Source organism: Streptomyces sp. GD-15H (assembly GCF_045291515.1).
In the GTDB taxonomy this organism is placed as follows: domain Bacteria; phylum Actinomycetota; class Actinomycetes; order Streptomycetales; family Streptomycetaceae; genus Streptomyces.
In genome coordinates, this window is the sequence record NZ_CP149447.1 from 4795679 (window position 1) to 4909247 (window position 113569).

Annotated in this window: 93 protein-coding genes and 17 pseudogenes (2 of these 110 cut by a window edge); 59 read left to right on the forward strand and 51 right to left on the reverse strand. The window is 71.7% G+C overall.

The genetic code is table 11. The features are described 5' to 3' along the window. A pseudogene (nhaA, locus tag WJ438_RS22765) lies at positions 1-448 on the reverse strand (Na+/H+ antiporter NhaA) (it extends 1442 nt beyond the left edge of the window). A gap of 337 nt (positions 449-785) precedes the next feature. Between nhaA and WJ438_RS22770 the strand changes: the two are divergent. Then, a complete protein-coding gene (locus tag WJ438_RS22770) occupies positions 786-1658 on the forward strand; it encodes a calcium-binding protein (protein ID WP_406726874.1) in 873 nt (290 codons plus the stop codon). Positions 1659-1799: 141 nt separating this feature from the next. Here WJ438_RS22770 and WJ438_RS22775 read toward each other — a convergent pair. Together WJ438_RS22775 and WJ438_RS22780 are read right to left on the reverse strand one after the other, a co-directional pair. Then, positions 1800-2246 (reverse strand): annotated as a pseudogene (locus tag WJ438_RS22775) (cation-translocating P-type ATPase); the annotation flags it as partial. A gap of 315 nt (positions 2247-2561) precedes the next feature. After that, a complete protein-coding gene (locus tag WJ438_RS22780; protein WP_406726875.1) occupies positions 2562-2900 on the reverse strand; it encodes a DUF2530 domain-containing protein in 339 nt (112 codons plus the stop codon). 182 nt (positions 2901-3082) lie between these two features. Here WJ438_RS22780 and WJ438_RS22785 point away from each other — a divergent pair, with 182 nt between their 5' ends. Beyond that, positions 3083-4534 carry an NCS2 family permease gene (locus tag WJ438_RS22785; protein WP_406726876.1) on the forward strand — a complete coding sequence of 484 codons (1452 nt, stop codon included), beginning with the start codon at positions 3083-3085 and terminating at the stop codon, positions 4532-4534. Positions 4535-4582: 48 nt separating this feature from the next. Here WJ438_RS22785 and WJ438_RS22790 read toward each other — a convergent pair whose 3' ends face one another. Further along, positions 4583-4771, reverse strand: coding sequence for a ribbon-helix-helix protein, CopG family (locus tag WJ438_RS22790; protein WP_406726877.1), 189 nt, complete (start codon positions 4769-4771; stop codon positions 4583-4585). 159 nt (positions 4772-4930) lie between these two features. Here WJ438_RS22790 and WJ438_RS22795 point away from each other — a divergent pair, with 159 nt between their 5' ends. Beyond that, positions 4931-5368, forward strand: a complete 438-nt coding sequence (locus tag WJ438_RS22795; protein WP_406726878.1) for a MarR family winged helix-turn-helix transcriptional regulator — start codon at positions 4931-4933, stop codon at positions 5366-5368. Positions 5369-5400: 32 nt separating this feature from the next. After that, entirely contained in the window at positions 5401-6792 is a 1392-nt protein-coding gene (locus WJ438_RS22800) for an MFS transporter (protein ID WP_406726879.1), read from the forward strand. Between the two features lie 32 nt (positions 6793-6824). Here WJ438_RS22800 and WJ438_RS22805 read toward each other — a convergent pair. Next, positions 6825-7411 (reverse strand): annotated as a pseudogene (locus WJ438_RS22805) (Uma2 family endonuclease). Between the two features lie 113 nt (positions 7412-7524). On the opposite strand from WJ438_RS22805, the gene thpR reads away from it, so the two are divergent. Next, positions 7525-8097 (forward strand): RNA 2',3'-cyclic phosphodiesterase, encoded by a 573-nt coding sequence (gene thpR / locus WJ438_RS22810; RefSeq protein WP_406726880.1) that lies wholly within the window; start codon positions 7525-7527, stop codon positions 8095-8097. A gap of 149 nt (positions 8098-8246) precedes the next feature. Here thpR and WJ438_RS22815 read toward each other — a convergent pair whose 3' ends face one another. The 3 genes from WJ438_RS22815 to WJ438_RS22825 form a co-directional block, all read right to left on the reverse strand. Beyond that, entirely contained in the window at positions 8247-9239 is a 993-nt protein-coding gene (locus WJ438_RS22815) for an aldo/keto reductase (RefSeq protein ID WP_406726881.1), read from the reverse strand. 30 nt (positions 9240-9269) lie between these two features. Continuing rightward, positions 9270-9872, reverse strand: a complete 603-nt coding sequence (locus WJ438_RS22820; protein WP_406726882.1) for a Uma2 family endonuclease — start codon at positions 9870-9872, stop codon at positions 9270-9272. A 106-nt stretch (positions 9873-9978) separates the two neighbouring features. Then, positions 9979-10665 carry an SGNH/GDSL hydrolase family protein gene (locus WJ438_RS22825; protein ID WP_406729777.1) on the reverse strand — a complete coding sequence of 229 codons (687 nt, stop codon included), beginning with the start codon at positions 10663-10665 and terminating at the stop codon, positions 9979-9981. Positions 10666-10753: 88 nt separating this feature from the next. Between WJ438_RS22825 and WJ438_RS22830 the strand changes: the two genes are divergently transcribed. The 3 genes and pseudogenes from WJ438_RS22830 to WJ438_RS22840 all read left to right on the forward strand — a co-directional run bounded on the left by WJ438_RS22830 (position 10754) and on the right by WJ438_RS22840 (position 13001). Continuing rightward, positions 10754-11758 carry a WD40 repeat domain-containing protein gene (locus WJ438_RS22830; protein ID WP_406726883.1) on the forward strand — a complete coding sequence of 335 codons (1005 nt, stop codon included), beginning with the start codon at positions 10754-10756 and terminating at the stop codon, positions 11756-11758. A 312-nt stretch (positions 11759-12070) separates the two neighbouring features. Next, positions 12071-12172 (forward strand): annotated as a pseudogene (locus WJ438_RS22835) (daunorubicin/doxorubicin resistance ABC transporter ATP-binding protein DrrA); the annotation flags it as partial. Positions 12173-12176: 4 nt separating this feature from the next. Continuing rightward, positions 12177-13001: an ABC transporter permease gene (locus WJ438_RS22840; protein ID WP_406726884.1), complete on the forward strand. Its 825-nt coding sequence runs from the start codon at positions 12177-12179 to the stop codon at positions 12999-13001. Positions 13002-13311: 310 nt separating this feature from the next. Here the strand turns inward: WJ438_RS22840 and WJ438_RS22845 are convergent, their stop codons facing one another. Together WJ438_RS22845 and WJ438_RS22850 are read right to left on the reverse strand one after the other, a co-directional pair. Then, complete coding sequence (locus WJ438_RS22845) at positions 13312-13779, reverse strand: hypothetical protein (RefSeq protein ID WP_406726885.1); 468 nt, start codon at positions 13777-13779, stop codon at positions 13312-13314. 75 nt (positions 13780-13854) lie between these two features. Further along, the gene (locus tag WJ438_RS22850; protein WP_406726886.1) at positions 13855-14079 is read right to left on the reverse strand and encodes a DUF397 domain-containing protein; all 225 of its coding nucleotides are present in this window, start codon (positions 14077-14079) and stop codon (positions 13855-13857) included. Between the two features lie 196 nt (positions 14080-14275). Between WJ438_RS22850 and WJ438_RS22855 the strand changes: the two are divergent. Then, positions 14276-15028 (forward strand): annotated as a pseudogene (locus tag WJ438_RS22855) (DUF6879 family protein). Positions 15029-15046: 18 nt separating this feature from the next. Beyond that, complete coding sequence (locus tag WJ438_RS22860) at positions 15047-15895, forward strand: helix-turn-helix domain-containing protein (RefSeq protein WP_406726887.1); 849 nt, start codon at positions 15047-15049, stop codon at positions 15893-15895. A gap of 90 nt (positions 15896-15985) precedes the next feature. On the opposite strand, the pseudogene serC reads toward WJ438_RS22860, so the two are convergent. The 7 genes and pseudogenes from serC to WJ438_RS22895 form a co-directional block, all read right to left on the reverse strand. Further along, a pseudogene (gene serC, locus WJ438_RS22865) lies at positions 15986-17103 on the reverse strand (phosphoserine transaminase). 145 nt (positions 17104-17248) lie between these two features. Further along, positions 17249-18505 carry a cytochrome P450 gene (locus tag WJ438_RS22870; protein ID WP_406726888.1) on the reverse strand — a complete coding sequence of 419 codons (1257 nt, stop codon included), beginning with the start codon at positions 18503-18505 and terminating at the stop codon, positions 17249-17251. Further along, positions 18502-19743, reverse strand: coding sequence for a cytochrome P450 (locus tag WJ438_RS22875; protein ID WP_406726889.1), 1242 nt, complete (start codon positions 19741-19743; stop codon positions 18502-18504). The genes WJ438_RS22870 and WJ438_RS22875 overlap by 4 nt, the downstream gene beginning before the upstream one ends. Beyond that, positions 19740-20357 (reverse strand): GTP-binding protein, encoded by a 618-nt coding sequence (locus WJ438_RS22880; RefSeq protein ID WP_406726890.1) that lies wholly within the window; start codon positions 20355-20357, stop codon positions 19740-19742. Before WJ438_RS22880 ends, WJ438_RS22875 begins: the two co-directional genes overlap by 4 nt. Continuing rightward, on the reverse strand, positions 20338-20685 hold the full coding sequence (locus tag WJ438_RS22885; protein WP_406726891.1) for a DUF742 domain-containing protein: 348 nt from the start codon (positions 20683-20685) through the stop codon (positions 20338-20340). Before WJ438_RS22885 ends, WJ438_RS22880 begins: the two co-directional genes overlap by 20 nt. Beyond that, positions 20682-21089: a roadblock/LC7 domain-containing protein gene (locus WJ438_RS22890; protein WP_406726892.1), complete on the reverse strand. Its 408-nt coding sequence runs from the start codon at positions 21087-21089 to the stop codon at positions 20682-20684. Before WJ438_RS22890 ends, WJ438_RS22885 begins: the two co-directional genes overlap by 4 nt. A 22-nt stretch (positions 21090-21111) precedes the next feature. Then, the gene (locus WJ438_RS22895) at positions 21112-23271 is read right to left on the reverse strand and encodes an ATP-binding protein (RefSeq protein ID WP_406726893.1); all 2160 of its coding nucleotides are present in this window, start codon (positions 23269-23271) and stop codon (positions 21112-21114) included. 229 nt (positions 23272-23500) lie between these two features. Here WJ438_RS22895 and WJ438_RS22900 point away from each other — a divergent pair. Further along, positions 23501-26382: pseudogene (locus WJ438_RS22900) on the forward strand (FAD-binding and (Fe-S)-binding domain-containing protein). Positions 26383-26591: 209 nt separating this feature from the next. On the opposite strand, the gene WJ438_RS22905 reads toward WJ438_RS22900, so the two are convergent. After that, entirely contained in the window at positions 26592-28175 is a 1584-nt protein-coding gene (locus WJ438_RS22905) for a von Willebrand factor type A domain-containing protein (RefSeq protein WP_406726894.1), read from the reverse strand. Between the two features lie 344 nt (positions 28176-28519). On the opposite strand from WJ438_RS22905, the gene WJ438_RS22910 reads away from it, so the two are divergent. The 10 genes and pseudogenes from WJ438_RS22910 (at position 28520) to WJ438_RS22955 (ending at position 39571) form a co-directional block, all read left to right on the forward strand. After that, positions 28520-29488, forward strand: a complete 969-nt coding sequence (locus WJ438_RS22910) for an EamA family transporter (protein ID WP_406726895.1) — start codon at positions 28520-28522, stop codon at positions 29486-29488. Between the two features lie 116 nt (positions 29489-29604). Further along, complete coding sequence (locus tag WJ438_RS22915) at positions 29605-29967, forward strand: DUF6247 family protein (protein WP_406726896.1); 363 nt, start codon at positions 29605-29607, stop codon at positions 29965-29967. A gap of 375 nt (positions 29968-30342) precedes the next feature. Next, positions 30343-31149, forward strand: coding sequence for a TIGR03084 family metal-binding protein (locus WJ438_RS22920; RefSeq protein WP_406726897.1), 807 nt, complete (start codon positions 30343-30345; stop codon positions 31147-31149). Further along, a pseudogene (locus WJ438_RS22925) lies at positions 31146-32843 on the forward strand (acyclic terpene utilization AtuA family protein). Before WJ438_RS22920 ends, WJ438_RS22925 begins: the two are co-directional and overlap by 4 nt. Continuing rightward, positions 32840-34438, forward strand: a complete 1599-nt coding sequence (locus WJ438_RS22930) for an acyl-CoA carboxylase subunit beta (RefSeq protein ID WP_406726898.1) — start codon at positions 32840-32842, stop codon at positions 34436-34438. Before WJ438_RS22925 ends, WJ438_RS22930 begins: the two are co-directional and overlap by 4 nt. 6 nt (positions 34439-34444) lie before the next feature. Then, entirely contained in the window at positions 34445-36292 is a 1848-nt protein-coding gene (locus WJ438_RS22935; RefSeq protein WP_406726899.1) for an acetyl/propionyl/methylcrotonyl-CoA carboxylase subunit alpha, read from the forward strand. Between the two features lie 106 nt (positions 36293-36398). Then, on the forward strand, positions 36399-37589 hold the full coding sequence (locus WJ438_RS22940; protein ID WP_406726900.1) for an acyl-CoA dehydrogenase family protein: 1191 nt from the start codon (positions 36399-36401) through the stop codon (positions 37587-37589). Positions 37590-37615: 26 nt separating this feature from the next. After that, positions 37616-38083 (forward strand): annotated as a pseudogene (locus WJ438_RS22945) (AMP-binding protein); the annotation flags it as partial. Between the two features lie 55 nt (positions 38084-38138). Beyond that, positions 38139-38966: an enoyl-CoA hydratase-related protein gene (locus WJ438_RS22950; protein ID WP_406726901.1), complete on the forward strand. Its 828-nt coding sequence runs from the start codon at positions 38139-38141 to the stop codon at positions 38964-38966. Then, a complete protein-coding gene (locus WJ438_RS22955) occupies positions 38954-39571 on the forward strand; it encodes a TetR/AcrR family transcriptional regulator (RefSeq protein WP_406726902.1) in 618 nt (205 codons plus the stop codon). Before WJ438_RS22950 ends, WJ438_RS22955 begins: the two co-directional genes overlap by 13 nt. Before the next feature lie 138 nt (positions 39572-39709). On the opposite strand, the gene pdxH is transcribed toward WJ438_RS22955, so the two are convergent. Next, positions 39710-40378 carry a pyridoxamine 5'-phosphate oxidase gene (gene pdxH, locus WJ438_RS22960; RefSeq protein WP_406726903.1) on the reverse strand — a complete coding sequence of 223 codons (669 nt, stop codon included), beginning with the start codon at positions 40376-40378 and terminating at the stop codon, positions 39710-39712. A gap of 304 nt (positions 40379-40682) precedes the next feature. Here pdxH and WJ438_RS22965 point away from each other — a divergent pair, with 304 nt between their 5' ends. Beyond that, positions 40683-41783: a citrate synthase 2 gene (locus WJ438_RS22965; RefSeq protein WP_406726904.1), complete on the forward strand. Its 1101-nt coding sequence runs from the start codon at positions 40683-40685 to the stop codon at positions 41781-41783. Positions 41784-42114: 331 nt separating this feature from the next. Here the strand turns inward: WJ438_RS22965 and WJ438_RS22970 are convergent, their stop codons facing one another. Then, the gene (locus tag WJ438_RS22970) at positions 42115-43557 is read right to left on the reverse strand and encodes an NCS2 family permease (RefSeq protein WP_406726905.1); all 1443 of its coding nucleotides are present in this window, start codon (positions 43555-43557) and stop codon (positions 42115-42117) included. 273 nt (positions 43558-43830) lie between these two features. Between WJ438_RS22970 and WJ438_RS22975 the strand changes: the two genes are divergently transcribed. Together WJ438_RS22975 and WJ438_RS22980 are read left to right on the forward strand one after the other, a co-directional pair. Then, complete coding sequence (locus WJ438_RS22975; protein ID WP_406726906.1) at positions 43831-44508, forward strand: helix-turn-helix domain-containing protein; 678 nt, start codon at positions 43831-43833, stop codon at positions 44506-44508. A 215-nt stretch (positions 44509-44723) separates the two neighbouring features. Then, positions 44724-46172, forward strand: coding sequence for a PAS domain-containing protein (locus WJ438_RS22980; protein WP_406726907.1), 1449 nt, complete (start codon positions 44724-44726; stop codon positions 46170-46172). Between the two features lie 26 nt (positions 46173-46198). On the opposite strand, the gene WJ438_RS22985 is transcribed toward WJ438_RS22980, so the two are convergent. Beyond that, entirely contained in the window at positions 46199-46954 is a 756-nt protein-coding gene (locus WJ438_RS22985) for an SIS domain-containing protein (RefSeq protein ID WP_406726908.1), read from the reverse strand. Positions 46955-47206: 252 nt separating this feature from the next. On the opposite strand from WJ438_RS22985, the gene WJ438_RS22990 reads away from it, so the two are divergent. After that, a complete protein-coding gene (locus WJ438_RS22990; RefSeq protein ID WP_406726909.1) occupies positions 47207-47899 on the forward strand; it encodes a metal-dependent transcriptional regulator in 693 nt (230 codons plus the stop codon). A gap of 530 nt (positions 47900-48429) precedes the next feature. Beyond that, positions 48430-49305, forward strand: coding sequence for an alpha/beta fold hydrolase (locus WJ438_RS22995; RefSeq protein ID WP_406726910.1), 876 nt, complete (start codon positions 48430-48432; stop codon positions 49303-49305). 84 nt (positions 49306-49389) lie between these two features. Here WJ438_RS22995 and WJ438_RS23000 read toward each other — a convergent pair whose 3' ends face one another. The 3 genes and pseudogenes from WJ438_RS23000 to WJ438_RS23010 all read right to left on the reverse strand — a co-directional run. Then, positions 49390-51024: a transporter gene (locus WJ438_RS23000; protein ID WP_406726911.1), complete on the reverse strand. Its 1635-nt coding sequence runs from the start codon at positions 51022-51024 to the stop codon at positions 49390-49392. Then, complete coding sequence (locus tag WJ438_RS23005; RefSeq protein WP_406726912.1) at positions 51021-51812, reverse strand: ABC transporter ATP-binding protein; 792 nt, start codon at positions 51810-51812, stop codon at positions 51021-51023. The genes WJ438_RS23000 and WJ438_RS23005 overlap by 4 nt, the downstream gene beginning before the upstream one ends. 422 nt (positions 51813-52234) lie before the next feature. Next, positions 52235-52893, reverse strand: a pseudogene (locus WJ438_RS23010) (bifunctional DNA primase/polymerase); the annotation flags it as partial. Positions 52894-53268: 375 nt separating this feature from the next. Between WJ438_RS23010 and WJ438_RS23015 the strand changes: the two are divergent. After that, complete coding sequence (locus WJ438_RS23015; RefSeq protein ID WP_406726913.1) at positions 53269-54654, forward strand: transcriptional regulator; 1386 nt, start codon at positions 53269-53271, stop codon at positions 54652-54654. Positions 54655-55573: 919 nt separating this feature from the next. Then, complete coding sequence (locus WJ438_RS23020; protein WP_406726914.1) at positions 55574-56587, forward strand: hypothetical protein; 1014 nt, start codon at positions 55574-55576, stop codon at positions 56585-56587. A gap of 110 nt (positions 56588-56697) precedes the next feature. Here WJ438_RS23020 and WJ438_RS23025 read toward each other — a convergent pair whose 3' ends face one another. Next, positions 56698-57999 (reverse strand): ABC transporter substrate-binding protein, encoded by a 1302-nt coding sequence (locus tag WJ438_RS23025; RefSeq protein WP_406726915.1) that lies wholly within the window; start codon positions 57997-57999, stop codon positions 56698-56700. A gap of 117 nt (positions 58000-58116) precedes the next feature. On the opposite strand from WJ438_RS23025, the gene WJ438_RS23030 reads away from it, so the two are divergent. Together WJ438_RS23030 and purU are read left to right on the forward strand one after the other, a co-directional pair. Beyond that, the gene (locus tag WJ438_RS23030) at positions 58117-58617 is read left to right on the forward strand and encodes an SCO4402 family protein (protein ID WP_406726916.1); all 501 of its coding nucleotides are present in this window, start codon (positions 58117-58119) and stop codon (positions 58615-58617) included. A 46-nt stretch (positions 58618-58663) separates the two neighbouring features. Then, positions 58664-59545 (forward strand): formyltetrahydrofolate deformylase, encoded by an 882-nt coding sequence (gene purU, locus WJ438_RS23035; protein WP_406726917.1) that lies wholly within the window; start codon positions 58664-58666, stop codon positions 59543-59545. A gap of 53 nt (positions 59546-59598) precedes the next feature. Here the strand turns inward: purU and WJ438_RS23040 are convergent, their stop codons facing one another. Continuing rightward, positions 59599-61008 carry a zf-HC2 domain-containing protein gene (locus WJ438_RS23040; protein ID WP_406726918.1) on the reverse strand — a complete coding sequence of 470 codons (1410 nt, stop codon included), beginning with the start codon at positions 61006-61008 and terminating at the stop codon, positions 59599-59601. Next, a complete protein-coding gene (locus tag WJ438_RS23045; RefSeq protein ID WP_406726919.1) occupies positions 61005-61586 on the reverse strand; it encodes a sigma-70 family RNA polymerase sigma factor in 582 nt (193 codons plus the stop codon). Before WJ438_RS23045 ends, WJ438_RS23040 begins: the two co-directional genes overlap by 4 nt. 360 nt (positions 61587-61946) lie before the next feature. Here WJ438_RS23045 and WJ438_RS23050 point away from each other — a divergent pair, with 360 nt between their 5' ends. The 3 genes from WJ438_RS23050 to WJ438_RS23060 all read left to right on the forward strand — a co-directional run bounded on the left by WJ438_RS23050 (position 61947) and on the right by WJ438_RS23060 (position 64388). Further along, positions 61947-62327 carry an STAS domain-containing protein gene (locus WJ438_RS23050; protein WP_406729778.1) on the forward strand — a complete coding sequence of 127 codons (381 nt, stop codon included), beginning with the start codon at positions 61947-61949 and terminating at the stop codon, positions 62325-62327. A gap of 192 nt (positions 62328-62519) precedes the next feature. Continuing rightward, entirely contained in the window at positions 62520-63032 is a 513-nt protein-coding gene (locus WJ438_RS23055) for an EF-hand domain-containing protein (protein ID WP_406726920.1), read from the forward strand. Between the two features lie 915 nt (positions 63033-63947). Then, positions 63948-64388, forward strand: a complete 441-nt coding sequence (locus tag WJ438_RS23060; RefSeq protein WP_406729779.1) for an ATP-binding protein — start codon at positions 63948-63950, stop codon at positions 64386-64388. Positions 64389-64860: 472 nt separating this feature from the next. On the opposite strand, the pseudogene WJ438_RS23065 reads toward WJ438_RS23060, so the two are convergent. Beyond that, positions 64861-65091 (reverse strand): annotated as a pseudogene (locus tag WJ438_RS23065) (helix-turn-helix domain-containing protein); the annotation flags it as partial. 252 nt (positions 65092-65343) lie between these two features. Beyond that, the gene (locus WJ438_RS23070) at positions 65344-66546 is read right to left on the reverse strand and encodes a flavin-containing monooxygenase (RefSeq protein ID WP_406726921.1); all 1203 of its coding nucleotides are present in this window, start codon (positions 66544-66546) and stop codon (positions 65344-65346) included. Between the two features lie 149 nt (positions 66547-66695). On the opposite strand from WJ438_RS23070, the gene WJ438_RS23075 reads away from it, so the two are divergent. Beyond that, a complete protein-coding gene (locus WJ438_RS23075) occupies positions 66696-67319 on the forward strand; it encodes a GNAT family N-acetyltransferase (RefSeq protein ID WP_406726922.1) in 624 nt (207 codons plus the stop codon). Here the strand turns inward: WJ438_RS23075 and WJ438_RS23080 are convergent. From WJ438_RS23080 to WJ438_RS23090, 3 genes are all read right to left on the reverse strand, one after another. Continuing rightward, positions 67305-67973, reverse strand: coding sequence for a pyridoxal 5'-phosphate synthase (locus tag WJ438_RS23080; RefSeq protein ID WP_406726923.1), 669 nt, complete (start codon positions 67971-67973; stop codon positions 67305-67307). The two genes, WJ438_RS23075 and WJ438_RS23080, sit on opposite strands and share 15 nt — an antisense overlap. A 42-nt stretch (positions 67974-68015) precedes the next feature. Then, complete coding sequence (locus WJ438_RS23085; RefSeq protein ID WP_406726924.1) at positions 68016-68441, reverse strand: pyridoxamine 5'-phosphate oxidase family protein; 426 nt, start codon at positions 68439-68441, stop codon at positions 68016-68018. A 229-nt stretch (positions 68442-68670) separates the two neighbouring features. Next, a complete protein-coding gene (locus tag WJ438_RS23090; RefSeq protein WP_406729780.1) occupies positions 68671-69306 on the reverse strand; it encodes a TetR family transcriptional regulator in 636 nt (211 codons plus the stop codon). Positions 69307-69440: 134 nt separating this feature from the next. Here WJ438_RS23090 and WJ438_RS23095 point away from each other — a divergent pair, with 134 nt between their 5' ends. The 3 genes and pseudogenes from WJ438_RS23095 to WJ438_RS23105 all read left to right on the forward strand — a co-directional run bounded on the left by WJ438_RS23095 (position 69441) and on the right by WJ438_RS23105 (position 73485). Next, entirely contained in the window at positions 69441-70259 is an 819-nt protein-coding gene (locus tag WJ438_RS23095) for a VOC family protein (protein WP_406726925.1), read from the forward strand. Between the two features lie 229 nt (positions 70260-70488). Beyond that, positions 70489-72845, forward strand: a pseudogene (locus WJ438_RS23100) (PQQ-binding-like beta-propeller repeat protein). Positions 72846-72942: 97 nt separating this feature from the next. Then, positions 72943-73485 (forward strand): hypothetical protein, encoded by a 543-nt coding sequence (locus tag WJ438_RS23105; RefSeq protein ID WP_406726926.1) that lies wholly within the window; start codon positions 72943-72945, stop codon positions 73483-73485. Between the two features lie 141 nt (positions 73486-73626). Here the strand turns inward: WJ438_RS23105 and WJ438_RS23110 are convergent, their stop codons facing one another. Together WJ438_RS23110 and WJ438_RS23115 are read right to left on the reverse strand one after the other, a co-directional pair. Continuing rightward, positions 73627-73815 carry a hypothetical protein gene (locus tag WJ438_RS23110; RefSeq protein ID WP_406726927.1) on the reverse strand — a complete coding sequence of 63 codons (189 nt, stop codon included), beginning with the start codon at positions 73813-73815 and terminating at the stop codon, positions 73627-73629. Positions 73816-74019: 204 nt separating this feature from the next. Further along, entirely contained in the window at positions 74020-74793 is a 774-nt protein-coding gene (locus tag WJ438_RS23115) for a UbiA family prenyltransferase (RefSeq protein ID WP_406726928.1), read from the reverse strand. Between the two features lie 217 nt (positions 74794-75010). Here WJ438_RS23115 and WJ438_RS23120 point away from each other — a divergent pair, with 217 nt between their 5' ends. From WJ438_RS23120 to WJ438_RS23130, 3 genes are read left to right on the forward strand one after another with little or no spacing between them, the layout of a single operon-like run. Continuing rightward, positions 75011-76126, forward strand: coding sequence for a type III polyketide synthase (locus WJ438_RS23120; protein ID WP_406729781.1), 1116 nt, complete (start codon positions 75011-75013; stop codon positions 76124-76126). Positions 76127-76134: 8 nt separating this feature from the next. Beyond that, positions 76135-76656, forward strand: a complete 522-nt coding sequence (locus WJ438_RS23125; protein ID WP_406729782.1) for an isoprenylcysteine carboxyl methyltransferase family protein — start codon at positions 76135-76137, stop codon at positions 76654-76656. After that, positions 76653-77684: an NAD(P)/FAD-dependent oxidoreductase gene (locus WJ438_RS23130; protein WP_406726929.1), complete on the forward strand. Its 1032-nt coding sequence runs from the start codon at positions 76653-76655 to the stop codon at positions 77682-77684. Before WJ438_RS23125 ends, WJ438_RS23130 begins: the two co-directional genes overlap by 4 nt. 42 nt (positions 77685-77726) lie before the next feature. On the opposite strand, the gene WJ438_RS23135 is transcribed toward WJ438_RS23130, so the two are convergent. Further along, positions 77727-78944 (reverse strand): PucR family transcriptional regulator, encoded by a 1218-nt coding sequence (locus tag WJ438_RS23135; RefSeq protein ID WP_406726930.1) that lies wholly within the window; start codon positions 78942-78944, stop codon positions 77727-77729. Positions 78945-79071: 127 nt separating this feature from the next. Here WJ438_RS23135 and WJ438_RS23140 point away from each other — a divergent pair, with 127 nt between their 5' ends. From WJ438_RS23140 to WJ438_RS23160, 5 genes are all read left to right on the forward strand, one after another. Continuing rightward, positions 79072-79650, forward strand: coding sequence for an urease subunit gamma (locus WJ438_RS23140; protein ID WP_406726931.1), 579 nt, complete (start codon positions 79072-79074; stop codon positions 79648-79650). After that, a complete protein-coding gene (locus tag WJ438_RS23145; protein WP_406726932.1) occupies positions 79647-81335 on the forward strand; it encodes an urease subunit alpha in 1689 nt (562 codons plus the stop codon). Before WJ438_RS23140 ends, WJ438_RS23145 begins: the two co-directional genes overlap by 4 nt. A gap of 76 nt (positions 81336-81411) precedes the next feature. Further along, positions 81412-83112: an amidohydrolase gene (locus WJ438_RS23150; RefSeq protein WP_406726933.1), complete on the forward strand. Its 1701-nt coding sequence runs from the start codon at positions 81412-81414 to the stop codon at positions 83110-83112. Then, positions 83109-83918, forward strand: a complete 810-nt coding sequence (locus WJ438_RS23155; protein ID WP_406726934.1) for an MFS transporter — start codon at positions 83109-83111, stop codon at positions 83916-83918. Before WJ438_RS23150 ends, WJ438_RS23155 begins: the two co-directional genes overlap by 4 nt. Further along, a complete protein-coding gene (locus tag WJ438_RS23160; protein WP_406726935.1) occupies positions 83876-84439 on the forward strand; it encodes an MFS transporter in 564 nt (187 codons plus the stop codon). Before WJ438_RS23155 ends, WJ438_RS23160 begins: the two co-directional genes overlap by 43 nt. A 308-nt stretch (positions 84440-84747) precedes the next feature. Here WJ438_RS23160 and WJ438_RS23165 read toward each other — a convergent pair. The 3 genes and pseudogenes from WJ438_RS23165 to WJ438_RS23175 form a co-directional block, all read right to left on the reverse strand. Then, positions 84748-87713 (reverse strand): annotated as a pseudogene (locus WJ438_RS23165) (BTAD domain-containing putative transcriptional regulator). Between the two features lie 230 nt (positions 87714-87943). Then, positions 87944-88339: a nitroreductase/quinone reductase family protein gene (locus WJ438_RS23170; protein WP_406726936.1), complete on the reverse strand. Its 396-nt coding sequence runs from the start codon at positions 88337-88339 to the stop codon at positions 87944-87946. Between the two features lie 12 nt (positions 88340-88351). Then, the gene (locus WJ438_RS23175) at positions 88352-89875 is read right to left on the reverse strand and encodes a CehA/McbA family metallohydrolase (protein WP_406729783.1); all 1524 of its coding nucleotides are present in this window, start codon (positions 89873-89875) and stop codon (positions 88352-88354) included. A gap of 299 nt (positions 89876-90174) precedes the next feature. On the opposite strand from WJ438_RS23175, the gene WJ438_RS23180 reads away from it, so the two are divergent. The 3 genes from WJ438_RS23180 to WJ438_RS23190 all read left to right on the forward strand — a co-directional run bounded on the left by WJ438_RS23180 (position 90175) and on the right by WJ438_RS23190 (position 94402). Beyond that, positions 90175-91053 (forward strand): LLM class F420-dependent oxidoreductase, encoded by an 879-nt coding sequence (locus WJ438_RS23180; protein WP_406726937.1) that lies wholly within the window; start codon positions 90175-90177, stop codon positions 91051-91053. A gap of 66 nt (positions 91054-91119) precedes the next feature. Next, positions 91120-93705 carry a bifunctional FO biosynthesis protein CofGH gene (locus WJ438_RS23185; RefSeq protein WP_406726938.1) on the forward strand — a complete coding sequence of 862 codons (2586 nt, stop codon included), beginning with the start codon at positions 91120-91122 and terminating at the stop codon, positions 93703-93705. A gap of 115 nt (positions 93706-93820) precedes the next feature. Continuing rightward, a complete protein-coding gene (locus WJ438_RS23190) occupies positions 93821-94402 on the forward strand; it encodes a L,D-transpeptidase (RefSeq protein ID WP_406726939.1) in 582 nt (193 codons plus the stop codon). Between the two features lie 37 nt (positions 94403-94439). Here the strand turns inward: WJ438_RS23190 and WJ438_RS23195 are convergent, their stop codons facing one another. Further along, positions 94440-94793 (reverse strand): hypothetical protein, encoded by a 354-nt coding sequence (locus WJ438_RS23195; RefSeq protein ID WP_406726940.1) that lies wholly within the window; start codon positions 94791-94793, stop codon positions 94440-94442. Continuing rightward, positions 94790-95062, reverse strand: a complete 273-nt coding sequence (locus tag WJ438_RS23200) for a prevent-host-death family protein (protein WP_406726941.1) — start codon at positions 95060-95062, stop codon at positions 94790-94792. The genes WJ438_RS23195 and WJ438_RS23200 overlap by 4 nt, the downstream gene beginning before the upstream one ends. 465 nt (positions 95063-95527) lie before the next feature. On the opposite strand from WJ438_RS23200, the pseudogene WJ438_RS23205 reads away from it, so the two are divergent. Continuing rightward, positions 95528-96640 (forward strand): annotated as a pseudogene (locus tag WJ438_RS23205) (ADP-ribosylglycohydrolase family protein); the annotation flags it as partial. A 185-nt stretch (positions 96641-96825) separates the two neighbouring features. Here the strand turns inward: WJ438_RS23205 and WJ438_RS23210 are convergent. Next, entirely contained in the window at positions 96826-98745 is a 1920-nt protein-coding gene (locus WJ438_RS23210) for an MFS transporter (RefSeq protein ID WP_406726942.1), read from the reverse strand. Between the two features lie 191 nt (positions 98746-98936). Beyond that, on the reverse strand, positions 98937-101249 hold the full coding sequence (locus tag WJ438_RS23215; RefSeq protein WP_406726943.1) for a D-alanyl-D-alanine carboxypeptidase: 2313 nt from the start codon (positions 101247-101249) through the stop codon (positions 98937-98939). Between the two features lie 43 nt (positions 101250-101292). On the opposite strand from WJ438_RS23215, the gene WJ438_RS23220 reads away from it, so the two are divergent. The 4 genes from WJ438_RS23220 to WJ438_RS23235 all read left to right on the forward strand — a co-directional run bounded on the left by WJ438_RS23220 (position 101293) and on the right by WJ438_RS23235 (position 104146). Beyond that, positions 101293-101547: a hypothetical protein gene (locus WJ438_RS23220; protein ID WP_406726944.1), complete on the forward strand. Its 255-nt coding sequence runs from the start codon at positions 101293-101295 to the stop codon at positions 101545-101547. A 195-nt stretch (positions 101548-101742) separates the two neighbouring features. Further along, positions 101743-102501, forward strand: a complete 759-nt coding sequence (locus WJ438_RS23225; RefSeq protein ID WP_406726945.1) for a GPP34 family phosphoprotein — start codon at positions 101743-101745, stop codon at positions 102499-102501. Between the two features lie 369 nt (positions 102502-102870). After that, positions 102871-103728: a helix-turn-helix transcriptional regulator gene (locus tag WJ438_RS23230; protein WP_202280341.1), complete on the forward strand. Its 858-nt coding sequence runs from the start codon at positions 102871-102873 to the stop codon at positions 103726-103728. Between the two features lie 226 nt (positions 103729-103954). Further along, a complete protein-coding gene (locus WJ438_RS23235; protein ID WP_406726946.1) occupies positions 103955-104146 on the forward strand; it encodes a DUF397 domain-containing protein in 192 nt (63 codons plus the stop codon). Between the two features lie 164 nt (positions 104147-104310). On the opposite strand, the gene WJ438_RS23240 is transcribed toward WJ438_RS23235, so the two are convergent. The 3 genes and pseudogenes from WJ438_RS23240 to WJ438_RS23250 all read right to left on the reverse strand — a co-directional run. Then, on the reverse strand, positions 104311-105171 hold the full coding sequence (locus WJ438_RS23240; RefSeq protein WP_406726947.1) for a MerR family transcriptional regulator: 861 nt from the start codon (positions 105169-105171) through the stop codon (positions 104311-104313). A 294-nt stretch (positions 105172-105465) separates the two neighbouring features. Continuing rightward, complete coding sequence (locus WJ438_RS23245; protein ID WP_406726948.1) at positions 105466-105975, reverse strand: glutathione peroxidase; 510 nt, start codon at positions 105973-105975, stop codon at positions 105466-105468. 39 nt (positions 105976-106014) lie between these two features. Then, a pseudogene (locus tag WJ438_RS23250) lies at positions 106015-106173 on the reverse strand (transcriptional regulator); the annotation flags it as partial. Positions 106174-106242: 69 nt separating this feature from the next. Between WJ438_RS23250 and WJ438_RS23255 the strand changes: the two are divergent. The 3 genes and pseudogenes from WJ438_RS23255 to WJ438_RS23265 all read left to right on the forward strand — a co-directional run. Continuing rightward, a complete protein-coding gene (locus WJ438_RS23255; RefSeq protein ID WP_406726949.1) occupies positions 106243-106542 on the forward strand; it encodes a transposase in 300 nt (99 codons plus the stop codon). 71 nt (positions 106543-106613) lie between these two features. Beyond that, positions 106614-106847: pseudogene (locus WJ438_RS23260) on the forward strand (IS3 family transposase); the annotation flags it as partial. A gap of 10 nt (positions 106848-106857) precedes the next feature. After that, positions 106858-107445, forward strand: a pseudogene (locus tag WJ438_RS23265) (IS3 family transposase); the annotation flags it as partial. A 35-nt stretch (positions 107446-107480) separates the two neighbouring features. On the opposite strand, the gene WJ438_RS23270 reads toward WJ438_RS23265, so the two are convergent. The 5 genes from WJ438_RS23270 to WJ438_RS23290 all read right to left on the reverse strand — a co-directional run bounded on the left by WJ438_RS23270 (position 107481) and on the right by WJ438_RS23290 (position 110546). Then, the gene (locus WJ438_RS23270) at positions 107481-107936 is read right to left on the reverse strand and encodes a PIN domain-containing protein (RefSeq protein WP_406726950.1); all 456 of its coding nucleotides are present in this window, start codon (positions 107934-107936) and stop codon (positions 107481-107483) included. Continuing rightward, a complete protein-coding gene (locus WJ438_RS23275; RefSeq protein ID WP_406726951.1) occupies positions 107933-108175 on the reverse strand; it encodes a type II toxin-antitoxin system Phd/YefM family antitoxin in 243 nt (80 codons plus the stop codon). The genes WJ438_RS23270 and WJ438_RS23275 overlap by 4 nt, the downstream gene beginning before the upstream one ends. Before the next feature lie 342 nt (positions 108176-108517). Further along, entirely contained in the window at positions 108518-109345 is an 828-nt protein-coding gene (locus tag WJ438_RS23280; protein ID WP_406726952.1) for an SAM-dependent methyltransferase, read from the reverse strand. Between the two features lie 137 nt (positions 109346-109482). Then, complete coding sequence (locus WJ438_RS23285) at positions 109483-109686, reverse strand: DUF397 domain-containing protein (protein ID WP_406726953.1); 204 nt, start codon at positions 109684-109686, stop codon at positions 109483-109485. Between the two features lie 8 nt (positions 109687-109694). Beyond that, positions 109695-110546 (reverse strand): helix-turn-helix transcriptional regulator, encoded by an 852-nt coding sequence (locus tag WJ438_RS23290; RefSeq protein WP_406726954.1) that lies wholly within the window; start codon positions 110544-110546, stop codon positions 109695-109697. 232 nt (positions 110547-110778) lie between these two features. Here WJ438_RS23290 and WJ438_RS23295 point away from each other — a divergent pair, with 232 nt between their 5' ends. After that, positions 110779-111189: an ATP-binding protein gene (locus WJ438_RS23295; RefSeq protein WP_406726955.1), complete on the forward strand. Its 411-nt coding sequence runs from the start codon at positions 110779-110781 to the stop codon at positions 111187-111189. 261 nt (positions 111190-111450) lie between these two features. Continuing rightward, a complete protein-coding gene (locus WJ438_RS23300) occupies positions 111451-112098 on the forward strand; it encodes a GNAT family N-acetyltransferase (RefSeq protein ID WP_406726956.1) in 648 nt (215 codons plus the stop codon). Between the two features lie 268 nt (positions 112099-112366). Here the strand turns inward: WJ438_RS23300 and WJ438_RS23305 are convergent, their stop codons facing one another. Next, a complete protein-coding gene (locus tag WJ438_RS23305; protein ID WP_406726957.1) occupies positions 112367-112951 on the reverse strand; it encodes a helix-turn-helix domain-containing protein in 585 nt (194 codons plus the stop codon). Positions 112952-113174: 223 nt separating this feature from the next. On the opposite strand from WJ438_RS23305, the gene WJ438_RS23310 reads away from it, so the two are divergent. Continuing rightward, positions 113175-113569, forward strand: the 5' portion of a protein-coding gene (locus WJ438_RS23310) for a purine-cytosine permease family protein (protein ID WP_406726958.1). Its footprint extends 1054 nt past the window's final position; only the first 395 of its 1449 coding nucleotides appear in the window; its start codon is at positions 113175-113177; its stop codon lies off the right edge, out of view.

Sequence of the window (113569 nt, forward strand, 5' to 3'; positions counted from 1 at the left end):
TGACCACACCCCAGCCCATGGCGGCCTCGCCCCCCGGCGCGATCGCCAGGTACAGCAGGACGGGCACGAGCATGCCGCCGATCCCGGCGAGGACCGGGATCATGAGCCGGCTGCGACTGTTCAGCTCCCCGACGGAAACCTCGTAACGGACCTCCAGGCCGATGATGAAGAAGAACAGGGCCATCAGTCCGTCGTTGACCCAGTGTCCCAGGTCCATCGACAGCTCGGCCTTGCCGAGGGAGAGGGACAGGTCGGTGGCCCAGAGCGACGTGTACGAATCGGACCAGGGGGAGTTCGCCCAGACCAGGGCCACCGCGACCGCGATCAGGAGCAGGCCGGCGCTGCCGGCCTCGGTTTCCATGAAGGAACGCACGCGGAAGGACAGCTGGCCACCCAGTGAGCGCCTCTTTGCCCGAGACTGCGTATCCGGAGTCTTCGTCGCGCCCATCACCAAATCACAATACCCGTCCGCATGATGGACAAGGCCTGGGAATAATGCTGCCAGGGGTTGTCGCGGGCGCTGATTATCATGCGGAACCTTCCTTCAGGGTGCTCGGGCTGTTCGGGTTCTTCGGGTCTTTCGGGCTCTGTGGGGCGCGCGGCGGCCGCTCTCCTTGATCTTCAAGAGTCGCACACAAACTTTCTATTCCCCGTACAACCATTCGCTCGTGTCATGTATCTGATCAGTTGAGTCAACAGACTCCATGATCACTTGGGCCTCGGGTGCGACGACGAGCCGTGGGGAACGACGACCACCGGGGCCCCTCTCTCCACATGGGGAACGCATGCGTATTCGAGCCACCCTCGTCGCCGCGGTCTCGGGCGCCCTGGCCCTGTCCGCCCTCGCCGTCCCGGCCGCACAGGCCGACGGCCCCGGCGGCGTGAACCTGGACAAGACCACCGCCGCCGAGCGCTTCGGCACCCCCGCCGCCTCCGCCAACTCGACGTTCAGCGCCGCGGCGGCCGAGGAGCTGCCCACCGTGTCCAAGGTGACCGTCAACTCCGGCAAGGCCCTGGTCGTCGGCACCACCTACGCCAAGACCATCACCGTGTCGCTGACCGCCAGCCACCCCGCGGGTGTCGTGGACGCCTACATCGACCTGTGGCACGGCACCGACGTCGAGACCGACATCGACGGCTACCTCGCGCCGAACGAGGAGGTCGCCAACTGCACCGCCTCGAGCGCCACCACCTCGACCTGCAAGCTCACCATCACGGCCGTCCCGGGCGACGACCTGTACAAGAACGCGCTGGCCGGCACCTGGAAGGTGACCGCCGGCGTGCTGTCGGGCGACGGCAGCATCTACTGGAACGACTACCAGAAGACCCACCGCGTCCAGCGCTACTCCAAGCTGACCGTCAACGCCGCCCCCGAGCCGGTGAAGAAGGGCGCGACCCTCACGGTCACCGGCAAGCTGACCCGCGCCAACTGGGAGACCTTCCGGTACGCCGGTTACACCAACCAGGCCGTGAAGCTGCAGTTCCGCAAGAAGAACTCCAACACCTACACCACGGTCAAGACCCTCAAGACCAACTCGACGGGCAACCTGAAGACCACGGTCAAGGCCTCCGTCGACGGCTACCACCGCTACAACTTCGAGGGCACCTCGACCACCCCGGCCGTCAAGGCCGCCGGTGACTTCGTCGACGTGAAGTAAGGCGCGTCCGGCTGGTCGCGAGGTTCACCGAGACGCCCCTGAAAGGGGCGCGGGGCTGTGTCGACATGCGGCTCCGTCGCGGGCGCGACCAGCCCCCACCGGCCCGCAGGGACATACGACCGTCCCTTGCCGAGCCGAGCGCTAAGCGGGAAAGCGGCGGTTCACCCACCTCCACAGGAGTTCCAGGGTGGCCGCCGCCACCACCGCGACGCCGACCGCGACCCACGGCATCGTCATCCCGACCAGCTTCAGCGCGAAGAACTCCTGCAGCCACGGCACGACCAGCACCAGCAGGAACCCCGCGGCCATCGCAGCCACCAGCCCGATCCGCCACCAGGTGTACGGCCGGGCGATGATCGCCAGCACCCACAGCGAGATCAGGAACAGCGTCAGCGTCGCCGCGCTCGTCTCCGCGTCCAACGCGCCCGCACCGCTGTAGTGGTGGCGGGCGAGCAGGTACGTGGCGAACGTCGCCAGCGCGGCCAGCACCCCGCCCGGGATCGCGTACCGCATCACCCGCCGTACGAAGTGCGGCCGTGCCCGCTCCTTGTTGGGGGCGAGGGCCAGGAAGAACGCCGGGACGCCGATGATCGCGTTGAACCGGGTGAGGACGTTCGCGCGGACGATGTCGGCCAGGGACCGACTGCTGCGCACCGGCACGTCGTTGACCTGCCCGAGGGCCACCCGCTCCGCCACCTCCGCGGCGGTCAGGCCGGTCACCGGCGAGGTGACGGTGCCAGGGTGCGCGGCCCCGGCCTGAGGGTCCGCGTCGAGATGCGCCATGCGAGCGACGGTACGTGCGGTTCTGCGGCTTCACCCACCGGATGCGCGGAGGATCCGACCAGGGGGAGGACTGCCGCAGGACGGGCGTAGTGCCGCGGTCGTACGGGAGTTGTGTGGGGGTCAGTCGGCCGGCGAGGGGGAGGAGGCGCCGGAGGGGCCGCCGGCCGGTTCCTTCTCCACCGTCTCCGTGGCCCGCGCGGTCGCCGCGGCCCGGTCGCGCTTGATCGCGGCGTCGCGCCGGCGGACGTACCAGATGCCGATGAACCCGAGCCCGCCGCCGGCCAGGCAGGTCCACAGCCACCAGGTGTGGCCGTGGTCGTCGAGCCAGCCGTAGAAGGGCAGCTGCACCAGGAAGAGGGCGAACCAGGTGATCGTGCCGCCGACGATGGTGGCGACCACGGGGCCCTCCAGGGGCTCCGGCGCCTCGTGCTTGAAGGTCCCCGAGAAGAAAGCGGCCATGCGGACAGCTTACGAGGGCGGGCGGGGGGTGAGATGCGCCGCATCGAGCCAGACATGTCTACGCGCGGAGATAGCGTGGACGTCATTATATGTTCATACTGAATCTGTTTGTCTCTGGCCATTTCTGTTCGTAGGAAGCGCCAAAGGGCTTTGACGGAAGTCCGACGGTGATGAGGTTCTGCATGTCCACGTCGGCCCCCAGCAAGGCTCCCCTGCCCGATCAGCCGGGACCCGCTCCCGCGTACGGTGCACTCGACCGCTACTTCAAGATCTCCGAGCGGGGCAGCAGCCTGCCCCGCGAGATCCGTGGCGGATTCGCCACCTTCTTCGCGATGGCCTACATCATCGTGCTGAACCCGATCATCCTCGGCAGCGCCAAGGACATGTACGGCAACCAGCTCGACAACGGCCAGCTGGTCACCGCGACCGCCCTGACGGCGGCGTTCACCACACTGCTCATGGGCGTCATCGGCAACGTGCCGATCGCGCTGGCCGCCGGCCTCGGCGTGAACTCGGTCGTCGCGCTCCAGCTCGCCCCGCGCATGTCGTGGCCCGACGCGATGGGCATGGTGGTGCTGGCCGGCTTCGTCGTCATGCTGCTGGTCGCCACCGGCCTGCGCGAGCGCGTGATGAACGCCGTCCCGTACGGTCTGCGCAAGGCCATCGCCATCGGTATCGGCCTGTTCATCATGCTGATCGGCCTGGTCGACTCCGGTTTCGTGTCCCGGATACCGGACGCCGCCCAGACCACCGTCCCGCTCCAGCTCGGCACCGGCGGTCACCTCGACGGCTGGCCGGTCCTCGTCTTCGTCCTCGGCGCGCTGCTCACGCTGGCGCTGATCGTGCGCAAGGTGCCCGGCGCGATCCTCATCTCGATCGTCGCGATGACGGTCGTCGCCATGGTCATCAACGCCGTGGCCGACGTCCCCTCCTGGGGTCTGACGGACCCGACCTGGCCCGGCAACCCCGTCGCCACCCCCGACTTCGGCCTGATCGGCGAGGTCAGCCTGTTCGGCGGCTTCGGCAAGGTCGGCGTGCTGACCGGCGTCCTGTTCGTCTTCACCGTGCTGCTGTCGTGCTTCTTCAACGCGATGGGCACGATCATGGGCGTCTCCGACGAGGCCAAGCTGACCGACGCCGAGGGCCAGATGCCCGGCATCAACAAGGTCCTGTTCATCGACGGTGTCGCGGTCGCCGCGGGCGGCGCCAGCTCCTCCTCCGCCACCACCGCCTTCGTGGAGTCCACGGCCGGCGTCGGGGAGGGCGCGCGCACCGGCTTCGCGAACGTGGTCACCGGCGCGCTGTTCGCCGTCGCGCTGTTCCTCACGCCCGTCGCCACGATGGTGCCGTCCCAGGCGGCCACCCCGGCGCTGCTCGCGGTCGGCTTCCTGATCCTGGCGGGCTCGATCAAGGAGATCGACTGGGCGGATTACACGATCGCCATTCCGGCCTTCGTGACCATGGTGATGATGCCGTTCACCTACTCGATCACCAACGGCATCGGCATGGGCTTCATCGCCTTCGTGCTGCTGCGCCTGGCGGCCGGGCGCGGCCGGGAGGTCCCGGCGGCGATGTACGCGGTGTCGGCGGTCTTCGCCTTCTACTACCTGATGCCGGCACTGGGTCTGACCTGACTTGGCCTGACCTGGCCTGATCGGGTCGCGAGCGGTGGGAGGGGCGGCTCAGGTGACGCCGTAGAACCTGTCCGTCTCCTCGACCGCGGCCTGGAACCGCTGGTCGAAGTCATCGCGAATGAGCGTCCGGACGACATAGTCCTGGACGCTCATTCCGCGTTTGGCGGCGTGGCGCCGGAGCCGTTCGAGCAGCTCCTGGTCCATGCGCACGCTGAGTACGTCGGTCCCCATGGACATGAGCCTTGCCGCACTCTCCGGCTCGGTGTGCCCCGTTCCGCCAAAGGATCACCCGTATGAGTGATCTGTGGCGTGAGTGGCCGATGTCACGGGAACTGGCGGAGTTCGAGCACGTCCCGCCTGATCCTTTAGCGAGAGTAATGAGTTATGCTAAAGAACATGCCGGACTTCAGCCATGGCGACGACGCGGCCGCCGTCAACGCCCTTCGATCCGCCGTGATGCGACTGTCCCGTCGGCTCAAGCACCAGCGCGTCGACGAGTCGCTCAGCCCCACCGAGATGTCGGTGCTGGGCACCCTGGCCCGCTGTGGTCGGGCCACCCCGGGCGAACTCGCCCGCATGGAACACGTCCAGCCGCCCTCGATGACCCGCATCGTGGCCCTGCTGGAGGGCAAGGGGCTGGTCCGGCTGGAGCCGCACCCCGACGACCGGCGCCAGAAGGTCGTGACGCAGACCGAACAGGCCGAGGCGATGCTCACCGAGAGCCGCCGCAAGCGGAACGCCTTCCTGGCCACCCTCGCCGAGGAACTCGACGAGGACGAATGGGCGAAACTCCGCGCCGCCGCCCCCGTGCTGGAGAAGCTCGCGCACATCTAGGAAACCCAACAGTTGTCGCTAGGAGGCGAACCTTGAGTACGGGACCCGGAGCAGACTCCGCCCCCGCACCTGACACCCACAACACCCCCACCGGCGGTGACACACCGACCGACCCCGAAGCGCCGGGCCGCGACCCCCGCAAGTCCCGGATGTTCTCCTCGCTGCAGGTCAGGAACTACCGCCTGTTCTTCCTCGGCCAGGTCGTCTCCAACATCGGCACCTGGATGCAGCGCATCGCCCAGGACTGGCTGGTGCTCACCCTCACCGCCTCCTCGGCCGCCGTCGGTATCACCACGGCCCTGCAGTTCCTGCCGATGCTGCTGTTCGGCCTGTACGGCGGCGTCCTCGTCGACCGCCTGCGCAAGCGCCCCACGCTGCTGGTCACCCAGTCGGCGATGGCCCTCACCTCGCTGGTGCTCGCCGCCCTCACCCTCACCGGACAGGTCGAGGTCTGGCACGTCTACGTCGCCGCCTTCGTCACCGGTCTGGCCACGGTGGTCGACAACCCCGCCCGCCAGTCCTTCGTCGCCGAGCTGGTCGGCCCGGGGCAGCTGCAGAACGCGGTCAGCCTGAACTCCGCGAACTTCCAGTCCGCCCGCCTGGTCGGTCCCGCCGTCGCGGGCCTGCTGATCACCGGCGTCGGCACGGGCTGGGCGTTCCTCCTCAACGGCCTGTCCTTCATCGCTCCGCTGGCCGGCCTGATGATGATGCGGGCCCGCGAACTGCACGCCGTCACGCCGTCCCCGCGCGGCAAGGGGCAGCTGCGGGAGGGGCTGCGCTATGTCGCCGGGCGCCCCGAGCTGGTCTGGCCGATCGTCCTGGTCGGCTTCATCGGCACGTTCGCGTTCAACTTCCCCGTCTACCTCTCGGCCTTCGCCCACGACGTCTTCCACGGGGGCGCGGGCACCTACAGCCTGTTCAACACCCTGATGGCGGTCGGTTCCCTGGCCGGCGCCCTGCTCGCCGCCCGGCGCGGCACGGCCCGCCTGCGGCTGCTCATCCTGGCCGCGCTGGCCTTCGGCGGACTGGAGATCGTGGCGGCCGGGGCACCCACCCTGTGGCTGTTCGCCCTGCTCATGATCCCGATCGGCCTGTTCGCCATGACGGTCAACGTCACCACCAACACCAGCATCCAGATGGCCACCGACCCGGCCGTACGCGGTCGCGTCATGGCCCTGTACATGATGGTCTTCCTCGGCGGCGCGCCCGTGGGCGCCCCGATCGTCGGCTGGATCACCGACACCTACGGCGCCCGTGTCGGCCTCGCGGTGGGCGGTGCCGTCGCCGCCCTCGCCGCTGCCGTGATCGGCGGCATCCTGGCCCGCGTGGGCAACCTGCGCCTGACGGTCGGCTGGGACCGCGGCCACCCTCAGGTGCGGTTCGTGCCGAGGGAACGGCAACAGGAGCTGACGGCGGTGGCCTGACCGGGCACGCTGCCCGAACGAGTTCCCCGCGGTCAGTCGCGGGGGAACTCGTCGGTCTTGCGGACGAGGCCGACGACCGTCCCGGTCAGGTCGACCTCCTCGCCGAAGGGAAGCCGGACCGCCCCGTGGTACGTACCGTCCTTCGGCAGGGTGTGCAGGTGCCACTCGCCGGTGTACGGGTCCACGATCAGGTGCACCGGCACGCCGGCGGTGGCGTAGGCGTCCCTCTTGGAGCCGTAGTCGTCGGCGTCGGTCTTTTCGGAGATCACCTCGGCGACGAATTCGACGTCCTCGCAGCTCCACAGCCCTTCGGCGTTCTTGTCGGCGCCTTCGGCCAGCAACGTGACACCGGAGGCGAAGCCGTTGAGGTACCCCGGGTAGTCGATGCGGACGTCGGACTTCACGCGCTTGCGTGGGTACTCGGCGCGCAGCTGGTCGTAAATGTTCGCGATGATCTCCCAGTGGGTGTCCCGCTGAGGCGCCATGAAGATGTTCCCCCGACGATTTCGACCTTGTAACCCTCGGGGACGGGCATCGTCTCCCACCACTCGGACATCATGTCGAGGGTGGGTTCGCCGCCGCGGTCGGCCCTCTCGATCCTGTCGTCAAGGACGGTCATCGTGGCGCTCCTGCGCGGCTGCGTCCCGGACGGGTGCAGCCGCGCAGTACAACGATACGCACGGTGACCAGGACCGCGCGGCTGTACACGTGTTCCCCGGCGAGACTGGACGCATGAGACTCTTCGCCGCCGTGGTGCCGCCCGAGGACGTGTCCCGTGAGCTTGCCGTCGAGGTCGAGGAGCTGCGGCGGCTGCCCGGCGCGGACGCCCTGCGCTGGACCGGGCGTCCCGGCTGGCACTTCACCCTCGCCTTCTACGGAGAGGTCGACGACGAGCTCGTACCGGAGCTGACAGCGTGCCTGGAGCGGGTCGCGTCCCGGACCGGGCCGTTCGAGCTGGCGCTGTGCGGCGGTGGCCAGTTCGGCCACGGAAGGGCCCTGTGGACCGGGGCGGACGGTGACCTGCGCACCCTGCGCCTGCTCGCCGACCGTACGGAGGCGGCGGGGCGCAAGGCGGGCGTGGCGAGGGGGGAGCACCGCCGCTACAAGGCCCACCTGACGCTGGCCCGCAGCCGGACCGGCGTCGACGTACGGCCGTACCTCGAGGCGCTCGGCGGGTTCCGGAGCCGCGCCTGGACCGTCGGCGAGCTGGCGCTGGTGCGCAGCAACCTGCCGAGGTCGGGGGTGCCGGGCGAGCAGCCGCGTTACGAGGTGGTCGGGCGCAGTCCGCTCGGGGCGGCCGGTTAGGCTCGAGGGCGTGGACCCGAAGACCCGGAACCGGATCATGGCCGGTGCGCTCGTACTGATGTTGTTGGTGGTGGTGCTGGCGGCAGCGCTCTGAAACCAGCGCCGCCGCCGGCACCTCCAGCCTGCCCAGTGGCCTCGAAGGCCGCTTTCTACCAGGCGAAGGCCTCCGGGGACGGGCCGGGGCCCGGGAAGATCTCGTCCAGCGAGGTCAGCAGTTTCTCGCTCAGTTCCAGCTCGACCGCCCGCAGCGCCGACGCCAGCTGCTCGGTGGTGCGCGGACCGACGATCGGCCCTGTCACCCCGGGCCGGGTGAGCAGCCAGGCCAGCGCGGCCTCGCCGGGCTCGATGCCGTGCTTGTCGAGCAGATCCTCGTACGCCTGGATCTGGGCGCGGGCGATGGGGTCGGCGAGCGTGGCGGCGGCCCGCCCGGACGCGCGGCGCCCGCCCTGGACCTCCTTCTTGATGACCCCGCCCAGCAGACCGCCGTGCAGCGGCGACCAGGGGATGACCCCGAGCCCGTAGTCCCGCGCCGCCGGGATGACCTCCATCTCGGCGCGGCGCTCGGCGAGGTTGTAGAGGCACTGCTCGCTGACGAGTCCGATGGTCCCGCCGCGCCGGGCCGCGACCTCGTTGGCCTGGGCGATCTTGTACCCGGGGAAGTTGGACGACCCCACGTAAAGGATCTTCCCCTGCTGGATCAGGACGTCGACGGCCTGCCAGATCTCGTCGAACGGGGTGCTCCGGTCGATGTGGTGGAACTGGTAGAGGTCGATGTGGTCCGTCCGCAGCCGCTTCAGCGAGGCGTCCACGGCCCGCCGGATGTTCAGGGCGGACAGCTTGTCGTGGTTGGGCCACGCCTCGTCGTCGGCGCCCATGTTCCCGTACGCCTTGGTGGCGAGCACGACCTTGTCGCGCCGCTCGCCGCCCTTGGCGAACCAGTTGCCGATGATGGTCTCGGTACGGCCCTTGTTCTCGCCCCAGCCGTACACGTTGGCGGTGTCGAAGAGATTGATCCCGGCGTCCAGCGCCGCGTCCATGATGGCGTGACTGTCGGCCTCGTCGGTCTGCGGACCGAAGTTCATCGTCCCGAGGACGAGCCGACCGACCCTGAGTCCCGTGCGTCCGAGCTGCGTGTACTCCATGCCTCCCAAGCCAACGGCTTGGAGTGCGTTCTATGCAAGAGGAGGTCGGTCCCGGGGGAAGTCGCTGGTCCTCACGGTCAGGTCGGCCACGGTGCCGGTCAGATCGATGTCGTCGCCGAAGTCCACCCGCGTCCTTGTGACGTAGTCGCCGTTCTTGGGGTCGGTGTAGACGTAGCAGCGGCCCTGGTAGGGGTCGGCGATGACGTAGAGAGGGACCTCGGCGGTCGCGTAGGCGGCCTTCTTCGGGCCGTAGTCGTTGGCGGCCGTGCCCTCGGAGATGACCTCGAAGACGAACTCGACGTCCTCGTAGCGCCAGTGGCCTTCGTCGTCCTTCTCGGCGGAGGCGCGAAGCACGGCCATGTCGGGACAGAGGCCGTTCTCGCGGCCGGGGAAGTCGATGCGGACGTCCGAGAACACCTTGACGTCCTCGCCGAACCGGGCTTCAACGGCCATCGCCATCTTGAAGATGATTGCCCAATGGGTGTCCCGCTGCGGTGTCGTGTAGACGTTGCCCCCGACGATCTCGACCCTGAATCCTTCGGGGACGGGCATCCGCTCCAGCCGCTCGAACCACTCGTCCAAGCGCTGCGTGTTGGCGTCGGCCATGGCGATCCTGTCGTCTACGACGGTCATCGTGGCACTCCTCCCGGCTGCCCCATGGACGAGTGCAGCCGCGTGGTGCAACGATACGCACGGTGACCGGGACACGGGGAGAGGCGCATATGCCGCCGGACTACGGCTACGGCGCGGAGGAAGCGGCGTAGGGCCCGCCCAGCTCCCAGCCCTCGTACATCGCCTCCGCGAAGGCTGCCGCGATCCTGTGTTCGCCGGTCGCGTTGGGGTGGGTGCCGTCGTAGGTGTCGGTGTGGATGTCGTACGACGGCGGGACGGCGGCCAGGAGGAGCGGGGAGCCCGGGGTGTCGAGGTCGGCGGCCGTCTTCGCCAGGAGCTCGTTGAACCGGGTGACCTCGGTGGCGAAGGACGGGTCGGCCTCCGCGCGTATGTTGGGGATCACCGGCAGCAGCACCAGCCGGATGCGGCGGTTGGCCGCCCGTGCCTGTGCGACGAAGGCGCGGACGTTGTCGGCGGTCTGCTCGGCGTTCGTGTAGAAGCCGAGGTCGATCAGGCCCAGGGAGACCAGGAGCACGTCGGCGCGGTGGGACCGGACGGTCTCGCCGATCAGCGGAGCCATGTGCTGCCAGCCCTCGCCCCAGCCGGCCAGGTGGGCCCGGGGGAAGTCGGGGTCGGCGTAGGCGTAGGAGGTGGGGGAGTCCGTCACCTGGTCGTGCAGCGTCTCGCGCGGGCCGACGAAGGTGAAGGGGCCGCCGTACTCCGCGCACAGGTGCTGCCACAGGCGGTAGCGCCAGGTGTGTTCACCCGCGCTCCCGATGGTCATCGAGTCGCCGACGGGCATGAACCTGAGCACCCGGTCATCATCGTCGATCGGCCGGGCCGCCGCGATGTGAGACCGACCACCTGCCGTGAAGTCGGCGGTGTGATGGCAGTCTTGGGGCATGCGCCGACCCTTCGCCCTGCTCGCCGCGGCCCTCCTCCTCGGGGCGAGTGCCGCGCTCGCCGCACCCGCCGTGCCCGCCTCCGCAGCCGGCGGCGACGAGGGGTTCACGATCAAGGACCCGCGCATCACCGAGTCCAGCGGTCTCGCCGCCTCCCGCCTCCACCCGGGCGTCTACTGGACCCACAACGACAGCGACGACGGCCCCTACCTCTACGCCGTCGACAGCGCCACCGGCGAGACCGTCGCCCGGCTCACCCTCACCGGCATCGGCACGCCCCGGGACGTCGAGGCCATCTCCATCGGGCCGGGCAACCGGATCTTCGTCGGCGACATCGGCGACAACCTCGGGGGCACCTGGCCGCATGTGTGGATCTACGAGCTGCCCGAGCCGAAGGAGCTGCGGGACCAGACCGTGCGGGCCACGCAGTACGTCGTGACGTATTCCGACGGCGCCCGCGACGCCGAGTCCCTCGTCGTGCACCCGAAGACCGGACGCGTCTACCTCATCGACAAGAAGAAGGAGGGCGGGCACCTGTACGAGGGGCCGGCCGAACTCTCCGCCTCGGGCGGCAACGTCTTCGAGCCCCTCGCCCCCGTCGAGCTGTGGGCCACCGACGCCGCGTTCTCCCCGGACGGCCGACAGCTCGCCGTGCGCGGGTACTTCGGCGGGATCCACTACGCGTGGAACGACGGGAGGCCCGAGCGCGAGGGGCGGCTCAGCGTGCCGCTCCAGGGACAGGGCGAGTCCGTCAGCTACTCCGCCGACGGCTCCCGGCTGATGTACGGGAGCGAGGGCGCGCAGAGCCCGGTGGAGGCCCGGGAGGTGCCCGGCGGGGACGGCTCGGGGTCGACGTCCTCGTCGGGCGGGGGCGCGCAGGCGGGGGACGAGGGCCCGGAGGGCGGTGCCGGTTCCGGCGACGGCGTCAGGATCGGTGCTGTGACCGCCGCGGCCGTCGTCTGCGCGGCCCTGTTCGGGCTGGGGCGACGGCGCCGACGGGGCTGAACCGACGGGCGGGGCTGAACCGGCCGGCGGTCACGTGACGTCCGGTCCCGCGCCGTCCGTGGACGCCGACCGCACCTCGTAGTGGAGCGTCGACGTCCGCATCAGCCGGTGAGCGAGCGGGACCAGGGCCCCCTGCACGAGCGGGTACTTGCGCCGCAGCAGCCGTGCCGCGTGCCGGTCCTCCTCGCTCCCCTGGTCCAGCAGCCGGACCTGGGCGCGGATCTCCGGTCCGACCTGCCTGCAGCCAGGGGGGCGGGGGCCAGTCCGACCTCCGGGTCGCGGCGCAGGCGTCTGACCTTCTTGGCCTTGCCTGGGGTACGGGTCGAGGACATCGGACTGCGCAGGCCGAGCCTCGACGACGTGTTCCTGCGGCTGACCGGGCACCGCACGGACGTCTCGCAGACGAAGGAGGCGCCGTATGGGCGCCGTCGACCTGACCACCGCACCCGCTGCGCGCGGCCGCACGTACTGGGCGCTCGCCGACTGCTGGAACATCGTCCGCCGCGGCCTGGCCCACTACCGGCGCCAGCCCCTCAACATCGCCTGGCAGTTGGGCTTCCCGATTCTGTCGGTGCTGCTCTACGGCTATGTCTTCGGCAGCGCGATGAAGATGCCCGGCGGTGGGGACTACAAGGACTTCCTGATGCCCGGGATGTTCGTAATGACGATGGCGTTCGGCTTCATCAACACGGCGACCATCGTGGTGTACGACGCCACCAAGGGCGTGATCGACCGGTTCCGCTCGATGCCGATGGCGTCGTCCGCAGTGGTGGCCGGGCGCGGGGTGACCGATCTGGTCGTCGCCTGCGCGGAGTTGGGGATCATGATGCTCACCGCGCTGGCCATGGGCTGGCGTCCGGAGGGTGGTGGGGGCTTCGTCGCCGCGTTCGGACTGCTGCTGTGGCTGCGGTTCGCGCTCATCTGGATCGGGGTGTGGCTGGGGCTGCTGGTGCCCAACCCGGAGGCGGCGGGCGGGCTGTTCGCGGTCGCGTTCCCGCTGACGATGATCTCCAGCATCTTCGTGGCCCCGCAGCTCATGCCGGACTGGCTGGGCTGGGTCGCGTCCTGGAACCCGATCTCGTCGACGGCGGCGGCCACCCGTGAGCTGTTCGGTACGCCGGTCGGCAGCGGCGACTCGTGGGTCGAGCAGCACGCGCTGCTGATGGCGGGGGCGTGGCCGCTCGTCCTGACGGCGATCTTCCTGCCGCTCGCGGTGCGGAGGTTCCAGCGGCTCAGCCGGTGAGCGGCGGGCGGTTCGGCGAGCTTCGGCTTCGGCGGCGCCCCCGGCGGCGGGAGCGTGCCGAGCGTGACCTGCACGGCGACGTGAGCGACCTGTGATCAGGGGGCCCGGCACAGTGGCGACGCTGTGGGTTGATTCGTCCTGGCGGCTCCGGGCCCCGCGAGTCCGTGCCGGTGGCCCTGGGTGCTCCGGCCGCAACCGTGCCACATTCCCGAAAAGTGTCACGGTTGGCGGACCCATGCCCCGGGCCCGCCGGATTCGTCAACAGCGTCAGTGGTGCGCCGGGTCCCCGCCGATTTACGGGCCATACGGCTCAGGCCAGGGGACACCCGAGTTCCAGGTGCTTGTGGCCCGGGAGGCAGGTCACCAGGGCCAGGGAAAGGAAGGAGGGCCGTTCGAGGTAGAAACCCAGGGATACGTCCCCGCCCCATCCGATGCGCTGGGCGGCGGAGACGACGAGGGCGGTACGGTGCCGGCCGTCGCGCTGTGCCTCGCACGCGAACCGGGGCGCGAACTCCGCCAGCCGGTCGCCGAGCCACGCCGCCGCATCCGGTGGGGCCCGCCAGGTGCCCCGTACCAGGGAGCGTGGCTTGACGAGCCAGTACGCCGTTTCCAGCGGGGGCAGATCCGACGCCGGGAACTCCGCGGCCACCTCGCGGTAGCGCTGGACCAGTTCCGGTCGGCTCCCGGCCGGAGGCGGCTCGGGAGGGGGAGGGCGCCGCAACGCCTCCTGATCGAAGCGAAGCTTCGGGCCGGCCCACAGATAACCGTGGTGGTGCACCGGTTGTCCTGTTCGGTGTGCCCCTCCCCGTCCGGCCCGTCCGGCCCGGACGGGGAGGGGGTGTGCGGGTGTTGTTCAGAGGGCCAGGCCGAACCGGGTCGGGTCGATCCCGGCCACGCTCAGCTCCTCCGTGGTGAACCGCAGCGGCTCCTTGTCCGGCCGCTTGCTGTCCCCGAGGGCCCAGGCGTCCTCACCGATCCTGGCGAGGGTCACGCAGCCCTCGGTACAAGGGCCGCCGCAGGCCTTCACGAACGAGGCGCCGCCGAGGTCGAGGGCGTAGATCCCGTCTCCGTTGAACATGGCTGTTCCTTCCCGTATCGCCGCTGTGGCTGGCTGATTGCTCTGAGTGATGAACGTAGGGCGGGGAGGATCGGCAAGACGGAGGATATGCTCGATTATTCTCACGCGGTCACCCAGGATGCATGGACATTCACTTAGCGGAGCCATCAGGCTGTGAACACGCACCTCTTCGAACGACAGGCAAAGGTGGTTGCGCATGGCACGCAGGCTGCGGTTGAACGGGACGGGTAGTGGTGGGGACGGTTGCCCTTCGGTGCACGAGGATCTGGACAGCGGGGAGGTGATCGTCCACGGCCCTCCGTTGACCGACTCCGAGGACATCGCGCAACTGGACCATCTCTCGGACGGGGAGGTGGCGGTGGTCGTGCCGTGAGACCTGCTGGTCGACTGGACGCCGAAGGAGCGGACGCGGCAGGTTCGGACGATCGGACTGGATGAGTTCAGCGGCCTGTTCAGCAAGTTCGAGCACACCGCCTGGCGTCTGGAGACACGGCGTCGGTACGCGAGTGACGAAGAGACCGACACCTGGCGGCAGTTCGTGGAGACCGGTGAGGCCGATTGGGCGTACGACGACCCGTACTGCCAGAAGATCCGTGCGCAGACCGCGCAGGGGAAGCGGGTCGAGCGGGTGCGCATCGTGGACCAGGCGCCGACCACCGGGCAGCTCTACCTCCTCGACAACGCGAAGCGGAACAGTGGCCTCGGTGAGGACATCCGCAATCTGTGGCGGGCCGACGCGGACCGGCTCCGGCTCCCCGCCGAGGACTTCTGGCTGTTCGACAGTCGCCTCATCGCGCTTCTGCGGTTCGACGGCGACGATCAGCTCACGCATGTGGGCCTGATCACGGAGCCGGCAGAGGTGGTGCGCTGCTCCGTGATCCGGGATGCTGCTTGGCATCACGCCGTGCCGTGGAGGGAGTTCACGGCGGAGTTGCACAGCGACGCGTAAGGACAAGAACGAGTACCGGTGAGCACGGACTATCAGAGGGCGCGCGAGGAACTGGGTCGTAGGCTGAGGGAATTGCGTGTCGAGTGCCCTGACGGCCGACTCACTGGTGCCCAGCTCGCGCAGCGGCTGGGATGGCAGCAGTCAAAAGTCAGCAAGCTGGAAAACGGCCACCAGACGCCCACGGACGACGACCTGAGGTCTTGGGCCCGTGCGACCGGGCAGCCCGTCGTCTTCGATGAACTCCGTGCTCGGCTGAAGGGGTTCGAGAGTCATATCCGTTCTTGGCGGCGTCAGCTCGCGGCAGGGCACGGCCCAGTCCAGGAAACCTGGAACACTCTCGTCTCCCATGCCCAGACGATGCATGCGTTGAGCAACGCCGCTGTCAGCGGGATGCTCCAGACAGCCGACTACGCCCGGTACGTCTTCGAGGGCCACTCCGCACTCCAGAACGTGCCACGGGACACGGAAACCGCGGTGCGGGCCCGCATGAAGCGGCAGGAGTGGCTGTACAGGCCGGGCAAGCGGTTGAACCTGCTCATGCATGAGAGCGTGCTGTGGGCCCGTATCTGCCCACCCGAAGTGCTGGCGGCCCAACTCGACCGCCTGCTCGGCGTGGTGGGCATGGACACCGTGCACATGGGAATCGTGCCGTTGGATGCCGACCTACCGCTGACGTTGGGCAATTCCTTCTACGTGTTGGACGACCGTCTCGTCGTCGTAGAGGACTGGCACGCCGAGCTCTGGCTCGACGATGCAGAAACGATCGCTCTCTACCGCCGCGTCTGGGGCATCCTCGCGGAGGCCGCCGTCTTCGGCACCGAGGCCCAGCAGGTGATCGCCCGGGTCCGCCGGGGTATCAAGGCCTGAGGACGTACGGCCGCACCAGTGGTACGGCAATGCACGAAGGGCGCCCGGCGGCATCCGCCGGGCGCCCTTCGTTGTCGTGCGGGGAACCGGTTACAGCTGCTCGATCACGTAGTCGACGCACTTCGTCAGGGCCTCGACGTCCGCCGGGTCGATGGCCGGGAACATCGCGACGCGGAGCTGGTTGCGGCCGAGCTTGCGGTAGGGCTCGGTGTCGACGATGCCGTTGGCGCGCAGCACCTTGGCGATCGCGGCGGCGTCCACCTCGTCCGTGAAGTCGACGGTGCCGATGACCTGGGAGCGCTTGGCCGGGTCGGTGACGAACGGGGTGGCGTACTTCGATTCGTCCGCCCACGCGTACAGGTGGGTCGAGGATTCCTTCGTACGGGCCGTGGACCAGGCGAGGCCGCCCTGGCCGTTGATCCACTTCAGCTGCTCGTTGAGGAGGAAGAGGGTGGACAGGGCCGGGGTGTTGTACGTCTGGTTCTTGCGGGAGTTGTCGATCGCCGTGGGGAGGCTGAAGAATTCCGGGATGTGGCGGCCGGACGCGTGGATGCGCTTGGCGCGCTCGATCGCGGCCGGGGAGAACACGCCGATCCACAGGCCGCCCTCGGAGGCGAAGGACTTCTGCGGGGCGAAGTAGTAGACGTCGGTCTCGGCGATGTCGACGGGCAGGCCGCCGGCGCCGCTCGTCGCGTCCACGAGGACCAGGGAGCCCTCGTCGGCGCCGGCCACCCGCTTGACGGGCATGGCGACGCCGGTAGAGGTCTCGTTGTGCGTGAGGGCGTAGACGTCCACGCCCGTTTCGGCGGCCGGCTGGGGTGCGTGCCCGGGTCGGCGGCGACGACGGTCGGCTCGGCGAGCCACGGGGCGAGCTTGGCCGCCTTGGCGAACTTGGAGCTGAACTCGCCGAAGGTGAGGTGCTGCGACTTGTTCTCGATCAGGCCGTGGGTCGCGATGTCCCAGAACGCGGTGGAGCCGCCGTTGCCGAGGACGACCTCGTAGCCCTCGGGGAGCCGGAACAGCTCACGGATGCCCTCGCGCACTTCGCCGACCAGGTTCTTCACCGGGGCCTGGCGGTGGGAGGTGCCCAGCAGGGATGTGCCGGTCGCGGCCAGCGCGTCCAGCGCTTCCGTCCGCACCTTGGAGGGACCCGCGCCGAAACGACCGTCGGCGGGCTTGATGTCAGCAGGAATCCGGATCTCAGCCACGAAAGGAGCCTAGCGGCTCCCGGAAACCCGGGTGCAACCTCGTCCGTCGGCTGAGACAGGAACCGCCGGCGGCGGGGTGGGCGGCAGGAGGGCCGGACGGGCGTCGAACCCACGTCCGGCCGTCCCGAGGGCAGCCCGTGAGAAGTCAGCCGTCGAGTGTCACCGGCAGTTCGTGCAGGTCGTTCTGGGTGACCACCGGCTTGTTGCGGAGCTCGGTCGCCGGGCCCGCCAGGTCCAGCTTCGGGAAGCGCGCGTACAGGGCCGGCAGGGCGACGCCCGCCTCCAGGCGGGAGAGGGCCGCGCCGGGGCACACGTGCGGGCCGTGCCCGAAGGAGATGTGCCGGTTGGCGGTCTCGCGGGTGAGGTCGAAGACGCCGGCGCTCGGGCCGTGCGCCTGCTCGTCCCGGCCGATCGCGGCGTACGACACGATCAGCGCCTCCCCGGCCGGGAGGACGGCGTCCCCGACCGGTACGTCCTCGGTGGCGAACCGGATCAGCACGTGGGAGGTGGGCGTGGAGTACCGCAGGGTCTCCTCGATCACCGCCGACCAGTCCGCCTCGCCGGCCAGCACCAGTTCCCGCTGCTCGGGATGGGTGGAGAGGTTGACCACCGCGTTGACGATGAGGGAGATCGTCGTCTCGTGACCGGCCGCGACCATCAGCTGGAGCGTGGAGACGATCTCCTCGTCGGTGAGATGGTCGCCGTTCTCCGACGCCTGGACCAGCGCGGAGGTCAGGTCGTCGCCCGGGCTCTCGCGCTTTCCCGCGACCGTCTCGGCCATGATCCCGGCCAGCTCGGTCAGCGTCGCGACGACCTCCTCCGGCGGGGTCTGCGTGGAGAAGAACTTCTCGAAGAGTTCCTTCAGACGCGGCAGCCGCTCCTCCGCCAGCCCCATCAGGTCGGCGATGACGTACATCGGCAGCGGGTAGGCGAACGCCGCCTTCAGGTCGACCACCTCGCCCGGCTGCTCCGCCACCCGGTCCAGCAGGCCCTCGGTCAGCTCCGTGATCCGCTCCCGCATCCGCTCCACCCGGCGGGGCGTGAGCGCCTGGGCGACCAGGGTGCGCAGCCGGCGGTGGTCGGCGCCGTCCACGGTGAGCATGGAGCGGGGCGGGTTGGCGAGTCCGATCAGTGGCCAGTCGGGGGCGATCTCGCCGCGCTGCCAGGCGCCCCAGACGTTGATGTCCTTCACCACCCGGGGGTCGGTGAGCAGCTTCTTCGCCTCGGCGTGGTGCGTGACCGCCCACACCGGTACGCCGCCCGGCAGCACCACGGGTGCGAGGGGTCCGGCGGCCCGCAGCGCCGCGCTCTCCCCGTCCAGGTCGGAGACGAACGGGTCGAGGTGGAGGGGGGTCCGTAAGGGGTCCGTCGTGGTGCTCGGGGAGTCCGTACCAGCCGTCATCTGAGTCTGCCTCCAAGGGCGGGGGTCGGTGTGAACGTGACCGGAAGTTCGGACAGTCCGCGCAACCACGGCGACGGGCGGCGGGTCAGGGAAGCGGCCGGCACCGCGAGGTCGATGTCCGGCAGCCGGTCCAGGACGACCTCGATGCCGGTCCGGGCGATCACCTCGGCGATCTCCTGCGCCGGGAACGGGCACCGGTGCTCTCCGTGGCCGAAGGAGAAGTGCGCGCCGTTCCCGCCGGTCAGGGCGCTGCCGTCGGTACGCACCTGGGGGTCGGAGTTGGCGCCCTGGAGGCCGAGGAGCACCATGTCACCGACGCGGATGCGGCGACCGCCCAGCTGGGTGTCGCGGGAGGCCCAGCGGGCTGCCACGTTCTGGGTGGGGGTGTCCTCCCACAGCACCTCGTTCATCGCCTCGGCGACGCTGTTGCGGCCGCCGAACAGGGACGCGGCGAACCGGCTGTCCGTCAGCATCAGGTGCAGGGAGTTGCCGATCCAGTCGGCGGTCGGCTGGTGTCCGGCCGCCATCATCACCATCAGGTCCTGGACGATCTCCTCGTCGGTGAACCCGGAGGTGTCGGCGAGCATCCGCGACGCCACGTCCTCGGCGGGCTCGGCCCTGCGGGCGGCCACCAGTTCGGTCACCGACGTGAACAGGTGGTTCTGGCCCGCCAGCGCCCGCTCCCGCCCGTCGATCATGTCGTTGAGGGCGGTGACCAGCCCCGGCCCCTGCTCGTCGGCGAAACCGTAGAGCCGGGCCAGTACGCGCACCGGCAGCAGCGTCGCGAACTCACCGATGATGTCGGCGGTGCCCTCGGGGCAGATGCCGTCGATCAGCTCGTCTGCGAACTTCTCTGCGTAGCCGCGCAGTTCGAAGGGGTCCACCGCCTCCAGCGCGTGGACCAGCATCCCGGCCCGCTCGCGGTGCCGCTCGCCGACGGTGTAGAGGATGGAGGGCTGCTTGCGGCCGATCATCGGCAGCAGCGGCCAGTCGTCGGGGATGTCGTCCCACTGGTTCCACAGGTCGGAGTCGCGGCTGAACAGCACCGGGTCGCCGGTGATCTGGTGCAGTTCGCGGTAGCCGAGCACCAGCCAGGCCGGTACGTCGCCGTCGAGCAGGACCGGGACCACGCTGCCGTGGTCGCGCCGCATCTCCCGGTACACCCTGGCCGGATCGTCCTGGAGCAGGGGCCCGCTGAAAGCGACGGGGGCGGCTGCGGACGCGGGGGTGGGGCTCACACCAGCTCCTGACGGGGGGCTCGGGCCGGGTCGGCGTACAGGGCCTGGATGTGCTCCACCAGCGTGATCAGCACCAGCTTGCTGGACTCCCGGGACCGCGCGTCACAGGTGACCAGCGGGACGTGCGGATCCAGGTCGAGGGCCTCGCGGACCTGCTCCGGGGCGAAGGCGGGGCCGCCGAAGTCGTTGCAGGCCACGAGGAACGGCGTGCCGTGCTTCTCCAGCCGGTCGATGGCGTACCAGGAGTCGTCGATGCGCCGGGTGTCGACCAGGACGACCGCGCCCAGGGTGCCGGAGAACAGCCGGTCCCACAGGAACCAGAAGCGCTCCTGGCCGGGCGCCCCGAACAGGTACAGCACATTGCGCCGATCCAGGGTGATGCGGCCGAAGTCGAAGGCCACGGTGGTCGCGGTCTTGCCGCTCACCCCGCTGAGGTCGTCGACGGCCTCCCCGGCCCGGGTCATCGTCTCCTCGGTGTTGAGGGGACGTATCTCGCTCACCGAGCGGACCATCGTCGTCTTGCCGGCGCCGAAGCCGCCCACGACCACGATCTTGAGGCCGTTGTCGGCCGACGCGCCCAGCGGCGTACGCGTCTCAGAGGTTGCGGAGTCCAACGAGCACCTGCTCCAGGATGTCGGGGTCGGGTACGGCGGCCTTGCGGGGGTGACGGGCGCTGACGCGGCCCGCCGCCTGGAGGTCGGCGAGCAGGATGCGGGTGATGCTCACCGGCAGCTTCAGCTCGGCCGCGATCTCCACGACCGCCGTGGGTCGTTCGGTCAGCCGCAGGATCGCGGCGTGTTCGGACTGCATGCCCGGCACCGGATCGCATTCGGCGACGACCAGGGTCACCAGGTCGAAGGGGTTGTCGGACCCGGACCGGCTGCGTCCGCCGGTGACGGTGTAGAGCCGGTCGGGTGCGTCGTCCCTGCCCGGCCTGCTCATGAGGTGCGCGGCGGCGCGGTCAGGTGCTCCCCGAGCTGCTCCACCAGCTCGCTCATGTTGTGCCCGATGAGTCCGGCGTCGGCGTCCTCGCTGGTGACGACGGCCAGATGCGCGCCCTGGCCGGCCTCCACGATGAACAGCACGCCGCCGTAGAACTCGGTCATCGCCGACCTGACGCCTCCGCTGCCGTCGCCGAACTCCACGGACGCGCCGTGCGACAGGGACTGGATGCCCGCGGCGATCGCGGCGAGCTGGTCGGCCTGGTCGGCGGAGAGCTCGGGGGTGCGGCACAGTTTCAGGCCGTCCCTGGACAGCACGAGCGCGTGCCGCGCGCCCGGTGTGCGCTCCAACAGGCCTTCTATCAGCCAGGTGAGCTTCTCGTCGGCGGTCGTCGTGCCGGTCATGAGGTGGTGTCGCCTTCCGGGGTCACGGGGTGGGGGTGGTGTCGAGGGGGTCGGTGCTTGTGTCTGTGCTCTTGCCTGTGCCTGTGCCTGTGTCCGTTTCCGTGCAGGGTGCCGCGTCGTCCGGGGCGGTGGCGCGGACGGCCTGGCGGAAGCTGCTGAAACGGGCCGTGCGGGTCCTCGTCTCCTCGGCGGTGGGCGCCGCCGGGTGCGGGGCGGTGGCGCGGTTTACGGCGCTTCGCGTGCGCTCGGCCTCGGCGAGGGTCCGGCCGCGGCGGCGGCGCGGGAGGTTGAGCGGGGGCGCGTCCGGCGCGGACGCGTCCGTGCCCTGGGCCGGGTTCGGGTCCGTGTGCCGGTCCGGGGACTCGTGGGTGGGCACCGGGTCGGGGTCGAGGTCGGCTCCGGCGCGGTGTGCCGCGTACGAGTGGCTGGTGGACGCGGACGCCGACGTGGACGCGGGTTCCGTTTCCGTCCGGGCCGTGGCGTCGGCGGGGTGGACGGCCGGTGCCTCGGCCGGGTGGGTGCTGTGGCGCCGGGGGAGGCCCGGGTCGGACGGCTCGGGTGCCGCGCTCGCCGGTGTCTCCTCCCCGGAGCGCGCGGGCCGCGCGGACCGGGTGCGCGCTTCGGTGAGGGTGCCCGTCGGGGCGGGGGCCCCGGTGGGCGGGGTCTTGGGCGCGTCCGGCGGTACGAGGATGTCCTGCGGTACGAGCATCAGTACGCCCGTGCCACCGCGGGCCGAGGGCCGGTAGGAGACCCGGAGGCCGTAGCGCTGCGCCAGCCGGCCCACCACGGCGAGTCCGAGCCGGGTGCCGGTGAGGCCGCCGAGTCCGCTGGTCTCGCCGGAGACGGCGCGCTCGGCGCGCCGCAGCTGGGCCTCGCCCATGACGAGCCCGCTGTCCTCGACGGAGACGATGACTCCGGCCGGTACCTCCTCCACGTAGACGTGGACCTCGGCGGTCGGCGGTGAGAAGTTGGCCGCGTTGTCGAGGAGTTCGGCGAGTGCGTGCATCACGCCCTCGGCGGCGTGCCCGGCGACGGCGGTGTCGGCGGCGGAGTGGACGCGGACGCGCCGGTAGCCGCTGATCCTGCCCATGGCGCCGCGCAGGATCGACTCCATGCGGATCGGCCGGGCCCAGCGGCGGCCCGAGCGGGCGCCGGTGAGGACGGCGACGGAGTCGGCGAGCCTGCCCGCCTGCGCGGTGCGGTGGTCGAGGTGGAGGAGGTCGGCGAGGACCTCCTCGTCGTGGTGCTTGTCCTCCATCGCGCGCAGGTCCGCGAGCATGCCGGTGGACAGGGCCTGCATCCGGCCGGCCGCGTTGGCCGTCGCGGACAGCGCGGCGGCGCGGGCGCTGTTGGCCTCGCGCAGCCGGACGGCCAGCCGCGCGTTCTCCCCGATGTGCCGGTCCCGGTCCTGTGCCAGCCGCGCCCGCTCCTCGCCGAGCCGCTTGAGTTCCGCGCCGAGCCGGTCGCACTCGTCGGTGTGCTCCTGGACCAGCCCGGCGGTGTGGGCGTCGTGTTCCTCGGCGCGTCGGCGCAGTTCCCCGGCGTGCTCGTCGGCGAGCCGGGTGAGTTCGGCGGTATGGGCGTCGGTGAGACGAGACCGTTCGGCGGTGTGCTCGTCCGTGAGCCGCGCCCGTTCGGCGGTGTGTTCCTGCATCAACCGGGCGGTGGCGGTGGCGTATTGCTCGTTGAGACGCTCGCGCTCCGTCACCAGGGACTTCGCGAGGCGGGCCCGCTCCTGGTCCAGGTCAGCCGACAGACGGGCCCGTTCCCGGGTGAGTTCGCCGGTCAGCCGCTCGTGCCGGCGCCGGGACTCCTCCGCCTGCCGGGCGCGCTCCTGGAGCAGCCGGCCGACGTCCTGGGTGACCTCCTCCAGCCGGCCGCGGACCGCTCGCGTCGTCAGGACGGCGTGGGTGGCCCAGGTGACGGCCGCGCACAGCAGCAGGGCGGCGATCACTCCGGCTGTCGCGAGGGCCCCGCGCGCGGAGGCCGGTCCCAGGAGTACCGCGACGACGACCGCGACCGTGCAGAGCACCGCGGTGAGCAGGGGGACGGGCAGCAGGCTGCGGGGGGCGGGGCGGTCGCCGGGGAGCAGGGGGAGGTCATCAATCAGGGTCCTCGGTCGGGTCCTCGGTCGGGTCCGCGGGGCGTACGCCGCTGTCTGCGTGGCCCTCGAGTGGTCCATGGGGTTGCCGGACCCGGTTCCGGGGTCGCTTCTGGAACGAGGCCGACAACTGCGCGCAACTCGCGGTCACTATATGCAAGTTCGTGATCTGCTTGGGAAGATCCCAGTCTCGTTCCTGGGATTTGAGCCACTCCTGAGGGAAGCGGCCCCCCGGCGACCCCGCCATGTGCGCCGCGCGGGGTGGGAGCCCTCACCGGTGTTCCGCTCGCCCCGGGGGCATCCTGAGGGCATGACGGATCTCCGGGAACTGCGGGCCGGGCTGCGGGCGGACGTGCGCGGCGAGGTGGACTTCGGCGTCACCGCGCGGGCGCTGACCACCATGGACGCCTCCAACTACCGCCGGGTGCCGCTGGGTGTGGTGTCGCCGCGGGACGCCGACGACGTGGCGGCGGTCCTCGCCGTCTGCAAGGCGCACGGCGTCCCCGTGGTGCCGCGCGGCGGCGGTACGTCGATCGCGGGCCAGGCGACCGGCACCGGCGTGGTGCTCGACCTCACCCGGCACATGAACCGGCTGCTGTCCCTCGACCCGGAGACCCGCACGGCCGTCGTCCAGCCCGGCCTCGTCCTCGACCGGCTCCAGGAGGCCGCCGCCCCGCACGGGCTGTGCTTCGGCCCGGACCCCTCCACGCACAGCCGCTGCACCCTCGGCGGCATGATCGGCAACAACTCCTGCGGCTCCCACTCGGTCGCCTGGGGGACGACGGCGGACAGCGTGCGGGAACTGTCGGTCCTCACCCCGCGCGGGGAGCGGTTGCGGCCCGGACGGGGATGGGCCGGGGCCCCGGCGGGACTGCGGGAGTTGGTGGACGGCGAACTCGCCCGCCTGCGCACCGGCTTCCCCGAGCTGCCCCGCCGTATCTCCGGATACGCCCTGGACGCCCTGCTGCCCGAGAAGGGCGCCGACGTCGCCCGCTCCTTCTGCGGCTCCGAGGGCACGCTGGGCGTGCTGACGGAGGCGGTCGTGGAGCTGGTACGCGCCCCACGCGCGCGTGCGCTCGCCGTGCTGGCGTACGCCGACGAGAGCGGCGCCGCCGAGGCCGCGGCCGGACTGCTGCCGTACGAGCCGCTGACCGTGGAGGGCATGGCGGCCGATCTGGTGCCGTCCGCGGTGGACCTCCCGCGCGGTGGCGCCTGGCTGTTCGTGGAGACCGGAGGGGAGACGGAGGGGGAGGCACGCGCGCGTGCGGAGGCCGTCGTCCGCGCGGCGGACGTCGTGGACTCCCTGGTGGTGACCGACCCGGCCCGGCAGCGCGCGCTGTGGCGCATCCGGGAGGACGCGAGCGGCACGGCGACCCGGATGCCCGACGGGACGGAGGCCTGGCCCGGCTGGGAGGACTGCGCGGTGCCGCCCGCCCGGCTCGGCGCGTACCTGCGGGACTTCCGTGGGCTGCTGGCCGCCCACGGGCTGCGGGGAGCGCCGTACGGGCACTTCGGGGACGGCTGCATCCACGTCCGTATCGACTTCGACCTGCTGACGGAACCGGGCATCGCCCGCTTCCGGACCTTCTCCGGGGAACTCGCCGACCTGGTCGTGGCCCACGGCGGCTCGCTGTCCGGCGAACACGGTGACGGGCAGGCGCGCGCGGAGCTGCTGCCGCGCATGTACGGCACGGAGATGGTGGCCCTCTTCGCGCGCGTGAAGGACGTCTGGGACCCGGACGACCTGCTCAACCCGGGGATGCTGGTGCGCCCCGAGCCCCTGGACGCGAACCTCCGCTTCGCCGTCCTCCCGCGCGGACCGGTGGACGTCGTCTTCGGCTACCCCGCCGACGGCGGCGACTTCTCGGCGGCGGTCCGCCGCTGCGTGGGCGTCGCCAAGTGCCGTACGGAGTCGGTGTCGGGCCGGCGGTGATGTGCCCGTCGTTCCGGGCGACGGGTCAGGAGGAGCACTCCACGCGCGGGCGCGCGCGCCTGCTGCACGAGATGCTCGCCGGCGAGCTGGTGACCGACGGCTGGCGGTCCACGGAGGTACGGGACGCGCTGGACCTGTGCCTGTCCTGCAAGGGCTGCCGTTCGGACTGCCCGGTCGAGGTCGACATGGCCACCTACAAGGCGGAGTTCCTCCACCACCACTACGCCGGCCGCCGCCGCCCCGCCGCCCACTACGCGATGGGACGGCTGCCGCTGTGGCTGGGCTGGGTGGCGCGTACGAGGTCGGCGGCCCTGGTCAACGCGGGCGCCTCGGTGGGCCCGCTCGCGCGGGCGGCGAAACGGCTGGGCGGGATCGCGCAGGAGCGGGAGATCCCGCGCGTGGCCGGGGAGACGTTCACCCGCTGGGGGCGGGGACGGCGGACTGCCGCGCCCGCTGCCCCGGGTGCTCTGGTGATCCTCTGGCCGGACACCTTCACCGAGCACCTCTCGCCCTCCGTGGGCCGCGCGGCCGTACGGGTCCTGGAGGCGGCGGGCCTGCGGGTCGCGCTGCCCCCGACGCTGCGCCTCGCCGGGCGCCAGGGCGTGGTGGGGGACGCGCGCTCCCGTTCGGCGCTGCGGCTGCTGACGGCCCGCAGGAGCCGGGTCTGCTGTGGCCTGACATACCTCTCCACGGGCCAGCTCGACCGCGCCCGCGCGGTGCTGCGCCGCACCCTCGACCTGATGGAACCGGTGCTCGCCACCGACGTCCCGGTGGTCGTCCTGGAGCCGAGCTGCGCGGCGGCCCTGCGCACGGACGCACCGGAGCTCCTGCGCGACGACCCCCGCGCGGCGCTCCTGGCGGCCCGGGTCCGCACCTTCGCGGAGACCCTGGAGCAGTACGCACCGCACTGGACCCCACCGGCCCTGGACCGCCCCGTCACCGGCCAGACCCACTGCCACCAGCACGCGGTCCTCGGCGACACGGCCGACCGCCGGTTGCGCGCCACCGCGGGCCTCACCGGCGACCTGAGCGGCGGTTGCTGCGGCCTCGCCGGCAACTTCGGCTTCGAGAAGGGCCACTACGAGGTCTCGGCCGCCTGCGCGGAGGACCAGCTCCTCCCGGCGGTGCGGCAGGCACCGGAGGACGCGCTGATCCTGGCCGACGGCTACTCCTGCCGCACCCAGCTGGCCCAACTGGCTGGCGTACGAGGACGACACCTGGCGGAGGCGCTGGCGGAGGCCCTGGAGGAAAACCCGTGAGCACTTCGGGCGTCACTGTCCACATACCGCTCGTTCGAGCGCTCAAGGGACATTCACCTGCTGACTGCTCACGCTTTCCAGCAAGGTGTCCACGCCAGGCCACCGGAGTACGGGGAGCACGCGCTCCAGGCCGTCGGCCCGCATGGTCAGCGTCTCCTCGCGTGCGCTGCCGGGGCGGGCGAGGACGGCCCGGAGTGTGAAGGGCGGGTTCAGGCGAGGCGGTGCGCGTCGCGGATGGCCCGGGTCAGTTCGCGGAGGGCTTTGTCCTCGGTCCGGGACGACAGGTCGGCGGCGCGTTCGGCGAGTTCTCCGAGGCCCGGGGCGCCGGGCAGGGCGCTGTGGCGGCGGTCGGAGGAGCGCAGGGCGTCGGCGAAGTAGGCGGCGGTCGCGGTGAGCGTGAGGCCGCGGTCCGCGGTCCAGACGGAGTCGTCGAGGGCGTCGGCCTCCAGGTCGCCGGTCTCCTCGTGCGGGGCGCGGGTGTCGGGGTCGAGCCAGCGGACCGTGGCCGTGGCGAGGTGGCCGTCGGCGCCGGACCTCGTACGCACCGCGTACAGGGCGGTGACGGTGTGACCGGGGCCGACCTCGCCGCCGTCGACGCCGTCGTCGCGGAAGTCCTCGTCGGCGACGCGGCGGTTGTCGTAGCCGACGAGGCGGAACTCGGCGACGGTCTGCGGGTCGAAGGCGACCTGGGCCTTGGCGTCGCGGGCGGTCAGCTCGAGGTGGCGGGGCAGCTGTTCGCAGAAGACCTCGCGGGCCTCCTCCTCGCCGGACACGTACACCGTGTGGCCGTCGCCCTTGTCGGCGAGGCGTTCCATCAGGGCGTCGCCGTAGTCGCTGCCGACGCCCACGCCGAAGAGGGTGAGGCCGTGCTCGCGACGGGACGTCGAGATGCGTTCGAGGATCGCGTCGGCACTGGTCTCGCCGGTGTTGGCGAGCGCGTCGGAGACGAGGACGACCCGGTTGACGGCGCCCTCGCGCAGGCCCTCGACGGCGGTCTCGTAGCCGGTCTCGACGCCCGCGCCGAGGTTGGTGGACCGGGCGGGTTCCAGACTGTCGACGGCCTCGTGGATCTCGCCCCGGTGGCCGCCGAGGCGGGTCATCGGCAGCACGGTCTCGGCCTCGTCGCTGAAGGTGACGATCGCCACGGAGTCCTCGTCGCGCAGCCGGTCCGTCATGGTGCCGAGGGACTGCCGGGCGAGGTCGAGGCGGCCCGGTTCGGCCATGGAGCCGGAGATGTCGACGACGAAGGTGAGGGCCGCGGGCGGGCGCTCGCCGCTCGACTCGGCGGGGCGGGTGGCGAGGCCGACGCGGACCAGGGACCAGTCGTCCTCGTCGGTGCGGGCGCCGTCGACGGTGACCGTGAAGCCGTCGCCGTCGGGGCGTGCGTAGTCCTGGCGGAAGCTGTTGACGAACTCCTCGGGGCGGACCGTCGACGGGTCGGGCAGCCGGCCGTCGGCGAGGGTGCGGCGGGCGTAGCCGTAGGAGGCGGTGTCGACGTCGAGGGCGAAGGTGGACAGGTAGTCCGGCGCGGGGGCGATGTCGCGGGAGTCCTGCTCACCCTCGCGCTGCCCGCCCTCGCGCTGTTCGCCCGGGCCCCGGGGGCCGCCGGGGGCGGGGAGCGGGGCCGGACCGTCCCCCTTGCGGTCGTACCCGCTGTCGGTCGCGATGTTCTCGCCACCGCTGCCGCCCATGCTGCATCCGGTGAGCAGCAGGCCGCTCGCCGCCGTGAGCGCCAGCAGCGCGCCGCTCAGCCGTCGTGCCCCGTGCCGCTTCGTCGTCGCGTGCCACTTCATCGCCTGTTCCCCCTCGGTCCGTCGAACCCGACTCATGTGACTGTGACGCCGGGGCGGGACGGAACGTGCGGCACGGGGTGTTACAGGTCAGTCTCGAAGCGGGCACGGCCGACGGCCGCCGAGACCGGTGGGTGACCTTCCACTGACCTACGGCGTCACGTCGTCGCCCGTTCGGTCCGCATCGCGGACCGGGTTGACCAGGGCGGGACGCGGGGCTCATTGTCAGGTACATAGGAGCTGCACGGTGCTGACTGAGTCCATTACCCTCGATCGGGCAGTTCATCGCTGTACACAATCCCCGAGGGGGGTCACCCGCTCCCCGCCCCGAGCCCGTGGAAGGCACCGTGACCACCCCCAGTCCCGCCACCCCGTCCGTCCCGGTCCCGGCCGCCGTCCCCGCGGCTGCTCCCGGGCATGCGCCCGGTGCGGCGGGTGCTCCGCGCGGGCGGGGCTCGCTGGGGCCCGTCGGGCTGGTGCTCGCCGGGGGGATCTCCGTGCAGTTCGGCGGGGCGCTCGCGGTGACGCTGATGCCGCGGGCCGGCGCGCTCGGCGTCGTGACGCTGCGGCTGCTGGTGGCCGCGATCGTGCTGCTCCTGGTGTGCCGGCCCCGGTTGCGCGGGCACTCGCGCGCCGACTGGACCACGGTGATCGTCTTCGGACTCGCGATGGCCGGGATGAACGGCCTCTTCTACCAGTCCGTCGCCCGCATCCCCCTCGGTACGGCGGTCACCCTGGAGGTTCTCGGCCCGCTCGCCCTGTCCGTGCTGGCCTCCCGGCGCGCGGTCAACTTCGTCTGGGCCGGACTCGCCCTCGCCGGTGTCTTCCTGCTCGGCGGCGGAGGCTTCGACACCCTCGACCCCGTGGGTGCCGCCTTCGCCCTGGGGGCCGGTGTCATGTGGGCGGCCTACATAGTCTTCAGCGCGCGTACGGGACGCCGCTTCCCGCAGGCCGACGGGCTCGCCCTCGCCATGGGCGTGGCGGCACTGGTGTTCCTGCCGCTGGGCATCGCCGAGTCCGGCACCAAGCTCCTCGACCCGACGGTCCTCGGCCTGGGCGCGGCGGTCGCGGTGCTCTCCTCCGTCCTCCCGTACACGCTGGAACTCCTCGCCCTGCGCCGCCTGCCCGCCTCCACGTTCGCCATCCTGATGAGCCTGGAACCGGCCATCGCCGCCGCCGCGGGCTTCCTCATCCTCAGCCAGGTCCTCACCCTCACCGAGGCCGCCGCCATCGCCCTGGTCATCGCGGCGAGCATGGGAGCGGTACGGACACAGGTGGGACGGGGACGCGCGAAGGCGCCGGGGGCTGTGTCCTGACGATCGCGGCGACGTGGTGAGGGGCGACGGGGCTGGAGTCGCTCCCGTGGTCCCGAACCAACGGGCCGCGGCGCGTGGCCGGTGCGTCGGCCCAGGACACGAAGGGAACAGCAGGCATGGGTGTGCAGCCCACTGAGACCGTCGGCGACGGACCGCTGATTCCTCGCCCGGAGCGCACACCGGGTGCTCTGCGTGCTGCCTGTACAGTCCTCGCCCCCGACCTCCTGACGGCGTACGACCGGGCGAAGGGCCAAGCGCTCGCCGAGGCGGTGGAACACGGTTCGCTCAAGCCGATCCACGCCTACCTCAGCCACTGGGCCGTGCTGATCGAAATCGAGCCTCACCCGGCCATGGCCAAGACGTACCACCGTGCCGAGTACCTCGCCCGGACCGCCACCACGGCGGACGAGGCCCGCACGCACCTGATCACGGCGAGTTCCCTGTACCGCGAAGCCGCCAAGGCGGTGCACGCGGAGTGACCTGGGGAGAGTACGTCCCCGACGAGGAGACGGTGGCGGCCGGTGCTCCGGCGGCATTCCTCGCCGAAGTGGCGAAGACGGCCGATGAACTGGTCAGGGCAGCGGAAGCGCTTCACCTCCATGGCCCCGCACACGAGGGAGCGGACGAAGGGGCGAAGCGCGCGTTCGTAGGAAGCACGCGTTCGTGGCCGGAGGCTTCTTCGTCTACATGGTCACGCCACGCTCGGAGCTCGTCGCCATGGCAGGTAACGCCTGGTCCCCTCGTGTGACGAAGGGCCCGGAGTGGCCGTTCGGTCGGACAGGGGGTCGCGTCGCGGCGGATCAAATCCAGCAAGCGTGCTTGATTGTTTCTGGGGTGCCTGTCATGCTCGCCGCATGGCCGACCCGACGCCCGTGATCGACGACCTGTGTGCGGAGAGCGACGAACTCGACCGGCTGGTGGCCGGACTGGGTGGGAGGGAATGGGCGCTGGGCACTCCCGCGCCCGGCTGGACCGTCGCCCATCAGATCGCGCACCTCGCCTGGACCGACCGCTCCTCGCTGCTCGCGGTGACCGATCAGGGCGCCTTCGCCCGCGAGGTTGAGAAGGCGCTGACCGAGCCCGGGGACTTCGTGGACAACGCCGCGCGGGAGGGCGCCGGCCTGCCGCCCGCACGGCTGCTCGCGGACTGGCGGGCTGGCCGCGAAGCCCTCGAGAGCGCCCTGCGGGCAGCACCCGCGGGGGCGCGTTTCCCCTGGTACGGCCCTCCCATGTCCGCCGCTTCCATGGCCACCGCCCGACTCATGGAGACCTGGGCCCACGGCCTGGACGTGGCGGACGCGCTGGGTGCGGTGCGCGCGCCGACCGACCGGCTCCGCCATGTGGTGCGGCTCGGCGTCCGCACCCGCGACTTCGCCTTCGGGGTGCACGGCCTGCCCGTGCCGTTCGAGGAGTTCCGCCTCGAACTCACCGCCCCCTCGGGCGGACTGTGGACGTACGGTCCCGAGGACGCCACGGACCGTGTCACCGGTCCCGCGCTCGACTTCTGTCTCCTGGTCACCCAGCGCGCCCACCGCGCCGATCTCGCCCTCACCGCCGACGGCCTCGACGCCGACCGCTGGCTGGACATCGCCCAGGCCTTCGCCGGGCCGCCCGGCGGCGGACGCGCGCCGAAGGAGGCCGCCCCGGGGAACACCCCGTGACCGCGCCCCTGCGCATCGGCAACGCCTCCGGCTTCTACGGCGACCGCTTCGACGCCCTGCGCGAGATGCTCACCGGCGGCGAGCTCGACGTCCTCACCGGCGACTACCTCGCCGAGCTGACCATGCTCATCCTCGCCCGCGACCGGCTGAAGGACCCCTCCGCCGGGTACGCCCGCACCTTCCTGCGGCAACTGGAGGACTGCCTCGGCCTCGCCCACCAGCGCGGCGTCAGGATCGTCACCAACGCCGGCGGGCTCAACCCGGCCGGCCTCGCCGACGCCGTACGGCAGCTCGCCGGCCGGGTCGGCGTCGAGGTGCGCGTCGCCCATGTCGAGGGCGACGACCTCACCGCCGCTCACCCGGGTGCGCTGGCCGCGCACGCCTACCTCGGCGGCTTCGGCATCGCGGCCTGTCTGCGCGAGGGCGCCGACATCGTGGTCACCGGGCGGGTCACCGACGCGGCCCTGGTCACCGGGCCGGCCGCCGCCCACTTCGGCTGAGGGCCGGCGGATTACGACCGGCTCGCGGGAGCCGTCGTCGCCGGGCACGTGCTGGAGTGCGGCACCCAGGCCACCGGTGGCAACTACGCCTTCTTCGGCGCGCGGCCACCCGGTGACCTCCTGCGGCCCGGCTTCCCCCTCGCCGAGCTGCACGAGGACGGCTCCAGCGTCCTCACCAAGCACCCCGGCACCGGCGGCTTCGTCGACGTCGGCACCGTCACCGCGCAGCTGCTCTACGAGACGGGCGGCGCCCGGTACGCCGGGCCCGACGTCACCGCCCGGCTGGACACCGTACGGCTCACCCAGGACGGCCCCGACCGGGTACGGGTCGACGGGGTGCGCGGGGAGGCGCCGCCGCCCACGCTCAAGGTCGGACTCAACCGGCTCGGCGGTTACCGCAACGAGGTCGTGTTCGTCCTCACCGGGCTCGACATCGAGGCCAAGGCGGCCCTCGTGAGGGAGCAGATGACCGGCGCGCTCGCCAAGGCGCCGCCCGCCGAGGTGCGGTGGAACCTCGTCCGCACCGACCGGGCCGACGCCGGCACCGAGGAGCAGGCGAGCGCCCTGCTGCGGCTCGTCGTCCGCGACCCCGGACAGGAAGCGGTCGGACGTGCGCTGAGCGGGGCCGCCGTGGAGCTGGCGCTGGCGAGCTACCCCGGATTCCATGTGGTGGCGACACCGGGGAAGGGCGCTCCGTATGGGGTGTTCGAGGATGCGTACGTCCCCCACAGTGCCGTCAACCATGTGGCCGTCCTCCATGACGGCCGTCGCATCACGGTGGGCCGAACCCACGACACCGACGTACTCGAGGACGTGCCGGAGCCGGAGCTGCCGGAACCCCTGGCCCCCGGACCGACCCGTCGGGCGCCCCTCGGCCTGATCGCCGGGGCCCGCAGCGGCGACAAGGGCGGGAACGCCAACGTCGGTGTGTGGGTCCCAGACGTCCGCGGCGACGACGCCTGGCGGTGGCTCGCGCACGAACTGACCGTCGAGCGGTTCCGCCGGCTGATCCCCGAGGCCCGCGACCTGCCAGTCACCCGGCACGTCCTGCCCCGCCTGCGCGCCCTGAACCTCGTCGTCGAGGGCATCCTCGGCGAGGGCGTCGCCGCGCAGGCCCGATTCGACCCCCAGGCCAAGGCGCTCGGCGAATGGCTGCGCTCCCGCCACCTGGACATCCCGGAGGCCCTGCTGTGACGGTCCTCGAATCCGCCCTGGACACGACGGGCCCCGACTACCGGGCCCACCGCGAGGCCATGCTCGGCAAGCTCGCCGCACTCGACACCGAACACGCCAAGGCCCTCGCGGGCGGCGGCGAGAAGTACGTCGACCGGCACCGGAAACGCGGCAAGCTCCTCGCCCGCGAGCGTGTCGAACTGCTCCTCGACCCCGACACGCCGTTCCTGGAACTGTCCCCGCTGGCCGCGTGGGGCACCGACTACACCGTCGGCGCCTCCCTGGTCACCGGGATCGGCGTCGTCGAGGGCGTGGAATGCCTGATCACCGCCAACGACCCGACCGTGCGCGGCGGCGCGAGCAACCCGTGGAGCCTGAAGAAGGCCCTGCGCGCCAACGACATCGCGCTCGCCAACCGGCTGCCCTGCATCAGCCTGGTGGAGTCCGGCGGCGCCGACCTGCCGTCCCAGAAGGAGATCTTCATTCCCGGGGGCGCCGTCTTCCGGGACCTGACCCGGCTGTCGGCGGCGGGCATCCCGACCGTCGCGGTCGTCTTCGGGAACTCCACCGCCGGGGGCGCGTACATCCCCGGCATGTCCGACCACGTGATCATGGTCAAGGAGCGGGCGAAGGTGTTCCTCGGCGGGCCGCCGCTGGTGAAGATGGCCACCGGCGAGGAGAGCGACGACGAGTCGTTGGGCGGCGCCGAGATGCACGCGCGCGTGTCGGGCCTCGCCGACCACTTCGCCGTCGACGAGCCGGACGCCCTGCGGCAGGCCCGCCGGGTCGTGGCCCGCCTCAACCACCGCAAGGCACACCCCGACCCGGGACCGGCCGCGCCCCCCGAGTACGACCAGGACGAACTCCTGGGCATCGTCCCCGGCGACCTGAAGATCCCCTTCGATCCGCGCGAAGTCGTCGCGCGGATCGTCGACGGCTCCGACTTCGACGAGTTCAAACCGCTCTACGGGACCAGCCTGACCACCGGCTGGGCGAGCCTGCACGGCTACCCGGTGGGCATCCTGGCCAACGCCCGAGGGGTCCTCTTCAGCGAGGAGTCGCAGAAGGCCGCCCAGTTCATCCAGCTCGCCAACCAGCGCGACATCCCGCTGCTCTTCCTGCACAACACCACCGGCTACATGGTCGGCAAGGAGTACGAGCAGGGCGGGATCATCAAACACGGCGCCATGATGATCAACGCGGTCGGCAACTCGAGGGTCCCCCACCTGTCGGTGCTCATGGGGGCCTCCTACGGCGCCGGGCACTACGGCATGTGCGGGAGGGCGTACGACCCGCGCTTCCTGTTCGCCTGGCCCGGCGCCAAGTCCGCCGTCATGGGCCCGCAGCAGCTCGCCGGCGTGCTGTCCCTCGTCGCCCGGCAGTCGGCGGCGGCGAAGGGCAGGCCCTACGACGACGAGGCGGACGCGGCGCTGCGCGCCATGGTGGAGCAGCAGATCGAGTCCGAGTCGCTGCCCATGTTCCTGTCCGGGCGGCTGTACGACGACGGCGTCATCGACCCGCGCGACACCCGCACCGTCCTCGGCCTGTGCCTGTCGGCCATCCACACGGCGCCCTACGAGGGCGTGCGCGGTGGCTTCGGCGTCTTCCGGATGTGAGGGGCCATGATCACCTCCGTTCTTGTGGCGAACCGCGGCGAGATCGCCTGCCGCGTCGTCCGCACCTGCCGTGAGCTGGGAGTCCGGACGGTCGCCGTGCACTCGGACGCCGACGAGAACGCCCTCCACGCGCGCGTGGCCGACGCGGCCGTACGCCTGCCGGGGGCGGCGCCCGCCGACACGTACCTGCGCGGCGACCTGATCGTGAAGGCGGCGCTCGCCGCCGGCGCGGACGCCGTGCACCCCGGCTACGGCTTCCTCTCCGAGAACGCCGGCTTCGCGCGTGCCGTCCAGGACGCGGGCCTGGTGTGGATCGGGCCGCCCCCGGAGGCGATCGAGGCGATGGCGTCCAAGACGCGCGCCAAGGAACTCATGGGCACCGAGCCCCTGCGCGAGGTCACCGAGGCCGACCTGCCGGTGCTGGTGAAGGCCGCGGCGGGCGGCGGCGGACGCGGGATGCGCGTCGTGCGGCGCCTCGCGGACCTGGACGCCGAACTGGCCGCCGCGCGCGCGGAGGCCGCGAGCGCCTTCGGCGACGGCGAGGTCTTCGTCGAGCCGTACGTGGAGAACGGCCGCCACGTCGAGGTGCAGATCCTCGCCGACACGCACGGCACGGTGTGGGCGCTCGGCACCCGGGACTGCTCCCTCCAGCGCCGCCACCAGAAGGTGATCGAGGAGACCCCGGCGCCCGGCCTGACCGAGGAACTCACCGGCGAACTCCACACGCTCGCCGTACGCGCCGCCCGCGCCGTTGGTTATGCCGGTGCCGGAACCGTCGAGTTCCTCGTCGCGGGGGACCGGGCGCACTTCCTGGAGATGAACACCCGCCTCCAGGTGGAGCACCCCGTGACGGAAGCCGTGTTCGGTCTCGACCTCGTCGCCGAACAGATCCGCCTCGCCGAGGGCCACGCCCTCGCGGACGAACCGCCACGCGCGCGTGGCCACGCCGTCGAGGCCCGCCTCTACGCCGAGGACCCCGCCCAGGACTGGGCCCCGCAGACCGGCCTCCTGCACCGCCTCGCCGTCCCCGAGGGGGTCCGCCTGGACACCGGGTACTCCGACGGCGACGACATCGGCGTCCACTACGACCCCATGATCGCGAAGGTGATCGCCCACGCGCCCACCCGCGCGGAGGCCGTCCGCAAGCTGGCCTCCGCCCTGGAACGGGCGGCGATCCACGGCCCCGTCACCAACCGGGACCTGCTCGTCCGCTCCCTGCGGCACGAGGAGTTCGCGGAAGGCCGCATGGACACCGGCTTCTACGACCGCCACCTGTCCGGACTCACCGCACCGGCCCCCGACCCGTACGCGCCGCTCGCCGCCGCCCTCGCCGACGCCCACGGCCGCTCCCGCTTCGGCGGCTGGCGCAACCTGCCCTCGCAGCCGCAGGTCAAGCGGTACGCGGTGGCGGGCGAGGAGCACGAGGTCCGTTACCGGCACACGCGCGACGGCCTCGCAGCCGACGGGGTGCGGGTCGTGCATGCCGACGCGGGGCTCGTGATCCTGGACGTGGACGGCGTACGGCGCAGGTTCGAGGTCGGCCGCTACGGCGACCGCGTGTACGTGGGCGCCACCGCCCTCACCACCCTGCCCCGCTTCCCCGACCCCACCACCCAGCACGCCCCCGGCTCCCTCCTCGCCCCCATGCCCGGCACGGTCGTCCGCATCGCCGACGGCCTGACCGAGGGAGCCGCCGTACGGGCCGGAGAGCCCCTGCTGTGGCTGGAGGCGATGAAGATGCGACACAGGATCACGGCCCCGGCCACGGGAACTGTGAGCGCCCTGCACGCGACACCGGGACAGCGAGTGGAGGTCGGCGCCCTTCTGGCTGTCGTGGAGTCCCGCGCCCCCTAGGAGCGCGGGACAGTGCCCGACATGCGGCTCCGCCGCGTGGGCGCGAGTCACCACGGACAACCGCACCCTCGTGACGACCTGAAGCCCCTCCCCCTTAGGAGCGCATATGCCCGTCATCGAGTCCGAAGAGCACAAGGCTCTTCGCGCGGCCGTCGCCGCCCTCGGCAACCGCTACGGCCGCGCCTACACGACCCGCACCATCGCCGAAGGCAACCCCACCGAACTCTGGTCGGAAGCCGCCGAGCTCGGCTACCTCGGAGTCAACCTCCCCGAGGAGTACGGAGGCGGAGGCGGCGGCATCGCGGAACTCTCCATCGTCCTCGAAGAACTCGGCGCCGCCGGCTGCCCGCTGCTGATGTTGGTGGTCTCGCCGGCGATCTGCGGCACCGTGATCGCCCGTTTCGGCACCGAGGACCAGAAGCAGCAATGGCTGCCGGCCCTGGGCAACGGCACCCGCATCATGGCCTTCGGCATCACCGAACCCGACGCCGGTTCCAACTCGCACCGCATCACGACCACCGCGCGGCGCGACCCCGACACCGGGGACTGGCTCCTCACCGGCCGCAAGGTGTTCGTCTCCGGCGTCGACATCGCCGACGCCACCCTCATCGTCGGCCGTACCGAGGACACGCGTACCGGACGCCTCAAGCCCTGCCTGTTCATCGTCCCCCGCGACACCGAGGGCTTCCAGCGGCGCGTCATCGACATGGAACTCAACGCCGTCGCGAAGCAGTTCGAGCTGGTCCTCGACGACGTACGGCTGCCCGCCGACGCGCTCGTCGGTGGGGGCACCTCCCACGCTTCCGGCAGTGGAGGAGAGGACGCGGGGCTGCTCCAGCTGTTCGCCGGGCTCAATCCCGAGCGCATCATGACGGCCGCCTTCGCGGTCGGCCTGGGCCGCCACGCGCTCGCCAAAGCCGTCGCGTACGCGCGTGAGCGCACCGTCTGGAACGCCCCCATCGGCGCCCACCAGGCCATCGCGCACCCCCTCGCGCAGGCCCACATCGACCTGGAACTGGCCCGCCTGATGATGCAGAAGGCCGCCCACCTCTACGACTCCGGCGACGACGTGGGCGCGGGGGAGGCAGCCAACATGGCCAAGTACGCCGCCGCCGAGGCCTGTGTGAAAGCAGTCGACCAGGCCGTGCACACGCTCGGCGGGAACGGCCTCACGCGCGAGTTCGGCCTCGCCTCGTTGATCACCGCCGCGCGCGTGTCCCGTATCGCTCCGGTGAGCCGGGAGATGATCCTCAACTACGTCTCCCACCAGACCCTGGGCCTGCCCAAGTCGTACTAGGCCGTGCCGGCCGTCTTGGAGGAACCGTGTTCCGCAGCGAGTACGCAGACGTTCCACCCGTGGAACTCCCCCTCCACGAGGCGGTGCTCGCGCGCGCCGCCGAGTTCGGGAGCACCCCGGCACTCGTCGACGGCACCGACGGCACCACCCTCGCGTACGAGCAGGTGGACCGGTTCCACCGGCGCGTCGCCGCCGGTCTCGCCGAGGCGGGGGTGCGCAAGGGCGACGTCCTCGCCGTACTGCCGTTCTTCCCCATCCACGGCCTGACGGTCCTGATGAACGCCCCGCTGCGCAAGGGCGCGACCGTCGTCGTCCTCCCGCGCTTCGACCTGGAGACGTTCCTCACGGCCATCCAGAACCACCGCATCACCGGCCTGTACGTGGCCCCGCCCCTCGTCCTGGCCCTCGCCAAGCACCCCCTGGTCGTCCAGTACGACCTGAGCTCCCTGAAGTACCTCATCAGCGCCGCCGCCCCCCTCGACGCGAGCCTCGCGCCGCCTCCGGGAAGACCCTGCGCCGTGAACTCAGGCCGCAGCCCAAGGAGCCCTCGTGACCCTGATCGGCCGCACGCGCGTGCGGGGCGTCGAGACCCTCAGCCTCGACGCCCCCGAGCGCCGCAACGCCCTGTCCGCCGCCCTCGTCGGTGAACTCGCCGGCGCGCTCACCGACGCCGCCGCGGACGGCGACGTCCGCGCGGTGGTCCTCACCCACACCGGCAACACCTTCAGCGCGGGCGCCGACCTGCGCGACCCTTCCCCAAGCCCTCGGCTTCTCCCCCACTCTCGGCTCCCCACGAGCGGGGGGATCCCCACGAGCGGGGGGACCCCCACGAGCGGGGGAGGCCCCAACGCCCCCGAGGCGCTGACCGGCCTGCTGCGGCAGCTCGTCGAACTGCCGAAACCGGTCGTCGCGCGGGTCACCGGGCACGTCCGCGCGGGCGGCCTCGGCCTGCTCGCCGCCTGCGACATCGCCGCCGCCTCGCACGCGGCCACGTTCGCCTTCACGGAGGTGCGCGTCGGGGTCGCCCCCGCGGTCATCTCCCTGCCGCTGCTGCCCCGCACCGACCCGCGCGCGCTGGCCCGCTACTACCTCACCGGGGAACGCATCGACGCCGCCGAAGCCACCCGCATCGGTCTGCTCACCGCGTCCGGCGACGACGTCGACGACGTCCTCGCGCCCATTCTGGACGGCCTGCGCCGAGCGGCCCCCGAGGCCCTGGCCGAGACGAAACGGCTGCTCACGGCTAGGGTGCTGGAGACCTTCGACCGGGACGCCGCCCACCTGACGGCGCTCTCGGCCCGCCTCTTCGCCTCCGCCCACGCGCGCGAGGGGATGACGGCCTTCCTCGAACGACGGGATCCGGAATGGGTGGTGTGAGCGCGGCGGCCGACCGTGCCGAACGCGTCCCCAAGCAGGACCGCAGCCGGGCCACCCGGCAGCGTCTCCTGGAGGCCGCCGTGGCCTGTCTCGCCGAACACGGCTGGGCGGGCTCCACGGTTCTGGTCGTCGCCGAGCGCGCCGGTGTCTCCCGGGGGGCGGCCCAGCACCACTTCCCGACCCGCGAGGACCTGTTCACGGCCGCCGTCGAGTACGTCGCCGAGGAGCGTTCCACCGCGCTGCGCGCGCTCTTCCCCGAGGGAGCGGCGGCCGGTGACCGCCGCGCGGTGGTGGCCGCGCTGGTCGACCTCTACACCGGGCCCCTGTTCCGCGCCGCCCTCCACCTGTGGGTCGCCGCCTCCAACGAGGAGCAGCTGCGGCCCCGCGTGACCGAACTGGAGGCGCGCGTCGGCCGCGAGACCCACCGCATCGCCGTCGACCTGCTGGGCGCCGACGAGACCCGCCCCGGCGTCCGCGAAACCGTCCAGGGCCTCCTCGACATGGCCCGCGGCCTGGGCCTGGCCAACCTCCTCACCGACGACGCGGGCCGCCGCGAACGGGTGGTCGCCCAGTGGGCAGCGCTGCTGGACGGGGCGCTGGACTGAGGCGAGGGGCCGTCGCCGGCCGGCCGAGCCGGAGGCCGGCCGGCAGCGGGTGTGCGGTGCTCCGGCGAACTTCGGCGCCCGCCGTGACGAGCCCGACGTTCAGCGATCCGGCGAGCGGCGGCATACGCGGCGCCGCGTTCACGGGCTCAGCCGCTCCACCCTCCAGCCCCCGTCGGCCCGTGCCACGTACCGCAGGCGGTCGTGCAGGCGGTTCTCCCGGCCCTGCCAGAACTCCACCGCCTGCGGGGCCACCCGGAAACCGCCCCAGTGCGGTGGCACCGGCACCTGTTCGCCCTCCGGATACCGGGCCGCGAGCTCCGCGTACGCCGTGTCCAGGTCCGTACGGCTAGTGAGCACCGACGACTGGTCGCTCGCCCACGCGCCCAGCTGCGAGCCGTGCGGCCGGGTGCGGAAGTAGGCGGCCGTCTCGTCCCGGCCGGTACGCCGTGCGACTCCGGTGACGATGACCTGCCGGGCCATCGGATGCCACGGGAACAGCAGCGAGACGTACGGGTTCCCGGTCAGTTCGCGCCCCTTGCGGGAGTCGTAGTTCGTGTAGAACACGAACCCCTGCTCGTCGAAGTGCTTCAGCAGCACCGTGCGGGAGCTGGGCCGGCCCTGCGCGTCCGCCGTGGAGACGACCATGGCGTTCGGCTCGAACAGCCCGCCGTCCGTCGCGGCCTGCTTGAACCAGCGCGCGAACTGGTCGACGGGAGTGGCGGCCAGATCGGTCTCGGAAAGCCCCTCGACCCGGTACTGCTTGCGCATCGAGGCGAGAGCGAGGGGGACGGAGTCTCGGTCGGTCACGCCGTCATCCTGCCGTATGTGCGGATGCCGTGGGGACCCGGTGCCCCACGACCTCGTATGGCACTGAGTGCCGCGAGCCCTCCCCAAAAATGGCACTCAGGGATATCGTGCTGGCACTGATCCGGTTGGGTGACCCCCGATCGGGCATCACAGGGGTGACCGGTGACGTGCCGGACCGCGAGTCCTCGCCGTGAGACCGCGGATCCATCGGACGCGCATCCCGTTCCCGCCGACCGGCCCGCACGCGGTCGCCCCGCCCCTCACCACAACACCATCCGTCGCTCACACCACGAGGAGCCGCCTGATGTCCGACTTCGTACCCGGGCTCGAAGGAATCGTCGCGTTCGAGACGGAGATCGCCGAACCGGACAAGGAGGGCGGCGCACTCCGGTACCGGGGCGTCGACATCGAGGACCTGGTCGGGCACGTCTCCTTCGGGAACGTCTGGGGCCTGCTCGTCGACGGCGCCTTCAACCCCGGCCTGCCGCCCGCCGAGCCGTTCCCGATCCCCGTCCACTCCGGTGACATCCGCGTCGACGTCCAGTCCGCGCTCGCCATGCTGGCCCCCGTCTGGGGCCTGAAACCGCTCCTCGACATCGACGCCGAGCAGGCCCGCGAGGACCTCGCCCGCGCCGCCGTCATGGCCCTCTCCTACGTCGCCCAGTCCGCGCGCGGCCAAGGCCGGCCCATGGTCCCGCAGCGCGAGATCGACAAGGCGCACTCCATCGTCGAACGCTTCATGATCCGCTGGCGCGGCGAACCCGACCCCAAGCACATCGCCGCCGTCGACGCGTACTGGACCTCGGCCGCCGAGCACGGCATGAACGCCTCCACCTTCACGGCCCGCGTCATCGCCTCCACCGGCGCGGACGTGGCCGCGGCCCTCTCGGGCGCCGTCGGCGCCATGTCGGGGCCGCTGCACGGCGGAGCCCCCTCACGCGTCCTCGGCATGATCGAGGAGATCGAGCGCACGGGCGACGCCGAGGCCTATGTGAAGCAGGCGCTCGACAGGGGCGAACGCCTCATGGGCTTCGGCCACCGCGTCTACCGCGCCGAGGACCCGCGCGCCCGTGTCCTGCGCCGCACCGCGCGCGACCTGGGTGCCCCGCGCTTCGAGGTCGCCGAGGCCCTGGAGAAGGCCGCCCTGGCCGAACTCCACGCCCGTCGCCCCGACCGCGTCCTGGCCACCAACGTCGAGTTCTGGGCCGCCATCGTCCTCGACTTCGCCGAGGTCCCGGCCCACATGTTCACCTCGATGTTCACCTGCGCCCGCACCGCGGGCTGGTCGGCCCACATCCTGGAGCAGAAGCGCACCGGCCGCCTGGTCCGCCCCTCCGCCGACTACATCGGCCCCGGCAGCCGCGGCCTTCACGAGATCGAGGGCTACGCGGACATCGCCCGCTGAGTGCGGCAGTCCTGAGAGCCCCGAGAACCCCGAGAACACAGACGACCCGCGAGTCCGGCCCTCCGAAGGAGGGGCCGGCCGGACGTACCGGCGACTCGCGGGTCGGGCGACTGCGTTGGGTTAGGCCGGTTGCGTGTGTCTCGCACACGCCGGTCCGGCGCCGAACCGAGTACGGCGACGGGCCACTAGCCCGCAGCCACCTCTTCCGTCCGGTATTCATACATCTGCCGAACCACCTCCTCTCCGAAGTACCGCCAGCCTAGGAAGCGATTCCCTCCGGAGCAACCACTTTTTTCGTGATCCCGGGTCGCCGGTGGTGGGCCGGGTGCCGTCAGACGCCGAGCAGCTGCTTCAGCGGGTCGATGGCGAAGTAGACGAGGAAGAGCCCCGCGGTGCCCCACAGCAGCCAGTGCACCTCGCGGCCCTTGCCCAGGCAGGCCTTGATGACCACGTAGGAGATGAAGCCGGCGCCGATGCCGTTGCTGATGGAGTAGGTGAACGGCATGACCACGATGGTCAGGAAGGCGGGGACGGCGAGTTCGAAGCGGTCCCAGTCGATGTGCCTGACCTGCGTCATCATCAGGAAGCCCACCGCGATGAGGGCGGGGGCCGCGGCCTGCATCGGCACGATGGTGAGCAGGGGGGTGAAGAAGAGGGCGAGAGCGAACAGACCGCCGGTGACCAGGTTGGCGAAGCCGGTCCGGGCACCCTCACCGACACCGGCGGCGGACTCGATGTAAGTGGTGGCGGACGACGAGGAGGCGGCGCCGCCCGCGACGGCCGCCGCACTGTCGATGAACAGGACCCGGCCCAGACCGGGGACCTGCCCGCGCTCGTCGAGCAGCCCGGCCTCAGCGGTGACACCGACGACGGTGCCCATCGTGTCGAAGAAGTCGGACAGGATGAGCGTGAAGATCAGCAGGACGATGGTGAGCACGCCGATCTGACCGAACGAGCCGAACAGGTCGAACTGCCCCAGGAGCCCGAAGTCGGGCGCGGCGACGGGGTTGCCGGGCAGCTCGGGGGCGGTGAGGCCCCAGCTCTTGACGTCGGCGATCTCGTTGATGAGGACGGCGAGCACCGTCATCGCCAGGATGCTGATGAGGATGGCGCCCCGCACCTTGCGGGCCATGAGGACGACCGTCAGCAGCACACCGAGGCAGAACACGAGCATGGGCCAGCCGGTGAGGGAGCCGGTGCCGAGCTGGACGGGCACGGTGGTGTTCGCGGCGTCCGGGATGCGAGACACGAACCCGGAGTCCACGAAGCCGATGAAGGCGATGAACATGCCGATGCCGACGCTGATCGCCTGCTTGAGGGGCTGCGGGATGGCGTGCATGACGGCCTCGCGCAGACCGGTCAGCACCAGGACGCAGATCAGCAGGCCCTCGAGCACGACGAGGCCCATCGCGTCTTCCCAGGCCATCAGGGGAGCGATCTGGAAGGCGACGACGGCGTTGAGGCCCAGACCCGCGGCCAGGGCGAGCGGCAGGTTGCCGGCCACACCCATGATCACGGTCATCACCGCGGCCACCAGGGCGGTGGCGGTCGCCAGCTGGGCGGCGCTCAGGGTCTGGCCGAATTTGTCCTCGGTACTGCCGAGAATGATGGGGTTCAGTACGAGGATGTATGCCATGGTGAAGAACGTGGCGAATCCACCGCGTATCTCCCTGGCGTAGGTCGAGCCGCGTTCACTGATGCGGAAGAACCGGTCGAGTGGGCCGTGGGCTCTGACAGGCGCCGGATCGGCCGGGTCGGTCGTGAGGGTTTGCATGAGCGGGTCTCCTGGGCGAGCAAGGTGCGGGGAAGCATGACGGCAGCCGCCGGGCGCGTGCGGCGTCGACATGCGGACACACCTGCGGCAGCCCGCCAGCGGATTCTACGAACCTGAGCGTTTTATTCAAGCCCTTCGAGGAAAAGAGGGGTTGTTTCCCTAGTTGGCGTTCCGTCGGTTCCTACAGAATTTGCGGCGACCTTCCCGTCATAACGGGAGACAGGCGACAGAGAGGCATGGTATTCACGGTGGGTTACTCCTTACTCTCGGTGCGTGCATCCACCACTCCCCTTCAACGCGCGCGCCGCCCGCACCCTGCGCGGGAAAGTCGGGATGGCCCCCGGCCACGTCGCCTACGGCATGCGCGCCTCCTACGGCTTGACCCACATCACCCCCGACCACATCACCGCATGGGAGCGCGGTATCGCCCTGCCCACCGCCAACGAACTCACCGCCCTGGCCGGCGCACTGTGGTGCTCCCCGAGCGAGCTCATGGGCGCCCCCCGCACCCTGCGAGAACACCGGATCGCCCGCGGACTCGCCGCCGAGGACGTCGCCCGGGTCACCAGCCTGAGACTCCACGACTACCTCCACATGGAGGAGACCGGTCAATGGGTCGGTGACCGACGGCAGTCGGCCAAACTGGGCGCCCTGCTCAAACTCCCCCCGAGGGACTTCATCGCCATCACCGGTGGCGAGGCGGAACTCACCCGGCTGCTCACCGAGGCCGTCTCCACCCGCTGGCAGGCCCACATCCGGGACATCGCCCGCCTCGTCTCGATGGAACGCCGCGATCTGCAGGACGTGCTGCGCGCCATGCACACCGAGTACCAGTCCCTCATGGCGGCCACCCTCAGCAGAGGCGGCGGCGCCAACGCCTCCGGCGAGCAGGGACGGCGCTACCTCGACGACATCGTGGACCACTTCTGGTCGCGCTTCCCGGAACACTGACGACCTCTGCCGCCCGCGCGTGAGGACGCCGAACCGGCCGGCCGTGCCGCAGCGCCGCGACGCTGCGGGACGGCCGGCCGCGGTGATACCGGCGCCGTACAACGATTCCTTCAATGTTGTGGGAACCCGATGTGCGCTGAGTCACGTTCGAGTTGAATGAGGGCAAGTGGGCGGATCGACGTGCCGTACGGCGGACGCAGCTGCAGGGGGTCCAGGTGAGTGCTTCCCGGCGTAGTGGGACCACCGACGAACTGGGGCCCGACGAGCCCGAGCGGGATGGCTCGGGCGGGTCCGGGCGGGAGAGTTCGGGCGGTTCCGGGCGGGAGAGTCCGGACGGGTCCGATCTGCTGGCCGCGTTGTTGGACGGCATGGACGCCGCCCTGTGCGCCCTCGACGCGCACGGGGTGGTGACGCACTGGAACCGTGAGGCGGAGCGCGTCCTCGGGTGGACCGCGGCCGAGGCGGTGGGCCGGCAGGGGTTCGCCGGGTGGGCGGTGCGCGGCGCCGACGCCGCGGAGGTCGAGGCACGGCTGATGTCGGCCATGGACGCGTCGGGCCGGCAGGTGCACGAGTTCGCGCTGCTGACGAAGGACGGCGGCCGGGTGCTGGTGCGGACGCAGTCCGCGGCCGTGCGCGGACCCGACGGGAAGCCGGCGGGCGTGTACTGCGCGTTCAGCGAGGTGCACGCGCAGATCGACCTGGAACGGTCGATCGCGCTGAGCGAGGCGCTGCTGGAGGACGCGAGCTGGGGTGTCGTGCTCGTCGACGCCGATCTGCGGCCCGCCGTGGTCAACGCGCACGCGGCCCGCGCGCTCGGCGCGGGGCGTACGTCGGTGCTGGGACGGCCGCTCGGGGAGCTGCTGTCGCAGGGTGTGGAGGAGTTGGAGAGCGCGCTCACCCATGTGCTGGCCGAGGGCGCCCCGCCCGCGCCCGCCGATATCTGGGTGGGCGTGCGGGAGCCGGAGGGCGAGCGGCGGCGCTGCTGGCGGTGCGGATTCGTGCGGCTGTCGTCGCCGCTGTCGGAGGAACCGGTGCCGCTCGGCGTGGGCTGGCTGTTCCAGGACGTGACCGAGTCCCGGCAGGGCGAGCAGGAGGCGTCGCTGCTGCGGTTCCGCGCGCAGCAGCTGCACCGTGCGGCGCGGGCGGCGGCCGAGTGCGAGGACCCGGCGGAGGCGGTCACCGTCCACCTGGACTTCGCGCTGGCCGGATTCGCCGATCACGCGCTGATCGACCGGGTGTCCGACGGAACGGCGGACGGAGGGGAGAGCGCCGGGCGGGTCCGGCTGGTGCGGATCGCGGCCACTCCCTCCGGGGCGCCGGGGCCGAGCAGGCTGGCCGGGCGGGCGGGTCTGCCGGTGCGGTACCGCGAGGGACATCCGGCGCTGCAGTGCGTGGAGCGGGCCGGCTCGGTACGGGCCGACGCGGGGGCGGTGCCGGCGGAGGAGGCGCGCGTATGGGCGGTGTCCCGGCAGTGGCCGGCGGACGCGGCGCACGCCCTGTGCACGGTGCTGCGCAGTCGCGGCCGGACGCTGGGCGCCGTGACGTTTCTGCGCGGTCCGGGCCGGAACGCGTTCGCACGCTCCGACGCGATGTACGCGGAGGACGTGGCGGTACGCATCGCCACGGCCCTGGACCTGGCGGGAGCTACCGGGCACCCGGACTGACAGGCAGCCGGAGTGGCGGCGGGTTCTCAGCGCCGGTAGAAGATCCGGTCGGCGTACTGGTTCAGGATGCGGCCGTTCCAGTCGTGGCCGCCGTCGACGTTGCCGGAGCGCAGGAGCGGGGGCTCGATGCCTCGGTCGGCCAGGGTGGCGGCGGCGGTGGCCATGACCGCCTGGAGCAGGGCCGCGGTGACGACCGTGGAGGCGGGGGCGAAGGGGGCGGGGACGTTGTCCAGGGTGAGTTCCGCGTCGCCGACCGCGATCTTGGAGTCCAGGACGAGGTCGCAGTGGTCCTTCAGATACGTCCCCGAAACGTGCCGGGACGTCGTCTCCGCCGCGTACGCCACCGAGGTCACGCCGATGACCTTCATGCCCAGGGCGCGGGCGTTCACGGCCATCTCCACAGGGAGCGCGTTGCGCCCGGACAGGGAGACGATCACCAGGGCGTCGCCCTCGCGGGCCGGTGACGAGTCGAGCACGGCGCTCGCGAGTCCGTCGACGCGTTCGAGGGCGGAGCCGAGGGTGGCCGGCATCACGTCGACGCCGACGACACCCGGGACGGCGAGCAGGTTCATCAGGGCGAGCCCGCCCGCGCGGTAGACGACGTCCTGAGCGGCGAGCGAGGAGTGGCCGGCGCCGAAGGCGAAGAGGCGTCCGCCGTCCGCGACCGTGTCCGCGAGCAGGGTGCCCGCGGCCGCGAGGGAGTCGGCCTCCTCGTCGCGGACCCGGTGCAGCAGGTCGATCGCGGCGTCGAGGAACCGGCCGGCCGGCGTGCGGTCGCTCATGGAGGACCATCCCTTCGGGGTGGGCTGCTGCGGATCACCGTGCGGTCCGGACCAGCGTCGTGTCAACATGGCGGCAGGGGGCCGGGCAGACCTCTCCGTGGCAGCCTGTACCCCCGGCGGACAACCGGCGTTTCCACGGCGCGCCCCGGTTGTTGGCGCGATGGGTGAGAATTGAGTCCAGGGCCAGCGCATGCGCCGGTGAGCCGTCCAGCTTCCGGCAGAGCCAATCGCAGAGCTAATCGAGGGGCACGTATGTCCGGACTGATCGACACCACGGAGATGTATCTCCGCACCATCCTCGAGCTGGAGGAGGAAGGCGTGGTCCCCATGCGCGCCCGGATCGCCGAGCGGCTGGACCAGAGCGGGCCGACGGTCAGCCAGACGGTGGCCCGGATGGAGCGTGACGGCCTGGTGTCCGTCGCCAGCGACCGGCACCTGGAGTTCACGGAGGAGGGCCGCCGGCTGGCCACCCGGGTGATGCGCAAGCACCGCCTCGCCGAGTGTCTGCTCGTCGACGTGATCGGCCTGGAGTGGGAGCAGGTGCACGCCGAGGCCTGCCGCTGGGAGCACGTGATGAGCGAGGCCGTCGAGCGTCGCGTGCTGGAGCTGCTGCGGCACCCGACCGAGTCGCCCTACGGCAACCCGATCCCGGGCCTGGAGGAACTGGGCGAGAAGGACGGCGCCGTCCCGTTCCTGGACGAGGGCATGGTGTCCCTGGCCGATCTCGCCCCGGGACTCGAGGGCAAGACGGTCGTGGTGCGTCGTATCGGCGAGCCGATCCAGACGGACGCGCAGCTGATGTACACGCTGCGCCGCGCGGGCGTGCAGCCCGGCTCGGTGGTCAGCGTGACGGAGTCGGCGGGCGGTGTGCTGGTGGGCAGCGGCGGCGAGGCGGCCGAGCTGGAGTCGGATGTCGCCTCCCACGTGTTCGTCGCCAAGCCCTAGGCCCGGTCGTCGCATCGGCCACTCGGCTCGCTGACTCGCATCACCAACTTGACTTTTCCGAGAGGGAGTTGGGGTGCCGGTGTGATCGCGCCGAATCCGAGATCCAGTATGCCGAAGTGCAGCGCTCGCCGGGTTCGCGTGCGAGGCTGTCGCGTGAGGCATATGACGCGAGGGGCTCTTGGCCGGGCCCGGCAGTGAGGTCACCCGGCCGGGGAGGGGCGGGAGAATGTGCCGTGACCACGTGAGGAGCCCCGGCGCCGTGCGGCGCCGGGGCCTGTCCTCCCCTGTGCTGACCCGGAGCCCCGAGCTCCCAGGGTCATTCCCCTCGAACCGGTCTCCCCGAGCGGTCCGCCTCCCGCTGAAAATCTCCCCGCGGACGCGACGATCAATCCCCGAGAGGTGTCACTCGATCGAGGGGTGTTAGCGGCGGGAACGGCGTTCTCGAAAGCGCATTCGATAACCTGTGTGGGCGGCAACAGCAGGCAGGGCAAGCAACACGGCAGGCAGCGAGCTTGGGGGGTGCCAACACGATGGCGCGACGCATCGACGTGACGGGGGCGGACGGCGTACGGCTCGCCGCCTGGGAGTTCGGCGATCCACCCAAGACCGGCGGCGACCCGGCGCAGCACGCCGCCGGGAACCCGGGTGTGCTGTTACTGCACGGGCTCATGGGACGCGCCTCGCACTGGGCGTCCACCGCCCGCTGGCTCTCCGGGCGGTACCGGGCCGTCGCCCTCGACCAGCGCGGCCACGGCCGCAGCGACAAGCCCGCGCAGGCCTCGTTCACCCGAGACGCCTATGTCGACGACACCGAGGCCGCCCTCGACCAGCTGGGCCTCGGCGCGACCATCCTCATCGGCCACGCGATGGGCGCGCTGACCGCATGGCAGTTGGCCGCCAAGCGGCCGGATCTGGTGCGTGGGGTGATCATCTGCGACATGCGGGCCTCCGCGCTCGGGACCGCCTCGCAGCGCGAGTGGGCCCAGTGGTTCAAGGCCTGGCCCGTCCCGTTCGCCACGCTCGCCGACGTACGCAAGTGGTTCGGTGAGGACGACCCCTGGGTGGAGCGGCCGAACCCGGCCCGCGGTGAGTTCTACGCCGAGGTGATGGCCGAGTCCCCGGACGGGTGGCGGCCGGTCTTCGATCCGGACCAGATGCTCCGCTCCCGCGAGACCTGGGTGTACAACGCGCACTGGGAGGAGCTGGCCCAGGTGCGGTGCCCCACCCTGGTGGTCCGCGGCCTCGACGGCGAACTGGGGCGCGCGGAGGCCCAGGAGATGGTCCGCGTGCTGCCCCGCGGCCAGTACGCGGAGGTGACCGACGCCGGCCACCTGGTGCACTACGACCAGCCGGACGCCTGGCGGGCGGCGATCGAGCCGTTCCTGGACACCCTCCGCGACGGCTGAGCCCGGCCGCCCGCACCCCTTGGAAAGGCCCTCACCTGTTCAAGCACCCAGCACGCGTGTCGCCCACGTCCCGGGACAGCACAGCTAGCCCTTGCTGACCGCGGTGAGGATCTCCGGGAGGCGGCGGGCCGTGCGCGGGGCGGCGAGACGGAGACCGAGCAGGCCGATGGCGGCGCCGTACGCCGTGCCCACCGGGAACAGCAGCCACGTCCGGTCCTCGCCGCCCGCGCTCACGTTCAGCCAGATCGTGAGCGCGATGACCGGTGCGCACAGCAGGGCCGCCGCCACCATGCCGCCGAAGATCGAGATCCAGGCGAGCCCGGTCTGCCCCGGGGCGACGTTCTTGTAGCCCTCCTGCGGGATGGAGTACGGGAAGCGCGCCGAGGTCCACGCACCGGTCGCGAGCATCGCGCCCAGCAGGGCGAAAGACATCCCCAGGGCCTCCGGCAGCCGGGGCCAGTCGCCGAGCATCGCGGTGGTCAGGACGGTCACGAGAGTGGAGTAGGGCAGCGTGATCAGCAGCAGGGCCAGCGCGCGGGCGCGGAGCTCGACGTAGGCGTCCCGGGTACCGGCGATCGTCATCGCGACCATCCAGAACGCTGACGTGTCCTGCCCGAACTGGTTGTACATCAGGATGCCGAGCATCCCGGCGGCGAAGCAGGCGAAGTAGACCGAGCCGGTGCCCTGCCAGGCGTTGAACACCGGCACGATCAGCCCGATGGCCAGCGAGGTCACCCACGCCGCCTTGGTCTTGGGGTCGCGCCAGACGTAGCGGAGGCTGCGCTCCATGGCCGTGCCGGTGCGTCCCGCGGGCAGCAGCCGGGCGAGCCCGGTCGAGGCGCGATCGCGCACGGCCGCCTCGCCGCTCTGCAGGGTGGAACCGTCGGGCGAGGTCATCAACCGGGTCAGCGACCGCGACCACAGCGCGAGCAGCGCCACCAGCGCCCCGACGCTCAGGGCGAACTGGGCGACGGCGGTCCCGTACGAACCCTCGCCCGCCGAATGCACCGCGCCGATCGCGGACGCCGGAGGGATCCACCGCACTACGTCCGCCACCGGTTGGAGCTGCTCAAGACCGGAGGAACCGAGCCGCTGCGCACCGAAGTTGACCAGTTGCGCCCCGATCGCGATCAGGAGGCCGCTGAGCACCGCGAGGTCGCGCCCCTTACGGCTGGTCAGCAGCCGTACGTTGGCGGTGGCGACCGCGCGGGCCAGCGCCACGCACACCAGCAGCGCCAGCGGGACGGCGAGGACGGCGAGTACGGCGGAGACGGCGACGGTGATCGCCGTCCCGCCGTGCGCGACGGCGATCACCGAACCGACGAGCATGCACAGCGTGAACAGCGGCCCGATGCCGACCAGCGAGGCGAGGAGCAGGGCCCGCACCAGCGGCCGGGGACGCAGCGGCAGCATCACCAGCCGGGTCGGATCGAGCGTCTCGTCGCCGCCCGGGAAGAACAGCGGCATCACCGCCCAGCCCAGCGCCAGTACCGCCACCAGCAGCACGACCAGCGACTCGGCGTGGTCGACGCGGCGCAGCACGATGAGGCCGATGAGCTGGAGCGCGGCGAACAGCAGGGCGACGACGGCCGAGGTGATGTACGCGGCCCTGCGCCCACCGGACTGCCGCAGCCCGTTGCGCAGCAGGGAGAGTTTCAGCCGGATGACGACGGGGGTGATCGCGGGGGCGGACGCGGGGGCGGGGGCGGGGGCGCTCACCGGGATCCGCCGCCCAGCCAGTTGAGGTCGGAGGCGGTGTCGCGGCCGTGCGCACCGACGAGTTCCAGGAACGCTGTCTGGAGGGAGGGCGCGTCTCCGCGCACCTCGGCGAGCGGTCCGTGGGCACGGATCCGGCCCGCGGCCATCACCGCGACCCAGTCGCACAGCGACTCGACGAGTTCCATGACGTGGGAGGAGAACACGACCGTGGCGCCGGACGCGGTGTACCGCTCCAGGACGCCTCGGATGATCTGCGCGGAGACCGGGTCGACCCCCTCGAACGGCTCGTCCAGGAAAAGCACTTCGGGGTTGTGCAGGAGCGCGGTGGCGAGGCCGATCTTCTTGCGCATACCGGTCGAGTAGTCGACGACCAGCTTGTGCTGGGCCCCGGCCAGGTCGAGGACGTCGAGGAGCTGGGTGGCGCGTTTGTCGACCTCGGTGCCCGGCAGGCCGCGCAACCGGCCGGAGTAGGCGAGCAGTTCACGCCCCGACAGCCGCTCGAACAGCCGCAGCCCCTCCGGCAGCACCCCGATCCGCGCCTTGACCTCGACCGGGTCGCGCCACACGTCGTGTCCCACGACCTCGACGGTGCCCTGATCCGGCCGCAGCAGCCCGGTCACCATCGACAGCGTGGTGGTCTTCCCCGCTCCGTTCGGCCCGACGAGCCCGATGAACTTGCCCGCGGGCAGCTCCAGATCGATCCCGGCCACCGCGATCTGCTGACCGAACCGCTTCCAGAGCCCCTTCACACGTACGGCGGATGAACCCACCACTGCTCCCTCCGTCATACGAGCAGCCTACGGGGGAGGGCTATCCGCACGGGGCCGGATCACACGGCCGCATACCGCCCCGACCGACTGCGCACCACGCCGACCGGAACACCTTCACGGGCCCGACTGTCCCCACCGGCCGTACGCCCCGACGGGCCCCGCCCGTCCTACCGGTCCCGGTGGCCCTGTCGGCCCTGCCGGTCCTGCCGGTCCTGTCGGCCCTGGCAGTTCCGCCGGTCCCGCCGGCCCTGTCAGTCCCGGTGGCCCTGTCAGTCCTGCCGGTCCCGGTGGTCCTGTCGGTCCTGGTGGTTCCGGCGGTCCCGCCCGCCTTACCGTCCCTACCGGTCCCGCCGGCCCTGTCGGCCCCTGCGTTCCTGCTGGTCCTGCCGGTCCCTGCGGTCCTGCTGGTCCTGCCGGTCACGGCGCTCCCGACGGTCCTGGCGGTCGCGGCCGCAGGCGTAGGCGAGGGGGAGATCAGTTCCGCCGCGTCCGGCAGCCAGTGGTTCGCCGGTGTCGGCCTGCTGGCCCACTGCACAGCCCCTTTGGACCCGAACCGCGTGGGCGGCGCCGCCACGTACGCCCCCTCGCCCCGCACGCGCAGATCGAGCGGGGACAGCGACCAGCCCAGAGAGCGGATCAGGCCCGGCACCTTCGTCGAGGCGCCGGGGAGCACGAAGAACTCCATGCGCCGGGCCGGGGTCAGGGTCACCGGACCGAGCGTCAGTTCCATCCGCTCCATCCGGGCCAGCGCCAGGAACCCGGCCGTCTCGGGGACGGAGATCGTGTCGAAGGCGTGGCCGGTGGGCAGCAGGATCGAGGCCGTCGGCCACATCTGCCACATGCGGCGAACGGTGGTCGCACTGCCGGTCGCCTGGGCCGCCCAGTCCGAGCGCGCCGGGTGTGCGCCGGGTGCCGGGCACTCCGCGACGCCGCACGAGCAGCGGTGCACCCCGTTGACGGCCTCCAGCCAGGTGCCCGCGAACACGTCCCAGTGCCGCTCCTCGGTATAGCGAACTGCGCTGTCCAGCAGGGTTTCTCCGCGCTGCTTCGGGATGTGTCCGGCGCCGGTGCCCGGGATCGTCTCTTCCACGATGAACACAACTACGTCCGTCACCAGGGGTTACGCCCGTGCCCATGCGCGGGGAGGAGCACTTGCTCCGCGCCCGGGGCGCATGGGTGCATCCGCGGGGGCGCGCAAGAGGATCCGCGTCCGCGGGTGGGTAGCCAGGGGTGGGTGACCGGTGGTGGGTGACCAGCGGCCGCAACCGGGAGTGGCCGAGAGGGGTCGGCATCAGTCGTTACCCCGGCAATCCGCACATGCCTCGCATCTTCGGCACCTCGTCGGGGCATTGATCTTCAGGGCCGGAATTTTGCTCCTGGGCGAGAGGAGATGTCAGGAGATGCCGGGTCTCCGGCCGCGGAAGAAACGTCAACTCGGTGCGTGGGCAGGCACCGCAGTCACAGGGGGTACGCCATGGCCGCAAGGCCTCTCGTCGCGCGGCAGCCGAACGAACGACTGCAGGCGCTCATCCAGGAAGCCGGATGCTCCAACGCCGGGCTGGCCCGCAGGGTCAACATGTGCGGCGCCGAACACGGCCTCGACCTGCGGTACGACAAGACGTCGGTGGCCCGCTGGCTCCGTGGACAGCAGCCGCGGGGCCGGGCACCGGCGATCATCGCGGAGGCGTTCGGACGCAAACTGGGCCGCACGGTCACGATCGACGAGATCGGCATGGCCAACGGCAAGAACCTCGCGTCGGGCGTCGGTCTCCAGTTCTCGCCGACGGTACTGGGGGCCATCGAGCAGGTCTGCGAGCTGTGGCGCAGTGACGTGGGCAGGCGGGACTTCCTGTCCGGCTCCTCCGTCGCCGCGTCCGCACTGGTGGAGCCGAGCCGGGACTGGCTGATCTCCGCCCCCGACTCACAGGTCGCGCGCTCGGCCGGGCCGCGGGTCGGGCGGTCCGACGTGGGGGCCGTGCGGTCGATGACGCAGGCCCTGGTGGACCTGGACCACCAGTACGGCAGCGGGCATGTGCGTCCGGTCGTCGTGCACTACCTCAACAGCGTCGTCTCGGGGCTGCTCGCGGGGTCGTACCGGGAGGCCGTGGGGAGGGAGTTGTTCGCGGCGGTCGCCCGGCTGACCGAACTCGCCGGATACATGGCGGTCGACACCGGGCAACCGGGCCTCGCCCAGCGCTACTACATCCAGGCGCTGCGGTTGGCCCAGGCGGCCGGCGACCGCGGCTACGGAGGGTACGTACTCGCCGCCTCCATGAGCCATCTGGCCGCCCAGCTCGGAAACCCGCGGGAGATCGCGCAGTTGGCGCGTGCCGCGCAGGAGGGTGCGCGGGGACGGGCGACCCCCCGCGCGCAGGCGATGTTTCGCGCGGCGGAGGCGCGCGGGCACGCGCTGATGGGTGACGCGCACGCCGCGCAGACCGCGGCCGGGCACGCGATCAGTGCCATGGAGGCGGCCGATTCGGCGTCCGGGGACGATCCCGTGTGGATCGCGCACTTCGACGAGGCCTACCTGGCCGACGAGTTGGCGCACTGCCACCGGGACCTGGGGCAGGCCGAGGCCGCCGCGCGGTGCGCGCTCGAGTCCCTGGCCGGGCATCCCGAGTCCAGGGCGCGGCGCCGGGCGATCGGCTATGTGCTGCTGGCCACCGCGCAGGTGCAGCAGCGGGAGGTCGAACAGGCCTGCAGTACGGGCCTGAAAGCGGTGGAACTGCTCGACGGACTCAGGTCGAACCGGGGCGCCGAGTACCTGGAGGACTTCCAGCAGCGGCTGGAGCCGTATCAGGAGGAGTCAGCGGTAAGGGAGTTCGGAGCACGAATCGCCCTGCCGGCCGCGGCATGAGCGTGGGCACGAGTACGCACGGTGGTGGCCCCGGCGGGTGAACGAGACGGGCGTCGGCGGGTGAACGTGAGGCCGATGCGGAATTGACGCGGAGTCGATGCGAAGGGGGTGTCATGAACAGCGTGTGGTGACCTGGTTTTGTTACCGCCGTCACAGGGCAGGAGCTCAGGTTCTGTGCTGCGTGGCACCGGGCTCCGGGTACCCGGTAGCGTGAGTCGACGATTCACAAGGTCCCCCATGTGTAGGAGTCCCGGTGACGCAGAGTGGACAGGGCGAGGAGCCCTCGGCGCGCCCCGCGCGCGAAGGCATCGTGCTGCCCTCCGACGGTGGCGAGCCCCTGTTGCCGGGCATGACGGGCAGGGCCAGGCCCGGTCGCTCCGGGTGGTACGGGCGGGCAGGCGTCCGCCTCGGCGCCGTCCGGTGGCCAGAGCTGGGGAACGCCCTGGGGACCGGAGGAGCAGTCGCCGGCCCCATCGCAGGGTCAGGGCTGGCAGTCCCCGCCCGCGCAGCAGTGGGGCCGGCAGGAACCGGCTCCCTGGGACGCGCAGGACCCGGCCGCGAGCCCGCACGGTCAGGGGCAGCACGGTCAGGGGCAGCACGGTCCGGGTCCGCTGCCGCCCGAGGGCGGGCAGGCCCCGTCGTACGGCACCCCCACCTCGTATGACCCGTCCGCCCCGATGCCGCCGCAGGACTACGGTTACGGGCAGCAGGGCGGGGGCGTTCCGCTGCCGCCGCAGAACGGTTTCGCCTACGGTGGTCCCGCCATCGACGCGTACGGTGCCGCCGCGGGCGCGCTGTCCGACGGGTCGGAGGGGGCCACCCAGTTCCTGCCGCCGGTGCCCGTCGCCCCCGTGGACGAGGGGGCGACGCAGTACATACCCCCGGTGCCCCCGGTGGGCCCGGGGGCGCTGCCCCCGAGGTGCCCGCCGCACACGACTCCGAGGCCACCCGGTACCTGGGCCTGCCCGCGCAGGGCGCGACCGGTGCGGGCGGCGGACCGCTGCCGCAAGCGGGCAACCCCGACGCCGAGGCCACCCAGTTCATGGCTCCGGTGACCGACCAGCCCGGGGGAGCACCGTACGGCACCGCCCCCGGCGCTCCGGCCGACGACGGGAACCGGCAGCCGCCCGCCGAGTTCGACAATCTCTTCCGCAGCGCGGGCGGCGACACGGGCGCGGTCGGCTCCACCCAGCAGCTCCCCCGCTTCGAGCACCGGCAGCCCGCCCACACCCCGCCCGGCCGGGGCGGCGGTGGCCGGCGTGCCGCCCGCGAGGGCGACGGCGGCGGCCGGAGCGGCCGTACGGGGTCGCGGGTGCCGCTCATCGCGGCGGTCGGTGTCGGTCTCGTCGTCCTGGGCGTCGGCGCCGGCGCGCTGCTCGGCGGCGGGGACGGCGACGACAGCGGCAAGAAGCAGCCCGTCTCCGCCTCCGCCCCCGCGAACGAGGAACCCGAGGCCGAGGCCTCCCCGACCGTCGACCCGGTCCGTCAGCAGGCCGTGGAGCTGGACAAGCTGCTGGCCGACAGCGGCGACAGCCGGACCGCCGTGATCAACGCGGTGGCCGATGTGAAGGCCTGCCGCAATCTCGACCAGGCGGCCAAGGACCTGCGGGACGCGGGCAAGCAGCGCACCCAGCTGGTCACCGACCTCTCCGGCCTCGAGGTGGACAAGCTGCCCAACCATCAGGCGCTGACCACCGCGCTCACCAAGGCGTGGCAGGCATCGGCATCGGCCGACGACCACTACGCGGCCTGGGCCGACCAGGTGGCGGGCAAGAAGGGCTGCAAGAAGGGCCAGGCACGCTTGACCGGTCAGACCCAGGCGGGCAACCGGGCCAGTGGCACCGCGACCGCCGAGAAGACCAAGGCGGCCCCGCTGTGGAACGCCATCGCCAAGCAGTACGGCCTGACCGAGCGGCAGCCGACCCAGCTGTGACCGGCTTCTGACGGCGGTGGGGAGACGGCGGGGGAACGGCGGAGGGGCGGGGCCGGTGGACGGCTTCCGTTCTCACTCTGCCCGGTCCTCGCCGCGCCCCCACGCGCGCGTCACGCCACGTCGGCGTCGTGCAGTGTGTCCGTCACATCGATGAAGCCCTCGCTGCCGGCCACCAGCCGCCCGTCCTTGACCTCCTGCAGGGTCACGTGGGCGTTGATCAGTCGCGGGAAGCCGACGGCGGCCAGCTTGTCCTGGACCTGCCAGCGCAGGGTGGGGGTGAGGCCGCCCGTCTCGACCTTCAGCCCCTTGTTCAGCGTCCGGGTCACGCTGCCCGAGCTCACCTCGCCGTCGCCGAGCGACTCGACGATCTGCTTCAGTACCGTGTAGGCGATCCAGGTGGTCTGCACCCCGGCGTCGGCGGGGTCGATCCGGTTGTCGCCGAACGCCTCCTTCTTGATCACGTCCTTCATCGGGTCCCAGAGCGCGTCGCTCGACGCCGGGTACCAGCCGGTGACGTACGACCCCTCGTACGGGCCCGACGCACCACCGGACGTGTTGATCGTCGTCTGGTCGACGCTGCCCATCACGGTCGCGGTGCGCACGTCGGGGTAGTCGGCGCGGGCCCGCCGGAAGGAGTCCATGAAGGTGCCGGTGCGGTCCCCGAGCGCGGGCACCACACAGCCCGGCGCCTCCGGGTCGGTGGTGCTGGTCTCCAAGGCCCGCCTCGACTGCCCGTCGTACTCGGTGGCCTCCTCCTCCGCCCGCTGGTCCGCGGTCGGCTCGTGGCCCCCGGCGGACAGGCCCGAGTCGAGCAGCGGGGGCAGCTGGTCGCCCGCGATGGTGTCCGGCCGGATCAGGGTGACCGGCCCGCAGGAGCCGGCGAGGGCGCGGCCGAGACCGGCCAGCAGCGCCGGCTGGCCGCCGTTGACGGGGTAGGACAGCGGACTGGTGAACTCGGCGGTGGTGATGCCGTAGCCGCCGATGTACGGGATGCCGGCGCCCTCGAGGGTGGGCAGGAAGGCGTCGGCGTGCTGGCTGTACGAGCCGACGACCGCGACGGCGTTCTCCTTGACCGCGGTCCGGGCGCACCGCGCGGCGGCCACACTGTCGTTGCGCTCGTTGCACGTGAGGACGTGGAGCTTGCGGCCGTTGATGCCGCCCTCGGAGTTCACCCAGCGCGCGTAGGCGCGGGCGAAAGCGGGCATGCCGGGTTTGTTGGTGCTCCTGGTCTCCTCGGGCGCCCAGGTCATGACGGTGATCGGATCGTCGTCGGCCCCCGAGGTGCCGGGGACGACTCCGCAGCCGGCGGCGAGCGTCGTCACCGCCAGCGCGCCCGCGGCCATGACGCCGGGTCTGAACGGCCGGGAGCGGTGGCGGGTGAGGGAACTGGTGCGATTACGACTGCCGGTCATGTTTACGCACGATTCCCCCACATCGCCAATCCTGGGGTGACCCGCGGTCAACGAGTGGTGACGTGGAGGTGAATTGCGGGGTCGGTGTGACCGGTGGGGAATGGAAACGTACGATCGATGACCGTGCAAGGTTCGGAGAACTCTTCCCGCCGCGGCCGCCGCTCCTCCACCATGGGCGGCATGCCACTCAACGACATGCCATGGTGGCGCTGGCGCAGCAATGTGCGCTCCGCGCTGCACATGCTCTCCGACCCCGGGTTCCAGCAGGGCGTCTGGCTGGCCGGGGTGGACGGCTACGGTGACGTCACCGACGCGGTCTACCGGCTGGTCGAGGACACCTGGCTGGACAACTGGTCCGCCGAGAAATACGTCGGCACGATCTTCCGTGACTCCCAGGAGGCGGCGCTCGTCGACACCGCGGTGCTGCGCGTGCTGCGGATCATGCACCAGGTCGGTCCGGACGCGCCGGTCACCGCCTACCTCGCGCACGAGGGATGGCCGGACGCGGTACGGGCCGCGCGGGACGCGCATGTACGGCTGGCGGTGAGCGACGGAGAGGACCCCGACGCCGCGCCGCGGACCCTCGAGGTGCTGAACATCCTTACGCGGTCCGCGTAGCGGAACGGCTCCTCGTCCGTGATCCGCGTATGGGACCCTTTTCCGCATGAGTGAGCAGCCCACCCGAGCAGAGGCCCCGGCCGACCAGTACGCTCTGACCCTGTCCTGCCCCGACAAGCAGGGCATCGTGCACGCCGTGTCGAGCTACCTGTTCATGACCGGTTGCAACATCGAGGACAGCCAGCAGTTCGGTGACCACGACACCGACCTGTTCTTCATGCGGGTCCACTTCTCCGCCGAAGCACCGGTGACCGTGGACAAGCTGCGGGCGAGTTTCGCGGCGATCGGTGACTCGTTCCGGATGGACTGGCAGATCAACCGGGCCGACGAGAAGATGCGCATCCTCCTGATGGTCAGCAAGTTCGGCCACTGCCTGAACGACCTGCTCTTCCGCGCCCGGATAGGTGCGCTGCCGGTGGAGATCGCCGGAGTGGTGTCCAATCACACCGACTTCGCGGAACTGGTGGCTTCGTACGACATCCCCTTCCACCACCTTCCGGTGACGAAGGACACCAAGGCGGAGGCCGAGGCGAGACTGCTGGAGATCGTGCGCGAGAAGGACGTCGAACTCGTCGTGCTCGCCCGCTACATGCAGGTCCTCTCGGACGACCTGTGCAAGCAGCTCTCCGGGCAGATCATCAACATCCACCACTCCTTCCTGCCGAGCTTCAAGGGTGCGAAGCCGTATCACCAGGCGCACGCCCGGGGCGTGAAGCTGATCGGCGCCACCGCGCACTACGTCACCGCCGACCTCGACGAGGGCCCGATCATCGAGCAGGAGGTCGAGCGGGTGGGCCACGACGCCACCCCGGACCAGCTCGTCGCCGTCGGTCGCGATGTGGAGTGCCAGGCGCTGGCGCGCGCGGTGAAGTGGCACGCGGAGCGCCGCATCCTGCTGAACGGGCGGCGGACGGTGGTCTTCGCCTGAACCGCCGACCGTCCGGACCCGGGTCCTCGTGCTCCGTCCGGAACGGTGCCGGGCTACATCCTGCTCAGTGAGGCCGCCGCCAGGAGGACGTCCCTGATGGCCTCCTTGTCGCCGACCTGCCCGGCGGCCGCCTCCTGCGGGGGTACGTGGCCCGCGGCCAGGCGGCAGAACTCCGAGCCGTCGAGGGCGATGTGGGCCACCTCGTGCTCGGCGGAGCCCTTGGCGGCGGGGGAGTCCAGCGGGATCAGCCACTCCCCGCCGCCGGACCCCTCGATCTCCAGCCGCAGGCTCCGCCCCGGTTCACCGGCCACGACCAGTCGCCGCCCGCCGGGCGCGTCCGGCCCGGACCGGCGGCGTGCCTCCAGCACGGACGGCAGCATCCGCGCGGCCAGGTCGACCATGCGGTGCAGATGCCGGCCGGTGGGCGGATCGTACGGGTAGTCCACCGCCTCGGCGATGTCCTCCGCGTGCACCCAGCACTCGAAGGCGCGGTCCAGCATCGCGTCGTGCAGCGGCAGCTCGAAGTCGCCGTACGACACCGCCATCCGTCCGGCCCGGCCGGCCGTGAAGGACACGGTCCGCACCAGGCTGTGGGTCTGCGCACGCCAGGGCGCCCGTACGGAGCGGGTGGGCGGACAGGGGGAGGCACGCCAGTACGCCTCGGTGCGGGCCGACGGGGTGGACCGCTCGGCCGACAGGTCGCCGAGCGGGTCGTCCAGCCCGAGGGCGACCGCGACCAGACCGTCGACGGTCAGCAGATGCGCGATGACCCCGGCGACCGTGGTGCGGCGGGCGGTCGCCTCGTCGGCCTCGTACCAGCGCAGCCGCACGGGCGCGTGCCACTCGGTGTCACCGAAGTCCTGGAGCAGCGCGTCCAGCCGTGCCGTCTCGGCGTCGTAGGCGGCGGCCCAGTCGGGTACGGGGATGCGCGGCGGGCGCCGCTTGAGGCAGGACTCCAGGACGCGGGTGCGCAGCCCCGGGTCCAGGTCGAGGCTCTCGGGGCGCTGCAGCAGTCCGACCGCGTCGCGCAGGCGCAGCGCCTCGTCGGCGCAGGCCCCGCAGTCGCCGAGGTGCTCCTCGACGGCCGCCGTTTCCTCCGGCGCGCAGGCGGCCAGTGCCCACGCGCCCAGCAGTGACTTCAGCACCCGGTGCTCCAGCACCAGCGGCTCGGCCGGCCGCGGCGCGACCCCGGAGGCGGGCTCGGGCGCCGGCAGGGGCAGCCCGCCGTCCTCGACGGAGGCGCGGGGCGGCGGTGTTCGGGGGGAATGGCCGGGGTCGGCACCGTGGTCCGGGTCGGCACCGTGGTCCGGAACGCCGCCCGACCTGCCCGGAATGCCCCACTCGCGCGTACCGTCCGCCCCGTTTCCCGGGGCCGTGTGTGTACCCGCGTCCGTGTCGTCGTGACGCTCCCCGTCTCCCTCGTCCTCGTGGTCGCCGTGCGGCTCGGAACGGTCGTCGCTCACGCCGCACCCCCGATGCCGGGCGGGGCGCCCGGGGCCTCGGTGTCGTGAGCCGTGGCCAGCAGTTGCAGGCCCAGCCGGAGGCGACGGCGGGCCTCGTCCTCGGTGACGCCGAGGTCGGCGGCGGTCTGGTGGTAGTCCCGGCGCTGGAAGTACGCCTGCTCCAGCGCGGCCCGCAGCGGTACCGGCATGGCGTGCACGATGTAGTCCGCGCGGGCTGCCACCGAGGCGTGGTGCACCTGGCGCTCCAGTTCCTCCGTGTCGCCGGGGGAGCGGTGGGTGAGCGCCGCCGTCCTGGTGGCGCGCAGCCGCTCGACGGCCAGCCGGCGGGTCAGCTCGGCGACCCAGGTGCGCAGCGGGCCCTGCTGGGGGTCGTAGGCGTCCGGGTGCTCCCAGACGTGGGCGAAGACCTCGCGCGTGATGCTGTCGGCGGCGCGCTCGTCGCCGAGGACGCGGTGGGCGAGGCCGTGCACGAGGGAGGCGAACCGGTCGTAGAACTCACCGAGCGCCGCGGCCTCCCCGCGGGCGAGCCGCTGCTGCATCCTGCGGTCCCAGTGAGGCGGGACGTCCCTTTTCATCATGTGGCCCCTTCCCCCTGCTCCTCCCCGGCACCCCGGGCCGATCGTGCCCGGGTCCAGCGTGTGCCCACCGACTCCATGAATGTAGTCGGCACGTCGGAGGACGCACGCCCCTTTATGGCAATGTGCGCCCCCTGCCGAGCCACAGGTGGTAGGGGTCACCCGCGGACACGTCGGATGCTGTCCGGGGCGTGCCTACCCAGCCGCTCGCTGATCAGAACCGATCGAATTAGATCGAAGCTGACTAAAACAAGCCTTTACTGTTCGGTAACAGTTTCTCGGGCTGTGTTTCAGGGCACGGCCGGTGGGCAGCCGCGCTGCAGGGAAGCGTAGGTGTTTCTTCCGTTTCGGCGAGCGAAGGGCGTGGTGGTGGCCTTCAAAGTGACCGACGGGCAGCAGGGCGAGTGGGCCGTGCTCCGGGTGTCGGGCGAGCTGGACCTGCTGACGTCGCCGGTGCTGCGTCAGCGGGTGCACGACGCGGTGGCCGACGGCAGACACAGCCTCGTCCTCGATCTCTCCGAGGTGTGGTTCTGCGACTCCAGCGGCGTCGGGGTGCTCATAGCCACCCGTCGGTTGCTGCGGTCCTGCCAGGGCAGTCTGCGGCTGATCCTGCCCGCCCACGGGGCCGCCGACGGCAGTCACGTCAACCGGGTCCTCGGCGCGTTGGGCGTCCGCCGCCTCTTCGACGTGCACCCGGACGTCCCGTCCGCGGTGGACGGGGCGCCCCGCCCGCTGCCGGCCTGAGCGGGCGCGCGCCTCGGGCCCTCGGGGGAGCACGCACACCGCACGCACCGCGAGGAGCGGTGCGTGCGGTGTGGTTGTCCCGGAATTCTCCCGTTCTCGGTACAAGCGTCGTTTCCGAATTCATGAAGCCGCCTCGCACGACGTACCCTCCGAGCGAGACGACCCCTCTGAGTAAGGCGGCCTGAAAGAAACATGGTCACCAGCGAGTACGAGCGCCGGATCGCGGCCCGGTTCGCCACCTTCGACCAGGACGGCAACGGTTACATCGACCGCGAGGACTTCAGCGGAGCGGCCAAGGCGCTGCTCGCCGAGTTCGGTACGCGGGCCCGCTCCGACAAGGGCCAGGCCCTGTACGGCGGCGCCGAGGCCTTCTGGCAGGGCATGGCGGGCATCGCGGACCACGACGGCGACCAGCGCATCACCCGCGAGGAATTCGTGAACGGCGCGGTCAAGCGGCTGCGGGACAACCCGGACGGGTTCGCCGAGATCGCCCGGCCCTTCCTGCGCGCGACCCTCGCCCTGACCGGCCCCGACGACGACGGCGCGGTCGGCGTGGCGGACACCGCCCGCGCCCTGAAGGCGCTCGGTGTCCCGGAGGAGCTCGCCGGATCCGCTGCCGCCGTGCTGGACACGGACGGCGACGGCAGGATCGGCGAGGAAGAGATCGTACGGGGCTTCGCCCGCTACTTCACCGTCCCCGAGTAGGGCCGGCTCCGCCGTCCCCGGGCAGCGCTGCTCCCGGAGCAGCGCTGCCCGGGGACGTACTTGAGAGCCTTCCGCAAAGTCTCGCCGCGCGTGGGCGTCGACCACCTCCGGGGTCAGCGCCCACGCGCGCGTGCGAGTCGGCGTCGCAACACGCCCGGAGCCGTGAACAGTTCGGCCGCGGCCGATCGGGGCCTTCCGGGCGGTGGCCCACCAGTGCGCCGGGAGGCCGGCTCGCGCGGAGACCGCTCGCGCCACCGCCCACGGAGCGGCCGTCACCGCCGACCCCGCGGACGTCGCGGCGGCCCGACTGCTCGCAAAAGCGCCTGGGTGCGGACTCGACGTGCGGGCGAAGTGACGGAGGGTGAGGAGGTGCTGGCCGCCGAACCGCTCGTCGGAACGGCCCGCCCCGCCCCCCGGTCTGCGATGTCCTGGAGTACTCCCGCGCGGATGTCACGGATTGTGGCATGACAACGTCACGGAGCGTTGACGCCGGGTTGTGTCCTATGCGTGACTCGTCACGGCCTGGAGTCGGCTGCCCGCTCCGGTACCTTGTGTGAAATGCGAGTGGTTGTGAGCACGCAGAGCACGGGAGTTGCCTTCGGGGCGGCCCCGGAAATGTCAGCGTCTGCCACTGTTCGCCGTGCGATCAGGCCGTCCGCCACCGCCTGTTCGAGTGGCCGGGGTGAGCGTCGCACAGTATGCCGCACGAGTACTCCTTCGCGCTGGAATATGCCCGAAGCGCTTGTTGGCGTGACTGTACGTCAACCATGCTGTCCCACAAGGGACTCACGTTCCGTGACCCCTGTCCCGGCCGTTGTTCTGGCCATGCAGAGAATGGCTACGATCGTGGCCCTCGTGAGGCGCGAGTCCAAGTGTCCGCCGGTTCGGATGGTGTGAGCGGTGCAGGTGCTTCAAGTGCAACTGGAGATCCGGCCCGACCCCGCCGAGGTGGGGCGGGCCCGGCGGTGGACCCGCTCGCGCCTGGCCGGGGCGGGGATGGGAACCGACGAGTCGCTTTCCGAGACGCTGATCCTTCTCGTCTCGGAGCTTGTCACCAACGCCGTCGTGCACACCGGCCGTCCGGCCGTACTGAGGCTGTCCCTGACGGACGCGGCGGCCGGGGAGGTCACCGTCCGCCTGGAGGTGGCCGACCGGAGCGGCAGGGCGCCGGTGCCGCGCTGCGTGGGCGGTGAGGCGACCGGCGGACGCGGGCTCGCCCTCGTCGACGGCCTGGCGGATCGCTGGGGGTGGAGTGCCAACGGCGCGGGCAAGCGCATCTGGTGCGAACTGGACCGCGGCGCGGCCGCGCACGAGCCCGCCCCGGCCTGCGGTGGGTTCGCGTACGAGGCGGTGTAGGTCGCGAGGGAGCCGGCGGGTGGCCGCGCAACCGTGTCGGCGTGCCGGTGCACGGATGCACGGAGGGACGGTCCTGTGGGTCGGGACGTGAGCCGGTGCGCCGGGTGTGCTTCCGTGCGCGGCGACGAATAACCGGACATATGACGCGGACTCACCTGTATCGCTCTGAACCGGTATTGACGCGCCGTGACCGCTTGATCACTCTGTTCGTCAGCGATTCGCTGCGAGGGGACGGCGAGGGCTTCGACGACGGGAGCCCTCGGCGAGTGTGGGTCGTGACTCCGGCGCCGGTTCCCCTTGTGGCCGAGGGGAACCGGGAGGGAGTGCCGGAGTCGGAAGGCGGTGCGGTGCCGCCGCGCTCGGGACCGAGCGGCACCGCGCTGCCGTCGCGACGGCGATCACCCTCGCCGCTGTCGTTGCCGTACGCCGCGACCGAATCGGAGTCCTGGAGTCCTGCAAGGCGACGGCCGAGTTATCCACAGGCTGTGGATAACTTTTCGGCTCGGCACACTCCCCCGCCTCCGTTCCAGAACGTCCTCCGGTAGGTGGACGGCGTCACCACCGGCGCCGCCCGGAAGTGCCGCCGCAGCGACTGGGCGGTACCGAAACCGGCGACACCGGCCACCTGGTCCCTCGGCGGGTCCGTGGGCTTCAGCAGATGCCGGGGCCGCCCCACCCGCTGCCGGGGGAGCCACTGCCCCCACCGGGTCCTCGCCTCCCACCGGATCGGCGCTGCCCTCGTCGCCTTCCTCGGCGGCGTCGCACGCGACGTCTCCGGCTCCTGCGACGTGGTTCCGGTACGCCTCCGGCGCCCTGTGTGCGGCAGTGGGTGGGGCGGGCCCTTGATCATCCGCCGTCGACCGCCGACCGGTGTGGCGGCCGCATAGTCGGGTTGTTGAACTGATGAGATGTCAATTGGCCGCGTGAGTAGGCAAGTTGATGAACGGTGGCGGTCTCATCGGGGGAGCCGGGAGATTCCCGGTGCCCCGCGGCGGGTCACCGCCTTGGCGATCTTCTCCGCGTCGATGGCCAGCTCGCGGAGGTTGCCGCTGATGGGGTTGGTGAAGCCGGTGAAGTACAGGCCGGGAGCGTGGGGCGGGGTGCCGGCGCCGCGGGTGACCGGTCTGCCCCGGTCGTCGAGGGCGCCGAGGTGGCCGACGAGACCCTCCAGGGCGTGGACGTACCCGGTGGCCGCGATCACCGCGTCGGGGCCGGCGCGGGTCCCGTCGGCGAGGGCGACCTTGCCGTCCTCGAACCCCGACACGGCGGCCACGATCTCCACCGTGCCCTGCCGTACGGCGTCGACCAGGCCGATGTCCTGTACGGGGATGGCGCCCTCCAGCACCCTGCTGTAGAGACCGCTGTCGGGGCGCGGCAGGCCCTGGGCCGAGAGGTCGGGAAGCGCCACCTTGGCCTGCGCCCGGGACAGCCGGTCCACGAGCCCGACCGGCAGCCGGCGTACCAGGACGGCCGAGTGCTGGGCGGGCCAGCCCGCGGTCGAGCGGCGCACGAGGTGCGGCACGGTACGGACCGACAGCCGCACCCGGGAGGCGCCGCCCTCCACCAGGTCGACGGCGATCTCCGCACCCGTGTTACCGATCCCCGCGACGAGGACGTCCCGGCCGGCGAAGGGCTTCGCGTTGCGGTACTCGGACGCGTGCAGGAACTCGCCGGTGTAGGCGTCCCGGCCGGGCCAGTCGGGCAGGCGGGGCGTGTGGTTGAAGCCGGTGGCGACCACGACCGCGGCGCCGGTCAGTTCACGGCCCCCGGTGGCGCGCAGCAGCCAGCCCGTGCCGTTGGCGGTGCGCTCGACACGGGAGACCTCGACACCGGTGACGATCTCGAGGCGGTGGTGTTCGGCGTACTTCTCCAGGTACCGGACCATGTCGTCGCGGGCCACCCACCGCCCGAACCGGCGCGGTATCGGCAGACCGGGCAGTGCGGACAGGCGCCGCGTGGTGTGCAGGCGCAGCCGGTCGTAGTGGCACCGCCAGGACGCTCCCACGTGCTCGGACCGTTCCAGGACGACGGCCCGCACTCCCCGGGCGCGCAGCGAGTACGCGACGGCGAGTCCGCCGGGACCACCGCCGATGACGTAGACGGGACGGTCTTCCCGGTGCGGTGCGGTGGCGTTCGGGGGCGTGGTGGAGTCGGCCATGAGCGCGAGCGTAATCACGCACCAGGTTGATGGGTATCGGTCAAGACCGGAATTGGTTGCGGATTGATCACGTATGTGGGTATCGGGGGTGGGACCGGTGACGAGGAATTCCCGTGTTCCGGCCGACTGCGCAGATGTGAGTGACCCGTATGGCTCACACGCATGCGCACCCGGGCTCCCCGCAGTCCCTCCCCGCACTCCACGGCCACGGCCTGCACCTGCGCCCCTGGGACCCGACGTCCCGGTCCGACGCCGAGGTGTGGCTGCGCGGCACCACGGACCCGGAGTTCAAGCGCTGGAACACCCCGCTTCGCCCGGTCACGGATGTCGCGGCCGCCCGAGAGGTACTGCGCAGGTGGGCGCAGTGGGCCGAGGACGGCATGGCCGTGTCCTTCCGGATCGCCGGCGCGGACAGAGGTACGCCACTGGGGCACATCGACGTCAACGACATCCGGCCGGTGCAGCGGTCGGGCCTCGTCGGGTACTGGGTGCTGCCCGAGGCCCGACGCCGGGGTGTCGCCACCCGGGCGCTGCTGCTCACCGCGCGGTGGGCGCTCACCGAACTCGGCCCGCACCGGCTCGAACTGGACCATGCCGTCGCACGCGAGGTGTCCTGCCGGATCGCCGAACGGTGCGGGTTCCTTCCCGAGGGGACCCTGCGAGAGGCGATGTTCGCGGAGGGCAGCCACGACGCCTTCCGCGACTCCCACCTGCACGCCCGCCTCGCCACGGACCCGGAGCCGGCCCCACCGCGGACCTCACGGCCAGAGTAGTTCCCGCGTCCAGCCTCCCCGGGGCGAGCGGCGGTAGCGCAGCCGGGTGTGGCGGCGGAGGGTGTCGCCCTGGAAGAACTCCACCTCGTCCGGGCGCAGGCGGTACAGGGTCCAGGACGGTGCCGGGGTGTCCGGCTCCCGCCGGGCCCGCTCCCAGGCGGCCTCCGAGGCACGGGCCAGGTCCTCGGGCGAGCCGAGGACCTCGCTCTGGCGACCGGTGAGCGCGGCGGCCAGCGCCCCGGTCGAACGGGCGTGCAGATCGGCCTGCGCCTCCTCGGCCGGAGCGGTGCCGACGGGCCCGCGGACCCGGACCTGGCGGCCCAGCAGCGGCCAGTAGAAGACCAGCGCGGCATACGGGCGGGCGGCGAGGTGACCGCCCTTGCGGCTGTGGGCGTGGGTCGCGAAGGACCAGCCGTCCGCGTCCGCGCCGTGCAGCACCACGATCCGTACGTCGGGCAGCCCCTCGGCGTCAGCCGTGGCCAGGGACATGGTGTGCGGCTCGGGCTGACCGGCCGCCACCGCCTCGGCGAACCACCGCGTGAACAGCGGAAGCGGCTCGGCTGGTGCGGCGGCCTGGTCCAGTGCCGGCAGGTCGGTGACCTCCGGGTCCCACACCCGCAGTGACTTCAGCAGCTCATGAAGATCGGTTTCCATGCCACGAGTCTCCCTGTTCGCCGGGTCCTCACCGGGTCGCCCTCACACGGAGCCGAGGTCGGACGACACCCAGTGCTCGGGACGCATGCGCAGGACGACCTGCTCGCCGTGGTCCTTCCACGCGGCGGAGACATAGCCCTCGACCTTGTCGGCCGGGAGGTAGCGGGCGGAGATCTCCCGGAGCTGTTCGACGGTGGCGGGGGTGGTCCCGACGACCGGCCCCTCGACCGAGACGTACCGGATCGTGGGTTCGACACGGTCGACCATGAGGGAGAACCGGCCCGCCGCGCCGATCAGCCGGTTCTTGCGGGATTCGAGTCCGGTCATGACCCATACCTCCCCGCCGGGTGCGTACTGGTACCAGATCGGCACGGTGAGCGGTGCGCGTCCGGCACCCGCGTCGACCGCCAACGCGGCGACATGGGGCTCGGCCAGGAACTGTTCGCGCTCTTCGCGGGTCAGGGCCATTTCGGGTTCCTCCTGGGTGCATCGGATGAGTGGTGGGCCGACGGGTGTCGCGCCTCCGGGGATCGTCGCGCCTCCGCCCCGATGCGCCGAACTGCCAGGTGGGGCGCCGGGGTGACCGCCGAGGTGCCGTGACATGCGACAGGCGGTGGTTCACCGGAGTGAACCACCGCCTGCCTGACAGGATGCGAAGTGCGGAATGGGGGAACGGGGAAGTGTCGCTGGCATCCGCTTACCTCGTCGGCTTCTTGCCGGTGACGCCCAGGTATACCAACAGGGACAAGTGGGGCTTGAGTTCGGCCTGCTTCACGCCCCAGGAGGTGAAACCCTTCTGGTGCGAGGCGACCGCCGCGAGCATGGTGACCAGGGAGCCGGCCACCGCGGCCGGGTTCACGTCCTTGTCGACCCGGCCCTTGGTCTGCAACTCGGCGACGGAGTCCGTGAGGGAGGTGTGCACCGAGTTGAGGATCTTCATGCGGATCTTGTAAAAGCGCTTGTCGCCCTCGGCGGCACCGAGGTCGACGACTCGCAGGATCGCGTCGTTCTTCCGCCAGAAATCCAGGAAACCGTCGACGAGTTCCTGCGCCGTCTGCCAGCCCGCCTTGCCGACCCAGGAACGGCCTTCCAGTAGCTCGCCCAACCCTGCTCCATCGGCGGCCATTTGCTCCGCGATCTCGAGAACGGCGCCTTCGACATCCGGAAAATACTGGTAAAAGGTCGCGGGCGAAGTCCCCGCCCTGCGGGCTACATCGATGACTTTGACATCCCGGTAGGGGGAGGAGCTGAGCATCTCGCTGAGGCAGTCGAGCAGCTTCTGCCGGGTCGCCTGCCCTCGCCGGCCGGCCACGCGGCCGTCGACGGTACGCACTTGTCCTGTCATGAAGTCAGCTTACCGAGGGGTGATCGGAGCGCGATTCGGCCGACTGCAAATGGGGTGTGCGGGCTCTCGGCGCCTGATGTGCCTGGTCTGCGCGGTGCGTGCGGCACGGCTAGTTTGGTGGTATGGCCGAAAACAGGGCATCGGGGTACCCGGAGGGCACCCCGTGCTGGGTGGATGCGCAGCTTCCTGACGTGGAGGCGGGCAAGCGGTTCTACGGGGAACTTTTCGAGTGGACGTTCGAAGACCAGCCCGAGCAGCCCGAGTGGCCCGCACCGGCCTCGCGGCCCGTACCGTCCGCGCCCTCGGGGACGCCGGGGCCGTCGGGGTCGGCGCAGGCTTCCCCGCCCCTGGGAACCGTGCGGGCGCTGCTCGACGGTGAGCCGGTGGCGTCCCTCGCGCACAAGACGGACGGCCGGCTCCCCACCGTGTGGACGGTGTCCTTCGCGACCCCGGACGTCGGCGCGCTGTGCCGGCGGATCGTCGCGGCCGGCGGACAGCTCGTCTCGGCGCCGCGTCAGGTCGGCGACCTCGGCGTCACCGCGCTCGTCACCGACCCCGAGGGCGCCGTCTTCGCCCTGTGGCAACCCGGCGACCGCCCCGGCTTCGGGCGCCGGCACGAGCGGGGGAGCTTCGCCTGGGTCGAGCTCTACACCCGGGACACCGAGGCGGCCAACGCCTTCTACGGCGGCCTCTTCCACGACGCCCTGTTCGGGGAGGGCGTGGAGCCCGACTTCGGCCGCGCCCCGGTCTCCGATGTCTTCCCGGCCGAGATGCCGCCCCACTTCCTCGTCCACTTCGCCGTCGAGGACCCCGCGGCCACCATGGCGGAGGTGACCAGGCTGGGCGGCCGCGTCCAGGCCCCGCCCTTCGACACCTCTTACGGGACGGTGGCCGTGGTCGCCAACAACCAGGGCGCCTCCTTCGCCCTCCTGGCGCGCTGACCGCGCCCGGCCGGTCCGGTGCCCGTCCGTCCCGGCCGGTTCTTGACTGCCCGTCCGTCCCGATTGTTTTGCATATAGGACCAGACACCCCCTATGTCGCCGGGTTCGCAACCAACGCCCCGGACAGGAACAATCGGGGGGCGTGCCGCCACGGGGCTGCGGTGGTGAGACGCTGCACTTCGGTCGCGTACAGGTGGTGGCGCGACTCGTACGGGGAGGTGGCAGGCAAGTGGTGGATCAGCTGACGCAGCACGATCCGCGGCGTATCGGGCCGTTCGAGGTGCTGGGACGGCTGGGAGCCGGCGGGATGGGGCTGGTCTATCTCGCGCGCTCGGCGTCCGGGCGGCGCGTGGCGATCAAGACCGTCCGGACCGAGCTGGCCGAGGACCAGCTGTTCCGCGTCCGCTTCACACGCGAGGTGGAGGCGGCCCGCGCGGTCTCCGGGTTCTATACCGCGGCCGTGGTGGACGCCGATCCGCGCGCCGCCGTGCCGTGGCTGGCCACCGCGTACGTTCCCGCGCCCTCCCTCGAGGAGATAGTGAACGAGTGCGGGCCGATGCCGGCCCAGGCGGTGCGCTGGCTGGCGGCCGGTGTGGCGGAGGCGCTGCACTCGATCCACGGCGCCGGACTCGTCCACCGCGACCTCAAGCCGTCCAACGTCCTCGTCGTCGAGGACGGCCCCCGGGTGATCGACTTCGGTATCGCCTCCGGCGTGTCGAACACCCGTTTGACGATGACGAACGTCGCCGTCGGCACCCCCGCCTACATGTCCCCCGAGCAGGCCAAGGACTCCCGCAGCGTCACCGGCGCCAGCGACGTGTTCTCGCTCGGTTCCACCCTGGTCTTCGCGGCCACCGGACACGCCCCGTTCCACGGCGCGAACCCGGTCGAGACGGTCTTCATGCTGCTGCGCGAGGGCCCGGACCTGGACGGCCTCCCGGACGAACTGCGTCCGCTGATCGAATCCTGCATGCAGATGGAGGCCCCGGCCCGGCCCAGCCCCGCCGACCTCCAGTCCCAGCTCGCTCCGCACCTGTTCGGCTCCGGCTCCGACGACAGCGGTACGGCCTCCGCGTGGCTGCCCGAGCGGGCGGTCAGCCTGATCGAGGGACGCCGGGGCGGCCGCCCGCCGTCCCGTCCCGCCTCCGGCGGGGGCCGCAGCGTCGGCGCCGCCCGTCCCCCGGTGCCGCCCCCGCCCTCGCACGATCCCGTGGTCCCGCCGCCGCCCCCGCCCGTGCCGCCGGCGCCCCCGACACGGGCCCGGTCCGGCTGGCCGGCGCGGCGGTGCCCATCGGCCCCGGTCCGCGCGTCGCCGACGTCCGCGCCGCCGCCGTCAAGGCGCCCCCGCCGGAGGCCGCCCTCGCCGCCTCCTGGTCCAAGCCCCGCCCCGGCGTCAACGGCGCCGACCCCGCCGTCCTCGCGACCGCGGCGCCCCCCGTGCCGCCGGAGCAGCCGAGCGGCTGGCGGCCGTGGCGTTTCCGGATGTCCAACGACGTCTGGGGCACCCCGGCCGTCGCCGGCGACCTCGTCTACGTCACCTCCTTCGAGGTGCACGCCCTGGACGTGGCCACCGGCCGCCGCCGGTTCAAGACCCGGGACGTCGCCTGGTCGATGACGGTCGCCGACGGCCGTATCCACGCCTCCGACGGCCCCACCCTGTTCGCCCTGGACGCCCGCGAGGGCGGCGATCTGTGGCGGCTGCCCACGGACGCCTGGGTGTACTCCCTCCAGGCCGACCGCGGCACCGTCGTCACCGGCACCCGAGGCGGCGGCGTCCAGGCGTGGGAGGCGTCCACCGGCCAGAAGCTGTGGGAGATCACCGGCTGCCAGACCGACTTCGAGACCCCGGAGGCCGGCCCCGCCGTCCACGACGGCACGGTCTACGTCTGGCAGGACGCCCGCCTGCGCGCCCTGGACGCCCGCACGGGCGACGAGCGCTGGGCGTACCCCATCGGCGACGCGGCCTCCTGCGGCGGCGTCCCGGTCCGCCTCACCCACGCCTCCGACGGGTACGTGTACCTCTCCGCGGGCACCCGCGTCCTCGCCCTGGACATCGCCGGCGGGCACGTCCGCTGGCACTTCGAGGCGCCCGCGGTCTTCCTCTCGCAGCCCACCTTCGTCTCCGGCCCGGCCGTCACCGGCGGAGGGATCTATCTCGCCGACTACCTCGGCACGGTCTATGCCCTCGACGCCGCCGACGGCCGCGACCGCTGGCGCATCGCCACCGAGGCCCGCGCCTCGATCGAACCGGTCCTGGTCGCCGCGGGCCACGTCCACGTCGGCAGCGGCAAGGGCCTCTACACGCTGGACGCCGTCACCGGCACGCCCAAGTGGCGCTTCCAGGCCGGCGGCGACATCGTGGGCGCTCCCGCGGTCGCCGAGGGCCGCATCCACTTCGGCTCCACGGACCATCTGCTCTACACCCTGAAGGCCGACGACGGCCGCCTGAGATGGAAACTGGCGACCGGCGGTGAGATCACCGGCTCCCCGGTCGTCCGGGACGGCGTCGTCTACGCCTGCAGCAAGGACCGCTGCGTCTACGCCCTGGACGCGGAGAAGGGCACGGGGACAGCGCGTACGACGTGACGGCGGCCCCCGCCGCGGGGCCCGGTCGCCCCGGCGGGTACGCGACGGTCGCCCGACAGTGACGTGCTCGTGACAGAGGGTTGGCTAGTCTGCGGGCATGCGGTCACGGGGGAACACTCTCAAGCTCACAGCGGTGGCGGCGCTGGTCGTCCTCACTCTCACCGGCTTCTCGGCCGGACGCGGTCACGGCCGCGGCGGTGACGGCGGTGGCGGGTGCAGCAGTTCGTCGCAGAACCACGACTCGTCGCCGAAGTCCGGCGGAGGAAGCCACCGCGACCACGACGACGATGACGATTACTACGGCAACGACGGCAACTACGACGATGCGGGCGGCAGCGACACCGGCGGGGGCGCGTCCTCGTCCCTCCAGGACGCGACCGTGGAACTGCTGAGCTGCGCCTCGAAGAAGGCCCCGTACGCGACCGTCCGCGTCACCAACCCCAATACCGTCGACGGCGTCTTCACCGTCACCGTCGCCTTCGAGGACAGGGCCGGGCGCACGGTCGCCTCCCCGGCGCAGCGGGTCGCCGTGACCGCCGACGGTACGGCGACCACGCGGGTGAAGGTCGGCGGCGACCGCACACGCGCCGCCCGGGTCTCCGCCTGCGACCCCGACCTGTACGCCCCGGCCACCCGCTGACCCGCTCGCCTCCGGCCCCGCGCGGGCCCTCCCGTGCAGGCCCTGGGCGAGGACGGCGGAGGAACCGTGCGGACACGGCTGGGCCGCGACGGCTCCCCCTCCGCGCCGTCGCGGCCCAGCTGTCTCCCCGTGCGGTGCGGCCTACCGGGTCGGCTTGAAGGGCTCCGACGTGGCGTGGATGTCCTTGGTCTCCAGGGGCTCGTCGGTGGCGTGGATGTCGCCCTGGGTGCTCGCGCCGCCGTCCTCGGTCTTCGGGTCCTCGCTCTTCGGGTGGAGCGGCTCCGAGGTGGCGTGGATGTCCTGCGGCTTGACGACCTGCTCGTCGCTCATGATTCTTCGGTCTCCCCTGTGTGGTGTTCGTCGTCATGGGGCCCGCCCGGGCATTCCCCCGAGGACGACCGGACGGGCCCTTCGGCCGCTCGACCCCGGCGGGCCGGTACCGCGGCCTCTCGTGACGACCCGCCTGCCCCCGATGCGACGGATCGACTGACTCCACGATGGCGTCCGGCGATAAACGAATGATGAACGCCGGTGTCAGGAAGCCATGTCCGAGCCTCGGAGCAGGAGCTGCGCCACGGCCGTCCCGGCCACCACGATCGCCGCCCGGAACGGCCACCGGCTCCGGTCCGCCGACGGCACCGCCGTACCCGCGACCGCGACGATCCCGCCCGCCACCCCCAGCGTCCACCCCGACCTCCCCACCGCCCCGGGCGGCCCCGCGACGGCCACCACCAGGGCCGCCGACATCACGCACGGAGCCAGCCACCGGCAGACCGGCCGGCCCAGCCGCTGCGGCAGTCCGCGCACCCCGGTCGCCAGGTCGTCCTCGATGTCCGGGAGCACGTTCACCAGGTGTGCCCCCACACCCAGCAGCGCCCCCGCCGTCACCGCCCACCACGCGGGCCGGGACGGCGACGGCAGACCGAGGGTCACGAAGGCCGGCAGCGAGCCGAAGCCCACGGCGTAGGGCAGCGGCGAGAGCACCGTGTGCTTCCACCGCAGGTTGTATGCCCAGCCCGCGGCCACGCCCGTGAGGTGCGCCGCGCCCGCCGCGGCCCCGCTCAGCAACGACAGCGGTACGCACCACGCCAGGGCCGTGCCGGCCGCGGCAGCCGCCGCCCGCGGCGGGAGTGTGCCGGCGGCGACCGGCTTGTCGCCCCGCCCGCAGTCCATGTCACGCCGCGCGTCGACGGCGTCGTTGCACCAGCCCACCGAGAGCTGACCGGCCAGCACCGCCGCACCCACCGCCGCCGAGCCCGCGGGCCCGCGGCCCGCCGCCACGGCCAGCACGGTCACGAACACCGTCACGGCGACCGCCGGCTCCGGATGACAGGAACGCAGCAACACCGGGACCCGGCGCGTCGAGCGCCGGAGGGCCCCGGACGGGTGGAGAGACACGTACGCAAGGTAATCAGGCGGTCGGCGCGTGGGAGGCATGACCGACATGCGTGTCCCCCTGATCGTCGACCATGCCCCCTCCCCGACCTCCCCGACCTCCGCCCCGCGCCGGACGACCGCTCCGGCCATGCCGGCCGCGACGTCCGCGATCGCCGCCGTCCACACCGCGCTGGCACCGCACCGATACGCCCAGGCCGACCTCACCGAGCCGATCGGCGACCTGTGCCTGCCCCCGGGCGCGGACCGCGCCGTACTGCACCGCCTGCACGCGTCCGCAGGCGTACGCACCCGTCACCTCGCCCTGCCGATCGAGCGGTACGCCGGTCTGAGGGACTTCGGGCAGCGCAACGACGCCTGGTTGGCGGTCGGCCTCGAACTGGGCGAGGAAGCCCTCACCGGCGCGCTGAAGGAGGCGGGGCTCGCACCGGCCGACGTCGACCTGCTGGTGTGCGCCTCCATCACCGGCGTCGCCGCCCCGTCGCTCGACGCCCGGCTGGCCGGGCGCATGGGGCTGCGGCCCGACGTCAAGCGACTGCCGGTCTTCGGCCTGGGCTGTGTGGCGGGCGCCGCCGGCCTCGCGAGGGTGCACGACCACCTGCGCGGGCACCCCGACGACATCGCGGTGCTGCTCACCGTCGAACTGTGCTCCCTCACGCTCCAGCACCGTGACGACCGCCGTGCCAACCTGGTCGCCGGCGCCCTGTTCGGCGACGGCGCGGCAGCACTCGTCGCACGCGGCGCGGACAGTGGCGGTGGGCGGGGGAGTGACGGCGGGACGCACAACGGTGGACCGGGCGCAGCCGGCCCCGCCCCCGCGGTGATCGCCACGCGCAGCCACCTCTACCCGGACACCGGACAACTCCTCGGGTGGGACATCGGAGCCGGCGGCTTCCACGTCGTGATCGATGCCGGTGTGCCCGGCATCGTCCGCGACCACTTCGGGCGGCACGTGCGCGCCTTCCTCGCGGAACACGGCCTCACCACCGACGACATCGGCACCTGGGTGTGCCACCCGGGAGGCCCCAAGGTCCTCTCCGCCGTCACCGACACCCTCGGCCTGCCCGGCGACGCCCTGGAGTCCGCGTGGCGCTCCCTCGCGACGGCGGGAAACATGTCCTCGGTCTCCGTACTGCACATCCTGCAGAGCACCCTGGAAGCCCGCCGCCCCGAACCCGGGACGTGGGGCCTGCTCCTGGCGATGGGCCCGGGCTTCTGCTCCGAACTCGTCCTGCTGCGCTGGTGAGCGCCCCCATGCAGTGGTGGTACGCACTCCTCGTCCTCGCCGTCGCCGCCGAGCGCGTCGCCGAACTCGTCGTCGCCCGGCGCAACGCGGCCCGGACCCTCGCCCGCGCCGGTGTGGAGCACGGCCGCGGCCACTACCCCGTCATGGTCGCCCTGCACACGGGCCTGCTCGCGTGCTGCCTGCTCGAACCCCTGCTCGTCGCCGACCGGCCGTTCCTTCCCACTCTCGGCCTGCCCATGCTGGCGCTCACCGCACTGGCCCAGGCCCTGCGCTGGTGGTGCGTGGCCACCCTCGGCCCGTACTGGAACACCCGCGTCATCGTCGTCCCCGGGGCACGCCTGGTCAGGGCGGGCCCCTACCGTCTCCTCCGCCACCCCAACTACGTCGCGGTCGTCGTGGAGATCGCCGCGCTGCCCCTGGTGCACTGCGCATGGCTGACCGCGACGGCGTTCACCCTCGCCAACGCGATGCTGCTCACGGTCCGGATCCGCTGCGAGAACACGGCCCTCACCCAGGCGGTCCCCGCGTGAACGGCACCCGCGACCTCCTGATCGTCGGAGGCGGCCCCGCCGGCCTCGCCACCGCCCTGCACGCCGCGCGCGCCGGCCTCGACGCCGTCATCGCCGAGCCCCGCTGGGCCCCGGTCGACAAGGCGTGCGGCGAGGGCCTGATGCCCGGCGCCGTCCGCGCCCTCACCGCCCTCGGCCTGGACGTCCCCGGCCACCCCCTCACCGGCATCCGCTACGTCCAGGGCCCCCACCGGGTCCAGGCCGCCTTCCGGCGCGGCCTCGGCCTCGGCGCCCGCCGCACCGGCCTGCACAGCGTCCTCCACCGGGCCGTCCTGGACGCGGGAGTGCCCGTACTGCCCCTGAGGGTGGAGGAAGTGCGGCAGGACACCACGGGCGTGACCGTCCCCGGCACCGGCCTGCGCGCCCGCTGGCTGATCGCCGCCGACGGCCTGCACTCACCCGTCCGCCGCTCCCTCGAGCTGGACGTGCGGACCGGGGAGACCCCCCGCTACGGCCTGCGCCGCCACTACGCGGTGCCCCCCTGGTCCCCCTACGTCGAAGTCCACTGGGGACCCCACGCGGAGGCCTACGTCACCCCGCTCGGCCCCACCCTCGTCGGCGTCGCCCTCCTGACCACCCGGCGAGCCCCCTTCACCACCCACCTGAGGACCTTCCCCGAACTCGCGGCCCGTCTCCCCGCGCAAGCGGCCGTCACCGCGGTGCGCGGCGCCGGCCCACTGCGCCAACGAGCCCGCGCCCGTGTCCACGGCCGGGTCCTCCTGGTCGGCGACGCCGCCGGCGACATCGACGCGTTGACCGGTGAGGGCATCACCCACGCCCTCACCGGCGCCGAGGCCCTGGTCGCCAACGTACGCCGGGGCACCCCGAGCCACTACGAAACCGACTGGAGAAGAGCCACCCGCCGCCACCGCCTCCTGACCGACCTGCTGGTCAGAGCCCGCCTGCACCCCACCCTCGCCCACCGCATCACCCCCACGGCCACCCGCCTGCCCCACCTCTTCGCCGCAGCGGTGAACGCCCTGGCGTGAGCCCGGCCGCCGGAGCGGCCGGTGTCACACCGTCCGCGGGTGTCATCCGCCACGGCTGCGGGCGCACTGCAGGGCGAACAGGATGGTGGCCGCCTCCGTCGGCCTGGTGGGGTGCAGGCCGGTCAGCTCGGTGAACCGGCTCAGCCGGTTGAGCACCGTGTTGCGGTGGCAGTACAGCTCGCGGGTGACCGCCGCGACCGACCCGGACTCGCAGTAGGCGACCACGGTGTCCAGCAGGCGTCCGCGCTCGTGCGGGGACAGCCGATCCAGACCGGACAGCACCGAGTCGGCCAGCATCCCCGCGATCGGGCCCAGCCGTGCCGCGGCCACGGACATCCACGCGTCGACCAGGGTCACCGGGCCGTCCGCCGTCCCGCCGTCCATCGTCATGGCGATCGCCTCGGTCACCCGCACCGTGTCGGGGACGCGGGCCAGTCCGCGCGCCACCGGGCCGACCGCGCAGGCCACGCCGTCCAGCCAGGCGGGCGGGGGCGCGTCCGCTCCCTGCGGCAGCCTGGCCACGAGCACCAGCATGCCGTGCTGCTGCTGCAGGTGGAGGGAGTGACCTGCCAGCCGTGCGATGACGGCCCGGCGCAGCTCCTGCTGTGACTCCGGCGGTGCCACCGCCACGGCGAAGTCCGACTGCGTGTTCACCTGGAGGAGGGTGGCCGCCTGGGCGACGAGTTGCTGGTCGCGGCCGTCCGAGGACAGCAGCCTGCCCATGAGCGCGGTCCGCTCACGCTCCTGTTCGCGGGCCAGCACGGCGACCTGGTCCAGGTAGGCGGCGTGCACGTGCACGGTGTGGAACTCCACTGCCTCCCACACCCGTACCGCCCCGCGCGTCAGCTGCGGCAGATCCTCCGGGCGGGTGCGTTCCAGGAAGGCGGTCCACAGCACGCGGAAGTCCATGCGCACCGCCTGCAGGAGCCGCTCCAGCGGCACGCCCTGGTGGGCGCGGCGGCGGCCCAGCCGCTCCGGGACCCCGCGCAGGTCCTCGGGCACCGGCAGGTCGCCGATCAGGCGCAGGAGCAGTTCGAAGCAGGACCGGGCGGTGTCGCGCAGCTCCTCGGGCGGGACCACGGCCTCGTAGTCGTCGAGCGCGGAGACCTCCGGGACGTAGCGCCCGACCAGGTCGTCCAGGTCGTCCAGGCAGTCGCGCACCAGCGTGCGCAGCTCGGGGAGGACCGACGCGCCGCCGTCGCCGCCGGGCCGGGCGGCGGGGGTGCGGACAGGATCATCGACGTCCGGCGCATTGTGCATGTGCCCATTATCGCTGCTCCAGCACGGAGCGTTTCAGCATTGTTCACACCCTTCTCGCAGGGCATTGTGCTGTGCATGCCCCACCCACGTGGCCAACGGGCCACGTCTGATCTCGAGGGGAACGTCCATGCATCTGACTCCACGCGAGCAGGAACGGCTGACGCTGTTCTCGGCCGCCGAACTCGCCCGGCGGCGGCTGGCCCGCGGCGGCCGGCTCGGTGCGACGGAGGCCGTCGCCCTGGTGTGCGACGAGATCCTGGAGATGGCCTGGGACGGGGTGCCGCTGGAGATCGTGATCGAGCAGGCCCGGGATATCGTCCCGCGCGAGCACCTGCTGCCGGGAGTCGCCGGGGCCGTGCCCGGTATCCAGGTGGAGGCACTCTTCCCCCACGGCTCCACGCTGGTCCACGTCGCCGAGCCCTTCGGACCGGCCGGGCCGGCCGACCCCGGCGCCGTACTGGCCGCCGAGGGCGAGACGGAGCTGGCCCCCGGCCGGCCGCGCAAGGAACTGGAGATCACCAACCGGGGCGCCCGCGCGGTGTGGCTCTCCTCCCACTTCCCCCTGGAGGAGGCGAACACCGCCCTGGAGTTCGACCGTGAGGCCGCCCGCGGCCACCGGCTGGACGTCCCGGCCGGCGCCTCCGAGCGGTTCGAGCCCGCCGCGACCCGCACGGTCACCGTCGTGGCACGAGGAGGAGACCGATGAGCCGGATGTCCCGGCGTGCGTACGCGTCCGTGTACGGCCCGACCACCGGCGACCGGATCCGGCTGGCCGACACCGACCTGTGGGTACGGGTCGACGCCGACGACACCGAGCCCGGCGAGGAAATGCTCGGCGGCTGCGGCAAGACCACCCGCGACGGCCTGCTCGTGACCGGCCGCGCCCCGCGGGACAGCGCGCTGGACATGGTGCTCCTCGGCGTGGTCGTCCTGGACCCGCTGCTCGGCGTCCGCAAGACCAACATCGGCATCAAGGACGGCCGGATCGTCGGCGTCGGACGGGCCGGCAACCCGGAGAACAACGACGGCGTCGAACTCGTCGTCGACTCCCACACCGCGATGATCAACGGTCAGGGACTCCTCGCCACGGCCGGGATCGTGGACTCCCACGTCCACCTCTCCAGCCCCGAGGTGGTGCCCGCCGCGCTCTCCGCCGGCGTCACCACCATGGTCGGCATGGGGATCGGCGGCGTGTGGGACGTCGGCGCCAACCCCGCCCACAACCTGCACAGCCTCATCGAGGGCTGGCGCGACGCCCCGGTCAACGTGGCGTTCCTCGCCCGCGGTTCCTCCTCCTCGCAGGAGCTGCTGGAGCGTGCGGTCCTCGCCGGCTCCGGCGGCTTCAAGATCCACGAGGACTGGGGGGCCACGCCCCGCATCGTCGACACCTGCCTGGGCGTCGCGGAGGAGGCCGACCTGCCGGTCGCCCTGCACACCGACACCCTCAACGAGTCCGGCTACCTGGCGGACACCCTTTCGGCCACCCGCGGACGCACCGTGCACGCCTACCACGTCGAGGGCGGCGGCGGCCACCCCGACCTGCTGGAGATCGTCTCCCAGCCGCACGTGCTGACCTCCTCCACCACCCCGACGCTGCCGCTCACCCCGGCCACCGTCGCCGAACTGCTGCCCATGACGATGACCGTCCACGGCGGACACCACGGGGTGGAGAGCGACGTGTCCATCGCGGCGAGCCGGGTGCGCGAGCACGCCATCGCCGCCGAGAACGCCCTGCACGACCTCGGCGCGATCAGCATCGTCAACTCCGACTCCATGGGCATGGGCCGCATCGCCGAGACCGCGCGCCGCACCTGGCAACTCGCCCACGTCCAGGCCCACCTGGCCGGGCAGACCGGTCCGGACGTCGCCAACAACGAACGGGTGCTGCGCTACCTGGCCAAGATCACGCTGAACCCCGCGATCGCCCACGGCATGGCCTCGGACGTCGGTTCACTGCGGCCCGGCAGCATCGCCGACGTCGTGCTGTGGCGCCCCGCCACCTTCGGCGCGCAGCCGGAACTGGTGCTCAAGTCCGGCTTCGTCGCCTGGGGGCTGACGGGCTCGGGCTCCGGCTCGACCCGGCTCACCCAGCCGCGCGTGATGAAGCCGTACTTCGGTGGCCTGGGCGGAGCCCCGCGCCGGCTGTCCACGGTCTTCGTCTCCCGGGCCTGCCTGGACGACCGCGCCGCCGCCGACGCCCTCCCCACGGGGGTGCGCTACACCGCCCTGCGCGACAGCCGTGGCCTGACCCGCGGCGACATGGTCGGCAACACCGCCGTACCGACGGTGCAGGTACCCCTCACACCCGACGCGGTCCTCGTCGACGGCCGCCCGATCGACATCCACCACGCCGCCGACCTGCCACTGACCCGCCTGCAGAACCTGGCCTGAACCGGCCCCGACCGACCCGATCCGGCCCCGCCCCGTCCCGAGCCGGACACCCCACACACCACCCGAAAGCCGCCCCATGCTCGATCTCACACTGCGCAACGCCCGCATCCGCACGGTGGACGACCGCCACCCCCGCGCCCACACCCTCGGTGTTCTGGCGGGACGGATCGTCGGCCTCGACGAGACGGTCGAGGACCTGCCGGCGCGCACCGTGCTCGACTGCGGCGGCGCGGTCGTCGTCCCCGGATTCGGCGACGCCCACAACCACATGGCCTGGTTCGGCCAGTCCCTCGGCGAACTCGACCTGAGCACGGCCACCACGTTGTCCCAGGTCTACGACGCCGTCGCCCGCCGCGCGGCCGCCCTGCCGGCCGACGCCTGGATCGTGGGCGCCGGGTACGACGACACGGTCATGGGCGGGCACCCGCACCGCACGGAACTGGACCGGGCGGCCGGCGGGCGGCCGGTGTGGCTCAAGCACCGTTCCGGGCACATGTGCGTGGCCGGCAGCGAGGTGCTGCGGCGGGCCGGCGTCCTCGACGGCGGCGTCGACGCCCCCGAGGGCGGGATCGTGGTGCGCGACGGCGGCGGCTCCCCGACCGGCCTGCTCCAGGAGCGGGCCCAGGCTCTGGTCACCGACCTGGTCATGCCCTACCCGGTGGCCGAACTGGCCGACGCCCTCGGCCGCGCGAGCGAGGTCTACGCCGCGGAGGGCCTGACCCACGTGGTGGAGGCCGGGATCGGGCTCGGCCTCATCGGCCGCAGCCCCGTCGAGGCCGCCGCCTACCAGCTGGCCCGCGAACGCGGCACGCTGCGCACCCGGGTCGAGCTGATGGTCGCCGCCGACAACCTGCACGCCCTGCGCGCGCACGCCGACGACGGCATCACCACCGGAATCGACCTGGGCCTGCGCTCCGGCTTCGGCGACGACCGGCTGCGCCTGGGCCCGATGAAGATCTGGCTGGACGGGTCGCTGATCGGCCGCACGGCCGCGGTCTCCGAGCCGTTCTGCGGGCACGACCACACGAGCGGCGTCTACCAGAACAGTCCGGAGGAGATGCACCGGCTCGTCGTCGACGCCCACCGGGCCGGCTGGCGGGTGGCCGCCCACGCCATCGGCGACAGCGCCGTCGACCTCGCCCTCGACGCCTTCGCCGAGGCGCAGCGCGTGCTGCCCCGCCCGGACGTGCGGCACCGCATCGAGCACTCCGCGGTGGTCCGCCCCGACCAGCTGGACCGCTACGTGGAGCTGGGCGTGGTCCCGGTGCCGCAGGCGCGCTTCCTGTATGACGTGGGCGACAGCATGGCCGAGGGACTCGGCCCGGAACGTACCCTGTGGATGTACCGGCACCGTTCCTTCCTCGACCGGGGGATCCGGGTGCCGGGCAGCTCCGACCGGCCGGTCGCCCCGGGAGCCCCCCTCCTCGGGATGCAGTCCATGGTCGAGCGCCTCAGCCGGGCGGGCACCGTGCTCGCCCCGGACGAGCGGGTGAGCGCGGAGCAGGCCCTCCGGGCCTACACCATCGATGCGGCATGGGCCAGCCACGACGAGAGCCGCCGCGGCAGCATCACCCCCGGCAAATATGCCGATTTCGCCGTACTTTCCGATGACCCTGTCACCGTCGACAGCGATCGGATGGGCGCCATCGACGTCCTGGCCACCTTTGTGGCCGGTGAGTGTGTCCACGGCGCCGACACCCTCGGGAACCTCGCGGCAGCGAACGGTCCCCTCCCCACGACCGGAACCCCCCGGCCGGACGCAAGGAGTCACGCATGAGCACAGTCGGTCAGGTCACCCCAGGGGCTCCGCCGGGCGCATCGGCCGATACGAAGAGCAAGGACGCCGGACGGGTCGCCTTCGCGTCCTTCGTCGGCACGGCACTGGAGTGGTACGACTACTTCCTCTTCGGTACCGCCTCCGCCATCGTTTTCAACCGGCTGTACTTCACCACCCTCAACCCCACGGCGGCCACCCTGGCGGCCTTCGCGACCTTCGGTGTCGGATTCGCCGCCCGGCCGATCGGCGCCCTCATCTTCGGATGGCTCGGCGACCGCATGGGCAGGAAGCCGGCTCTGCTGATCACCGTGGTGATGATCGGTGTGGCCACCGGCCTGATCGGTCTGCTGCCGGGCTACGCCACCATCGGCGTGGCCGCGCCGCTGCTGCTGGTGCTCCTGCGCCTGGTCCAGGGCATCGCCGTCGGTGGTGAGTGGGGCGGCGCCATCACCCTGGCCGTGGAACACGCGCCGCCGGGGAAGCGCGGCTGGTACGCCGCACTCCCGCAGGTCGGCTCCCCCGTGGGCACCCTGCTCTCCTCCGGCGCCTTCGCCCTGGTGCTCCTCCTGCCGTCCGAGTCCTTCGACTCCTGGGGCTGGCGCCTGCCGTTCCTGATGGCCTTCCCGCTGATGGGTATCGCCGTCTACATCCGCCGCAAGGTGGAGGAGTCGCCGCTCTTCGACGAGATGCTGGAGCAGAACGAGCAGGCCAAGGTGCCGGCGCTCGACATCTTCCGCCAGGCCTGGGCCGGCTGCTGGTGGCGATGGCCTCGGCGACCCTGGGAGTCGGCGGGTTCTACATGCTGACCACGTTCATGATCAGTTACGGGGCCGACACCCTGGGAATGCCGCGCTCCCTCATGGTCAACGGGACGCTGGTGGCGGCGGTCGTCCAGATCGTGGTGATCCTCGTCGTGGGACGCATGGCGGACCGCCTCGGCCCCGGCCGGGTCACGCTGTGGGGCGGTCTGCTCAGCGCCGCCTTCGCCTTCCCGCTCTTCTGGCTGGTCGAGACCGAGAACCCCGTCCTGGTCGTGCTGGCCATGGCGGCCGGCATCGGCGTGCTCTCCGTCGCGTACGCGGTGTCCGGGGCGCTGCTCGCCGAACTGTTCCCGGCCCGGCTGCGCTACACCGGCGTGGCTCTGTCCTACAACCTGGCCGGCGCCCTCACCGGCTTCCTCCCCTTCCTGGCGACCGCCCTGCTGGCCGCCGGCGGCGGGGCCTCCTGGCCGGCGGCCCTGCTGCTGATGGCCCTGGCCCTGATCACCGCCCTCGGCGGACTCCTGGGCAGTCGGCTGCGCGTGAAGGACGACGCCCTCACCGCCTGAGCCCACCGGCCCGCGTCCGGCACCGCCCCGTACGGTGTCACCGACGCGAGCCGACTCCTCCGTGCGGCCCGCTGCCCCTCGTGCAGCGGGCCGCACCGCCGTTCCGGCCCGGTCCGGCGGGCACGTACAAGGAGTACTCGGCGAAGCCCCGCCGCAGGGGGCGGGCGGCAACCGCTCCGCCTCCGGTCGAGCGCGGCGGCTCCTGCCGGGAGAGCGTGCCCGCAGGCCGCGACGCCGCGCGCGCCGACGGCGTCGTCGGCGGCGACCTGCGCGGTGCGGCGCCGCCGTCGCCCACGGCCGACGTACGCTCAGGCGGCCTCGACGGGAGTCAGCAACGCGCGTACCGCCGTGGCCTCCGGTGAGCCCAGTGCCTCGTAGATGCGCACGGCCTCCTCCCAGCAGACGCGGGCGCGCCCCATGTGGCCGACGCCGGTGAGTGCGTGCCCCAGCACCGTCAGGACGTTGCCGCGCCGCCATTCCCCGCCGATGCCGCGCAGCACCGTCAGCGCCATCTCGGCGTTCGCCGCGGCCTGGGCGTAGCGCTGCGCCGCGATGTCGACCTCCGCCAGGCGGACCAGGGTCATGCCCTCCCACAGGCGCTGCCGGCTGTCCCGGAAGACCTCCAGCGCCTCCAGGAGCCGGTCGGCCGCGTCGACGAGCCGGTGGCTCTGGGTGAGGGCCATGCCCAGCGCGTAGCGCCCGTTCGCACCGCGCATGGAGTTGCCCATGGCGTCGTAGATCTCCATGCCCTCCTGGGCGAGTGCCACGGCGCTGTCCGTGCTGCCGGTGGCCAGCTGGACCCGCGAGAGGTTGCAGAGCGCGCTGGCCTCACCGGGGCGGTCGCCCAGTGTCCGGAAATGCGTGAGGGCGTGGGAGAGGTGCTCCTCGCCGGCCGCGGTGCGGCCCTGGTAGAGCGCGATCACGCCGCGGGCGTTGTGGGCCCAGCACACGGGCAGCAGGTCGTCGGCCCGCCGTGCGAGGTGGATGACCTGTTCGGCCTCCTCGTCGGCCAGGTCGAACCGGCCGCCGTCGAGGTGCGCGTGCGCCAGGGTCATCAGCGCCCGGGCCTCCACCTGCGCGACGCCGACCTTCCGGGCCGCGTCCCGCAGGGTCCGTGCCGTGAACTCGTACTCCTTGGAGTTGGCCCCCGACTCCGACAGGTCGAGCGCGGCCCACAGCAGGTCGATGCTGCGGCGCAGGGTGTCCGGCCGGTCGGCGCACTGCCGGGCGAAGGACAGCAGGCAGTTCGCCTCCGTGTACAGCCAGTCCCGCGCCGGCTTGCGGTCGGGGAAACGCAGCCCGGGATGGTCGGTGGCGGCCAGATGGTCGACCAGCCGGTCCCCGGGCCGCTCGATCGCGTACACGCCCGCCGCCGTGGCCAGGTAGAAGTCCAGGAGGCGGGACAGGGCGGCGGTGCGCTCGCCCGGGGGGTGTTCGTCGCGTTCGGCGCACGCACGCGCGTAGAGGCGGACCAGGTCGTGCAGGCGGTAGCGGCCGTGTGCCGCGGACTCCAGCAGGGAGGTGTCCACCAGGGACTCCAGAAGGTCCTCCGTGTCGTCGGCCGGGAGGTCGAGGACCGCCGCCGCTGCCGCCAGGGAGATGTCCGGGCCGTCGGCCAGGCCGATGAGGCGGAAGGCACGGGCCTGGGCCGGCTCCAGCTGGCCGTAACCGAGTTCGAAGGTGGCCTTCACGGCGAGGTCGCCGGCCTGCAGCTCGTCCAGGCGGCGGCGTTCGTCGGCGAGCTTGGCCGCCAGCACCGAGACGGTCCAGGTGCGGCGTGCCGCCAGCCGGGAGGCCGCGATACGGATGGCCAGCGGGAGGAAACCGCAGGCAGCCACGACGTCCAGCGCGGCCTCGCGCTCCGACGCCACCCGCTCCTCGCCGACGATCTTCGTGAACAGGGCCAGCGCCTCGTCCGGGGACATCACGTCCAGGTCGATCAGGTGCGCGCCGGCCAGGTCCACCATCCGGACCCGGGACGTCACCAGGGCCGCGCAGCCCTCCGTGCCCGGCAGGAGGGGGCGTATCTGGGCGGCGTCCCGCGCGTTGTCCAGCAGCACCAGCACTCTGCGGCCGTCCAGGAGGGACCGGTACAGCGCCGCCCGTTCCTCGAGCGAGTCGGGAACGGCGGATTCGACGATGCCGAGGGCGCGCAGAAAGGCGCCGAGGACCGTCTCGGGCTCGGCCGCCCGCTGGCCCGCGCCCTGAAGGTCGACGTACAGCTGGCCGTCGGGGAAGCCGGCCCGTGCCTGGTGGGCGACGTGCACCGCGAGGGTCGTCTTGCCGACGCCGCCTATCCCGGCCAGCGCGGACACCGCCATCACCCGGCCCTCGGCCGAGGCGAGGAGCGCGCCGAGTTCGCGTACGAAGGACGAACGGCCGGTGAAGTCCGGCACGGTGGCGGGCAGTTGCGCGGGACGGACCGGGGCGGCGGCGGGTTCGGGCGGCGCGGGGAGGAGGGCTCCGCCAGGTGGGGGTCCGCTTGGAGGATGCGCTGCTGGAGTTCCCGCAGGCCGGGACGCGGGTCCACGCCCAGCTCGTCGGCGAGCAGCCGGCGCGTGTCCGCGTACACCGCCAGCGCCTCGGCCTGGCGTCCGCTGCGGTACAGCGCCAGCATCAGCAGCTCGCGCAGGCGTTCACGCAGCGGGTGGGCCGCCGTGAGCGCCGTCAGCTCCGAGACGGCCTCCGCGTGGCAGCCCTGCTCCAGGTCCATGTCCAGCCGGGTCTCGGCGAGTTGCAGGCGCCACTCCTCCAGCCGCACCCGCTGTGCCTCCGCGTACGGGCCCGGTACTCCCGCCAGTGTCTCGCCGTCCCAGAGTGCGAGGGCGCGGCCCAGCCGTGTACGGGCCGTGCGCAGGTCGCCGGCGTTCTTCGCCCGCTCCGCCTCGGCGGCCAGCCGCTGCGCCATCGAGACATCCAGCGCGCTCTCGCCCGGCCCGCGCACGGCGTATCCGCCGGACTCGCTGACCAGGACTCCGGGGTCCAGCACCTTCCGCAGCCGGGACGCGTACGTACGGACCGCCGCCAGCGCCTGCGAGGGCGGCTCCTCGCCCCACAGGGCGTCGATCAGCTCGGCCGCGGTGGCCGTACGGCCCTCGCGGAGCAACAGGGCGGCGAGCAGGGCACGTTGCTGAGGGCTGCCGGTGCTGACGGGCTCGCCGTCGCGCCAGGCGCGCACCGGTCCGAGCACGCTGAAGCGCAGCACCGGCGGCTCGGGCGGTGCTGTCGGCGAACCGGGACGTCCCTGCTCCGGCACTCGCGGTGCACCCTCCATGGGGTCCCCCTATGCATCCTGAACAACCACGCCAGTCTGCCTTGTCCGTGACGGATGCGTCAGCCGTGCGAGACGGCGATCACACGGTGGCGCGCACGGGTCCACAAGGCCCCCACACCTTCTGCGTACCCGTGTGCGTCGACATCTCCGAAACCGCTCCTCACTCCCGTAGTCGACCTGCCGTCAGGTATGCGAGAGGAGTGCCGCCGCCCGCGGCGGCGCTGCTCGCCTCAGCCGTCCAGGTCGACCCGTACCGTCAGCAGTCCCGCCCCCACCGTCCGTACCGTCGCGCTGTTCGCACGCGGCAGGGTGCGCAGCCGGGCGACCGGGTCGTCGTCGGGCAGCGGATGGGCGGTACCGGTGTGCCAGCGGCCCCGGACGCGGACCCGCACCCGGGGGTTCGCGCGGATGTTGCGCACGTACTGGGACCGCTCGCCGAACTCCGACACCAGCCAGAAGGAGTCCCCGACCCGCCGCCCGCCCACCGGGGTGCGCCGGGGCAGGCCGGAGACGCGGCCCGTGGTCTCCAGGAGGGTCTGCAGCGGGAGGCGGCGCAGAACGGGGTTGACGATCCGGCGCTGGACGGCGGTGACGGCCCGGTACTTGCGTTCGGCGTGACGGCTCATGGTACGGCGAGCCTACCGGCGGCCCAGGAAGATCGGGTTGGTGAACGCGGCCAGGGCGCCCGGCAGCGGGCCGGCCGCCGTCTCGTGCCGCAGCTCGGCGCGGACGTAGGCGGCGTACGCCGGGGTGGTCCGCCACTCGACGACACCCGAGCCGGACACCGGCAGCGGGCCACTGGTGTGCAGGACGCCCTGGTCGGTGACGAGGCGGACCGTGCAGCGCGGGGCGCCGCCGGCCTCCAGGCGGACGGTGACCGGCGTGTCCGGGGCCACGCCCAACCGCTCGCCGATACCGGCGTGCTCACCCCGCCCGCCCGACGCCGTGAAGGCGACGGAGACGCGTGCGGACTCGGCGACGTACGAGCGGCCCGCGCGGATGCCCTCCAGGACGGCCCGGCGGGACAGCTCGTCGGCGAGGACGACGGTCTGCGGGTGACCGACGACGTCCGGGTCCCGGTGGGCGTCGCTGTTGCCCATCGCCGGAATCCAGCCCCTCCCGTTCCGCCCGTCCCACCCGTCCGGGGAGTCCCGCCCGCCCCGCACCGAGGCGACGAGCATGCTGTCCCAGTCGGCCAGGGCCACCTCGTCGTCGGGTGTCCAGGGACCGTTCCACACCTCCACGGCGTCCGCCTCGCCGAAGCCGAACTTCCAGTTGCAGCCGATACAGGTGGCGTGCGGATGCGCCGGTACGACCAGGCCCCCGGCGTCGCGGACTTGGCGGGCGAACCGGCCGAACCGGTTGTCGCGGGCCCGGTAACGCCAGTCGACGAAGGTGCCGGGGTCCGTGCCGAGCGCGACGACGTGCCCGTTGCGGGTGGTGACCTCCTCACCCAGCAGCACCAGCAGGTCGTCCCCGGCGGCGTCCGCCCAATGGGCGTGCGCGGAATGGGTGTTGTGCTCGGAACTGTTGAGGAAGTCCAGCCCCGCCGCCCGCGCGAGCGCGGCGATCCCGGCCGGGGTGCGGCGGCCGTCGGAGTGGCAGGAGTGCAGATGGCAGTCGCCCCGGTACCAGGCCCGCCCGCGCCCCTTGGCCCGCTCGGGCGGATACACCGGCCAGACCGTCTCGCCGGGCTCCCCGTAGGTCAGCGTGACCGTGATCTCGTACGACAGCCCCTGCGGGGCCACGGTGTACGGGCCCAGCGCGATGTGCCAGGTGCCCTCCCGCACCGGGCCGGGCAGATAGCCGGGGGTGGCGTCGTCCGCCCGGAGGAAGAACTCCGTACGGGCCCCGCCCGACCAGCCCCGGAAACCCGCGCCGCCCAGCTCGGTGCCGCGCTCGTCGAAGATCCCGATGTCGAGGGCGTTGCCCGCGGTCCCGGCCGGGACGGACGGTCTGTCGTAGCTGTAGGCGACCCTGATCTCCCGCACGCCGTCCGGTACTTCGACGGGAACGTAGACGAAGTCGGGGGCGCCCGGCGAGAGGGTGCCGCGCACCGTCCTCGTCTCCTGTCCACCGCGGCCGGCCGCGGAAGCGAAGCTCACGCTCCCCAAGGTAAGCGCGGCGGCGGCTCCCGTCAGGAAGACGGCACGCCGACCGATCCCGCTCCGGTGCTCCTCGCACGTGCTGCTGCTCCCAGGTGTCGTGTGCGGAAAGGGCGGACGGCAGGGCACGGGTGGTGCAGGGGCGTTGCGGTACCACACTGGTATTGAGCGGTGAACTACCGTGCAAGGGAAGGGAATCAGCGGATTCAGCGGCGGAGACCGCTCAGCGCCGGCCGCTCTGCCGTGAGCTCTCCCGCCCCGCCGCGCCCGTCCCGATGTCCCGACCGGTCGGTATGGACAGAAGGTCTGGGCCCGGGTATGGATGAGTCCGTCGTCCGCGTACGAAAGGCCCGCTCATGCGCATCGCCGTCACGATCTTCCTCACCGACGAGACGATCACCCCGACCCGGATCGCCCGTGAGCTGGAGCAGCGCGGCTTCGCCGGGCTGTATCTGCCCGAGCACACGCACATCCCCGTCGAGCGGACCAGCCCCTACCCGGCGGGCGGCGACCTGCCCCGGGAGTACAGCCGCACGCTGGACCCCTACGTCGCGCTCGCGCAGGCCGCGGCCGTCACCGAGAGGCTCGGCGTCGGCACCGGCATCACGCTCGCCGCGCAGCACGACCCGATCGACCTGGCCAAGCAGATCGCGACCCTCGACCACCTCTCCGGCGGCCGGTTCACCCTCGGGCTCGGCTTCGGCTGGAACGTCGAGGAAGCCGCCGACCACGGGGTGGAATGGCGTACGCGGCGGGAGCTGGTCCGGGACCGGATGGGCCTGATGCGGTCCCTGTGGGCGGAGGAACCGACCGCGTACAAGGGGGAGTTCGGCAGCGTCCGGGCCAGTTTCGCGCACCCCAAGCCGGTGCAGAAGCCGCGCGGTCCCGTCGTCGGCCCGCGCACGCTGGTCGGCGGGACGGCGGGGCCGAAGCTGTTCACGCACATCTGCGAGTACGCCGACGGCTGGATGCCGATCGGCGGGCGCGGCCTGTCCCAGGCGGTGCCCCGGCTGCGCACCGCCTGGGCCGACGCCGGCCGCGACCCCGGCGCCCTCCAGGTCGTCCCGTACGCCGTCCAGCCCAGTCCGGGCAAGCTCGCCCGCTTCGCCGAGCTCGGGATCGAGGAGGTCGTGGTGCAGCTGCCGCCGGAGGGGGAGGCGGGGGTGCTGCGGGCCCTGGACGCGTACCAGCCGTTCGTCGACGGCACGGGCGACGGCACCCGTGACGGCCGGTGAGCACCGGGCCGGGAGGAGGGCCCGGGCCCCCGTTTGCCCTGATCACCCCGAACGTATGCTCAAAGAATGACGACATCCGCGACCTCCGGAACCGGCCCCACCGAGAGCTCCCTGCGGCGCGCCCTCAAACGGGCCCGGGACGGCGTCTCCCTGGACGTGTCCGAGGCGGCCGTCCTGCTCCAGGCGCGCGGTGAGCAGTTGGAGGACCTCTGCGCCTCGGCCGCCCGGGTCCGGGACGCGGGCCTGGAGGCGGCAGGCCGGCCCGGAGTCATCACGTACTCGAAGAGTGTGTTCGTCCCGCTGACCCGGCTGTGCCGGGACAAGTGCCACTACTGCACCTTCGTCACCGTGCCCGGCAAGCTGCGCCGGGCCGGGCACGGGATGTTCATGTCGCCGGACGAGGTCCTGGACCTCGCCCGCAAGGGCGCCGCCCTCGGCTGCAAGGAAGCCCTCATCACCCTCGGCGACAAGCCCGAGGACCGCTGGCCCGAGGCGCGCGAGTGGCTCGACGCGCACGGCTACGACGACACGATCGCGTACGTCCGCGCCGTCTCCATCCGCATCCTGGAGGAGACGGGACTCCTCCCGCACCTCAACCCGGGCGTCCTGACCTGGACCGACTTCCAGCGGCTCAAGCCCGTCGCGCCCTCGATGGGCATGATGCTGGAGACCACCGCGACCCGCCTGTGGTCCGAGCCCGGCGGCCCGCACCACGGCTCCCCGGACAAGGAACCCGCGCTGCGCCTGCGCGTCCTGGAGGACGCCGGCCGCTCCTCCGTCCCCTTCACCTCGGGCATCCTCATCGGCATCGGCGAGACGTACGAGGAGCGCGCCGAGTCCCTGTTCGCCCTCAGGAAGGTCTCCCGCGCTCATCACGGCATCCAGGAACTGATCGTCCAGAACTTCCGCGCCAAGCCGGACACCGCGATGCGCGGCATGCCGGACGCGGAACTCGACGCGCTTCTCGCCACGGTCGCCGTCGCCCGGCACGTGCTGGGCCCGTCCGCCTGCCTCCAGGCCCCGCCGAACCTCGTCGACTCCGAGTACGGACGGCTGATCGGCGCCGGCATCAACGACTGGGGCGGCGTCTCCCCGCTCACCATCGACCACGTCAACCCCGAACGCCCCTGGCCGCGGATCGACGAACTGGCCGAGAAGTCCCGGGCGGCCGGTTTCGAGATGCGCGAACGCCTCTGCGTCTACCCGGAGTTCGTCCGGCGCGGCGAACCCTGGCTGGACCCGCGGCTGCGCCCGCACGTGGCCGCGCTCGCCGACCCGGCCACGGGCCTGGCCCGCCCGGACGCCGTGGCCGAGGGCCGCCCCTGGCAGGAACCCGACGAGGTGTTCGCGGCGAGTGGCCGCACCGATCTGCACCGCACCATCGACACCGAGGGTCGCACCGCCGACCGCCGCGACGACTTCGACGAGGTGTACGGCGACTGGGGCGCCCTGCGCGAGGCCGCCGCCCCCGGCATGGCGCCCGAGCGCATCGACACCGACGTGCGCCAGGCCCTGGCGACGGCGGCCGACGACCCGACGAAGCTGACCGACGACGAGGCCCTCGCCCTGCTGCACGCGGACGGTCCGGCGCTGGACGCCCTGTGCCGGATCGCGGACGACGTACGGAAGTCGGCGGTCGGCGACGACGTCACCTACATCGTCACCCGCAACATCAACTTCACCAACGTCTGTTACACCGGCTGCCGTTTCTGCGCCTTCGCACAGCGCCGCTCCGACGCCGACGCGTACACGCTCTCCCTGGAGCAGGTGGCCGACCGCGCCCAGCAGGCGTGGGACGTGGGCGCGGTGGAGGTCTGCATGCAGGGCGGCATCCACCCCGACCTGCCGGGCACCGCGTACTTCGACATCGCGCGGGCGGTCAAGGAACGCGTCCCCGGCATGCATGTGCACGCCTTCTCCCCGATGGAGGTGGTGAACGGTGCCACCCGCACCGGCCTGTCGATCCGTGAGTGGCTGACCGCGGCCAAGGAGGCGGGCCTGGACACCATCCCCGGCACGGCGGCGGAGATCCTCGACGACGAGGTCCGCTGGATCCTGACCAAGGGCAAGCTGCCGGCGGCCACGTGGATCGAGGTGGTGACCACCGCCCACGAGCTGGGCATCCGCTCGTCCTCGACGATGATGTACGGCCACGTCGACCAGCCCCGCCACTGGCTCGGGCATCTCAGGACACTGGCCGGTATCCAGCAACGGACCGGTGGCTTCACGGAGTTCGTGACGCTCCCGTTCATCCACACCAACGCCCCGGTCTACCTGGCCGGCATCGCCCGCCCCGGTCCCTCGATGCGCGACAACCGCGCGGTCACGGCGATGGCCCGCCTCCTGCTCCACCCGCACATCCCCCACATCCAGACCAGCTGGGTCAAATTGGGCGCGGAGGGCGCGGCGGACATGCTCCGCTCCGGCGCGAACGACCTCGGCGGCACCCTCATGGAGGAGACCATCTCCCGCATGGCGGGCTCCTCCTACGGCTCCTACAAGTCCGTCAAGGACCTGATCGCGATCGCGGAGGCGGCGGGCCGCCCGGCCAGGCCCCGCACCACCCTGTACGGCGAGGTGGACGAGGAACGCCGCCAAGCGGCCCGGACCTCCGACGGCCACCTGCCGGACCTCCTGCCGGTCCTGGAGTGAGGCCGGGGCGGACCGGGACGGGCGAGGGCGGCCCACCCCATCGCCCCGCCCCAGCCGCAGTACGATGATCGGGCCCCGAGGTGAGGGGTTCTCGTAGCTGAGGAGATGCGTACCGGTGCCTGCCCGTCTTCCTTCGTGGGCCTGGGTGACCGGGCTGACCACGGGGGCGATAGCCGCGGTGGCGGTCCTGGCCGTCCAGGCGGACCAGGGGCCGAAGCCCACCGCGTCCACGAGCCGCCCGAGCGCGTCGGCGACGACGGACGCGAAACCGTCCGCCGAACCGAAGGAGAAGGAGAAGGAGACCGGGGCGGAGTCGGAGGCGGTCCCGGCCGGCTCGGGCACCGGTCGCCGTATCGTCTACTCCCTCGACGACAAGCAGGTGTGGCTGGTGGACGCCAGCGACGCCCCCCGCCGTTCCTTCGAGGTCTGGCCGGGCACGGTCACCCCCGACCCCGGCACGTACACGATCGGCATCCGCACCGAGGCCACGACCGGCAGCGACGGCGTCGAGGTCGAGCACATCATCTACTTCGCCGCCAAGTCGGGCGTCTCCATCGCCTTCTCCCACGCCGTCGACGGCTCCTCACCCCCACCGGCCGACGGCCGGCCGACCGGCGGCATCCGCGTGGGCAAGGCGGACGGCGAGGCCCTGTGGACCTTCGGCACCCCGGGCACGACGGTCCGGGTCGTCGAATAACGGCAGATCCCGGCCGATCCGACGCCGTCGCGGGCGATCAGTCGGTGTCCTTGGGGTGCCGGGTGGACGCGCACACGAGGTGAACCGTCCGGCGCTCTTCGTCAACGAGGTAGCGAACCCGGCCGCCTGCCGTCACCTCGTCCTCCCACTGGGCAAGGTCCTGACCGCGAAGGTTGCCCGTGGCCAGCCGGCCGCGCAGCCGGTGCTGACGATCGAGGTCGGCTCGGGAGCACGGGTCACTGCGCAGTGCCTCGAAACAGCGACGTGTGTTTCCCGGCGCCTCCGCGCCCAACTCGCCCCATCCCTTCGCTGCCTCGTTCGTCGCGAATCGCAGGTGCCATTCCTTACCCACGGAGGGTGGGGCGATGTCGTCACCACGCTTCGGGGTCACGGTGCGGACACCTCGCCATGGTCCTCGTCCGGCAGCCGGCGGGTGAGCTGTGCGGTGAGTTCGGGGTCGGCGAGGATGCGGGCCGTCGCGCGCCATTCGGCGATGACGCGGTGGAGTTCGCCGTGTATGTCCAGTTGGGCGACGTCATGCGTGGCGTCGATGAGGTCGGTCACGAACTGCCGCAGCTCCTCCGTGGACAGGTGACGGACCCAGGGGAAGACCGAGGGGAGCGCGCGCTGTACGGCTCGCTCGCCTCCATCGCTGCGCACGAGGGCGGCGAGGAGGCGGGCCGTGACGTCCGCGGTTTCTCGCGCTGTCGGTCATGGCGGGCTGTGGTCAGGTAGAGGTCCTCGCCGTCCCGACGTGTGAGGTGTACGCGGTGGGCCCGGTCGAGCGTTTCGGCGACACGTCTCGAGTTCTTCGAGAGCTCCGAGAAGGCAACCGTGGGAGTGGACATACCAGGAACCGCACTTCGGAACGTATTCCGAAGTAAATCGATGGTGTAGGACCTCATCGTGATCGCGCGATGAGGTCGGACACCGTCGCGACGACGCGAGGAACAACCCGGGGGCGGTCGGCGAAGGTCGGGACGCAGATGATCAGTGTGACCAGTAGTGGTCGGGTTCGGTCGTTTCGGGCGTCGCTCCCCCCACCACTTCGCGCACTGAAACGCTCACCCCCGTTCGTTACAGTGCTGGGCGTCGTACGTACGCACGGGGGCCTGGGAGGTCTGGGTGGACGCGACTGCCGGGCCCGTGTGGGGGCGGCGCGAGCAGCAGGACTTCCGCAGCCGGGTGCGCGGAACGCTGCTCGGGGTCGCCCTCGGGGACGCCCTGGGCGCGCCCGTGGACGGGCTGGGCGCCGACGCGATACGGGAGGCGCACGGCGCCGCGGGGATCACCGGACTCGCCCCCGCCCACGACCGGCGCGGGGCCGTCACGCACCTCACCCAGATGACCCTGTTCTCCGTGGACGGGCTGATCCGCGCGCAGGTACGGCGCGACACCGGCGCCTGGCATCCGCCGACCGATCTGCACCGGGCGTATCTGCGCTGGGCGGTCACGCAACGGGACTGGGGGCCGGACGAGCGCCGGGCGGAGGACGGGTGGCTCGCGCGGCAGGAGTGGCTCTACGCCCGTCGGGACCCGGCCCGCGCGCTGCTGCTGGGGCTCGGGGACGGGCGCATGGGGACGCCCGAGTCGCCCAAGAACCCCGGTGAGGCGGGGCCCGAGGCGGCGGCCCGTTCGGCGCCCTTCGGGCTGCTCGTCGGCTGGGAGCCGCAGCTCGTCGCCCAGCTCGCCGTGGAGTGCGCGGCACAGACCCACGGGCACCCGATCGCCTCCCTCGCGGCCGGCGCGTACGCGGTGATCGTGCACGGGCTGGCCCGGGGCGAGAGCCTGGACCCGGCGGTGCAGCGGGCGCTCGCGCTGCTGGCCGCCCGGCCGGGGCACCAGCCGGTGTCGGACGCCCTGCAGCAGGCACTGGGCGCCGTGCGGCAGGGGATGCCCACCCCGGAGCGGGTCGCGCAGCTCGCCGGGGCGGGCACGGCGGAAGGGCTCGTCGCCGCCGCCGTGTACTGCGCCCTGGTGGGGGAGGACATGCGGCACGGGCTGTGTCTCGCCGTCAACCAGGACGGGCCGAGCGCGGTGGCCGGCGCGCTGACCGGCGGGCTGCTGGGCGCCCTGCACGGCGAAACGGCCCTCCCGCCGGCCTGGCTGGCCGAACTGGAGGGCCGTCCCACGATCCTGGAACTCGCCGACGACTTCGCCATGGAGATGACCCAGGGTCCCGCCCTGCACGGTCCCGCCGGCTCGTCCCCGGCCTGGCTGGCGAGATACCCCGGGGGGTCGGAGGCACCCTGCCCGGGTGACCTCCGCGATTCCCGGTCCTTCGGGCTGCCCGGCCTTCGGTCGCCAGTCCTTCGGCCGCTGGTCCTTCGTCTGCGCGCCGGCCACGCGCGGTGTCTCCTCCGCCGGGGCCGGGATCGCCGCCGCGGTGGAGTCGTCGTCGGTGTCGATGCGTTCGCGACGCGTCAGCGCAGTTCGTCCGGGCAGGGCGTGCCGCGCGGCACGGTGTACGGCGCCGCCAGCCGGTACGTGCCCGGCTCCGGCGCGAGCAGCACCGTCCACTTGTCGCCGTTCGCGTCCTCTTCCGTCTCCCTCAGGCAGCCGTGGACGTTGTCGTACGTCTTCGGCGCGTCCTCACCGTCGCCGTCCCCGGCGGAACGCTTCTTGGACTCCTCCGTCTCCTGCGGCGGTTTCAGTTTGTCGCCCTCCGCGTCGACGATGCTCAGCCACGGCGAGTACGGGATGCGCACGAGGACGCGGCCCGCCTTCTCGACCCGTATCGTCATCTCGCCCTGCTCGGCCCGCTCCACGATCGCGTGCGGCTCGGCCAGCGGGGTCGGCTCGCTCACCTCGAACAGCTGCCAGTTCGCGTCGCCCCAGACCTGCTTCAGATACGGCAGCCCGCGCTGCACCAGCTCCCGCTCCCGCTGACCGCCGTCACCGTCCGGCTCGTCCTTCGGCAGCACCACGAAGTGCACCGCCCAGCGCTTCAGCCATTCGTGGTAGTTCGCCGAGTTGAGCGTGTCGTCGTAGAAGAGCGGGTTGCGCTCCATGTCGGCCTGCCGGTTCCAGCCCCGGGCCAGATTGACGTACGGCGCGAGCGCCGAGGCCTCGCGGTGCGAACGCGCCGGCACGACCTCCACCCGCCCCCGCTCCGCACCGACCTCCTGGAGCTCGTTCACCAGCGGCGCCAGCTCACGCGCCCATGACGCGGCCGGCGTCGTGTGCACGACGTCGTCGACCGACTTGAAGCCGATCCACACGGTGAACCCGACGAACGCCACGACGATCGCGTACCACTTGCGGCTCCGCGGCACCGCGAACGGCAGCGCCGCCACCAGCGCCACCCCGGCGAACAGCATCGCCAGCCGCGTCATGTTGGAACCGATCTGCGAACTGACCAGCCAGACCAGCACCACGCCCAGCCCGTACACCGCGGCCGTGATCCGGACCGTGATCCACTCCCGGGGCACCAGGACGGCCACCAGGACCGAGAACACCAGCGGCAGGACCACCGAGCCGAACCCCATCGGCTGCGTCCCCGAGAACGGGAACAGCCAGGCCGACACCGCCACCACCGCGGTCGGACCCAGCCCCAGCGCCCACGCCCCCGGCCGCCGCTTCTGCAGGAACAGCGCCACCGCCACCAGCCCCACGAACAGGCCCGCGACCGGCGAGGACATCGTGGCCAGCGCCGCCAGCGGCGCCGCGCACAGGGCCTTCGCCCAGCGCTTGTAGCGCCAGCGGTACGGCCAGCAGAACACCACGGCGACCGCGGCCAGCCCGAACATCACGCCCAGCCCGAACGTCACCCGCCCCGAGGCCGCGTTGCCCAGCAGCCCGAACACGCCCGCGAGCGCGGCCCACAGCGGATTACGCACGCTGGGGAGGCTGCGGATCAGCAGCATCGTCAGGAGTGCGGCCGACACCGTCCCCGCGAGCATCATCGTCGTCCGCACACCGAGGAGCGACATCAGATACGGCGACACCACGCTGTACGACACCGGGTGCATGCCGCCGTACCACGCCAGGTTGTACGCGGAGTCGGGGTGCCGGCCGACGAACTCGGCCCAGGCGTCCTGCGCCGCGAGATCGCCGCCGCTGTTGGCGAAGGTGAAGAACCAGACGACGTGCAGTGCGCCGGCGAGAACGGTGACGGACAGCACCGGGTGCCGCAGCATCCGGGCCCGCACCGCGAGGACGGCGGCCCTGGGACGGGAGACCCGGGTGGGGGTCTCGGGGTCGGCGTCCGAGGCGGGTGCGGAGCCGCGCTCAGGGTCGGGTGTGCCGCCCGGCGGCTGATCTGCTTCCGAGGCGGGTATTCGCGGGCCGGACCCCGGGCCCGGATCGGCGTCGTCGGCGTGTGTCGGCTCCGCAGTGGCCACCTGAAGGCACTCCCCGTGTCCCGTCTTCTGTTCGCGTTCCGTTCGCGGTCGCGGCCGTCCGCCGTGGTGCTGACATCCGCGTTCCGGTCACCGGCGACCTGCCCGTTTCGTGACGCTAGCACGCACTCCGCCGACCGGCGCCCAGGGCGGGCACCGGTCGGCGGAGTGCGATGCCCGCCGCTCGCCGTGGATCAGGCGAGACGCGTCAGCTTGTCCGTGAAGCCGGGCTCCACGAGGTCCTCCTGGAGGGCGACCGGGACCTTGACGGCGGCGCTGCTCGTGCCGTCGCCCACGGTGAGCGTGCCCACCTTCGTACCGGCCTTCGCCTGGTGCGGCAGCTCCTCCCCGGCGAACGTCAGCTTCACCTTCAGCCCCGGCCAGCCGACGGCCTTGACGTCCTCGGTGACGGCGACGGGCGTACGGCCGCCGAGCCCGTCGTCCGCGTATCCGACGACGGTGCCCTTCTTCAGTACCGTCGTCGACTCCAGCGCGTCCTGCGCCGCCCGGATCAGCCGGTCTCCCGCGGAGAGCGCCCCGGCCAGGATCGTGTTGTCGGCGCCGCCCGCGGGCTGGCGCACGACGGCACCGACGATGGTCCGCGTCTCGCCGTCGATCTCCTTCTTCGCGGCGAAGACGAGGTTGCCGAGCGCCGAGGTGGTGGTCCCGGTCTTGATGCCGACGACGCCGTTGGACCCGACCAGCTGGTTCCAGTTGGGGTGGTTGTCCCCCTTGTAGTCGTCGTACGACATCATCGCGGCGATCTCGCGGAAGGCCGGCTGCTCCATCGCGGCCCTGGCCAGCTTCACCTGGTCCACGGCCGTACTCACCGTGGTGTTGTTCAGACCCGAGGGGTCCGTGTACGTCGTGTCGGTCATGCCGAGCTCCTCGGCGGCCTTGTTCATCTTCTCGACGAACGCCTCCTCGGATCCCGCGTCCCAGCGGGCGACCAGCCGCGCCACGTTGTTCGCGGACGCGATCAATACGGCTTCCAGTGCCTCCCGCTGCGAGATCTCGTCACCGGCGGTGACCTTGACGGTCGACTCATCAACGGCGTCGGCCTGCTCCTGCGCGGGGCCGTCGATCTCGATCATCGGGCCCTCGGCGCCGCTCTTGAGCGGGTGGTCGCGCAGGATCAGATACGTGGTCATGACCTTGGCGACACTGGCGATCGGTACGGGCTTCTGCTCACCGGAGGAGCCGAAGGTGCCGATGCCCTGCACGTCCAGCGCGGCCTGCCCGGCGGCCGGCCACGGGATGTCGACCTTGCCGCCGTCGAAGGTGTGACTGTCCTCAGCGGTGAGTTCCAGCGTGGGTGTGGGAAGCGGACGCATGTTCTGTACGACCGCGAAGACGATCACCAGCAGAACGACCAGCGGCGTCCAGATCTTGACCCGACGCACGGCCGTCCGCAGCGGGGTCTCCGGCGGCGGCGGGGTGTTGGTCAGCTCGGCCAGCAGATCCAACGGCGGCTTGGGCGGCAGCGGCTGCTGCCTCGTCAGCTCCGGCCCGACCTGGGGGACCGAACGGGTGGCGGCGGCGGGGGGAGTGACGGGCGATGCGGCGGCGGGCGACGCGGAGGGCGGCACCCGGAGCGCGGTGGTGACGGAGTCCCCGGCCTTCGGGGCCTTGCGGGTATCGGGGTCGTCCAGATCCTTGAGCGGCACGAACTTGCTGGTGCGCTCGGCCGGGGATTCGGGTGTGGGGTCGGGGGCGGGCCTGCCCCTGCCCTCGTCTTCGTCCTCGGGGGCGGTTTCCGCCGCCTTGTCGTCCGCCTTGCCGACGTCCTTGGCCGCGTCGCCCAGCTTCAGCATGGTGGTGGGCTGATCGACGGCGGGCGCGGAGGGACGCGGGGCCTTGAAAACGGCGGTGGGCTGATCGGTGGGGGGCGTGCCGGGAGTGTCGGCGTCGGTCTCGTCGGCGGACTTGGCGTCGACGTCGTCGGTGCCGTTCGCCTTGGCCGCGTCGGCCTCGGGGGCGGCCTCGTCGGCCTCGTCGGCCTCGGGGGTCGCGTCCGCGTCGGCGTCATCGCCGTTGTCGTCCGCCGTGGTGGTGCCGTCCTCCTCGGCATCCGGGACGTCAACGGTGTCAGTGGAGACGGGAGCCGCGTCGGCGTCGACCTCCGGTGCCACCTCAGCTTCGCCCTCGGTCTCCGCGTCCGCGTCCGACTCGTCGGTACCGTCGGCCCCCGAAGCCTCTTCTGAGCCCTCGTCAAGGCGCTCGCTGCCGTCCTTGCCGTCCTGCTCGTCCGTGTCGCCCCTGTCGGCATCCTGGGCCTTCTGAGCGCCCTCCGTGCCCTCGCCCGGACCGGCCTGATCCGCCTGCTCCGCCTCGTCCGCCGACCGCACCCAAGCGGCGGCGACGGCGTGCAGCCGCTCGTCACCTTCGGTGGCGGAATCGTCACGCCCGCCGGGTGTGGCTTCCTTGGCCTTGGAATCCGAGTCGGTGGAACCTGAGGCGTCCTCGTCCTCCTCGTCCTCCTGCTCGTCGGTCTGCGCCTCGCGCACCGACAACACCCGGGTGGCCGTGTCAACGCCCCCTGCGGAGCCCGTGGCCGACGCGGACGACGTGGTCGACGTACGAGACGCGGACGACTCCGACGCCGCGTCCCGACTCGCCGTCAGCCGGGGGTCCCGCCGCGCAGTGGAGTCCTCCGTCTCACTCCTGGCCTCGGGAACCGGACCCGCGCTCCCCGGCGTCGGTTCTGCCGACGACTCGCGCTGCTTCGACCTGTCGGGGGACTCGCCCGCCACCGATGCCTCCTCCGTGCGTCGCGCGTCCGCGCGTACGCCTACCGAACCGTGAATCCGCAATGCGCCTGTCCGGAACAACGCTCAGCGGCGCTGTCCGAACCATGTACCAGTGTCCTGTGTGCGGGCTTCCCTCACGTGGTAGACGAGAACGACATACCTACCGGTTCCCTTGCGAACCGGTCACGCGCCCTCGACAGACCAATGTGAGAGGGGTCACCCTGTCATTCATCCACGCGGGGAGGCATGGATGGGCAGGAGCCGCAGAACACTTCCGGAAGAGCTTTTGCTGCTGGCACTGGACCCGGCCACGGGTACCACTGCACAGCCGCAGTCGCTCGACCTCGGTCTGGCCGGAGCACAGCTAGTGGAGCTGGCGCTGGCCGGACGGATAGCCCCAGACGGGGATCGTATCGCCGTGGTGGTACCACGGCCGACTGGAGATCCGACTTTGGACAGCGCGTTGGAGTTGCTGCGAAGGCGCGGCGCTCCGGTTCGGGCTGTCCACTGGATCGGCGGGCCGCGTCTCGGGCTCCGCCAGACCTACCTCTCGCATCTGGAGCGGTGCGGCATGGTGCATGCCGTGGCGGGCCAGATGTGCGGGGTGTTGCCGACGACTCGCTACCAGGCGACGGACACCGAGATCAGCCGGGAGATCAGGGCCCGGCTGGACTCCGCGATCCGCACCGGCGTGCCGCCGGACCCGCGGACCGCGGCGCTCGCCGCACTGGCGCACGCGGTGGGTCTCGGCAAGCACCTGTACCCGGGGAACGAGGGCCGCTCCTCGCGTTCCCGGTTGCGGGACCTGATCCGGCACGACCCGATGGGCGGCATGGTGGCGCATGCCGTGATGGACGTGCAGAACGGTGTGGCGGCCCAGCCACGCCGTGGCCCAGCCCCGGCAGGCGGCCGTCAGGCCACCACCGGCGGCCGGGGCGGACCGGAACCCGTCCGAGGGATACCGGCCCAACCGCGCCACGGATCCATGGCACGCGCCGTCGCCCACTAGGGCGACCGGCCCCCTGGGCCACTGGTCGGCCACGGCACCGAAGACCCGGTCACGGGAGCCGCTGTCCGAGCGGGGCGGAGAGAGTTCACGGCTCTCTCCGCCCCGCTCGGCATGCCGCGAACCGGTGGACGTCGCAACTGGTGGATGGCGCAACCGGTGGACTGCGCAACCGGTGGACTGCGCAACCGATCGACGTTACCCGTCCGCACCGGCCCGTGGTGTCACCACTCCGCGAACTGCCGTGTAGTGGTCGCATATCCGCTGTTTCCCAGCGGTAGGAAGCACCCTGGTGGCAGTCTGCTCAACACCAGATACGCAAAGTGGCAAGTACGAGTAAGTACGAGGCACGCAGCCGGAGGTGCACGTCCCGTGGCGTCCAATGTCAATCCCACCGTCAGGCGACGCCGGCTGGGCCAGGAGCTCCGCAGGCTCCGCGAGCTCAAGGGCATGACGGCCGAGGAAGTGGCGGAACGACTGCTGGTGTCGCAGTCGAAGATCAGCCGGCTGGAGAACGGCCGGCGCAGCATCAGCCAGCGTGACGTCCGCGACCTCTGCGGAGTCTACGAGGTGGAGGACCAGCGGATCGTCGAGTCGCTGATGCAGATGGCCAAGGACTCGCGCCAGCAGGGCTGGTGGCACGCCTTCGGCGACATCCCGTACAGCGTCTACATCGGCCTGGAGACGGACGCGGAGTCGCTCAGGGTCTACGAACCGCAGATCATCACCGGACTGTTGCAGACCCGCGCGTACGCCGAGGCGATCGTCCAGGGCGGCTCGCCCGAGTCGTCCGACCAGGAGAACGACAAGCGGGTCGAGGTGCGCCTGCGCCGACAGGGCCGTATCACCGCCGACAAGGACCCGCTGCGGCTGTGGGTGGTCCTGGACGAGGCGTCGCTGCACCGGGTCGTCGGGAGCAGGCAGGTCATGCGGGAACAGCTGGAGCACGTCATGGAGTTGTCCCAGCTGCCGCACATCACCGTGCAGGTGCTGCCGTTCGAGGTCGGCGCGCACTCCGGTATCAACGGCCAGTACTCGATCCTGGAGTTCGCGGACGCGGCCGATTCGAGCGTCGTGTACATCGAGGGCGTGACCAGCGACCTGTACCTGGAGAAGCCGCACGACGTACAGAAGTACACCGTGATGTACGAGCACTTGAGGGCGCAGTCCCTGAACGTGGAACAGTCCCGCCGGCTCGTGGAACGCGTCGCGAAGGAGTACGCGCGCTGACCTTCGGGCGGGAGAGAGCGGGATGCTATACCGCTGACACGCCTGACTGGAAGTGTCTCTTGGAATATGCCACCCGGTCGAGTGAACGGCTGCGTCGAAAGAGGATGCCGACGAGTAGCGTCGATCACGCCAACCACGAACGAAGGTTGACGCAATCCGTTCTGCGGGTCCCTGCCGGAATGCGCAGCCCGGTGACAGCAACTCAGCAACTGGCTACGGAGCGAACATGGCAATTCGTCTGGGCACCACGGAAACGTGGACGACGTCCTCCTACACCAACAACAACGGCGCGTGCGTGATGGTCAGGTCGACCACCGAGGAAGCACTGGAACTCGGGGACACCAAGATCCCCGAGGGCCCGAAGCTGGCCTTCCCCACGGACGCGTGGAGCGCTTTCGTGGCCTCGGTGAAGGGCTGAGCAGACCGGAGCCGAACAGGGCTCCGCGGAGCCCTGTCGACGAGATCGCCGTCCTTGCCGAGAGGGCTCGGCTCACCCCCGTGACCCTCTCGGCACGGCGGACGACTCCCCGCAGCCGCACCGCACCGCCTCGCGTCAGCTCAGCGGCTCACCGACTCAGCGGCTCACCGCACCGGAAAAGCGACGTCACACACCGGATCCTCGGCCCCGGCGGCATCCCAGTCCGCGAAGTACACCTCCCTGCACGGACCCGCAGCCGTCAGCCCCCCGGCCGCCATCCACTGCTCCACCGCCTCGAACGCGGCCAGGATCTGCGGATGAGCCACCTGCGCCTTGGTGATCCGGGTGTAGGCCAACCGCTGGGCCGGCTCCACCCGGACCGCCGTCTCCCGTGCCCGGCCCCGCGCCTCGACCCAGGCCCGCGCCGCCGCCTCGTCGGCGACCGGCACGCACGCCTCGGCCGGACCGTCGCTCTCCACCGACACCTCGGCGTGATAGGCGACGAACGGCGCCCCGGCCACACCCCCGCACTCCGCGGCACCCCGCTCCAGCCGCCCCAGCGCCGCCCCGATCCACGCGGGCAACTCGTCCGCCAGCGTGTGCCGAGTCTCGGTGATCAGCACCTGCTGCGGCACGTCCACCGTCTCGACCACGAACTTCCCGTACATCTCGGAACTCCTCCCAGAGAGCCGTCCACGGAGGAATTCGGCGAGTGTCCGCTGCCCGGCGAGCCGCGCCTCGACGTCCGCCCAGTAGGCGGCGAGCCGGTCGGCCGCGGCCGCGCCGTCGTCCGCGTCGACGACCTCGGCGATCCGGGCGAGCGGCATGTCCAGTTGCCGCAGCAGCGCCACCAGCCGGGCTCGCTCGACCTGACCCGCCCGGTAGAACCGGTAACCGGTGACCTCGTCGACCCGCGCCGGCGTCAGCAGACCCAGCCGGTCGTACAACCGCAACGCCTTGGCCGACAACCGCGCCCGCGCCGCGAACGCGCCGATGCCGAGCAGTTCCCCGTTCTCTGGGTCCACCGCGCCATCCTCCGCCGTCGGGCGGTCCGTCCGCCCGACGACACGAACGCTGGGCCCTGCCCCAGGGGCAAGGTCAACGCGGCCACCGGAACCGGCCCCGGACGGAACCCGGAACCGGCCCCGGACGGAACCCGGAACCGGCCCCGGACGGAACCCGGAACCGGCCCCGGACGGAACCCGGAACCGGCCCCGGACGGAACCCGGAACCGGCCCCGGACGGAACCCGGAACCGGCCCCGGACGGAACCCGGAACCGGCCCCGGACGGAACCCTGAACCGAATGGAGCGCCCTCCCCTAACCGAGCGCGCTCTCGACCGCCGCCACGACCTCCGCCGCCTCCGGCTCGGTCTGCGGCGAGAACCGGGCCACGACCTTGCCGTCCCGCCCGATCAGGAACTTCTCGAAGTTCCAGCGGATGTCGCCGCTGTGCCCCTCGGAGTCCGCGAAGTCCACCAGCCGCTCGTACAGCGGGTGCCGCCCCTCCCCGTTGACCTCGACCTTCTCGGTCATGGGGAAGGTCACGCCGTACGTCGCGGAGCAGAACTCGGCGATCTCCTCCGAGGTGCCCGGCTCCTGCCCCATGAACTGGTTGCAGGGCACACCGAGCACGGTGAAGCCCCGCGCCGCGTACTGCTCGTGCAGCCGCTCCAGCCCGGCGTACTGCGGCGTCAGCCCGCACTTGGAGGCCACGTTCACCACAAGCACGACCTGACCCGCATACCGCGCCAGCCCGGCGGAACCGCCGCTCAGGGCATCGATCTCGACATCGAGGGGAGAAGAACCGTTGGTCTCTACAGTCGTCATACCCGGATGCTAACCCCGCCCCTCTCACACGCCGTCCCCTCACACGCCGTCCCCTCGCCCGGCCTCCACGAGCACCTCCCCCGCCGCCGACCGCACATACAACACGGACCGCCCCGCCCGGCCCCACCGCTCCACCAGACCCGCGTCCAGCAGCACCCGCAGATGCCGGCCGATCGAACCCAGCCCCTGACCGGTCACAGTGAAGCTTCCCCTTGATCGTGGACACCTGGAGACTGGAACATGAGGTTCCGGAGGAAGTAGCACCAGGTGGGAAGCAAGCACACGAAGCGGTACACAGCGGAGTTCAAACGGGACGCGATTGCGCTCGTCGACTCCACAGGTCGGACGGTCACCGAGGTCGCCCGGGAACTCGGGGTGAGTCCGGAGTCCCTGCGCAACTGGCACCGCCAGGCGAAGGTGGACCGAGGCGAAGGGCGCCCCGGCGAGCTGACCAGTGCCGAGCGTGAGGAGCTCAAGCGACTGCGGAAGCAGAACGCCGAGCAGGCCAAGACGATCGAGGTGCTGCGAAAAGCCGCGGTCTTCTTCGCGAAGGAGAGCGACCGGTGAACGAGACGTACGCGTTCGTCGAGGCGGAGAAGACCACCCACGACGTCGCTTTCCTGTGCCGGCTGCTGAACGTGGCCCGCTCCTCCTTCTACGCCTGGCAGGCGGCGGCGAAGGCCCGCGCCGCACGGCAGGCGGCCGACGAGGCCCTGGCCCATGAGATCACCGTCATCCGCGTCGCATCCCGCCATACGTACGGCGTTCCGCGCATCCACGCCGAACTGCGGCGTCTGGGCCGGGCGGTGAACCGCTGGGGGTGCCCCCGCGTGCGGGGGAGCGTCGCCCGCGTCCTGCGCGAACGCGGTATCCAGGGCCCACCGCCGCCGACGGCGCTCGCTGACCCGGCCGGACAAGAAGGCGAGACCGGCCCCGGACCTGATCGGCCGCGACTTCCACGCCGAGCGGCCGGACACGAAGCTGGTCGGGGACATCACCTGCCTCCCCACAGCCGAGGGACGGCTCTACCTCGCCTGCCGGCTGGACCTGGCCATCCGCGAGGTCGTCGGATACGCGATGGCCGACCACCACCGCGCCTCCCTCGTCGTCGACGCCCTGAAGATGGCCCACGGCCGCGGCAGCCTGCAGCCCGGATGCATCACACACTCGGATCGCGGCAGCGAATACACGTCAGCAGAATTCCGCAGTGAAATACGCGAGTTGGGCCTGCGACAAAGCTGCGGCCGCACCGGATCATGCTTCGACAGCGCCGCCGCGGAGAGCTTCTGGACCCTGCTCAAGGAAGAGATCGACGCCCGCACCTGGCCCGACCGGGCCACCGCCCGCGCCGAGGTCTTCGCCTTCATCGAGACGTTCTATAACCGGCGCCGCCTGCGCAAGCACAAGGTCTTCGGCTACCTCGCCCCGGCCGAGACCAGACAGCGCCACCAGCACACCCTCGCGGCATAGAGATCGAGTGTCCAAGATCACGGGGACACTTCAGTTCAGCTGTCAACCCCGTCCTCGGGCAGAAGCCGGAACGCTTTATGTCCGGTCAGGGGCCGCATCATGCGGAAGTGGCTGTCCGAGGTGAACATCGCATCCGTGCCGTACGTAGCGGCCAGGGCGACGTTCATCGCGTCCGTCAATCCCACCCCTTTGCCGCTGTCCGCGTCTTTGTAGCCCTCCGCAACGGCGATGGCGACGCTCAAGTCCGGACTCACGGGCGGCACTTCGAACCTGCGGGTAGCGACATTGCGCTCAATGAACCGGGCCGCCACAACAGCTTTTCCGGCCCCGGCCCGCGTAGTGATCAGATAGTCCAGTTCGGCCAGCACCATCGGGGAAACGATGAGGTGGCTGATCGAGGCCAGAGCCGCCTTGTGTGTGTCGTGGCCGGTCAGCCTCGGGTCCAGGAGCCTGTAGAGGGCGTTGGTATCGGCAATCGCGACGAGACTCAAGATCCCATCCCCCTCAGGGTGTCCTCGATCTCGTCGTTGCTGAGGTCGGGAAGCCCGAGGTCGGGAAGGTCGATCTCTCCCATCGGGTCCGTTGGATACGGAGGGATGTCCTCAGGCCCTATCGGGACGACCCGGGCGACGGCGACACCGTTCTTGGTGACCGTGACGGTCTCCCCGCGCGCAGCCGCAGCGAGGATCTGAGAGGACCTCTGGTTGAAATCGCGGGCGGTGGTCTCCATGTACTACATGTTACTACGTGCGGCCCCCGCAGGTGCGGGAAGCATGTCCGGGTCCTGTGAGGGAAGGGCAGACGGGGACCGCCCACCCGGAGCAACTCGCCGGAGCGATCGACAACGGCCCACAAGAACGTCAGGGCGACCTTCGTCAGCTTGGGCGGCTGCCAGCCCGCGTCGTTCCACTCGAACTGAGCGGAGAGCGCGATGTCGCGGAGCGCCTTGCCTGTGGTGGTGCAAAGCTTGACGAGGGCGTCTGCGGTTTCTCCACCCACGCTCCTCGCCCTCCACGCCCGATAGGCAGGGGGCTGGCTGACCTGCGTGTCGGCCCCCTGCCCACCTGCCCGCCTACGCCTTGCGCCCCACCCCGCAGAAGGCGTCCACGTCCTTCGCTTCGTCCTCGCCCGGCGCACCGGCCTCCGGCCGCCACTCCGGGACCCGTACGACGCCCGGCTCCACCAGCTCCAGGCCGTCGAAGAACCCGGCGATCTCCTCGACCTCGCGCACGTAGTACGGCACGGCGCCGCTCGCGTTGTACGCGTCCGACGCCGCGATCATGCCCTCGCTCGTGGCCGTACTGTCGCTGATCACCAGGTAACTCCCCGAGGGGAGCCCCGCCATGAGCCGGCGCACCAGATCACGGGCCTGCTCGTAGTCGGCGACATGACCGAGCGTGTTGAGGATCATCAGCGCGACGGGCTGGGACATGTCCAGCGTCCCGGCGGCGGCCCGCAGGACGGACTCCGGATCGTAGAGATCGGCGTCCAGGTAGTCGGTCCGGCCCTCGGGGGTGCTGGTCAGCAGGGCGTTGGCGTGGGTCAGCACGATCGGGTCGTTGTCGACGTACACGATCCGCGCGTCCGGAGCGACGCGCTGTGCCACCTGATGCGTGTTGTCAGCGGTCGGCAGGCCCGTACCGATGTCCAGAAACTGCCGTATCCCCTGCTCCCCGGCCAGATGGCCGACGGCCCGCCCGAGGAACCGTCGACTGGTGTGGGCCACGTCGACCAGCCCGGGGAAGATGCCCTTGATCTGGTCCCCGATCTCCCGGTCGACCTCGTAGTTGTCCTTGCCCCCGACGAAGTAGTTCCAGAACCGCGCCGAGTGCGGCTTCGTCGTATCGATCCGGGCACGTGTCTCGAAACCGGCACTGTCCGGGGTGGTGTCCTGCGACACGGTTGAGCCTCCTGTGATGAGCGCGACCAGTGCGCCCAACGTAGGCGAACGTGACGGTTTCTCTCCCTGGTTGGTGGCGAAACCGGTGATCGAAGCACCTGTTCCAACCACTTCACCGCGTGGCGGAGCGTCCGGCGCTACACCAGGGGCCTTTGCTGTTCCTTCAGAGCGCCGACGAAGGCAGCGAACACCGGAGCGGAGACGGAAAGGGCGGCACGGGCTGGGTACTTCGAGTCGCGGATGGCTATGCGTGTGTCATCAGCCTCCGCGATCTCCACGCAGGCATTGCCGTCGCCGCTGCCCGAGTGGGAAGACTTCCGCCAGTTGCCGCGAGTAATCACCGGGTGTCTCACAACTCCTTGGTCAGTCCGTGGATAAGGTCACGCGAACGCTCGGGATCGAGTGACACTTCCTCCACTCTACGGAAAAGTGTTCGGAACACTCCGAGCTGCGCTTCGGAATCCACGAAGACGGTGCCGTGAGGGCCGTCGCGCAGCACAGTGTCCAGCTTCGGGACAGCTCCGCCGAGGTACACCATGTCGGCCGTGATGTCCGCGAACTCCTCCAGTTCGAAGGGGATGACGCGCACAGTCACGTGTTCAGCCTCCGACAGGTCCAGGATGCGGGCGAGCTGACTCCGCGAGGTCGCTCTGCCACCCACTCTGATGCGCAGAGCCGCCTCGTGGACCAGTGCCTCGTACGGAATCAGCCGCGTGCCTCCGATGACCAGTCGTCTCTGCATGCGGTGACGCACCCGCAACTCGAGTTCTTCGACGGGAAGCTCAGGAACCCTTCGCGAGAAGAGCGCCCGTGCGTAGTCCTCGGTCTGCAGCAGACCGGGGATGTGCAGGAAGTCCACGTCCCATCGATGGGTGGCGTGATACTCCAGCTCGGACAGGTCCAGGAACGACGTGGGCAGGAGCCCTCGGTACTCCTCCCACCAGCCACGTACCCTCTCGGTCGCCATCACCGCCAGGGCATCGACCAGTTCGCCGTCCGTGCAGGCGTAATGGGCGGCGAGGCGGCGTAGCCGCTGTTCGCTCACGCCTGTGATGCCGGATTCGATCTGGCTGATCTGTACCGAGTTCACTCCGAGCAGGGCAGCCGCATCGCGAGCACTGAGGCCGGCCGCCTCGCGAAGCCGACGCAGCTCAACGGCCAGACGCAACTGCCGTGCTGTCGGTTCGCGCCTTGTCCCCATCCGCTTCCCTTCACTCAACGTGCCTGCCAACGAACCTCGTTCGAGCGTCAGATTACGCGATCGGCTTGCTTCAGGTTAAATCTAAGGTCTACCGTTAGTGACGCAATATCCACGCTGCGCATCGTCGAGGCGTCGGAAGTGCACCGCTTCGTCCTGTCGTGGCGTGGCGGCAGTGACACCGTCGCCCGTCCTCTGTAGCGCATCCCCACTCCCTCACCCGACTGGAGTTCGCATGCCCGAAACCGAGCCGTGGGAGTACTCGCTGTACATCCCGAACGATCCGAGAGCCGTCACCATCTGCCGTCGCACCCTGCGTCTGATCCTCACCATGCACGGCCTGATTCGCCTGGTCGATGTCGCGGAGCTGGTGGCGACGGAGCTGGTTTCCAACGCCGTACGCCACACCAAGGGGCCGGCGGCACTGCGTGTGCGCTGGTCGGCCAAGGGGGTCCTGCGGATCGGAGCGTGGGACGCGGACCCGACCCCGCCGGAGCCACCGCGGCCCTTCACCCCGGAACTGGAGGGAGAGGGCGGGCGGGGCCTGGCGCTGGTGCGCGCCTGCGCCAACGTGTGGGGCTGGCAGCCGCTGGCCAGGGAGGGCAACCGAGGTAAGTACGTCTGGTGCGAGCTGGGCGCCGCTTAGCGACTCCAGCCAACTGCGGCAGCCTGCCCGCAGAGGGGCCGTCTCCAAAGGCTGTGGGTTCGAGTGTGCCGAGGGCGGCTCGTTGCGAACCGACGGGTCGTACAGCCGTCACCGCACCCGGGGGATGTGGGTTCGCCCGGGTGTACCGAGAACCCGGCAGCACCGAACTGATCAAGCGCTCCTCGGCCTGACCTTGTTCTTCAACTGCCCAGGGCTGAAAGGGTGGTGCGGCTTGCGGGCGGTCCGCGCAGACTGGTCCGCATGCTGATCGACCACTGGCCGCTCAAGGGCCTGCGCGTACAGTCGCCCCGACTCGAACTTCGGCTTCCCTCCGAGGAGGAGTTGGCGGAGGTGGCCGACGTCGCCGCGCGGGGCGTCCACGCACCGAACGAGAAGCCGTTTCTGACACCTTGGACGGATCTTCCGCCCGCCGGGCGCGCACGGCACGTCGTGCAACAGCACTGGATCCGATTGGGGAGGTGGACACCTCAGAACTGGGCACTGGAACTCGTCGCGTTCTTCGAGGGACGCCCGGTGGGCATCCAGGAGATGAGGGCCGTGGACTTCGGGATCCGGCGTGAGATCGTCTCCGGCTCGTGGATCGGGCTGGACCACCAGGGTCGTGGGCTCGGAACCGAAATGCGTGTCGCCATGCTTCACCTGGCGTTCGCGGAACTGGAAGCGGTGTCGGCGACATCGATGTCCTTCACCGACAACCTCTCCTCGGTGTTCGTGTCACGCAAACTCGGCTACCGCCCCGACGGCATCACCCGCGACGCCCTTCACGGGCAGGTCGTCGAGTCCCAGCGGTTCCGGCTCTCCCGCCAGGACTGGGACCTCCAGGAACGACCGCACGTGACCGTCAGCGGAATCGCAAGCTGTAGGGAGCTCTTCGGCATCGACAGCTGAGGCGCGTTTGTAAGGATTCCCAGTGGGCCCCGTAGGGGGTGTCGTCGGGTCTGTCACTCGCGAGGGGCGGTGGTGAGCGGGAGCCCTCCGCTGCGGCCGCCTCGCATGTCCTCCATGGAGAGGCAGCCACAGGCGTGCTCTATTGCTCACTTCAATGTGAGTAACTGTGATGTTGGTATCTCTGGGGTGAGGTGGCTCTGACGACCGTGCAGACGGCGAGCGAAACGTGCCTGGTCCGCCTCCGGGGGCGAACCCTTCCCTGGGCGGGCTAGCGCGAACCGCTCCACGGGGCGGGGACGAACGTCCAGAGCACCTCGGCGACCGAGTCGCCGCTGTTGCGCCAGTTGTGGGGTTCGCGGCCGGAGAAGGTGAGGGTGTCACCGGCCGTCAGAGTCTCGGTGCGGCCCGTGAAGAGCACGGTGACCTCTCCCTCGATGACGTGGATCACCTCCACGTCGCAGTTGATCGTGTAGAGATCGTCTCCCCCGTTCGCGTCGGGGTCGAGGCGCGAACGCAGCAACTGGACCCTCGATTGGCCGCGCGGGGTGACCATGCGGTCGAGGACCCCACGGCCGCCCATGTTGATCTGGGGCGCGTCGTCCAGGCGTATCACCTCGGTGTCGGCGTCCTCGAAGAGTGACCCCACCGGCAGCGACAGGACCTGACAGAGCGTCACCAGTGTGGCGACGCTCGGCGAGGTCTCGTCCCGCTCGACGCGGCTGATGAACCCCCTGGTCAGGCTGGTGGCCGCCGCGACCTGCTCGATGGTGAGACCTTGTGCCTGGCGGCAGGCTCGCAGGCGCGCGCCGACGCGGACCGGGAGCGCGGACGGCTTCGGATGCAGCGCCTTCATGAAGTCCTCGCAGCGATCGGTCGACTTGTCGATGGGCCTTGACAGTGGGGTGGCCGGAGGTCAGACTACCGGGAATCGTGAGTTGCCTAATATGCATTCTTTGTTGCGTATAGGTGACTTTCCTGAGTGGAGAATCGGAGGTTCCGATGAACCCCGTCGAGCCCCCACGGGCCCTCCCGACGCGGGCATCCGCCCCGTAGCCCGCCTGCCTGAGAGGACCGCCATGTCTTCACCCGAGACCGCGACCCGTCGCGAAGGTGTGATCGAGCAGCACTCGATCGACTACGTGCCCGCATCCGAGCGCCACGGCAAGGTGTGGCACCAGGGGCCGTTCTGGTTCACCGGCAACTTCGTGCTGCCGACCATGGTCACCGGCTTCGTCGGACCCGCCATGGGGCTGAGTCTCGGATTCAGCGTGCTCGCCGTGGTGCTCGGCGTCGGTTTCGGCACCTTCTTCATGGCGTTCCACGCCAACCAGGGGCCCCGGATGGGCCTGCCGCAGATGATCCAGTCGCGTGCGCAGTTCGGCAGCCGCGGCGCGGTCGTGCCGTTCGCGGCGACCGTCTTCGTCTACGTCGGCTTCCTCGTCTTCGACACGATCCTGGCGACCCAGGGCAT

What these genes read in the sequence shown, in the direction of transcription:
- WJ438_RS23290 (WP_406726954.1), bottom strand. Translation starts at nt 110,546, where the DNA reads ATGGGGACAAGGCGCGAACCGACAGCACGGCAGTTGCGTCTGGCCGTT.
- WJ438_RS23080 (WP_406726923.1), bottom strand. Translation starts at nt 67,973, where the DNA reads ATGGAAACCGATCTTCATGAGCTGCTGAAGTCACTGCGGGTGTGGGAC.
- WJ438_RS23120 (WP_406729781.1), top strand. Translation starts at nt 75,011, where the DNA reads ATGCCGGCCGCGACGTCCGCGATCGCCGCCGTCCACACCGCGCTGGCA.
- WJ438_RS23095 (WP_406726925.1), top strand. Translation starts at nt 69,441, where the DNA reads ATGGCCGAAAACAGGGCATCGGGGTACCCGGAGGGCACCCCGTGCTGG.
- WJ438_RS23015 (WP_406726913.1), top strand. Translation starts at nt 53,269, where the DNA reads ATGGCCGCAAGGCCTCTCGTCGCGCGGCAGCCGAACGAACGACTGCAG.
- WJ438_RS23170 (WP_406726936.1), bottom strand. Translation starts at nt 88,339, where the DNA reads ATGAGCCGTCACGCCGAACGCAAGTACCGGGCCGTCACCGCCGTCCAG.
- WJ438_RS23135 (WP_406726930.1), bottom strand. Translation starts at nt 78,944, where the DNA reads ATGCACAATGCGCCGGACGTCGATGATCCTGTCCGCACCCCCGCCGCC.
- WJ438_RS23125 (WP_406729782.1), top strand. Translation starts at nt 76,135, where the DNA reads ATGCAGTGGTGGTACGCACTCCTCGTCCTCGCCGTCGCCGCCGAGCGC.
- WJ438_RS23075 (WP_406726922.1), top strand. Translation starts at nt 66,696, where the DNA reads ATGGCTCACACGCATGCGCACCCGGGCTCCCCGCAGTCCCTCCCCGCA.
- WJ438_RS22885 (WP_406726891.1), bottom strand. Translation starts at nt 20,685, where the DNA reads ATGAGCAGGCCGGGCAGGGACGACGCACCCGACCGGCTCTACACCGTC.
- WJ438_RS22770 (WP_406726874.1), top strand. Translation starts at nt 786, where the DNA reads ATGCGTATTCGAGCCACCCTCGTCGCCGCGGTCTCGGGCGCCCTGGCC.
- WJ438_RS22840 (WP_406726884.1), top strand. Translation starts at nt 12,177, where the DNA reads ATGGGCGCCGTCGACCTGACCACCGCACCCGCTGCGCGCGGCCGCACG.
- WJ438_RS23105 (WP_406726926.1), top strand. Translation starts at nt 72,943, where the DNA reads ATGCGGTCACGGGGGAACACTCTCAAGCTCACAGCGGTGGCGGCGCTG.
- WJ438_RS23245 (WP_406726948.1), bottom strand. Translation starts at nt 105,975, where the DNA reads ATGACGACTGTAGAGACCAACGGTTCTTCTCCCCTCGATGTCGAGATC.
- WJ438_RS23070 (WP_406726921.1), bottom strand. Translation starts at nt 66,546, where the DNA reads ATGGCCGACTCCACCACGCCCCCGAACGCCACCGCACCGCACCGGGAA.
- thpR (WP_406726880.1), top strand. Translation starts at nt 7,525, where the DNA reads ATGAGACTCTTCGCCGCCGTGGTGCCGCCCGAGGACGTGTCCCGTGAG.
- WJ438_RS23300 (WP_406726956.1), top strand. Translation starts at nt 111,451, where the DNA reads ATGCTGATCGACCACTGGCCGCTCAAGGGCCTGCGCGTACAGTCGCCC.
- WJ438_RS22850 (WP_406726886.1), bottom strand. Translation starts at nt 14,079, where the DNA reads ATGTTCAACGGAGACGGGATCTACGCCCTCGACCTCGGCGGCGCCTCG.
- WJ438_RS23110 (WP_406726927.1), bottom strand. Translation starts at nt 73,815, where the DNA reads ATGAGCGACGAGCAGGTCGTCAAGCCGCAGGACATCCACGCCACCTCG.
- WJ438_RS23225 (WP_406726945.1), top strand. Translation starts at nt 101,743, where the DNA reads ATGGGCAGGAGCCGCAGAACACTTCCGGAAGAGCTTTTGCTGCTGGCA.
- WJ438_RS23045 (WP_406726919.1), bottom strand. Translation starts at nt 61,586, where the DNA reads ATGATGAAAAGGGACGTCCCGCCTCACTGGGACCGCAGGATGCAGCAG.
- WJ438_RS23145 (WP_406726932.1), top strand. Translation starts at nt 79,647, where the DNA reads ATGAGCCGGATGTCCCGGCGTGCGTACGCGTCCGTGTACGGCCCGACC.
- WJ438_RS22790 (WP_406726877.1), bottom strand. Translation starts at nt 4,771, where the DNA reads ATGTCCATGGGGACCGACGTACTCAGCGTGCGCATGGACCAGGAGCTG.
- WJ438_RS22955 (WP_406726902.1), top strand. Translation starts at nt 38,954, where the DNA reads ATGGGTGGTGTGAGCGCGGCGGCCGACCGTGCCGAACGCGTCCCCAAG.
- WJ438_RS23295 (WP_406726955.1), top strand. Translation starts at nt 110,779, where the DNA reads ATGCCCGAAACCGAGCCGTGGGAGTACTCGCTGTACATCCCGAACGAT.
- WJ438_RS23160 (WP_406726935.1), top strand. Translation starts at nt 83,876, where the DNA reads ATGGCCTCGGCGACCCTGGGAGTCGGCGGGTTCTACATGCTGACCACG.
- purU (WP_406726917.1), top strand. Translation starts at nt 58,664, where the DNA reads ATGAGTGAGCAGCCCACCCGAGCAGAGGCCCCGGCCGACCAGTACGCT.
- WJ438_RS22965 (WP_406726904.1), top strand. Translation starts at nt 40,683, where the DNA reads ATGTCCGACTTCGTACCCGGGCTCGAAGGAATCGTCGCGTTCGAGACG.
- WJ438_RS23005 (WP_406726912.1), bottom strand. Translation starts at nt 51,812, where the DNA reads ATGACGGAGGGAGCAGTGGTGGGTTCATCCGCCGTACGTGTGAAGGGG.
- WJ438_RS22915 (WP_406726896.1), top strand. Translation starts at nt 29,605, where the DNA reads ATGGGTGTGCAGCCCACTGAGACCGTCGGCGACGGACCGCTGATTCCT.
- WJ438_RS22935 (WP_406726899.1), top strand. Translation starts at nt 34,445, where the DNA reads ATGATCACCTCCGTTCTTGTGGCGAACCGCGGCGAGATCGCCTGCCGC.
- WJ438_RS23140 (WP_406726931.1), top strand. Translation starts at nt 79,072, where the DNA reads ATGCATCTGACTCCACGCGAGCAGGAACGGCTGACGCTGTTCTCGGCC.
- WJ438_RS22870 (WP_406726888.1), bottom strand. Translation starts at nt 18,505, where the DNA reads ATGACGGCTGGTACGGACTCCCCGAGCACCACGACGGACCCCTTACGG.
- WJ438_RS22890 (WP_406726892.1), bottom strand. Translation starts at nt 21,089, where the DNA reads ATGACCGGCACGACGACCGCCGACGAGAAGCTCACCTGGCTGATAGAA.
- WJ438_RS23305 (WP_406726957.1), bottom strand. Translation starts at nt 112,951, where the DNA reads ATGAAGGCGCTGCATCCGAAGCCGTCCGCGCTCCCGGTCCGCGTCGGC.
- WJ438_RS23055 (WP_406726920.1), top strand. Translation starts at nt 62,520, where the DNA reads ATGGTCACCAGCGAGTACGAGCGCCGGATCGCGGCCCGGTTCGCCACC.
- WJ438_RS22785 (WP_406726876.1), top strand. Translation starts at nt 3,083, where the DNA reads ATGTCCACGTCGGCCCCCAGCAAGGCTCCCCTGCCCGATCAGCCGGGA.
- WJ438_RS22820 (WP_406726882.1), bottom strand. Translation starts at nt 9,872, where the DNA reads ATGACCGTCGTAGACGACAGGATCGCCATGGCCGACGCCAACACGCAG.
- WJ438_RS22985 (WP_406726908.1), bottom strand. Translation starts at nt 46,954, where the DNA reads ATGAGCGACCGCACGCCGGCCGGCCGGTTCCTCGACGCCGCGATCGAC.
- WJ438_RS23155 (WP_406726934.1), top strand. Translation starts at nt 83,109, where the DNA reads ATGAGCACAGTCGGTCAGGTCACCCCAGGGGCTCCGCCGGGCGCATCG.
- WJ438_RS22780 (WP_406726875.1), bottom strand. Translation starts at nt 2,900, where the DNA reads ATGGCCGCTTTCTTCTCGGGGACCTTCAAGCACGAGGCGCCGGAGCCC.
- WJ438_RS22995 (WP_406726910.1), top strand. Translation starts at nt 48,430, where the DNA reads ATGGCGCGACGCATCGACGTGACGGGGGCGGACGGCGTACGGCTCGCC.
- WJ438_RS23180 (WP_406726937.1), top strand. Translation starts at nt 90,175, where the DNA reads ATGCGCATCGCCGTCACGATCTTCCTCACCGACGAGACGATCACCCCG.
- WJ438_RS23150 (WP_406726933.1), top strand. Translation starts at nt 81,412, where the DNA reads ATGCTCGATCTCACACTGCGCAACGCCCGCATCCGCACGGTGGACGAC.
- WJ438_RS22920 (WP_406726897.1), top strand. Translation starts at nt 30,343, where the DNA reads ATGGCCGACCCGACGCCCGTGATCGACGACCTGTGTGCGGAGAGCGAC.
- WJ438_RS22940 (WP_406726900.1), top strand. Translation starts at nt 36,399, where the DNA reads ATGCCCGTCATCGAGTCCGAAGAGCACAAGGCTCTTCGCGCGGCCGTC.
- WJ438_RS22970 (WP_406726905.1), bottom strand. Translation starts at nt 43,557, where the DNA reads ATGCAAACCCTCACGACCGACCCGGCCGATCCGGCGCCTGTCAGAGCC.
- WJ438_RS23275 (WP_406726951.1), bottom strand. Translation starts at nt 108,175, where the DNA reads ATGGAGACCACCGCCCGCGATTTCAACCAGAGGTCCTCTCAGATCCTC.
- WJ438_RS22830 (WP_406726883.1), top strand. Translation starts at nt 10,754, where the DNA reads ATGCGCCGACCCTTCGCCCTGCTCGCCGCGGCCCTCCTCCTCGGGGCG.
- WJ438_RS22795 (WP_406726878.1), top strand. Translation starts at nt 4,931, where the DNA reads ATGCCGGACTTCAGCCATGGCGACGACGCGGCCGCCGTCAACGCCCTT.
- WJ438_RS23185 (WP_406726938.1), top strand. Translation starts at nt 91,120, where the DNA reads ATGACGACATCCGCGACCTCCGGAACCGGCCCCACCGAGAGCTCCCTG.
- WJ438_RS22990 (WP_406726909.1), top strand. Translation starts at nt 47,207, where the DNA reads ATGTCCGGACTGATCGACACCACGGAGATGTATCTCCGCACCATCCTC.
- WJ438_RS23235 (WP_406726946.1), top strand. Translation starts at nt 103,955, where the DNA reads ATGGCAATTCGTCTGGGCACCACGGAAACGTGGACGACGTCCTCCTAC.
- WJ438_RS22905 (WP_406726894.1), bottom strand. Translation starts at nt 28,175, where the DNA reads ATGAAGTGGCACGCGACGACGAAGCGGCACGGGGCACGACGGCTGAGC.
- WJ438_RS22815 (WP_406726881.1), bottom strand. Translation starts at nt 9,239, where the DNA reads ATGGAGTACACGCAGCTCGGACGCACGGGACTCAGGGTCGGTCGGCTC.
- WJ438_RS23030 (WP_406726916.1), top strand. Translation starts at nt 58,117, where the DNA reads ATGACCGTGCAAGGTTCGGAGAACTCTTCCCGCCGCGGCCGCCGCTCC.
- WJ438_RS23025 (WP_406726915.1), bottom strand. Translation starts at nt 57,999, where the DNA reads ATGACCGGCAGTCGTAATCGCACCAGTTCCCTCACCCGCCACCGCTCC.
- WJ438_RS22895 (WP_406726893.1), bottom strand. Translation starts at nt 23,271, where the DNA reads ATGGACCACTCGAGGGCCACGCAGACAGCGGCGTACGCCCCGCGGACC.
- WJ438_RS23085 (WP_406726924.1), bottom strand. Translation starts at nt 68,441, where the DNA reads ATGGCCCTGACCCGCGAAGAGCGCGAACAGTTCCTGGCCGAGCCCCAT.